The 115,343-nt window shown below is 61.5% G+C and carries 105 protein-coding genes, 3 tRNA genes and 1 pseudogene (1 of these 109 running past the window's edge); 53 read left to right on the top strand and 56 right to left on the bottom strand.

Annotated features, from left to right (window positions below):
• On the top strand, nucleotides 1-386 hold the 3' portion of the coding sequence (locus V2B23_RS07805) for a DNA alkylation repair protein (protein WP_430950206.1). It extends 259 nt beyond the left edge of the window; 386 of the gene's 645 nt are visible here — the last part of the coding sequence; its start codon lies beyond the left edge, outside the window; it ends in the stop codon at nucleotides 384-386.
• A gap of 66 nt (nucleotides 387-452) precedes the next feature.
• Here V2B23_RS07805 and V2B23_RS07800 read toward each other — a convergent pair.
• Nucleotides 453-538, bottom strand: a tRNA-Leu gene (locus tag V2B23_RS07800).
• Between the two features lie 254 nt (nucleotides 539-792).
• Between V2B23_RS07800 and V2B23_RS07795 the strand changes: the two genes are divergently transcribed.
• From V2B23_RS07795 to pknB, 7 genes are all read left to right on the top strand, one after another.
• Nucleotides 793-2,199: an FhaA domain-containing protein gene (locus tag V2B23_RS07795; RefSeq protein ID WP_430949829.1), complete on the top strand. Its 1,407-nt coding sequence runs from the start codon at nucleotides 793-795 to the stop codon at nucleotides 2,197-2,199.
• Nucleotides 2,200-2,387: 188 nt separating this feature from the next.
• On the top strand, nucleotides 2,388-2,852 hold the full coding sequence (locus V2B23_RS07790; RefSeq protein WP_430949828.1) for an FHA domain-containing protein FhaB/FipA: 465 nt from the start codon (nucleotides 2,388-2,390) through the stop codon (nucleotides 2,850-2,852).
• Nucleotides 2,849-4,288 carry a PP2C family protein-serine/threonine phosphatase gene (locus tag V2B23_RS07785; protein ID WP_430949827.1) on the top strand — a complete coding sequence of 480 codons (1,440 nt, stop codon included), beginning with the start codon at nucleotides 2,849-2,851 and terminating at the stop codon, nucleotides 4,286-4,288. The genes V2B23_RS07790 and V2B23_RS07785 overlap by 4 nt, the downstream gene beginning before the upstream one ends.
• Nucleotides 4,288-5,739: an FtsW/RodA/SpoVE family cell cycle protein gene (locus V2B23_RS07780; protein ID WP_033235334.1), complete on the top strand. Its 1,452-nt coding sequence runs from the start codon at nucleotides 4,288-4,290 to the stop codon at nucleotides 5,737-5,739. The genes V2B23_RS07785 and V2B23_RS07780 overlap by 1 nt, the downstream gene beginning before the upstream one ends.
• Nucleotides 5,736-7,202: a peptidoglycan D,D-transpeptidase FtsI family protein gene (locus V2B23_RS07775; RefSeq protein WP_430949826.1), complete on the top strand. Its 1,467-nt coding sequence runs from the start codon at nucleotides 5,736-5,738 to the stop codon at nucleotides 7,200-7,202. The genes V2B23_RS07780 and V2B23_RS07775 overlap by 4 nt, the downstream gene beginning before the upstream one ends.
• Nucleotides 7,203-7,205: 3 nt before the next feature.
• Nucleotides 7,206-8,555: a protein kinase domain-containing protein gene (locus tag V2B23_RS07770; protein ID WP_430949825.1), complete on the top strand. Its 1,350-nt coding sequence runs from the start codon at nucleotides 7,206-7,208 to the stop codon at nucleotides 8,553-8,555.
• On the top strand, nucleotides 8,552-10,483 hold the full coding sequence (pknB, locus tag V2B23_RS07765) for a Stk1 family PASTA domain-containing Ser/Thr kinase (protein WP_430949824.1): 1,932 nt from the start codon (nucleotides 8,552-8,554) through the stop codon (nucleotides 10,481-10,483). Before V2B23_RS07770 ends, pknB begins: the two co-directional genes overlap by 4 nt.
• Nucleotides 10,484-10,498: 15 nt before the next feature.
• On the opposite strand, the gene V2B23_RS07760 is transcribed toward pknB, so the two are convergent.
• Together V2B23_RS07760 and V2B23_RS07755 are read right to left on the bottom strand one after the other, a co-directional pair.
• Complete coding sequence (locus V2B23_RS07760) at nucleotides 10,499-11,170, bottom strand: aminodeoxychorismate/anthranilate synthase component II (RefSeq protein ID WP_172937736.1); 672 nt, start codon at nucleotides 11,168-11,170, stop codon at nucleotides 10,499-10,501.
• Between the two features lie 22 nt (nucleotides 11,171-11,192).
• Nucleotides 11,193-11,834: a DUF881 domain-containing protein gene (locus tag V2B23_RS07755; RefSeq protein ID WP_430950205.1), complete on the bottom strand. Its 642-nt coding sequence runs from the start codon at nucleotides 11,832-11,834 to the stop codon at nucleotides 11,193-11,195.
• A gap of 208 nt (nucleotides 11,835-12,042) precedes the next feature.
• On the opposite strand from V2B23_RS07755, the gene crgA reads away from it, so the two are divergent.
• The 3 genes from crgA (at nucleotide 12,043) to V2B23_RS07740 (ending at nucleotide 13,514) form a co-directional block, all read left to right on the top strand.
• Nucleotides 12,043-12,306, top strand: coding sequence for a cell division protein CrgA (gene crgA / locus V2B23_RS07750; protein WP_033235329.1), 264 nt, complete (start codon nucleotides 12,043-12,045; stop codon nucleotides 12,304-12,306).
• 107 nt (nucleotides 12,307-12,413) lie between these two features.
• Nucleotides 12,414-12,905, top strand: a complete 492-nt coding sequence (locus tag V2B23_RS07745; RefSeq protein WP_430949823.1) for a PH domain-containing protein — start codon at nucleotides 12,414-12,416, stop codon at nucleotides 12,903-12,905.
• Between the two features lie 9 nt (nucleotides 12,906-12,914).
• Nucleotides 12,915-13,514, top strand: coding sequence for a TetR/AcrR family transcriptional regulator (locus tag V2B23_RS07740; protein ID WP_430949822.1), 600 nt, complete (start codon nucleotides 12,915-12,917; stop codon nucleotides 13,512-13,514).
• Here the strand turns inward: V2B23_RS07740 and V2B23_RS07735 are convergent.
• The 7 genes from V2B23_RS07735 to V2B23_RS07705 all read right to left on the bottom strand — a co-directional run bounded on the left by V2B23_RS07735 (nucleotide 13,507) and on the right by V2B23_RS07705 (nucleotide 20,233).
• Nucleotides 13,507-14,355 (bottom strand): TauD/TfdA family dioxygenase, encoded by an 849-nt coding sequence (locus V2B23_RS07735; RefSeq protein WP_430949821.1) that lies wholly within the window; start codon nucleotides 14,353-14,355, stop codon nucleotides 13,507-13,509. The genes V2B23_RS07740 and V2B23_RS07735 overlap by 8 nt on opposite strands.
• Nucleotides 14,356-14,464: 109 nt before the next feature.
• Complete coding sequence (locus V2B23_RS07730) at nucleotides 14,465-15,418, bottom strand: rhomboid family intramembrane serine protease (protein WP_430949820.1); 954 nt, start codon at nucleotides 15,416-15,418, stop codon at nucleotides 14,465-14,467.
• Between the two features lie 17 nt (nucleotides 15,419-15,435).
• On the bottom strand, nucleotides 15,436-15,963 hold the full coding sequence (locus tag V2B23_RS07725) for a peptidylprolyl isomerase (protein WP_033235424.1): 528 nt from the start codon (nucleotides 15,961-15,963) through the stop codon (nucleotides 15,436-15,438).
• Between the two features lie 324 nt (nucleotides 15,964-16,287).
• Entirely contained in the window at nucleotides 16,288-17,685 is a 1,398-nt protein-coding gene (gene hydA / locus V2B23_RS07720; protein ID WP_430949819.1) for a dihydropyrimidinase, read from the bottom strand.
• On the bottom strand, nucleotides 17,682-18,068 hold the full coding sequence (locus tag V2B23_RS07715) for an allophanate hydrolase-related protein (RefSeq protein ID WP_138871205.1): 387 nt from the start codon (nucleotides 18,066-18,068) through the stop codon (nucleotides 17,682-17,684). The genes hydA and V2B23_RS07715 overlap by 4 nt, the downstream gene beginning before the upstream one ends.
• A 31-nt stretch (nucleotides 18,069-18,099) precedes the next feature.
• Nucleotides 18,100-19,275 carry an NAD(P)/FAD-dependent oxidoreductase gene (locus V2B23_RS07710; protein ID WP_430949818.1) on the bottom strand — a complete coding sequence of 392 codons (1,176 nt, stop codon included), beginning with the start codon at nucleotides 19,273-19,275 and terminating at the stop codon, nucleotides 18,100-18,102.
• The gene (locus V2B23_RS07705; RefSeq protein WP_430949817.1) at nucleotides 19,265-20,233 is read right to left on the bottom strand and encodes a dihydrodipicolinate synthase family protein; all 969 of its coding nucleotides are present in this window, start codon (nucleotides 20,231-20,233) and stop codon (nucleotides 19,265-19,267) included. The genes V2B23_RS07710 and V2B23_RS07705 overlap by 11 nt, the downstream gene beginning before the upstream one ends.
• 159 nt (nucleotides 20,234-20,392) lie before the next feature.
• Between V2B23_RS07705 and V2B23_RS07700 the strand changes: the two genes are divergently transcribed.
• From V2B23_RS07700 to V2B23_RS07680, 5 genes are all read left to right on the top strand, one after another.
• The gene (locus V2B23_RS07700) at nucleotides 20,393-21,415 is read left to right on the top strand and encodes a LacI family DNA-binding transcriptional regulator (protein WP_430949816.1); all 1,023 of its coding nucleotides are present in this window, start codon (nucleotides 20,393-20,395) and stop codon (nucleotides 21,413-21,415) included.
• 218 nt (nucleotides 21,416-21,633) lie between these two features.
• Complete coding sequence (locus tag V2B23_RS07695) at nucleotides 21,634-22,494, top strand: ABC transporter substrate-binding protein (protein ID WP_033235319.1); 861 nt, start codon at nucleotides 21,634-21,636, stop codon at nucleotides 22,492-22,494.
• Nucleotides 22,495-22,600: 106 nt separating this feature from the next.
• Nucleotides 22,601-23,311, top strand: coding sequence for an amino acid ABC transporter permease (locus V2B23_RS07690; RefSeq protein WP_430949815.1), 711 nt, complete (start codon nucleotides 22,601-22,603; stop codon nucleotides 23,309-23,311).
• Nucleotides 23,308-24,093 carry an amino acid ABC transporter ATP-binding protein gene (locus V2B23_RS07685; RefSeq protein WP_045066079.1) on the top strand — a complete coding sequence of 262 codons (786 nt, stop codon included), beginning with the start codon at nucleotides 23,308-23,310 and terminating at the stop codon, nucleotides 24,091-24,093. The genes V2B23_RS07690 and V2B23_RS07685 overlap by 4 nt, the downstream gene beginning before the upstream one ends.
• A gap of 12 nt (nucleotides 24,094-24,105) precedes the next feature.
• On the top strand, nucleotides 24,106-24,534 hold the full coding sequence (locus V2B23_RS07680) for a hypothetical protein (RefSeq protein ID WP_430949814.1): 429 nt from the start codon (nucleotides 24,106-24,108) through the stop codon (nucleotides 24,532-24,534).
• A 64-nt stretch (nucleotides 24,535-24,598) separates the two neighbouring features.
• On the opposite strand, the gene V2B23_RS07675 is transcribed toward V2B23_RS07680, so the two are convergent.
• The 14 genes from V2B23_RS07675 to dnaA all read right to left on the bottom strand — a co-directional run bounded on the left by V2B23_RS07675 (nucleotide 24,599) and on the right by dnaA (nucleotide 42,484).
• On the bottom strand, nucleotides 24,599-25,864 hold the full coding sequence (locus V2B23_RS07675) for a lipase family protein (protein WP_430950204.1): 1,266 nt from the start codon (nucleotides 25,862-25,864) through the stop codon (nucleotides 24,599-24,601).
• Between the two features lie 140 nt (nucleotides 25,865-26,004).
• Nucleotides 26,005-27,672 (bottom strand): alpha/beta hydrolase, encoded by a 1,668-nt coding sequence (locus V2B23_RS07670; RefSeq protein WP_430949813.1) that lies wholly within the window; start codon nucleotides 27,670-27,672, stop codon nucleotides 26,005-26,007.
• A 130-nt stretch (nucleotides 27,673-27,802) separates the two neighbouring features.
• Nucleotides 27,803-27,875, bottom strand: a tRNA-Ala gene (locus tag V2B23_RS07665).
• A 175-nt stretch (nucleotides 27,876-28,050) separates the two neighbouring features.
• A tRNA-Ile gene (locus V2B23_RS07660) sits at nucleotides 28,051-28,124 on the bottom strand.
• A 75-nt stretch (nucleotides 28,125-28,199) separates the two neighbouring features.
• Entirely contained in the window at nucleotides 28,200-29,465 is a 1,266-nt protein-coding gene (locus V2B23_RS07655) for a DUF3566 domain-containing protein (protein ID WP_430949812.1), read from the bottom strand.
• Nucleotides 29,465-31,996, bottom strand: a complete 2,532-nt coding sequence (gyrA, locus tag V2B23_RS07650; protein WP_430949811.1) for a DNA gyrase subunit A — start codon at nucleotides 31,994-31,996, stop codon at nucleotides 29,465-29,467. The genes V2B23_RS07655 and gyrA overlap by 1 nt, the downstream gene beginning before the upstream one ends.
• Nucleotides 31,997-32,088: 92 nt before the next feature.
• A complete protein-coding gene (gyrB, locus tag V2B23_RS07645; RefSeq protein ID WP_430949810.1) occupies nucleotides 32,089-34,125 on the bottom strand; it encodes a DNA topoisomerase (ATP-hydrolyzing) subunit B in 2,037 nt (678 codons plus the stop codon).
• A gap of 197 nt (nucleotides 34,126-34,322) precedes the next feature.
• Nucleotides 34,323-35,246 carry an alpha/beta fold hydrolase gene (locus V2B23_RS07640; protein WP_430949809.1) on the bottom strand — a complete coding sequence of 308 codons (924 nt, stop codon included), beginning with the start codon at nucleotides 35,244-35,246 and terminating at the stop codon, nucleotides 34,323-34,325.
• 27 nt (nucleotides 35,247-35,273) lie between these two features.
• Nucleotides 35,274-36,293 (bottom strand): PDR/VanB family oxidoreductase, encoded by a 1,020-nt coding sequence (locus V2B23_RS07635; RefSeq protein WP_430950203.1) that lies wholly within the window; start codon nucleotides 36,291-36,293, stop codon nucleotides 35,274-35,276.
• A gap of 104 nt (nucleotides 36,294-36,397) precedes the next feature.
• The gene (locus tag V2B23_RS07630; protein ID WP_430949807.1) at nucleotides 36,398-37,291 is read right to left on the bottom strand and encodes a metal-dependent hydrolase; all 894 of its coding nucleotides are present in this window, start codon (nucleotides 37,289-37,291) and stop codon (nucleotides 36,398-36,400) included.
• Between the two features lie 87 nt (nucleotides 37,292-37,378).
• The gene (locus V2B23_RS07625) at nucleotides 37,379-37,912 is read right to left on the bottom strand and encodes a DUF721 family protein (protein ID WP_033235309.1); all 534 of its coding nucleotides are present in this window, start codon (nucleotides 37,910-37,912) and stop codon (nucleotides 37,379-37,381) included.
• Nucleotides 37,905-39,143: a DNA replication/repair protein RecF gene (gene recF / locus V2B23_RS07620; RefSeq protein WP_430949806.1), complete on the bottom strand. Its 1,239-nt coding sequence runs from the start codon at nucleotides 39,141-39,143 to the stop codon at nucleotides 37,905-37,907. The genes V2B23_RS07625 and recF overlap by 8 nt, the downstream gene beginning before the upstream one ends.
• A 22-nt stretch (nucleotides 39,144-39,165) precedes the next feature.
• Nucleotides 39,166-40,350: a DNA polymerase III subunit beta gene (gene dnaN / locus V2B23_RS07615; RefSeq protein WP_430949805.1), complete on the bottom strand. Its 1,185-nt coding sequence runs from the start codon at nucleotides 40,348-40,350 to the stop codon at nucleotides 39,166-39,168.
• Nucleotides 40,351-40,930: 580 nt separating this feature from the next.
• Nucleotides 40,931-42,484, bottom strand: a complete 1,554-nt coding sequence (dnaA, locus tag V2B23_RS07610) for a chromosomal replication initiator protein DnaA (protein WP_033235306.1) — start codon at nucleotides 42,482-42,484, stop codon at nucleotides 40,931-40,933.
• A gap of 816 nt (nucleotides 42,485-43,300) precedes the next feature.
• On the opposite strand from dnaA, the gene rpmH reads away from it, so the two are divergent.
• The 9 genes from rpmH to V2B23_RS07565 all read left to right on the top strand — a co-directional run bounded on the left by rpmH (nucleotide 43,301) and on the right by V2B23_RS07565 (nucleotide 51,217).
• A complete protein-coding gene (gene rpmH / locus V2B23_RS07605) occupies nucleotides 43,301-43,444 on the top strand; it encodes a 50S ribosomal protein L34 (RefSeq protein ID WP_003942540.1) in 144 nt (47 codons plus the stop codon).
• Between the two features lie 26 nt (nucleotides 43,445-43,470).
• The gene (rnpA, locus tag V2B23_RS07600; RefSeq protein WP_045066064.1) at nucleotides 43,471-43,851 is read left to right on the top strand and encodes a ribonuclease P protein component; all 381 of its coding nucleotides are present in this window, start codon (nucleotides 43,471-43,473) and stop codon (nucleotides 43,849-43,851) included.
• Nucleotides 43,848-44,201: a membrane protein insertion efficiency factor YidD gene (gene yidD, locus V2B23_RS07595; protein WP_430949804.1), complete on the top strand. Its 354-nt coding sequence runs from the start codon at nucleotides 43,848-43,850 to the stop codon at nucleotides 44,199-44,201. The genes rnpA and yidD overlap by 4 nt, the downstream gene beginning before the upstream one ends.
• A 4-nt stretch (nucleotides 44,202-44,205) precedes the next feature.
• Complete coding sequence (gene yidC / locus V2B23_RS07590; protein ID WP_430949803.1) at nucleotides 44,206-45,321, top strand: membrane protein insertase YidC; 1,116 nt, start codon at nucleotides 44,206-44,208, stop codon at nucleotides 45,319-45,321.
• A 20-nt stretch (nucleotides 45,322-45,341) separates the two neighbouring features.
• Nucleotides 45,342-45,914, top strand: coding sequence for a protein jag (locus tag V2B23_RS07585; RefSeq protein ID WP_430949802.1), 573 nt, complete (start codon nucleotides 45,342-45,344; stop codon nucleotides 45,912-45,914).
• A gap of 1,461 nt (nucleotides 45,915-47,375) precedes the next feature.
• Nucleotides 47,376-48,056, top strand: a complete 681-nt coding sequence (rsmG, locus tag V2B23_RS07580; RefSeq protein WP_033235301.1) for a 16S rRNA (guanine(527)-N(7))-methyltransferase RsmG — start codon at nucleotides 47,376-47,378, stop codon at nucleotides 48,054-48,056.
• A 60-nt stretch (nucleotides 48,057-48,116) separates the two neighbouring features.
• Nucleotides 48,117-49,172 (top strand): ParA family protein, encoded by a 1,056-nt coding sequence (locus V2B23_RS07575; RefSeq protein WP_430949801.1) that lies wholly within the window; start codon nucleotides 48,117-48,119, stop codon nucleotides 49,170-49,172.
• 1 nt (nucleotide 49,173) lies between these two features.
• The gene (locus tag V2B23_RS07570; RefSeq protein ID WP_430949800.1) at nucleotides 49,174-50,277 is read left to right on the top strand and encodes a ParB/RepB/Spo0J family partition protein; all 1,104 of its coding nucleotides are present in this window, start codon (nucleotides 49,174-49,176) and stop codon (nucleotides 50,275-50,277) included.
• A gap of 256 nt (nucleotides 50,278-50,533) precedes the next feature.
• Nucleotides 50,534-51,217 carry a GNAT family N-acetyltransferase gene (locus V2B23_RS07565; protein WP_430949799.1) on the top strand — a complete coding sequence of 228 codons (684 nt, stop codon included), beginning with the start codon at nucleotides 50,534-50,536 and terminating at the stop codon, nucleotides 51,215-51,217.
• 12 nt (nucleotides 51,218-51,229) lie between these two features.
• Here the strand turns inward: V2B23_RS07565 and V2B23_RS07560 are convergent, their stop codons facing one another.
• From V2B23_RS07560 to nox, 5 genes are all read right to left on the bottom strand, one after another.
• On the bottom strand, nucleotides 51,230-52,417 hold the full coding sequence (locus V2B23_RS07560; RefSeq protein WP_033235298.1) for an N-acetylmuramoyl-L-alanine amidase: 1,188 nt from the start codon (nucleotides 52,415-52,417) through the stop codon (nucleotides 51,230-51,232).
• A gap of 128 nt (nucleotides 52,418-52,545) precedes the next feature.
• Nucleotides 52,546-52,869 carry a thioredoxin gene (trxA, locus tag V2B23_RS07555; protein WP_033235297.1) on the bottom strand — a complete coding sequence of 108 codons (324 nt, stop codon included), beginning with the start codon at nucleotides 52,867-52,869 and terminating at the stop codon, nucleotides 52,546-52,548.
• Between the two features lie 34 nt (nucleotides 52,870-52,903).
• The gene (trxB, locus tag V2B23_RS07550) at nucleotides 52,904-53,911 is read right to left on the bottom strand and encodes a thioredoxin-disulfide reductase (protein WP_430949798.1); all 1,008 of its coding nucleotides are present in this window, start codon (nucleotides 53,909-53,911) and stop codon (nucleotides 52,904-52,906) included.
• Nucleotides 53,912-54,019: 108 nt separating this feature from the next.
• The gene (locus V2B23_RS07545) at nucleotides 54,020-54,601 is read right to left on the bottom strand and encodes a TetR/AcrR family transcriptional regulator (RefSeq protein ID WP_430949797.1); all 582 of its coding nucleotides are present in this window, start codon (nucleotides 54,599-54,601) and stop codon (nucleotides 54,020-54,022) included.
• Nucleotides 54,602-54,657: 56 nt separating this feature from the next.
• Nucleotides 54,658-55,842 (bottom strand): 4,4'-dithiodibutanoate disulfide reductase, encoded by a 1,185-nt coding sequence (gene nox / locus V2B23_RS07540; protein WP_430949796.1) that lies wholly within the window; start codon nucleotides 55,840-55,842, stop codon nucleotides 54,658-54,660.
• Nucleotides 55,843-55,940: 98 nt separating this feature from the next.
• Here nox and V2B23_RS07535 point away from each other — a divergent pair, with 98 nt between their 5' ends.
• Nucleotides 55,941-56,504 (top strand): helix-turn-helix domain-containing protein, encoded by a 564-nt coding sequence (locus V2B23_RS07535; protein WP_045066051.1) that lies wholly within the window; start codon nucleotides 55,941-55,943, stop codon nucleotides 56,502-56,504.
• Between the two features lies 1 nt (nucleotide 56,505).
• On the opposite strand, the gene V2B23_RS07530 is transcribed toward V2B23_RS07535, so the two are convergent.
• From V2B23_RS07530 to V2B23_RS07505, 6 genes are all read right to left on the bottom strand, one after another.
• On the bottom strand, nucleotides 56,506-57,246 hold the full coding sequence (locus tag V2B23_RS07530) for a hypothetical protein (RefSeq protein ID WP_430949795.1): 741 nt from the start codon (nucleotides 57,244-57,246) through the stop codon (nucleotides 56,506-56,508).
• Nucleotides 57,247-57,637: 391 nt separating this feature from the next.
• Nucleotides 57,638-58,147 (bottom strand): hypothetical protein, encoded by a 510-nt coding sequence (locus V2B23_RS07525; protein WP_430949794.1) that lies wholly within the window; start codon nucleotides 58,145-58,147, stop codon nucleotides 57,638-57,640.
• Nucleotides 58,148-58,186: 39 nt separating this feature from the next.
• Nucleotides 58,187-58,768, bottom strand: a complete 582-nt coding sequence (sigM, locus tag V2B23_RS07520; RefSeq protein WP_430949793.1) for an RNA polymerase sigma factor SigM — start codon at nucleotides 58,766-58,768, stop codon at nucleotides 58,187-58,189.
• Between the two features lie 49 nt (nucleotides 58,769-58,817).
• Nucleotides 58,818-62,693 carry a lipid II flippase MurJ gene (locus tag V2B23_RS07515; RefSeq protein ID WP_430949792.1) on the bottom strand — a complete coding sequence of 1,292 codons (3,876 nt, stop codon included), beginning with the start codon at nucleotides 62,691-62,693 and terminating at the stop codon, nucleotides 58,818-58,820.
• Complete coding sequence (locus V2B23_RS07510) at nucleotides 62,690-65,029, bottom strand: DUF6049 family protein (protein ID WP_430950202.1); 2,340 nt, start codon at nucleotides 65,027-65,029, stop codon at nucleotides 62,690-62,692. The genes V2B23_RS07515 and V2B23_RS07510 overlap by 4 nt, the downstream gene beginning before the upstream one ends.
• Nucleotides 65,030-65,031: 2 nt before the next feature.
• Nucleotides 65,032-65,511, bottom strand: coding sequence for an NUDIX hydrolase (locus V2B23_RS07505; RefSeq protein WP_430949791.1), 480 nt, complete (start codon nucleotides 65,509-65,511; stop codon nucleotides 65,032-65,034).
• A gap of 192 nt (nucleotides 65,512-65,703) precedes the next feature.
• On the opposite strand from V2B23_RS07505, the gene V2B23_RS07500 reads away from it, so the two are divergent.
• Complete coding sequence (locus V2B23_RS07500) at nucleotides 65,704-67,155, top strand: CCA tRNA nucleotidyltransferase (RefSeq protein ID WP_430949790.1); 1,452 nt, start codon at nucleotides 65,704-65,706, stop codon at nucleotides 67,153-67,155.
• On the opposite strand, the gene V2B23_RS07495 is transcribed toward V2B23_RS07500, so the two are convergent.
• The 3 genes from V2B23_RS07495 to V2B23_RS07485 all read right to left on the bottom strand — a co-directional run bounded on the left by V2B23_RS07495 (nucleotide 67,152) and on the right by V2B23_RS07485 (nucleotide 69,950).
• A complete protein-coding gene (locus V2B23_RS07495) occupies nucleotides 67,152-68,447 on the bottom strand; it encodes an MFS transporter (RefSeq protein WP_430949789.1) in 1,296 nt (431 codons plus the stop codon). The two genes, V2B23_RS07500 and V2B23_RS07495, sit on opposite strands and share 4 nt — an antisense overlap.
• A 26-nt stretch (nucleotides 68,448-68,473) precedes the next feature.
• Nucleotides 68,474-68,908 (bottom strand): SRPBCC family protein, encoded by a 435-nt coding sequence (locus V2B23_RS07490; RefSeq protein WP_430949788.1) that lies wholly within the window; start codon nucleotides 68,906-68,908, stop codon nucleotides 68,474-68,476.
• A gap of 100 nt (nucleotides 68,909-69,008) precedes the next feature.
• Complete coding sequence (locus tag V2B23_RS07485; RefSeq protein ID WP_430949787.1) at nucleotides 69,009-69,950, bottom strand: NAD-dependent epimerase/dehydratase family protein; 942 nt, start codon at nucleotides 69,948-69,950, stop codon at nucleotides 69,009-69,011.
• A gap of 152 nt (nucleotides 69,951-70,102) precedes the next feature.
• Here V2B23_RS07485 and V2B23_RS07480 point away from each other — a divergent pair, with 152 nt between their 5' ends.
• Nucleotides 70,103-70,798 carry a TetR/AcrR family transcriptional regulator gene (locus V2B23_RS07480; protein ID WP_430949786.1) on the top strand — a complete coding sequence of 232 codons (696 nt, stop codon included), beginning with the start codon at nucleotides 70,103-70,105 and terminating at the stop codon, nucleotides 70,796-70,798.
• Between the two features lie 12 nt (nucleotides 70,799-70,810).
• A complete protein-coding gene (locus V2B23_RS07475) occupies nucleotides 70,811-71,416 on the top strand; it encodes a YqgE/AlgH family protein (protein WP_033235282.1) in 606 nt (201 codons plus the stop codon).
• A gap of 1 nt (nucleotide 71,417) precedes the next feature.
• On the opposite strand, the gene V2B23_RS07470 is transcribed toward V2B23_RS07475, so the two are convergent.
• Together V2B23_RS07470 and V2B23_RS07465 are read right to left on the bottom strand one after the other, a co-directional pair.
• Nucleotides 71,418-72,398 (bottom strand): bile acid:sodium symporter family protein, encoded by a 981-nt coding sequence (locus tag V2B23_RS07470; protein WP_430949785.1) that lies wholly within the window; start codon nucleotides 72,396-72,398, stop codon nucleotides 71,418-71,420.
• A 4-nt stretch (nucleotides 72,399-72,402) separates the two neighbouring features.
• Nucleotides 72,403-73,656 (bottom strand): MFS transporter, encoded by a 1,254-nt coding sequence (locus tag V2B23_RS07465; RefSeq protein ID WP_430950201.1) that lies wholly within the window; start codon nucleotides 73,654-73,656, stop codon nucleotides 72,403-72,405.
• 55 nt (nucleotides 73,657-73,711) lie between these two features.
• On the opposite strand from V2B23_RS07465, the gene V2B23_RS07460 reads away from it, so the two are divergent.
• On the top strand, nucleotides 73,712-74,380 hold the full coding sequence (locus V2B23_RS07460) for a FadR/GntR family transcriptional regulator (protein ID WP_430949784.1): 669 nt from the start codon (nucleotides 73,712-73,714) through the stop codon (nucleotides 74,378-74,380).
• Here the strand turns inward: V2B23_RS07460 and V2B23_RS07455 are convergent.
• Together V2B23_RS07455 and V2B23_RS07450 are read right to left on the bottom strand one after the other, a co-directional pair.
• Entirely contained in the window at nucleotides 74,377-75,333 is a 957-nt protein-coding gene (locus V2B23_RS07455; RefSeq protein WP_430949783.1) for a DUF1648 domain-containing protein, read from the bottom strand. The two genes, V2B23_RS07460 and V2B23_RS07455, sit on opposite strands and share 4 nt — an antisense overlap.
• Nucleotides 75,334-75,338: 5 nt before the next feature.
• Nucleotides 75,339-75,818: an SdpI family protein gene (locus V2B23_RS07450; RefSeq protein WP_430949782.1), complete on the bottom strand. Its 480-nt coding sequence runs from the start codon at nucleotides 75,816-75,818 to the stop codon at nucleotides 75,339-75,341.
• A 102-nt stretch (nucleotides 75,819-75,920) separates the two neighbouring features.
• Here V2B23_RS07450 and leuS point away from each other — a divergent pair, with 102 nt between their 5' ends.
• The 7 genes from leuS (at nucleotide 75,921) to V2B23_RS07415 (ending at nucleotide 85,088) form a co-directional block, all read left to right on the top strand.
• Nucleotides 75,921-78,767, top strand: a complete 2,847-nt coding sequence (gene leuS / locus V2B23_RS07445; RefSeq protein WP_430949781.1) for a leucine--tRNA ligase — start codon at nucleotides 75,921-75,923, stop codon at nucleotides 78,765-78,767.
• Nucleotides 78,768-79,206: 439 nt separating this feature from the next.
• On the top strand, nucleotides 79,207-80,712 hold the full coding sequence (locus V2B23_RS07440) for an MFS transporter (protein WP_430949780.1): 1,506 nt from the start codon (nucleotides 79,207-79,209) through the stop codon (nucleotides 80,710-80,712).
• Nucleotides 80,713-80,824: 112 nt separating this feature from the next.
• On the top strand, nucleotides 80,825-81,199 hold the full coding sequence (locus V2B23_RS07435; RefSeq protein ID WP_430949779.1) for a nuclear transport factor 2 family protein: 375 nt from the start codon (nucleotides 80,825-80,827) through the stop codon (nucleotides 81,197-81,199).
• A 1-nt stretch (nucleotide 81,200) separates the two neighbouring features.
• Nucleotides 81,201-82,175: an alpha/beta fold hydrolase gene (locus V2B23_RS07430; protein ID WP_430949778.1), complete on the top strand. Its 975-nt coding sequence runs from the start codon at nucleotides 81,201-81,203 to the stop codon at nucleotides 82,173-82,175.
• A 33-nt stretch (nucleotides 82,176-82,208) separates the two neighbouring features.
• Nucleotides 82,209-83,165, top strand: a complete 957-nt coding sequence (locus V2B23_RS07425) for an SMP-30/gluconolactonase/LRE family protein (RefSeq protein ID WP_430949777.1) — start codon at nucleotides 82,209-82,211, stop codon at nucleotides 83,163-83,165.
• A 64-nt stretch (nucleotides 83,166-83,229) separates the two neighbouring features.
• Nucleotides 83,230-84,297 (top strand): Dyp-type peroxidase, encoded by a 1,068-nt coding sequence (locus tag V2B23_RS07420; RefSeq protein ID WP_430949776.1) that lies wholly within the window; start codon nucleotides 83,230-83,232, stop codon nucleotides 84,295-84,297.
• The gene (locus V2B23_RS07415; protein ID WP_033235271.1) at nucleotides 84,294-85,088 is read left to right on the top strand and encodes a family 1 encapsulin nanocompartment shell protein; all 795 of its coding nucleotides are present in this window, start codon (nucleotides 84,294-84,296) and stop codon (nucleotides 85,086-85,088) included. Before V2B23_RS07420 ends, V2B23_RS07415 begins: the two co-directional genes overlap by 4 nt.
• Here the strand turns inward: V2B23_RS07415 and V2B23_RS07410 are convergent.
• The 6 genes from V2B23_RS07410 to V2B23_RS07385 all read right to left on the bottom strand — a co-directional run bounded on the left by V2B23_RS07410 (nucleotide 85,077) and on the right by V2B23_RS07385 (nucleotide 88,923).
• Nucleotides 85,077-85,394: a hypothetical protein gene (locus tag V2B23_RS07410; protein ID WP_430949775.1), complete on the bottom strand. Its 318-nt coding sequence runs from the start codon at nucleotides 85,392-85,394 to the stop codon at nucleotides 85,077-85,079. The two genes, V2B23_RS07415 and V2B23_RS07410, sit on opposite strands and share 12 nt — an antisense overlap.
• Nucleotides 85,391-86,215, bottom strand: coding sequence for a DUF692 domain-containing protein (locus V2B23_RS07405; protein ID WP_430949774.1), 825 nt, complete (start codon nucleotides 86,213-86,215; stop codon nucleotides 85,391-85,393). The genes V2B23_RS07410 and V2B23_RS07405 overlap by 4 nt, the downstream gene beginning before the upstream one ends.
• On the bottom strand, nucleotides 86,212-87,090 hold the full coding sequence (locus V2B23_RS07400) for a TIGR04222 domain-containing membrane protein (RefSeq protein WP_430949773.1): 879 nt from the start codon (nucleotides 87,088-87,090) through the stop codon (nucleotides 86,212-86,214). Before V2B23_RS07400 ends, V2B23_RS07405 begins: the two co-directional genes overlap by 4 nt.
• On the bottom strand, nucleotides 87,087-87,986 hold the full coding sequence (locus V2B23_RS07395) for a TIGR04222 domain-containing membrane protein (RefSeq protein ID WP_430949772.1): 900 nt from the start codon (nucleotides 87,984-87,986) through the stop codon (nucleotides 87,087-87,089). Before V2B23_RS07395 ends, V2B23_RS07400 begins: the two co-directional genes overlap by 4 nt.
• On the bottom strand, nucleotides 87,983-88,132 hold the full coding sequence (locus tag V2B23_RS07390) for a hypothetical protein (RefSeq protein ID WP_430949771.1): 150 nt from the start codon (nucleotides 88,130-88,132) through the stop codon (nucleotides 87,983-87,985). Before V2B23_RS07390 ends, V2B23_RS07395 begins: the two co-directional genes overlap by 4 nt.
• A gap of 116 nt (nucleotides 88,133-88,248) precedes the next feature.
• A complete protein-coding gene (locus V2B23_RS07385) occupies nucleotides 88,249-88,923 on the bottom strand; it encodes an SDR family oxidoreductase (protein ID WP_430949770.1) in 675 nt (224 codons plus the stop codon).
• A 77-nt stretch (nucleotides 88,924-89,000) separates the two neighbouring features.
• Between V2B23_RS07385 and V2B23_RS07380 the strand changes: the two genes are divergently transcribed.
• The 3 genes from V2B23_RS07380 to V2B23_RS07370 are packed head-to-tail and all read left to right on the top strand — an operon-like array spanning nucleotide 89,001 to nucleotide 91,588.
• Nucleotides 89,001-89,924, top strand: a complete 924-nt coding sequence (locus V2B23_RS07380; protein WP_430949769.1) for a metal ABC transporter substrate-binding protein — start codon at nucleotides 89,001-89,003, stop codon at nucleotides 89,922-89,924.
• Nucleotides 89,921-90,652: a metal ABC transporter ATP-binding protein gene (locus tag V2B23_RS07375; protein ID WP_430949768.1), complete on the top strand. Its 732-nt coding sequence runs from the start codon at nucleotides 89,921-89,923 to the stop codon at nucleotides 90,650-90,652. The genes V2B23_RS07380 and V2B23_RS07375 overlap by 4 nt, the downstream gene beginning before the upstream one ends.
• A gap of 3 nt (nucleotides 90,653-90,655) precedes the next feature.
• Nucleotides 90,656-91,588, top strand: coding sequence for a metal ABC transporter permease (locus V2B23_RS07370; protein WP_430949767.1), 933 nt, complete (start codon nucleotides 90,656-90,658; stop codon nucleotides 91,586-91,588).
• On the opposite strand, the gene V2B23_RS07365 is transcribed toward V2B23_RS07370, so the two are convergent.
• The 4 genes and pseudogenes from V2B23_RS07365 to V2B23_RS07350 form a co-directional block, all read right to left on the bottom strand.
• Complete coding sequence (locus V2B23_RS07365) at nucleotides 91,512-92,195, bottom strand: ABC transporter ATP-binding protein (protein ID WP_430949766.1); 684 nt, start codon at nucleotides 92,193-92,195, stop codon at nucleotides 91,512-91,514. The genes V2B23_RS07370 and V2B23_RS07365 overlap by 77 nt on opposite strands.
• Complete coding sequence (locus V2B23_RS07360) at nucleotides 92,192-93,322, bottom strand: ABC transporter permease (RefSeq protein WP_430950200.1); 1,131 nt, start codon at nucleotides 93,320-93,322, stop codon at nucleotides 92,192-92,194. The genes V2B23_RS07365 and V2B23_RS07360 overlap by 4 nt, the downstream gene beginning before the upstream one ends.
• Before the next feature lie 150 nt (nucleotides 93,323-93,472).
• Entirely contained in the window at nucleotides 93,473-94,204 is a 732-nt protein-coding gene (locus V2B23_RS07355; RefSeq protein WP_430950199.1) for a cyclase family protein, read from the bottom strand.
• A pseudogene (locus V2B23_RS07350) lies at nucleotides 94,205-94,606 on the bottom strand (TIGR03668 family PPOX class F420-dependent oxidoreductase); the annotation flags it as partial.
• A 60-nt stretch (nucleotides 94,607-94,666) separates the two neighbouring features.
• Between V2B23_RS07350 and V2B23_RS07345 the strand changes: the two are divergent.
• The gene (locus tag V2B23_RS07345) at nucleotides 94,667-95,668 is read left to right on the top strand and encodes a PHP domain-containing protein (protein WP_430949765.1); all 1,002 of its coding nucleotides are present in this window, start codon (nucleotides 94,667-94,669) and stop codon (nucleotides 95,666-95,668) included.
• Nucleotides 95,669-95,756: 88 nt separating this feature from the next.
• Here V2B23_RS07345 and V2B23_RS07340 read toward each other — a convergent pair whose 3' ends face one another.
• On the bottom strand, nucleotides 95,757-96,470 hold the full coding sequence (locus V2B23_RS07340) for a YoaK family protein (RefSeq protein ID WP_430949764.1): 714 nt from the start codon (nucleotides 96,468-96,470) through the stop codon (nucleotides 95,757-95,759).
• Between the two features lie 62 nt (nucleotides 96,471-96,532).
• A complete protein-coding gene (locus V2B23_RS07335; protein WP_430949763.1) occupies nucleotides 96,533-98,128 on the bottom strand; it encodes a hypothetical protein in 1,596 nt (531 codons plus the stop codon).
• A 290-nt stretch (nucleotides 98,129-98,418) separates the two neighbouring features.
• Here V2B23_RS07335 and V2B23_RS07330 point away from each other — a divergent pair, with 290 nt between their 5' ends.
• On the top strand, nucleotides 98,419-99,798 hold the full coding sequence (locus tag V2B23_RS07330; protein ID WP_080711781.1) for an MFS transporter: 1,380 nt from the start codon (nucleotides 98,419-98,421) through the stop codon (nucleotides 99,796-99,798).
• 2 nt (nucleotides 99,799-99,800) lie between these two features.
• Here the strand turns inward: V2B23_RS07330 and V2B23_RS07325 are convergent, their stop codons facing one another.
• The gene (locus V2B23_RS07325; protein WP_430949762.1) at nucleotides 99,801-101,498 is read right to left on the bottom strand and encodes a PucR family transcriptional regulator; all 1,698 of its coding nucleotides are present in this window, start codon (nucleotides 101,496-101,498) and stop codon (nucleotides 99,801-99,803) included.
• Between the two features lie 173 nt (nucleotides 101,499-101,671).
• Here V2B23_RS07325 and V2B23_RS07320 point away from each other — a divergent pair, with 173 nt between their 5' ends.
• The 8 genes from V2B23_RS07320 to V2B23_RS07285 all read left to right on the top strand — a co-directional run bounded on the left by V2B23_RS07320 (nucleotide 101,672) and on the right by V2B23_RS07285 (nucleotide 108,545).
• Nucleotides 101,672-102,118: a GlcG/HbpS family heme-binding protein gene (locus V2B23_RS07320; protein ID WP_033235260.1), complete on the top strand. Its 447-nt coding sequence runs from the start codon at nucleotides 101,672-101,674 to the stop codon at nucleotides 102,116-102,118.
• Nucleotides 102,119-102,254: 136 nt separating this feature from the next.
• Nucleotides 102,255-102,974 carry a TenA family transcriptional regulator gene (locus V2B23_RS07315; protein WP_045066006.1) on the top strand — a complete coding sequence of 240 codons (720 nt, stop codon included), beginning with the start codon at nucleotides 102,255-102,257 and terminating at the stop codon, nucleotides 102,972-102,974.
• 87 nt (nucleotides 102,975-103,061) lie between these two features.
• Entirely contained in the window at nucleotides 103,062-103,412 is a 351-nt protein-coding gene (locus V2B23_RS07310; RefSeq protein WP_033235258.1) for a Rieske (2Fe-2S) protein, read from the top strand.
• Complete coding sequence (locus V2B23_RS07305; protein WP_430949761.1) at nucleotides 103,409-104,650, top strand: NAD(P)/FAD-dependent oxidoreductase; 1,242 nt, start codon at nucleotides 103,409-103,411, stop codon at nucleotides 104,648-104,650. Before V2B23_RS07310 ends, V2B23_RS07305 begins: the two co-directional genes overlap by 4 nt.
• A complete protein-coding gene (locus V2B23_RS07300; RefSeq protein WP_430949760.1) occupies nucleotides 104,650-106,089 on the top strand; it encodes an aldehyde dehydrogenase family protein in 1,440 nt (479 codons plus the stop codon). Before V2B23_RS07305 ends, V2B23_RS07300 begins: the two co-directional genes overlap by 1 nt.
• Before the next feature lie 38 nt (nucleotides 106,090-106,127).
• Complete coding sequence (locus tag V2B23_RS07295) at nucleotides 106,128-106,517, top strand: Rieske (2Fe-2S) protein (RefSeq protein WP_430949759.1); 390 nt, start codon at nucleotides 106,128-106,130, stop codon at nucleotides 106,515-106,517.
• Nucleotides 106,514-108,103: a gamma-glutamyltransferase family protein gene (locus V2B23_RS07290; RefSeq protein WP_430949758.1), complete on the top strand. Its 1,590-nt coding sequence runs from the start codon at nucleotides 106,514-106,516 to the stop codon at nucleotides 108,101-108,103. The genes V2B23_RS07295 and V2B23_RS07290 overlap by 4 nt, the downstream gene beginning before the upstream one ends.
• The gene (locus V2B23_RS07285) at nucleotides 108,096-108,545 is read left to right on the top strand and encodes a RidA family protein (RefSeq protein WP_430949757.1); all 450 of its coding nucleotides are present in this window, start codon (nucleotides 108,096-108,098) and stop codon (nucleotides 108,543-108,545) included. Before V2B23_RS07290 ends, V2B23_RS07285 begins: the two co-directional genes overlap by 8 nt.
• 46 nt (nucleotides 108,546-108,591) lie before the next feature.
• Here the strand turns inward: V2B23_RS07285 and V2B23_RS07280 are convergent, their stop codons facing one another.
• Nucleotides 108,592-109,503, bottom strand: a complete 912-nt coding sequence (locus tag V2B23_RS07280) for a cation transporter (protein WP_430949756.1) — start codon at nucleotides 109,501-109,503, stop codon at nucleotides 108,592-108,594.
• 127 nt (nucleotides 109,504-109,630) lie between these two features.
• Between V2B23_RS07280 and ggh the strand changes: the two genes are divergently transcribed.
• The 3 genes from ggh to V2B23_RS07265 all read left to right on the top strand — a co-directional run.
• Nucleotides 109,631-110,968: a glucosylglycerate hydrolase gene (gene ggh, locus V2B23_RS07275; protein WP_430949755.1), complete on the top strand. Its 1,338-nt coding sequence runs from the start codon at nucleotides 109,631-109,633 to the stop codon at nucleotides 110,966-110,968.
• A 62-nt stretch (nucleotides 110,969-111,030) separates the two neighbouring features.
• Nucleotides 111,031-111,777, top strand: coding sequence for a glycoside hydrolase family 25 protein (locus tag V2B23_RS07270; RefSeq protein WP_430949754.1), 747 nt, complete (start codon nucleotides 111,031-111,033; stop codon nucleotides 111,775-111,777).
• A 963-nt stretch (nucleotides 111,778-112,740) separates the two neighbouring features.
• The coding region (locus tag V2B23_RS07265; RefSeq protein ID WP_430949753.1) for an isopeptide-forming domain-containing fimbrial protein at nucleotides 112,741-115,343 on the top strand (2,603 nt) is incomplete at its 3' end.

Below are 115,343 nucleotides of genomic sequence, written 5' to 3'. Positions count from 1 at the left end.
ACTGGCTCGTGAACTATGTAGTGAAGAAGAACCCGCACTCCGAGGAATTGCGTCTGGCTTGGTCAGGCGATCCGGATCCAGTAGTCGCGAGTGCCGGCTGGGCACTGACCACCGAACGCGTGGCAAAGAAACCCGAGGGCCTCGACCTAGCGCGTCTGCTCGACGTCATCGAGGCAGAGATGAAGGACGCCCCCGATCGCTTGCAGTGGGCAATGAACCACACCCTGGCGCAGATCGGCATCGAGCACGCCGAATACCGCGCCCGGGCAATCGACATCGGTGAGAGGTTGCGGGTACTCGAGGATTACCCGACTCCCCCGAACTGCACGTCTCCGTTTGCGCCCATCTGGATCAACGAGATGGTGCGTCGCCAAGACGCTCGGTAACCCGAAGACCGTCCCAGACGCCAAAAAACGAGGCCACAAACTCGAAAGAGTTTGTGACCTCGTCTGTGGTGGGCGAAGGGGGACTTGAACCCCCACGTCCCGAAGGACACTGGCACCTGAAGCCAGCGCGTCTGCCATTCCGCCACTCGCCCGAGCAACGTCGAAACATTATCACGACAACATTTGAAACTTCTATTCGTCCTGGTCAAGGCATGAAATGAAGAACACAGGGTACTTCAGTGGGAGGAACCGATATCATGCAGGAACCAGAGCCAGGTACTGCCGAACAGCCGTTTGACAGTACCGTGGAACCTGACAGTAGTTCGAACGACACGCGAGTGGGCGATGCCGGCGCTAGTTGCCGACCATTTTTCCATTGGTAAATGCGAAGCGAGAGGAGACCCCGATGGGCATCGTTCAGCGTTTTGAGCGAAAGCTTCAAGGAGCTGTCGGCGACGCATTCGCACGTGTCTTCGGCGGCGGCGTCGTACCGCAAGAAGTAGAGGCGGCGCTCCAACAGGAAGCGCGCGACCGCGTCGAGCATCTCGGCGGCGGAATTCTCCTTGCCCCCAACCACTATGTGATCACGATCAACAATTCGGATCACGAGGAGTTGGCGGCCGACCGCGACCTCACTATCAAGGCTTTCAGCCGGCATCTGCAGGATTTCATCCGAGATCAGGGCTGGCAGACGTATGGCGATATTTCGGTGACTTTCGAGCCCTCGCCTACATTGCATACCGGTCAGTTCCGCACCCGCGGCACTGTCGACCCGGACGACGATGCCGATCAGGCACCGCCCCGGTCCAATGTTCCGCAGGTATCGTCTCGACCGCCACAATCACCTGCACCTATTGTTCCCCCTGTTTCGAATCCAGTCCCGTCACAACCAGGAGCCGGCACCATGACGCAGAACTCAGGCTACGAATCCAGCCGCGAACCGGCTGGTCGCCAGCCCGATCAGCAGCCGGCACGCAACGGATACTCACACGACGACAGCAACTACCCCGCGCCGCGGGGCCAGGAAGCGCCGCCGCAGAACGGGTACGACCGCGGTGACGGTTACCGCACCGGTGACGATCAGCCGCAGCAGGCGCCCTACGACCAGGGCGGCTACAACCAGCAGGGTTACCAGCAGCAGCCGAACAACAACCAGCAGGCGTACCAGGGTGGTTACGACCAGCAGGGTTACCAGCAGCAGCCGTACAACGATCAGCAGGGCGGCTACCAGCAACCCGCCTACGATCAGCAGTCCTACGACCAGGGCGGTTACAACCAGCAGGCATACCAGGGTGGTTACGACCAGCAGGGTTACCAGCAGCAGCCGTACGACGCTCAGTCCTACGATCAGGGCAGCTACGACCAGCAGGCGTACGCCCAGCAGCCCTACGAGGGTCAGTCCTACGACCAGGGCAGCTACGACCAGCAGGCATACAACAATCAGGGCGGCAACTACGACCAGACACAGTCGTACGCCCAGCAGGGCTACAACCAGGGTGGTTACGCGCCGGCAGCCCCGCAGGTTGCTGTGACAGCAACGCTCCAGCTCGAGGACGGCAGTGGACGCCACTTCCAGCTCCGTGACGGCAGCAACATCATCGGCCGCGGCCAGGAAGCACAGTTCCGTCTCCCCGACACCGGTGTTTCACGTCGCCATATCGACATCCGCTGGGACGGCCGGACGGCAATGCTGTCCGATCTCGGTTCGACGAACGGCACCACCGTTAACGGCGCACCGGTTCAGGACTGGCAACTCGCTGACGGCGACATCATTCGCGCTGGTCACTCCGAGATCTTGGTCCGTATCCTCTGAGTGTGACAAAGGTTGCTGGCGAATATTCCGATAACAATCGAACATAGGGCGGTCCGTCGGCGCGCCTCCGGCACTCCATGTCAGTATCGTGATCTTTCGGGGCCCCGTGCCCCATATGATGCTGCCAGTCGACAACGCTCGAACCCTTGCTGCGGCGGGGATCGAGCCATAGAAGGAGGTGGACAGCCGTGCAGGGCCTGATTCTGCAACTCACACGGGCAGGCTTCCTGCTCCTCTTGTGGCTGTTCGTCTGGGCAGTCCTGCGCACGCTGCGGTCGGATATCTACGCCGGATCCGGAGTGCGTCTTCCCCAGCGGTACACCCGCTCCGGAAAAGTCCTCCCCTCCCTCGGCAAAACGAAGGTGCCTCGCTATCTGGTCGTCACACAAGGCGCTCTCGCCGGCACTCGCATCACGTTGGGTTCGCAACCCGTCATGATCGGTCGCGCCGACGATTCCACGCTGGTCCTGACAGACGACTACGCGTCGACGCGCCACGCACGGCTCTCCCAACGTGGGGCCGACTGGTACGTCGAAGATCTTGGTTCCACAAACGGCACGTACCTGGACCGCGCCAAGGTCACCACGGCTGTTCGGGTCCCGCTTGGTACCCCGGTTCGTGTCGGCAAGACGGTAATCGAGTTGCGCCCGTGACCCTTGTTCTCCGCTACGCGGCGCGCAGCGACCGTGGTCTGGTGCGCTCCAACAACGAAGATTCCGTGTACGCAGGCGCTCGCCTCCTGGCTCTGGCCGACGGTATGGGCGGCCACGCGGCCGGTGAAGTCGCGTCGCAGTTGATGATTGCGGCACTTGCCCATCTCGACGACGACGAGCCCGGCGAGGATCTGCTCGGCAAGCTCGAGGTGGCAACGCGTGAGGGCAACGACTCCATTGCCGATCATGTCGAGGAAGAACCTGAACTCGACGGCATGGGGACGACGCTCACCGCGATCCTCTTCTCGGGCAGCAAGCTCGGCCTGGTGCATATCGGTGACTCGCGCGCGTATCTGCTGCGCGACAACCATCTGACGCAGATCACCCGCGACGACACTTTTGTTCAGTCCTTGGTCGACGAGGGCCGGATCACGGCGGAACAGGCACACACTCATCCGCAGCGGTCGCTGATCATGCGCGCGCTGACGGGCAACGAGATCGAGCCGACGCTCACCATGCGCGAAGCCCGCGCCGGCGACCGCTATCTCCTGTGCTCCGACGGTTTGTCCGACGTGGTCAGCGACGAAACCATCGAGAACACGATGCGCGAGGGCTCGCAGGAAGAGTGCGCGGACCGACTCATCGAGTTGGCCCTGCGCAGCGGCGGTCCGGACAACGTCACCGTGGTGGTGGCCGACGTCATCGACCTCGATTACGGGCAGTCGCGTCCCATCGTCGCGGGCGCCGCGTCCACCGAGGAAGAAGAGTTCACTCCTCCTCCCAATACCGCTGCCGGACGCGCTGCCGCGATGCGTCCACCGCGCGCAACACCCAAACGTGTTGTTTCCCAACCTGAGCCCGAGCCGAAGAAGAAGCGGAACCGGTTGTGGTGGGTGGTTATCGCCGTTGTGCTGCTCGCGGTCATCGGAGTGGGTGCCGTCATCGGGCGCACCGTCATCCGCAACAACTATTACGTCGGAGCCGACGAGGGCCGCGTCACGGTGCTGCGCGGAATCCCCGGTTCCGTCCTCGGTTATTCGCTGCAGGAAGCTGACTTGATCGGATGCGTCGGCAACGACGACGTCCTGACGCTGGTCTCCCCGAACGAGATTCCGAGCGATTGCAACGTCCTCGAGGTCACCGATCTGCAGCCGTCGGCGCAGGAACAGGTCCGGGCCGGGCTGCCGTCGGGCAATCGTACGGACGCGCAGAGCCAGATGATCCGACTCATCGGCGGCGACCTTCTGCCTCGTTGTGAATCGATTCCGTCCACCACGACTTCGGCGACTCCCACGCCGCCGGTCGGAACAGCGGTGGTTCCGACTACCGAAGCGCCGCCGCCGCCGGTTGAGCCTGTGCCTCCCGTGGCAACAACCACCACTCCGACACCGACACCGACCGGAATTCCCGGTCAGACTTGCAGGACGGTCAACTGATGTCGTCCAACGCCACTGCTGGGACGGCTTTTCCGAGCCCGCCCGGAGGATTTGCTCCGGCGCCGGTCCAGTCGACTCGGCGCAACATGGAACTGATGCTGCTCGGGTTTGCCGTCATCATCACCACGGTGTCACTGCTGCTGGTTGAGGCAAGCCAGGAGCAGAAGATCACTCTGGATCTTGCGAAGTACGCGCTCGCGTACACGGGTCTGTTCCTGATCGCGCACTTGGCGATCAGGCGATATGCGCCGTACGCGGATCCGTTGTTGCTGCCGATCGTGGCGTTGCTCAACGGCCTCGGCCTGGTCCTGATTCACCGTCTGGACCTGGCCGACCAACAGACTGCGCTGTACAACGGCGTCGAAGCACCATCGCCGGACGCTAACCAGCAGGTCATGTGGACGGCCTTGGCGATTGCGGGTTTTGTTCTGCTGCTGGTGTTCTTGAGGGACTACCGGCTGATGGCCCGGTTCAGCTACACGCTGGGTCTTGCCGGACTGGTGTTTTTGGCGATCCCGGCAATTCTGCCGGCGAAGTTCTCGAGTGTGAACGGCGCGAAGATCTGGATTCGCCTACCCGGATTCAGTATTCAGCCTGGTGAGTTCGCCAAGATCCTGCTGATCATCTTCTTTGCGTCGGTCCTGGTTGCCAAGCGCGATCTGTTCACCACGGCCGGCAAGCACTTCCTCGGCATGGACTTTCCGCGTGCCCGCGATCTCGGTCCGATCCTGCTCGCCTGGATCGTGTCCGTCGGGGTCCTCGTGTTCGAGACCGACCTCGGTACGTCGTTGCTGCTGTTCAGCACGGTGCTGGTGATGCTGTACATCGCCACCGAGCGCGTGGGGTGGCTCGTGATCGGTGGCGGACTGCTCGCCATCGGATTCTTCTTCGCCTACAAGATGTTCGGTCACGTCCGCGTGCGCGTCGACACCTGGCTTGACCCGCTCGGCGACTACGCCAACACCGGTTATCAGATTTCGCAGTCGCTGTTCGGCCTGGCCACGGGCGGTATCGCCGGTACAGGCTTGGGCAGTGGCCGGCCCAATCAGGTGCCGTTCGCCAAGACCGACTTCATCATCGCGACCATCGGCGAAGAGTTGGGGCTCATCGGCCTGGCTGCTGTCCTGATGTTGTTCCTGATCCTGATCGTTCGTGGCCTGCGCACCGCGTTGGCTGTGCGTGACAGCTTCGGCAAACTGCTTGCCGCCGGATTGTCTTTCACGATCGCGATCCAGATCTTTGTCGTCGTCGGCGGTGTCACCAAGCTGATTCCGCTCACAGGTTTGACGACGCCATTCATGTCGTACGGCGGTTCGTCGCTCCTCGCGAACTACCTCCTGATGGCCATCCTCATCCGAATCTCCGACGCGGCCCGCGCGCCGGTAGTTGCCAAGAAGAAGGGTCCGCCCCCTATCGCCGACGCCAATACCGAGATGATGCCGCGCGTATGAACACTCCCCTACGCCGCGTCGCGATGGCCGTCATGTTGATGGTTGTCGCACTCCTCGCCAACGCGACTTACGTTCAGGTCATCAAAGCCGATGACCTGCGGGCCGACCCTCGTAACTCTCGGGTGCTGCTCGACGAGTACTCACGCCAACGTGGTCAGATCTCGGCTGCCGGTCAGGTACTCGCCTCGTCCAGCATCACCGAGGATCGGTACAAGTACCTGCGTGAATACCCGAATCCGTACCCGTACGCACCGGTGACCGGCTTCTACTCGATGCAGTACGGCAGCACCGGCCTCGAGCGCACCGAAGATCCGATCCTCAACGGTTCGGACAACCGGTTGTTCAGCCAGCGATTCTTCGACCTGGTGTCCGGACGCGATCCGCGCGGCGGAAACGTCGTGACCACTCTCAATCCGGCAATGCAGCAGGTTGCCTACGACCAGTTGACCAGCAAGGGCTACACCGGTTCCGTCGTTGCGATCGAGCCCAGCACCGGCCGCATCCTGAGCATGGTGAGCACACCGAGCTACGACCCGAACCTGCTTGCGGGCCACGACGGCGCCGAGACCACGAAGGCGTGGGACGAACTGAACGCGGACCCAGCCGATCCGTTGGTAAACCGGGCTATTTCCCAGACCTACCCGCCCGGTTCGACGTTCAAGGTGATCACCACTTCGGCCGCGCTCACGAACGGTGCCACCCCGGACGATCAGCTGACCGCGGCGCCGCAGATCACGCTGCCCGGAACCAGTACCACGCTCGAGAACTACAACGGAAGCACCTGCGGATCCAATCCGACGGCGTCGCTGCGTGACGCGTTTGCGCGTTCCTGCAACACCGCATTCGTCGAGCTGGGCATCAAGGACGGCGCCGACGCAATCAAGGACGAGGCCAAGGCGTTCGGCATCGGCCCCAACACTCCCGCCATCCCGTTGTCGGTCGCCGACAGCACCGTCGGCGACATCCCCGACGACGCGGCACTCGGACAGACCAGTATCGGTCAACGCGATGTCGCTGTGACGCCGCTCGAGAATGCCGTGATCGCCGCTACCGTCGCCAACGGCGGTGTGCGGATGGCTCCCAATCTGATTTCCCAACTGCAGGCTCCGGACCTGACCGAACTCAGTGCACCTGCCCCGGTATCGATGGGTCAGGCGATTTCACCGACGGTGGCGGCAACTCTGACCGATCTGATGATCGGTTCGGAGAACTTCACCGGCGGCGAGGGCAAGATCCCCGGCGTCCAGATCGCATCCAAGACAGGCACCGCCGAGCATGGCGTGAATCCGCGCGAAACACCGCCGCATGCCTGGTACATCGCGTTTGCACCGGCTCAGAATCCGACGGTTGCAGTCGCCGTCATCGTCGAGAATGGTGGCGACCGCGGACTTGCCGCTACCGGTGGCTCGGTGGCTGCACCGATCGGTCGAGCAGTTATCGCAGCCGGAATACAAGGGGGCTGAACCATGGCGTTGAACAATGGCGCTTTGATCGCCGATCGTTACCGACTGAACCGTCTCATCGCTACCGGCGGTATGGGCCAGGTCTGGGAAGCCACGGATTCCCGGCTCAATCGACGCGTTGCCGTCAAGGTACTCAAGTCCGAGTTCTCGTCCGATCCGGAGTTCTTGGAACGTTTCCGGTTCGAGGCGCGCACCACAGCGCAGCTGAATCATCCCGGCATTGCCGGTATTTACGATTACGGCGAGACTCGGGACAGCTCAGGCGATTCCACTGCCTACCTGGTGATGGAACTGGTCAACGGCGAACCACTCAATGCCGTGTTGGCGCGCGTCGGACGTCTTGCGGTTCCGCATGCGCTGGACATGCTCGAGCAGACCGGTCGGGCGCTGCAGGTTGCGCACGATGCAGGTGTGGTTCACCGGGACGTCAAGCCGGGCAACATCCTCATCACACCCGCGGGCCAGGTCAAGATCACCGATTTCGGTATCGCGAAGGCCGTCGAGAGCGCGCCTGTCACGCGCACCGGAATGGTGATGGGCACCGCCCAGTACATCGCTCCCGAGCAGGCCCTCGGCCAGGACGCCACATCGGCCAGTGACGTGTATTCGCTGGGAATCGTTGGTTACGAAGCACTTTCGGGCCGACGACCGTTCACCGGCGACGGTGCGCTGACCGTCGCGATGAAGCATGTCCAGGAGATTCCGGCTCCGATGCCGGCCGACCTGGCACCCAACATCCGCGAACTCATCGACATCACGTTGACCAAGGACCCGGCCGGTCGTTATACCAACGGCGGCGAATTCGCCGACGCCGTCGCCGCCGTCCGCGCTGGAAGGCGTCCGCCGCCACCAGGATTGGGCCAGGGCGGCACGCTGCCGCCGACGGGCGCCACTCAGATAATGCCCCCGACCGCCGGATACGCGGGTCCGGCCGCGATGGCCGCGGACGATGCGGCCGCAGCAGGTGGACTGACCAGTGGACAGAAGGCGATGGCGTGGGCCGGCGGTGGATTGATCGCTCTGGCGTTGATCATCGGCGGCGTGTGGATCGCGACGGACGGACCTGACAATTCCTCGCCTGCCGTCGTGACGTCGTCGACGACCACGCGGCCCACCACGACGACAACGCGGCCGACAACAACAACGACGCGACCCACCACCACAACCGTCGAGCCGACCACGACAACAACCCGGCCGACGACAACAACGACCGAGCCGACCACCACGACAACAACGGTGCCGACTACGACGACCACCACCGAGCCGACCACCACAACGACCACAACCACCACCACGACAACTACAACCACCACGACAAACGCTGCAGAAGAACCGCTAGGACAAGACGAATGACGACACCTCGTAATCTCTCCTCCCGATACGAGCTGGGTGAGATTCTCGGCTTCGGTGGAATGTCCGAGGTTCATCTGGCACGCGACCTCCGCCTCAGCCGAGATGTAGCCATCAAGGTCCTGCGGGCCGACCTCGCGCGCGACCCTACGTTCTACCTGCGGTTCCGTCGTGAAGCACACAATGCTGCCGCGCTGAATCACCCGGCGATCGTGGCTGTCTACGACACCGGTGAGGCCGAGACCGACGCGGGACCGCTGCCGTACATCGTGATGGAGTACGTCGACGGCGACACCTTGCGTGACATCGTGCGCAGCAACGGCCCGATGGCACCGCGTCATGCGATGGAAGTGATTGCCGACGTCTGCGCCGCACTCGACTTCAGTCACCGCAACGGCATCGTCCACCGTGACGTCAAGCCGGCCAACATCATGATCAACCGCGCCGGCGCCGTGAAGGTGATGGACTTCGGTATCGCCCGAGCGATCTCCGACGCGTCCAGTCCGATGACGCAGACGGCTGCCGTGATCGGCACGGCCCAGTACCTCTCACCCGAGCAGGCTCGCGGCGAACAGGTCGACGCACGTTCGGACGTCTACTCACTCGGCTGTGTGCTGTACGAGGTCCTGACCGGTCAGCCGCCGTTCTCCGGCGACTCTCCCGTTGCCGTGGCGTACCAGCATGTCCGTGAGGATCCGCCGACGCCGTCGGAGATCAACCCCGACATTCCGCGCGAGCTGGACTCGATCATCCTCAAGGCGATGAGCAAGAACCCCGCCAACCGTTACCAGAGCGCGGGCGACATGCGCAGTGATCTGGTTCGGGTGCTGGGCGGTCAGCGTCCGAGCGCACCGATGGTGATGAACGACGAGGATCGCACCACGATCCTCGGGGCCGTGGGCAGCGAGACCGGAAATCTCCGCACCGCAGCCGATCCCGTTGCTCCCGTCACCGCCGCCGCCGCGAGTAGGCGGGCACCGGAACCGCCGGCCAAGAAGAAGGGTCTGCGCTACGCGTTGATGGGCTTCGCGGCCGTCATCGTCATCGCGTTGATCGGCGCCTTCCTGTGGCAGGTGAACTCGCCGAAGACGGAAACCGTCGCCGTGCCGACGGGGCTGACCAATCAGCCTGCCGATTCCGCGGAGGCGACGCTCCGCAACGCCGGCTTCAACGTCGAGCGGCAGAACAAAACCGACAAGGTTGTTGCGCCGGGCAATGTGATCACCACCCGCCCGGTCGGCGGAGTCAACCTCGAAAAGGGCAGCACCGTCACGCTCGACGTCTCCACCGGACCGGAACAGGTCGCCATCCCGCGCTTGACCGGATTGAGCCAGGACGACGCCGAACGCAAACTCAGCGCGATCGGCCTGCGACTCGATCCCACGATCGGTCAGGCCGCGTCGACGATCGCCGAGGTCGACAAGGTTGTCAGTCAGGATCCGGCGGTCGGTGTTTCGGTCGTTCTCGATTCGGCTGTCTCGATCACCATCGGCTCCGGTCCCGAACAGGTCCGCGTTCCCGACGTCACGGGCCAGCGTGAAGAGGTGGCGCGACCCAACATCGAAGGTGCCGGATTTGTCGTTCAGATAACCGAGATCGACTCAGGGTTGCCTGCAGGCCAGGTCGTCTCCACTGATCCCGTCGGTGGAACCTCTGCCACCAAGGGTTCGACGGTGACGCTCCGGGTGTCCAACGGCAACAAGATCGCGATGCCCGATCTGACCAACAAGACTGTCTCCGAGGCGTTGACGACCCTGCGTGCAGCCGGCTGGGCCGGAACGGGAGGCCAGTTGGTGCAGACGCAGACCACCACATTGATACCGGAAATGGTCGGCAAGATTCTCTCGCAGACTCAGCCGGCCGGGTCCGAGATCTCCAAGGACGCGGTGATCACGGTCAGTGTGGGAGCGTTGGGGATTCCCAACCGATAGGTCAGAGTCGGTAAATCAGAGTATTGCCGGCAGGGCTCCACCGAGCGCCGACGCGACCTCAGCTTCGAGGGCAGCGACAAGCGCTTCCGGTGGAGCCTCGCCGCATACCGTCAACCAGTTGGCCAGCATCCGATGCCCACCCTGCGTGAGGACGGATTCGGGATGGAACTGCACGCAGTGAATGGGAAGTTCGCGGTGGCGCATCGCCATCACGACGCCACTCTCGGTGTGCGCGGTGATTTCCAGTTCGTCGGGAATGGTGTCCTCGAGAACCGTCAGCGAGTGGTAGCGCGTCGCAGTGAACGGATTGGGCAGTCCGGCTAGAACACCGACGTTCGTGTGAAGAACCTTGCTCGTTTTTCCGTGCAACAACTCCGGTGCACGGTCCACGGTGGCTCCGAAAGCGGCGCCGATCGCCTGATGGCCGAGGCAGACCCCGAGTACCGGCGTCTTGGTATCGGCACATACCTTCACCAGGTCCATGGTCACTCCCGCACGTTGCGGAGTGCCGGGGCCGGGGCTCAGGAGAATGCCGTCGAACTGCTCTGCAGCTGCGTGCAGCCCGCCCGGTGCGGTCAGTCGCGGATCGTCGTTGCGCCACACCACGGCTTCGGTTCCGAGCTGACCCAGGTACTGAACCAGGTTGAACACAAAGCTGTCGTAGTTGTCGACGACGAGAATCCTCATAGGAGCAGGGTAAACGCCCGAGCTAACCGCCGGTGTACGCGGGCACTGTGATCTCGCCCGAACTCGCCTGCGTGTAGCCGAGGCCGAACCTGGTGGCGTACTGCTTGAACACCCGAATTCCCGGTTCGCCGGCCAACGCCGCCTCGAGCCGTTCGGTGTCACCGATCGCCCGCATCACGTACGGCGGGCTGTACGTCCGGCCATGCAGGAGCAGCGTGTTGCCGATACACCGCGGCGCCGACGTGTTCACGATCCGCTGATCCTGCATCCCGACCGCTTCGGCTCCACCCGCCCACAGTGCGTTCAGGACACTCTGGACGTCCTGCTGGTGCACCACCAGGTCGTCCGGGGTGGCGTCGACGGGATACTTGCCATCCGCGTTACGCGGAGCGTCGGTCATGGTGACGACTACACCGGGACCGGTCATGGCCGTCAGACCCGCGTCGACGGACATCGCGTCGAGTTGGGCAAGTGCTTCGGCAACACCGTCGTCGGACCGCGCGGCCTCCACTTGAAGTGCGTTCAGCTGTGTCGAGAGTTCGTCGCGGGTCATGGAAATGCCGTCGGCGTTTTCCTGCGCGCTGCGCACAAGATCGGAGAGCCGGGTGCTGTCGGTGACCTGAAGCTGATTTTCTTCGGCCGAACGCGAAGCGGTGGCGACCATCAGTCCAGCCACGAGGCAGACAACAAGGACACCGATGCGCCAGAAGGTGCGTGACCCGGTGGACCTGACGGTTTGTCCCACGTCACTCTCCTAGTTCCTGTCCCTGGTTCTTCCACAGTCATGCCCAGTCGGCCCGTGACCGGCCGGACCCAGCTACGTTAGCGTGTAGGTACACATATGCAGGTCACACCGTAAGAGCGAGGACGTTATGCCCAAGTCGAAGGTACGCAAGAAGAACGACTACACGATCAACCCGGCGAACCGCACTCCGGTCAAGGTGAAGATGGGTCCGTCGAGCACGTTGTACGTGTCGGTGATGCTCGGTTTCATGCTCGTCGGATTGGCATGGTTGATTGTGTATTACTTGGCAGCAGATTCCATCACATGGATGAACGACTTGGGAGCGTACAACTTCCTGATCGGCTTCGGATTCATGGTTGTCGGGCTCATCATGACCATGAAATGGCGTTGACCTGCGCGTTCCCGATTTCGACCTGATCGTGACCGGCTTTCAATTACATGGGTGTCATTCATCCCCAGTGTGGATAACTCCTGTGGACAACCTAGGAAGTTATCCACATGCTCGAGGATGAATTTCATCCACAGCCTCGTGACAACGGCTCGGACGTGGTCTCGTGGGCCACTCCGATGGGTGCTGTCTACGCGATGTTCGCCGGTGGAATCGCGCTTGCGATCGCCGCGATCGTGGTGCCGACTGAGACCGCAGGACGGTTCCTTCTCGCACTCGCCGTGATCGGATTGTTCGTGATGGCCGGGCTCGCTCTGAAGCAGCGGCCACGACTCGCCGTGATCGACGACAACGGCGCCCCAGCTATCGCCGTGCAGCGGCTACTCGCGCGCCACGTGTTTCCCCGGCCGCAGATCGACCGGGTGCGCCTGGTGCGCTACCCGCGTCTGGGTCGACGCGTCCCCATGCTCGAGATCGACATCGTGGACCGTGCGACCGACACGGAGAAACTGTTGATCTTCGGACGCTGGGATCTGGGTACCAACCCCGAGGATGTCCTCGAGGTACTCACAGTCCACGGCTTGGTGCCGCCCGAGAAGTAGAGTCGAGCGGTGAGTAGTCCAGAGAGCGCGGAGCGCGACCGCCTTCTCGACCTCGCGGCCGACTACGTGCTCGAGTTCGGCGTCTCCTCTGCAACACTCCGCGGGTTGAGTCGCGCCCTCGGCTCCAACAATCGCATGCTCCTGTACTACTTCGGAAGCAAGGCCGGTTTGCTCCTCGAGGCGCTACGCCGCGCCGGGCTTCGTTTTCCCGGAATAGCTCACCTCCTCGATCTGATCCGCGATTCCGAGATCCCTGTCGCGGACCGTCTCCACGGCGCGTGGGACATCCTCGCCGACCCCGAACTTGTTGCGTACCATCGGCTCTTCTTCGAACTCTTCGGGGTGGCCGCATTCGACTCGGAGCAGTACCGACCCCTCCTCGAGGGCGTCGCCAACGAATGGGCCGACGAAACTGCCCGTGCCATAGCCGAAACCGGCGTCGACGCCGAACTTGCCGAAACTCTGGGACACGAAATCGTGGCCGCGTGGCGAGGCTTCCAGATGACGCTGATCGGCGCGGGAGACAGAACAATGGTCGATCGCGCCGCCCGGCATCTGACGGAGTCGATTGTTGCCACCATTCACTCTGCTGCGACGCCGATTACATAGCCAGCGCCGCAAGGTCCGGTTGCACGATGTCGAGGGCTTGCTGTGGAACCGCGACTGCCTCGGTCGACCATCCCCAGATCGAGTACAACTCACGGTTCGGATCGGTGTATCCGTCACGGCCGTGCAGCACGCGGTAGTTGTCGATGCAGATCATCTCGCCGGCCTCGGCGCGGAACATCGGTCCGCTGTCACGCACGTGAGTCACCGACTCGCTCCATTTGCGGACCATCGGCCACTGCGTGTCTTCGGATTCACCCTCGATCGGTGCGAGGAAGGGGTGGTATCGCGCCTGCTCACGACCACTGGCAACCGTCCGCGCGATAGGCGAGAACGTGGACTGCTGAAAGTTCGGTTCGGAATGGTCGATGTCCACGCTCCAGCAGAAGTCCGCGAGCTCGGCCGTCGACGGATCCAATGCCAGCAGCCTGGTGAGCTTGACCGCATCGATCAGGAACGAATCTCCACCGCTGGGAAGCGCCGGCTGCTTGCACCACAGGAACAGATAATCGGGAGCGTAGTCACCAAAGGCAAAGCCGTCGTTGTGCGCCGTCATTCGGTCCGGCGACATGTCTAAATACCGCTTGCGGCCACGCTGGTCCACCGGCTGCTCGTCCACAACCGCAGCTTCCGCGTCCTGGCTGCGGGCTGTTGCCTCGAACTGGCGTCCGACGCGGATGTACTTGTCACCGAGGAGCTTCGACGCAAACGCGATAGCGTCGGCCTCCGTATGCAGTCCACCGAAGACCGCGGCGCCGTCAAGAGCGATAGCTGCCCGAACAGCTGCCACGGTGTCCACGCGCCGGGGAACGACACTGGCCGTTGTCAGTTGAGAAGAGAACATTCGTGACTCCCTACGTCGAGTTGAACCAAGTGGTTCAACTTCAGATTAGGGAGGTGGGATTTCGCCGATGTAACTCCGGAAACCGATTCGGTTACGGGCGGCGGGCTATCTAGCTGCTGGTAAGGAACAGACCCTGCTCGCGCAGTTGCACGACGCGCATCACGATGATTCCGATCGTGACCACGGTGACGGCGCCAAAAGCGATCCAGCCGATCCGGACTGCTTTCAGCCGATCTTGACCCGCACCCAACCACTGCGGCACGTACAGGAAAGCAGCAGCGGCCGCAGCGCCTGCCACCAGACCACCCGCGTGTCCCCAGAACGAGATACCCGGCAGTGAAATGCTGATGATCACGTTGATCGCGATCACCGAGATGATCGGGACCGGGCTACGACGCAGACGCAGCAGCAGAACCGCCTGCGCGCCCATGATGCCGAAAATCGCACCCGACGCACCCGCGGTCCACGACAGAGACGTCACCGACGCAAAGACCGGTTGAAACGCCATCACCGACGCGCTGCCGCCGACCAACGACACAAGATAGATGCTGATGTACCGGGAGCGGCCCATCACGATCTCCGTGTCGCGGCCCAGGATGTAGAGCGCATACATGTTGACGGCCAGATGCAGGATTCCGAAATGCAGGAACCCCGATCCGATCAAACGGAACCACTCGCCGCCCGCAACCAGTGCGGGATTGAGGGCCCAGTTCGCGAAGATCGACGAATCGACCTGATTGTTCATGATGCTGCGCGACTGCACGAGCGTCGCCAGGAACGCCAGGACGTTGAGGCCCATGAGCGTGTACGTCACGACCGGTACCGGCCGCGCCTGCGTCACGGTATTACCCGCGACGCCACGCACCGGGCGAATATCGCGTTGACCGGCAGCTACACAGTCAACACATTGGTAGCCCACCGCAGCCTCACGGAGACAATCGGGGCACGCTGGGCGGCCGCAACGATTGCAGGCGAGAGCGGTGGGTCGATCTGGATGGCGGACGCACCGCGGTTGGGGCGGGAGGCCCTCACTCGCACCGCCGCCCCAACCGCGGTTAGTCATCTTCGTTGTTTACCTGTTCAGGAGATGGTGATGCTGTTGATGACGACCGGCTCGACCGGGCGATCGGAGCGATCGACCGCGGTGGAGGAGATAGCGTCGACAACCTTGCGGGACTCGTCGTCGAGAACCTCACCGAAGATGGTGTGGCGACGGTTCAGGTGCGGAGTCGGGCCGGTGGTGATGAAGAACTGCGATCCGTTGGTGCCCGGGCCGGCGTTAGCCATGGCGAGCAGGTAGGAGCGGTCGAACTGCAGTTCCGGGTGGAACTCGTCGCCGAACTGGTAGCCCGGGCCGCCACGGCCGGTTCCGGTGGGGTCGCCACCCTGGATCATGAAACCGTCGATGACGCGGTGGAAGACTGCGCCGTCGTAGAACGGTCCGGTCTTGGCGCCGGATGCGTTCTCGGTGGAGTATTCCTTCGAGCCGTCGGCCAGGCCGACGAAGTTCTCGACGGTCTTCGGCGCGTGGTTGCCGAACAGAGCGATCTTGATGTCGCCGCGGTTCGTGTGCAGCGTTGCGGTTGCGGTCTGATGAGTTGAAGTCACCACCCCATCGTGCCATTGTCTGGCTTCCGATGGATGTGAGGCTGCCAAACCGGGGCAAAAGCCAGCGTTCAAGCTTTCCCAGGCGATCGCCAGTTTCGCGGAACCTCGCTACCAGGGAGCGCTGGAATCATTCGAGATGCGCACACCATGGACCTGAGCTACCTGACTAATCTTTTCGGCGCCTTCACCGACCTCTTCAGCGCCCTCGATTTCTTCAGCGGATCGCTCGGCTGACACCACACCTGCACTGACCACGCACTGTTGAGCTGTGGGGCTGCGCTCCCGCCCGACTGTGGCCCCACAGCTCAACTACCGCAACAAGATCTAACACATGGACGTGAAATCCATTGGTGCGGATGGTAAATGGCGTCCCCTCGGAGTGTCGTCCACCAGAATCCCGTCATCGACGACGACGTGACCACCGACAACAACGGTCATCGGCTTTCCGCGCAGCCGCCGACCTTCGTAGGGCGTGTAATCGGTAGCCATGTGCAGGTCCGCGTCCGACACGGTCCATTCCAGATCGGGGTCCCAGATGGCTACATCGGCATCGGAACCCGGCATGATCGAACCCTTGCGCGGATAGAGCCCATTGGTGCGAGCCGGATTGGCAGCAGTCAACTGCACAAAACGGCTGGGCGACAGACCCTTGTCCGCAACAAACTTCGAGAATACGACGGGCAGGCGAGTCTCGACGCCCGGCAAGCCGTTCGGCATATGACGAACATCGTGGCGGTGTTGACGCTTCTGCGCGGTGTCGTAGCAGCAGTGATCGGAACCGATGGTCGTGATGTGACCGGTGAAGAGGTGCTTACCCAATCCGTCGACGGTATCCGGTGAACGCAGCGGCGGACAGCACACAAATCGTTCCGGTTCTGAGCCTTGGTACACCGAATCATCCAGTGTCAGATGATGTGCCACAGCCTCGGTGAAGGCTACCAACCCACGCTTTCGAGCATCGGCAACCAGTTCGACAGCCGCCGTCGACGATTGATGCACAAAGTACACCGGCGCCTGCTGCGATTCCGCAATAGCCAATATTGCTGCTACCGAGGCTGTTTCAGCCAATTCCGGACGCGTGGTCGCCATACCGGCCGCATCGATCTGCCCACAACTGGCGGCGGCATTCTGCGCGTCACCGACAATGGCGTCCGATTCGCAGTGAATGATCACCATGCCACCAAGATCACGCGTGGTTTGCATGGTGCGCAGGATGGTGTGCTCGTCGGCCATCGACTCGCCGGCATAGGTCGTGAACATCTTGACCGTGCGGATTCCGTCGGCAGCCATCGTTGCCAGTTGACCGGCCGTCGTATCGTCCCACTCGACGACACATCCATGCAAAGCCGAATCACACAGACCCTCGGCGGCTTTGGTTCGTAGCTTGTCCGCCGCATCCAACGGATCCTGACCCGGCCGGGGAATCGCAAAATCGATGATGGTGGTGGTGCCGCCGAAAACAGCGGCGGTAGTGCACTCGGCGCACGAATCGAGCGACGTGAACTCGCCCGACGTGAATCCGACGTGACAGTGCGGATCCACGCCACCCGGCATAACCAGCTTCCCCGTAGCGTCGAGCACCGTCGCACCGTCCGGAATCGGCCCGCCCGGCTCGGCTATTGCGATGACCTTGCCGTCGCGCATCACCAGATCGGCGAGCCCGCTCCACGACGACTCCACCACCGTTCCGCCCCGCACCACAGTAAGTGGAGAGGTGGTCACGACTTACTCGCAAGGTACGCACGCCAGCCGCCGCGGTCGCTGATGTCCACCACTTCGGGACGATCCAGCCACTCGGCCCGCATGCGCATGGACAACGACCCTCGTCCGTCGGCAAGAAGAATCACTCCAAGTTCCAACTCCTCCGGCTCACGGGGCAGCAGTTCGAGCCGCAGGAGGTCGTAGTCGACCTCGTACAGCTCACCGGGAACGGTGAATCCACCTTCGGCCACTGGGTGTAACCCGGGGAATTCGTCTCGCACGGAGAAGAACTGGTAGTTCGGCGCGGTATCGACCGCACCCAGGAACGTTGCCCCTGCCAGCGCGTCGTTCAGTGTTCCGCCGGACAGTGCTTGCCCGTTGACGAACATCGTCACGGTTGCCATCTTGTCTCCTCTAGTTCGAACAACGTTGGTATCAGTGCGAGGCGGTCAGTCGCGCCGGCGCGAAGGAACTGACATCGACAGCCGGTTCCTTGCCCTCGACCAGAGCCGTGAGGACGTCGGCCCACAGCGACGCAAAGGTGAACGAGTAGGTTCCACCGGCAACAAAAACGCCTGGTGCACTCTCGAGTTCACCGATGATCGGCAGTTCGTCGGGTGTGGTCACAACCGGGCCGGTCCAGACGTCGGACAGCTCGATCTCACCGAGGCCCGGCAACAACCGCCCGGTCTGGGCGAGATTGCCCGCGATGCTCTCCTCACGGATCGGTGCCGCACCTTCCGGCCGGAACTGTCCTGCGGGCCAACCGCCGCCGAGAACTATGCGATTGCGCCTGTCCTGCTTGATCGAAATACCCTCACCGACGTGCTGTACCAACACATTCAAGGTTTCAGGCGGGGCGGCAAGGGTGTGCATTTGCAGCGACAGAGCCCGTAGGTCCAGTCGCACGTCGACCATCGCGGCGACCTCTGCCATCCACGGGCCCGCAGCATTGATCACGCGGGGTGCCTGCCACGTCCCCTTCGCGGTACTGACGTTCCAGGATTCACCGATCCGCTCCATTGCCGTGACCTTGGTATCGGTAGCCAGCTGCGCACCACGAGCAACCGCTTCCGCCAGGAGAGCCGGGCCCGCGATATCGGGTTCCGCGTAGCCGTCCAAACCACACCAGCTGGCACCGGCAATGGTCGATCCGAGCAACGGAAGCTCTTGGCGTGCTTCGTCACCGGTGAGCAGACGGGTTGGAATTCCAACTTCCCGTTCCCATTCGTGCTTCTGTGCCAGAGTGGCACACTGCTCCTCGGTCTCAGCCACCATGTAACCGCCGCACCGGACCAGTCCGACACCGCCGGGAACGTCGTGCTCGAGCTGATCCCACAACTGACTCGCCGCCAGCTGCAGTGGCAGCAGACGACGCACATCCAGTGCCACACCCTGACCTGGTCGACGTGTGTGAATCGTCTGAATGTGCAAATTACCGGCCGTCGTTCCCGATCCGGCGCAATTGGGTACCGATCGATCCAGCACCACGACACGGAAGCCTGCATCGGTCAGTCGAAATGCCGCTGCAGCTCCCACAATTCCGGCACCGATGATGACAACATCGACCTCGCTGGTCATGAGCCCGGTTGTCATGAACTCAGTGGACATGTGTGAACTCCTTCGACGTGTGTTCTGTGGCTTCAGCTATGCCGGATCGATCGATGATCGCCTGCAGAGCTTCGATGATGTTCGGGTCGGTGACCGGCAGCAGCGGTTCCCGCACCTGACCGCCTGGCTGCCCCAGCAGGTTCATGACCGCTTTGAGCTGGGGAATCGGTGACGCGTGAATGCCGCTGTAGTCACCGTTGATCAGCGCACCGGACAATGCACGGTAACGGTCGGCCCATTCCTGCGCTGCGGCCGCATCTTTGGCTGCAACAGCGCGATAGAAGGGGACCCCGAAGGGAGCGCCGACGCCGCCGCCGTCGATATTGCCGTCACCACCGAGTTCGAGAAGCGCGGCCAGTCCGCGGCGATGCAGGAAACTACCGAAAACCCGTACCTGCGAAGAGAACTGCTCGACGGTGTCGAGCATGTTCAGCCAATCGCCGGTGCTGTCCTTGATCGCCACCACATTCTCGAGATCCGCGATCCGGGCGAATAATCCGGGAATCTTGCCCATGTCCACCGAGACCCCGCGTGGCCAGTTGTACGCCATGAACGGTAGATCTGTTGCTGTGGAAACACTTTCGTAGTACGCAACCGTCTCGTCAGCCGACGTGTGAACGTACGGCGGCGGGGTCGCAAGAATTCCGTCCGCGCCGGTGCTCGCCGCGTGCTTCGCGAGTCGCCGTGATTCGTCAGCCGTGTACGCGCTCACTCCGATCAGGACGGGGAAGCGACCACTCACGGCGCTCACTGCTACCTCGGCGACGAGTTTGCGCTCGGCATGGGTCTGAGAAAACCACTCACCGGTGCTGCCGTTGATCAGAACTCCGTCGACGCCCATACGTGCGTAGAGCTCCATGAGCTCGGCAAGTGCATCGACATCCACCGCTCCAGCAGCGTCGAACGGGGTGGGAGACGCGGGCCAATAGCCCGACCAAGCGACATCGTCGCGATTCATAGAAGTAGACCTCTCGATGGAGATGCACAGACTGTGTGCGATGGGATCGATTCCATACATTGCTCCGAAGCGGTAAAATCGTCAAGCCAGGAAACAGACTCGTAACACGGGCATAGTCGAATTAAGCAACCACGCAGTCAATGAAGCCAAGAGGACACGATGACAGTCACCCTGATCGATGTCGCAAACGCCGCCGGTGTTTCGCGAAGCACTGCATCACGCGCATTGAGTGGATCGACGTTGATCTCTCCGCAGACCAGGGCAGCCGTGCAGGAAGCCGCGCGCAAGCTGCAGTACCGCCCCAATCGCGCCGCGAGCGCGCTGCGGTCCCGGCGGTCACACCTCATCGGTCTCGTGATGAACAACCTGCTCAACGCGTCGTTCCACACGGTCGCCGAAGTAGTGCAGAAAAGAGCGTCGGACAAGGGTTTTCAAGTCATCCTCTGCATCACAGACGCTGATGTGTCGCGTGAACGTGACGTGCTCGAGATGCTGGCCGAGCACGGCGTGGACGGGACGATCGTGATCGGTAGCGGCCGTAACGCCACCGCGACCAACGACCTGCTCTCGGGAAGCGCCGTCGTCAACCTCATTCGGACTGTGGAAGGCAGCAAAGCACCCAACGTTCTTGCCGATGACATCGACGGTGCCATGTTCGCTACCCGTCATCTACTCGCACTCGGCCACCGCAACATCGGCTATATCGGCGGCACCGACGACGCGACGTCCGGCCGTGAACGGTTCGAGGGATACCGCCGCGCGCTGGCAGAGTACGGCGTCGAGGTGGATGAATCACTGGTCAGAAAAGGTTCTTTCACAACGTATTTCGGAGCCGAGGCAATTGGTTCCCTGCTCGATCACGCGCCGAAGATGACTGCGTTGTACGCCGCCAACCACGAAGCGGTTTTCGGCATTCTTCCCACCCTCGTCGGCCGTGGCGTGAGCATTCCGAACGAGTTGTCCCTGGTGTGCCACGAGGACATGCCGTGGCTAGAGATGTGGCAACCCGCGATCACCACGATCGACAACGGTGCAGTACAACTGGCCAATGTCGCAATGGATCTTCTTTTCCAGCAAATAGATTCGGGGAAACTCGGCAAAGAAGACCAGGGCCGTACCTACCGGATCGGCTCGACGCTGATCGAGCGAAATTCCTGCGCGCCACATGACGGAGGTCACTGAAAACAGCAACGATCGTGGCGCACGACACGCTGTTTCGTTAACAGTTCGTTTCGTCGGTATCTCTCGCGTTAACGGCGTTGACCCTTCATCAATCGCGTGCCAAGCTCAGTGCAATCGATCCCATGAAACTGATTCGGACGATTCAGAGCCTCCCGAAAATGTGCTTTGGAGCCCGAAAAAATGTAGGCGGAAGCCACTCCCGAAAGGCAACTCGAAAAATGCGCAGAATCCTCGCAGTCGCAGCCGCCACCGCTTTGGCAGCCACCCTCACAGCCTGTGGATCGGGAAGCGACGACACTGCCGCTCCCACCGACTGCACCCCCACACTGGGATCATCGGACCTCGCAGAAGAAGGCACCCTCACCATCGCCACCAACGCCACGCTCCCACCGATGCAGTACGTGGACGAGTCGGGCAAGGTCGTCGGAATGCGCGTTGACCTGGGCAAGGAGATCGCAAACCGCCTGTGCCTGCGCGCCGACTTCGTCAACATTGAGTTCGACGCCCAGATCCCCGGCGTGCAGAGCGGCCGTTGGGACATGATCGACACCGGGATGTTCTACACACCCGCTCGCGCCGAGACCATCTCGCTCGTTCCCTACGAGGTACAGGCGGTATCCGTCTCGGTGCCGGCAGGAAACCCCGAGTCCATCTCGTCCGTCGACGATCTGGCCGGTAAGACCATCGCCGTCGAGGCACCGGGATACGAGTTCGACACGCTCAACGCATTGAACGAGACATTCAGCGCCGCCGGCAAGCCGACCATGAACGTGCAAACATTCAAGACGAATGCTGATGCTTACCAAGCACTTTCGGCAGGACAAGCGGACGGGGCGGCGATCGTGAGCTCGGTAACCTCCTTCTATCAGAAGGACGGCCGCTTCGAGACGGGCGTCGACGGTATCAACAACTCACCCTTGGCCCTCGGATTCTCCCAAGGCAGCAAAACTGCCGTCGAGGTGGCGCGCGTCCTCACCGACATGCGTGCCGACGGCTACCTCCCCGCTCTGTTCGAGGAATACGGCGTCGACGGTTACGACGGCGATATCTCCGTCAGTACCGGCCCGCTGCAGCCCTGAGCTCCGCTCATCGTCAGCCCTGAGCTCCGCTCATCTTCAATGCTGAGCTCCGCTCATCTAGCCGAAAGGTAACCCCATGTGGTCCTGGGATGCATTCTTCTCGATCTTGACCAGTAAGCAGCTGCTCGAGGGCGCATGGGTCACCATCTGGCTCACTGTCGTCAGCATGGTTCTCGGCCTGATGCTGGCCGTCGTCGTTGCTGCGGCACGCTCCTCCCGCTGGTGGATTCTGCGGGCAATCGTCGGCTTCTACGTGTGGTTGATGCGCGGCACTCCCCTACTGGTGCAATTGGTCATCATCTATACCGGCTTGCCTCAGGTGGGAATCAAGCTCGGAGTCATCGAGTCCGCCCTCCTCGGGCTTGTTCTCAACGAAGCCGCCTACCTGTCCGAGATCGTCCGGTCCGGACTGATGTCGGTGCCGGCCGGTCAGACCGAGGCGGCCCGGGCGCTGGGCATGTCGCCGTTCAAGGTATTCCGAGTTGTAGTGCTACCCCAGGCATTTCGCGTCATGATCCCTCCGCTGGGCAACAGCTTCAACGGATTACTCAAGACCACAACCTTGGTATCGGTCATCTCGGTCCAAGAGTTGTTGCGGCGCACACAGTTTCTGGTACAGGTCAACTTCCGAGTACTCGAAGGCCTGTGCGCGGCGGCCCTGTACTTCCTCGTCCTGACCACTGCCTGGGGAATGATTCAGCGTGTCCTCGAATCCCGCGCCGGCCGGGGATACGACCGTAACTACAAGCGCAAGAACACTTCCGGCGATGCAAATGTCGCCGAGTCGGCTCAGCTAGCGGAAGCAGTGAACAGATGACCACCACCGACATTGCCGCCGCCACAACGGTTGTTCGCGTCGAGAACATGATCAAGTCCTTCAACGACGTCCGGGTACTCGACGGCATCGATTTCAGCGTCGCCGAGGGCGAAGTTGTACTGCTGCTCGGACCGTCCGGTAGCGGCAAGAGCACCCTCCTGCGCACCCTCAACTGCCTCGAGATCATCGACTCGGGGATCGTCGAAGTATGTGGCGAATCGATGGGCTACGTCGACAGCAACGGCAAACGGCGCTTGCGCAGCGAAGCACAGATCGCGAAACAACGGCAGGGCACCGGGATGGTGTTCCAGAATTTCAACCTCTTCCCGATGATGACCGCCGTGGAGAACGTCGCAGCCGGCCCACGTCACGTACAGGGAGTACCCAAGGACAAAGCCCAGGCGCAGGCGCGCGAACTCCTCGCCCTGGTCGGGTTGTCCGACAAAGCCGAGAACTACCCCTCCCAGCTCTCCGGCGGACAACAACAACGCGTGGCCATCGCCCGAGCACTGGCCATGAAGCCGAGCGTCATGCTTTTCGACGAGCCGACCTCGGCGCTCGACCCGGAAATGGTCAAGGAGGTGCTGGACGTGATGGTCAGGCTTCGCGACGAGGGTATGACCATGGTGGTCGTGACTCATGAAATGGCATTTGCCCGCGCTGCCGCGGATCGCATCGTTTTCATGAGTGACGGCAAGATCGTCGAAGACGCGGCTCCGGATCAATTCTTCGACAACCCTCGGAATCCTCGTACCCGGGCGTTCCTGGGACAGATCCTGTGACAAAGTGGAGTCATGACACGAGTGACCGAGTCCCTCAGCAGCCAGCTTCCCGACACGTTCGACCAGGCCTTCGCCCGCGTCGAAGACTCTTTCGAGGAAACGGCAACCCGCATCAAAGAATCCGACGCAGCCGATAACGCCCGTCGCATCGCCGCTGTGGTCGCCACGGCAACTGCCCGTGGCGCCGGACAGATCGGCCTGTTCCTGGGCCGTCAGAGCGCTGTTCTCGCCAAGAAGGGCGTGGAGTGTGCAAAGGCCCTCCCCGCCAAGTCAGCGGCGCGCGCAGAGCGTGAACCGAAGCCTCGCGGACGCAAGCGCATCGGCCTGTTCGTCATTGCCGGTGTGGCAGTGATCGGCGGAGCGGTCTTCTATAAGAGCCGCCACCGCGAGCACCCGCCGGTGGCGTCGGCTCCGCCGCGAGTTGACGAGCAAACCGCGTAAATTTTGAAGCAAAGAGGCCCGGAACACAGTGTGTTCCGGGCCTCTCTTCGTCTGTGTGCGGCCGTCAGCAGTTCGACGGCGCCGGAACGTTGTTGAATCGATCGATCATGTAGCCGACGGATTCCGGTGTTCCCGTGATGTACGGGGCTAGATGGCCCAGAGCCACACCCGGAGCTACGGAGGGCAGCTCGTTGACGGAGAACTGCACGCTCGCGCCCTTGCTGCACCACTCCCGCGCAAGTTCCTGTCCCTGGCCGAACGGCACGATGTCGTCAGCTCGCCCGTGCTGGATCAGAACCGGCGACGTCGGCGTCAGGTTGCCGATCTTCTGTTCTGCCAGGATCCCCTGTGCAACGGGCAATCGATCGAGCACAACCGACAATGATTCGCCCGATTTCGTGAACTCCGACGTCTTCTGGAAGGCAAATTGCAGGCCCGTCTCGCCGACGCACTGATTTTTGGTCGCCGCGAGCATCGCGCGTCCACGATCGTTGATTTCAGCGTCGAGTAGCGGCTCCACGTCGGGGTACTGAGCCACGATTCCGTTGAGCGCGTATCCGATCAGGCCGGTGAGAAAAGTACCGTCGATCTGCTCGAGGGTGGCTTCCAGATCAGCCGGAGGAGCACCCGCGTACGTGCCCTTCAGATCGAGCTCCGGGGCGTACGACGGCTTCAGCTCCGTTGCCGCAGCGGCAGCGCCGCCACCTTGCGAGTAGCCCCACAGGCCGACGGGCCCGTTGTCGGGAATGCTGGTGTTCGGCAGTTGCTGCGCAGCCCGCACCGAATCGAGGACGGCGTGCGCTTCGGCGGCGCGGTTCACGTACGTGTGGTCGCCCGGCGTTCCCAGCCCGTCGTAATCGGTGACGACAACGGCAATGCCGTTGAGCAACAACATATTCACCCAGATGGACTCGTAGCCGACCATTATGTCGGTCGGGAATCTGTATTCCAGTCCGGTGTTGAACAGCTTGGACGGGGCACACTGATCACCTTGTCCGTGAGTACCTACTGCGCTGGCAACCAGTGGACGCGCCCCCTGCCCGGTCCACGGGTTTGTCGGCTCGAGGTACGTGCCGGTGACCGCAACGGGAGCACCTGTGGCGTCCTCGCTGCGGTACATGATCTTGGTGGCGGTAGCCGGCCACGGACCATTCGATCCCGGCACGCTGAGAAGCAAGGGCGTCGGCTCACTGCGAATGAGGTCGCCGTTGTCCCCAGCAGGCAGTTCCGCCGGCGGAGTGTAGAAATCCGCCGGTTCAGCCGCTGCGAACGGCGCCGTTGCAGCACTGACCACCAGTGCTGCAACGGACAGGCCTGCTGCCCACCACATTCGGTTCTTCACGTTCACGTTCTCCCCACGTCGTTTGCACTGTGCTCTGACACACAGTGAACGCAGGGTAACATATACCGCAAAACAAACTTACCGGTAAGGAAAGAACCTTAGAGTGCTTGTCGTACAGCCACTTTCACCTATTTTGTCGGCTCCACATTGTTTGTCAGGAGCGCGCGCAACTGCTCGGTGTTCTCCGGCGTCCATGTCGTCGGATGCAAGATGTTGGCCCACATATCCGCGGCATCTTCGCCGTAGTTGTGCCCATGACCCGACGGAACATCCGCCGAGAACACCATGTCGAGCGTGACCTGCCAGAACGTCACGAGAGGAATCCACGTCATCCCCGGATCCACGTCGCGGCCCTCCGGCTTTTCGCTCAACCAGTCCGGCTTGTTGAGCAAGAGATCGAACGACCACCACGTGATGGGGTCACTGGCGTGCTGCCAGTAGACGATTCGATCGTCAGCCCAGTCGGCCTCGAGTTCCAAGTCGATCGGATCCGCGGCAAAACGGATCGACTCGCCGCCGTCGATCACGGGAAGAATCTCGCGCGAACCGGAGTCACGATTGTTCGTGATCTCCTGCCACTGCTCCGTGAAATTGGGCGTGCCCACCCACAACGCTCCGTCGACGCGCGTCATCATGTCCTGGTCCCCGGCAAACGCAGCCTGACCGCCGTACGAACCGAGGCTCTCACCGAACACGACCAACTCGGGACGCGTCTGCACGGGCAGGTTGATCCACTCCGCAAAAACAGCGTTGAAGAGTGCCCGGCCGGCGACCATCGGCGTTTCACGGTCCGCGATGAAGGCCAACGGACTCGGCAGGAACGAATACTGCATCGACGCGATGGCGGTGTCACCGTCTTCGACATATTCAAACGCCGACGCCACATCCTCGTTGACCCAACCACGACCCGTCGTTGTCACGACGGCCAGCGTTCCACGGTCGAACCCGCCGGTGCGCTTGAGTTCGTCCACAACCCGGTTTGCCACGCCGCGAATCGAATCCGAGGACTCACGCCCGGCATACACGCGGATCGGCTGCTTCGCCTCACGCCCCGTCAGCGCCGTGATCTCCGCCGCGGTGGGGCCACTACCCATGAAGGTGCGCCCTTCCTGCCCCAGCGTGTCCCAGGCTTCCGCAGACATCGGTGAACCACTGCGTTCGGCAATGAGCGGCTGTTCGATACCGTCCGGAGTTTCGGTATCCGCGCCAGAGAAGCTCCAGTTCGCGAACGCGATCAACCCGTTGTACAGCGCACCGTTCACGACAAAGACAGCCAGAGCGAGAACCACAACAAGGCTGGCGACCTTCGCTGCTTCCTTCGGGACGAACCGCAATGCGAACTGCGACAGACGGTTCGTGGAATGGCGAATGCCCCGCGACGCCTCGAGCAGGATGAACCAGATGAACAGCGAAATAAGCGCAACCAGAAGGTAGTTTGCCGCACTGTCACGCGGCATACCGACAAGTTCACGGACGATCCGCTGCCACCGCGCTCCCAGAATCAAGAAGAGGGGAACCACGATTACGGCCACCACCGCCATCGTCCGCCACGCGATCTTCTTCGTACGCTCCGACCACTGCGGTTCGACGCCACACTTGCGAACCGTCCACGCGACCAGAGTTCCGATCGCATAACCCATTGCCAGCGAAATGCCCGTCGCAACGCCCTGCAAGTACCACACTCGGGGCAGCAGCGACGGGGTCATCGACCAGGTGAAAAACACCAGCGCAAAGGCCAGGCCGACAGGATGAAGCGTCCCGCAATAGCGGCGTAGGCGGTCCCACACAGATCTCATGCGGGAATCGTAAGCGCAGAGCGTCCGATTTCAGGCACCGTACCGCCCAGTCGGCATGCTAATTCTCACGATCTGGGTGCGCACATACAAAAACACCCTCCCAGTTTCCCGGGAGGGTGTTTTCTTACTGTGGAGCCTAGGAGATTCGAACTCCTGACATCTGCCTTGCAAAGGCAGCGCTCTACCAACTGAGCTAAGGCCCCGTTCGGTTTTCCGACCGGAGTCAGAGTACCTATGTTCTAGCTTGTTTCCAAATCGTGCCAAACCTTGTCTCCGCGCTGACTTTTGATCAACTTGGTGACTACGAGAGACACCAGAATGCTAGCCCCGACAAGCAGGAAAACCTTCATTCCAGCAACCCTTCTTCGGCACAAGGAGTGGGCCTAGGAGGACTTGAACCTCCGACCTCTTCATTATCAGTAAAGCGCTCTAACCACCTGAGCTATAGGCCCCTGAACCGGTTTCAAAGATTACCCCACCGGCCCGCTAACACCAAAACGGGTCCGGCGGGGCACTGTTTCCGCAGGTCAGTCGCGATCTGCGAGAGTTACCTCGACGCCGCCAACCAAGTCACTGCAGAGGTTGTAGATGAACGATCCGATGGTGACGAGCGCGGTGAACAACACCATGTTCGCCAAACCGATCACTGCGGAATAGCCGAAGACTTGCCCAGCTGTCACCAGTCCGTCGGATCCGCCATCGGACACGATGTCCGTAAAAGCGTTGTTCAGACGGTCCCAGACGCCCATACCGTCCAAAACGACGTACAGAAGACCGACAGCCACCATCCACACGAAGAAAAGTGAAACCGAGATCACAGAAGTGATCTTGAGCGTGGACCACGGATCGATACGACGGATCTGCACCGTCGCCCGTAAAGGCCCCCCGCTGGACGCAGCCGCAACGGCAGCGACGTGATTTTTGTCACCAACGGCCGCCTGCGGTAGGGGATGCTTCGCCTCGGAGAGGTCCGGCATGTCCTTCGGCAGATCCTTACGGCTGATATGCCGAGTCGGACCGTCGATCGCCGCAGCTTTGGCCCTGGGACCGGCCGGAGCATTTCCGGCCGGTGCGTTGGGCCCGCTCGGCGGCGCCACCGTCTTATTCGCCACCGTCTTGTCGGCGACGGTCTTGTTCGCGACGGTCTTGTTGTCGACCGCGTTGCTCATGGCCGCGCTGTTCATGACCTTCGGGGCAGCCGTTCCCGTGACCACCGGCCGAGCCGGTGGCTGCGACGGGGATCCAGGACCTGTTGGTCGCTGATTCGGCGGACCGACCGGCGGTTTCCCGGCAGCAGGTGCGGGCCCCTTGCGAACATCAGGTCGCGGCGCAGCCGGACGGGTGATGTTGGTCTGGGGTTCGCGCTGCTGCGCCCCAGGCTGCTGAGAAACAGACTGCTGCGCCCCGGCCTGCGGTGAAACAGGCTGTTGCGGACCTGACTGCTGCTGACCACGCTGCCACGGCGGCGCCTGGTTGCCGCGTGCCTGATTAGCCGGTGCCTGATTAGCCGGTGCCGGTGAACCAGAGGCCGTCGGTGCGGCGGGTGCCTTCGGGGCAGCGGGAGCAGCCGGTGAACTCTTCCCAACCGCAGGCTGTGCCGACTTGTCGGCCACAGCCTTGGAATCGGCGGCAGAGCTGCTTGGCTTACCAGCGGCCGGAGGTTTCGAAGCCTCAACGGGAGACTGCGAGCCCCCTGCACCCGCCGGAGCAGCTGGCTGCTCCGGCTTTGGGGGCGTCGAACCGGAAGTGCTCGTGCTCTTCTGGTCACTGCCCGGCTGGTTGGGAGTGCTCACTAGGACTCCTTAGCTCCATCGGCATTGTCTGCGCTGTCGGTGTTGGCGGCAGCGATCTCTTCGGGTTCGTCGGCGTTGCGCGCAATTGCGAGCAAGGTGTCGCCTTCGCCGAGGTTCATCAGACGCACGCCCTTGGTCTGGCGTCCGGCCTTACGAACCTGCTTGGCAGCTGTCCTGATGACGCCGCCGCCCGAGGTGATCGCGTACAGCTCGTCGTCGTCGTCGACGATGAGCGCTCCGACCAGAGTGCCACGTTTCTTGTCGTACTGAATGGTGAGCACGCCCTTGCCGCCGCGGCCCTGGACCGGGTAGTCCTCCATGCCGGTTCGCTTGGAGTAACCACCGGAAGTGGCGACCAGCAAGAACTTGCCTTCACGGACGACGTTGAGCGAGAGCAGCTCGTCCTCGCCGTTGAAGCGCATGCCCTGGACACCGGACGTAGCGCGGCCCATGGGCCGTAGTGCTTCGTCGGTGGCCGAGAAACGGATCGACTGGCCCTGCGCCGAGACGAGAAGCAGATCGTCATCGGCGGAGCACAGAACAGCTCCGACCAATTCGTCGTCGCCGCGCAGGTTGATGGCAACGATGCCGCCGCTGCGGTTGGAGTCGAAGTCCGTGAGCTTGGACTTCTTGACCAGACCGTTGCGGGTGGCAAGTACCAGGTAAGGCGCGTCGTCGTACGTCTTGATCTGGATGACGGACTGGATGCGCTCGTCCGGCTGGAAGGCCAGCAGGTTGGCGACGTGCTGACCTCGAGCGGTGCGGCTGGCCTCGGGCAGTTCGTATGCCTTGGCGCGGTAGACGCGGCCCTTCGTGGTGAAGAACAGCAGCCAGTCGTGCGTCGAGCTGACGAAGAAGTGCGAGACGATGTCGTCCTGCTTGAGGCCGGCACCCTGAACACCCTTGCCGCCGCGCTTCTGCGAGCGGTACAGGTCGGTCTTGGTGCGCTTGGCGTAGCCGGTCTCGGTGATCGTGACGACAACGTCCTCACGGGCGATGAGGTCTTCGTCGTTGACGTCGCCGTCGGCGGCGATGATGCGAGTACGACGGTCGTCGCCGTACTTGTCGACAATTTCCTTGAGCTCGTCACGAACGATTGCGCGCTGACGCTCCGGCTTGGCCAGAATGTCCTTGTAATCGGCGATCTCGATCTCGATCTCGGCCAATTCGTCGACGATCTTCTGACGCTCGAGAGCAGCCAGACGACGCAACTGCATCGCGAGAATCGCGTCGGCCTGAATCTCGTCGACGTCGAGGAGGTTCATCAATCCGGCACGGGCGACGTCGACGGTCTGCGACGCACGGATCAAGGCGATGACCTCGTCCAAGGCGTCGAGAGCCTTGACCAGACCACGCAAGATGTGAGCGCGCTCTTCGGCCTTACGGAGCAGGTACTGGGTGCGACGGACGATGACCTCGAGCTGATGCGTCGTGTACAGACGGATCATCTGGTCGAGGCGCAGAGTGCGCGGCACACCGTCGACGATGGAGAGCATGTTGCAGCCGAAGCTGGTCTGCAGCTGCGTGTGCTTGTACAGGTTGTTCAGCACAACCTTGGCAACAGCGTCACGCTTGACGGTAACGACGATGCGCATGCCGACGCGGTCGGAAGACTCGTCGTGAATGTCGGAGATGCCGGCGATCTTGGCGTCACGAACCTGATCCGCGATGGAGGTGATCAGGTTGTCCGGGTTGACCTGGTAGGGCAGCTCGGTGATGACAATTGTGGTGCGGCCCTTGGCATCTTCTTCGACCTCGACCACACCGCGCATACGAACGGAGCCGCGGCCGGTGGTGTAGGCGTCCTGAATTCCTTGGCCACCCACGATGAGGCCGTGCGTCGGGAAGTCCGGTCCCTTGACCCGCTCCATGACGGCAGCGAGAGTGGATTCCTCGTCGGCTTCGTAGTTGTCGAGTGCCCAGTAGATGGCTTCGGCAACTTCGCGCAAGTTGTGCGGCGGAATGTTGGTGGCCATACCGACGGCAATACCGTTGGAGCCGTTGATCAGCAGGTTCGGAACACGGCTGGGGAGAACCGTCGGTTCCTGCGTCTTACCGTCGTAGTTCGGTGTGAAATCGACTGTGTCGTGGTCGATTTCACGCAGCATCTCCATGGCGAGAGGCGTGAGGCGGCACTCCGTGTAACGCATGGCGGCAGCGCCGTCGTTGCCGCGGGAACCGAAGTTACCCTGGCCGTCGACGAGGGGGTACCGCAGCGACCACGGCTGGGCCATACGGACCAGGGTGTCGTAGATCGAGGAGTCGCCGTGGGGGTGGTAGTTACCCATGGTCTCTGCGACCGGACGGGCAGACTTCACATATCCGCGATCGGGGCGATTGCCGGTGTCGTACATCGCGTACAGCACGCGGCGGTGCACGGGCTTGAGGCCGTCGCGCACATCCGGCAGAGCACGACCGACGATGACGCTCATGGCGTAGTCGATGTAGCTGCTCTGCATTTCCTGCTGGATGTCGACCGGTTCGATGCGGTCGTGCTGCGGTCCGTCCGGTGGCAACGTGGTGTCGGTCATGAGTTCACTTTCTTAAGAAGAAGATGGGGGCGAGCCCTTGTGCGCCTTTGTGGTTGTCGGAACTACCGGAAAGGCGCACAGGGCTGCAGGCCCTACACGTCGAGGAAACGGACATCCCTGGCATTGCGGATGATGAAGCTGCGCCGGGCCTCGACGTCCTCACCCATCAACACGCTGAACAGTTCGTCGGCGGCAGCGGCGTCGTCCAACGTCACCAGACGCAGAACGCGCACCGACGGGTCCATCGTGGTTTCCCACAGTTCCTTGGCGTTCATCTCGCCAAGGCCTTTGTAGCGCTGGATGCCGTCGTCCTTGTTGATCTTCTTGCCGGATTCGAGACCAGCCTTGACCAGGACGTCGCGCTCACGATCGGAGTACGCGAATTCCGGCTCGCTGCGCTGCCACTTCAGCTTGTACAGCGGCGGCTGGGCCAGGTAGACGTGACCGTGCTCGACCAGCGGGCGCATGAAGCGGAACAGCAGCGTGAGCAGCAGCGTCGCGATGTGCTGACCGTCGACGTCGGCGTCGGCCATGAGCACGATCTTGTGATAGCGCAGCTTCGCGATATCGAACTCGTCGTGGATGCCGGTGCCGAAGGCGGTGATCATCGACTGGATTTCGGTGTTCTTCAACGCGCGGTCCAGACGGGCCTTCTCGACGTTGAGGATCTTGCCGCGCAGCGGCAGAATCGCCTGGTACATCGAGTCGCGGCCGGACTTGGCCGAGCCACCTGCGGAGTCGCCCTCCACGATGTAGATCTCGGACTTCTCCGGATCGTTGGAGCGGCAGTCGGCAAGCTTGCCCGGCAGGCCGCCGAGATCGGTAGCGCTCTTACGGCGAACCAATTCGCGGGCCTTACGAGCAGCGATACGGGCCTGCGCCGACGAGACCGCTTTGTTCACGATGGTCTTGGCGTCGGCGGGGTTGGCCTCGAGCCAGTGCTGAAGATGCTCGTTGCATGCCTTCTGCACAAAGGACTTGACCTCGGTGTTGCCGAGCTTGGTCTTGGTCTGGCCCTCGAACTGCGGCTCACCGACCTTGACGGACACGATCGCTGCGAGACCCTCACGGATGTCGTCACCGTTGAGGTTCTGCTCTTTTTCCTTGAGCAGCTTCTTGTCGCGGGCGTACTTGTTGACGACCGTGGTGAGCGCCGCGCGGAAGCCCTCTTCGTGCGTTCCACCCTCGTGCGTGTTGATGGTGTTGGCGAAGGTGTGGACGGACTCCGAGTAACCGGAGTTCCACTGCATTGCTACCTCGAGCTCGTGGCCCGTGCCCTTGGCCGTGAATCCGACCACCGAGTTGTGGATGGGGCTCTTGGATTTGTTGATGTGACGGACGTAGTCCTCGAGTCCACCCGGGTAGTGGTAGACGCGGGTCTTGGCCTTGCGCGGAGCTGCAGCAGCCGCTTCCTGCGTCTCGGCTGCCGACTTGGGCGCCTCTGCGACGTCGATCGATTCCTCGTCGACGTCGATGACCTCGGCGCGCTCGTCGGTGAGCGTGATCGTCAGACCCTTGTTGAGGAAAGCCATTTCCTGCAGGCGACGCGCAACGGTCTCGAAGTTGTAGCGCGTGGTCTCGAAGATCTCGGGATCCGCCCAGAAGCTGACCGTGGTTCCGGTCTCCTTGGTGGCGGGACCTTGAATCAGCTCGCCGGGCTTGGAGTCCGTGTACGTCTGATGCCACTCGTAGCCGTCGACCTTGATGTCGACGTCGAGCCTGGTGGAGAGCGCGTTGACCACCGAGATGCCCACACCGTGCAGACCACCGGAGACGGCATAGGAATCGGAGTCGAACTTGCCACCGGCGTGCAGCTGAGTCAGCACGACCTCGACGGTGGGAACCCCGGAGGCGTGCATTCCGACTGGAATGCCGCGGCCGTCGTCGACGACGCGAATGCCGCCGTCTTCGAGGAGGGTGACCTCGACCTTGGTGGCGTGTCCGGCCATCGCCTCGTCGACAGAGTTGTCGACGACCTCCCAAATCAGGTGGTGCAGACCGCGTTCACCGGTGGAACCGATGTACATGCCTGGGCGCTTGCGTACCGCTTCCAGTCCTTCGAGGACTGTGATGGACGAGGCGTTGTAATCCTTGCTGGAAGTGCTTGTATCTGACTTCTGGGCAGCCACGGGTTGGTAGCTCTCCTTCTCCGTCAATACTCGAGCGCAGCCGCCAGCAAGCCCTTGCGGGTGTCGTCGGAGCGGGTTCGAGAATGTTGCCGCTAGTTACCGGAGACCATCTTACTGGTAAGCACCGACAGGAACCGCCCAATGACACCCCTGGCTGCGCCACAGGCGAATTATTTTGGTCCTGGGAGGGTGAATCGCTAGGAAGTTTGCTTCTCCCGGCGACGCTCTCTCAGGCTCGCGATAAACGCCCGCGCATGTTCGGCAACCTCGTCGGCGTGTGAAATCGGCGACCAGTGACCGGCTGAAATTTCGGTTCGCCGCAGGTCGGAGACCCATTTCTCCGTGTCCTCGAAGCCCACCGGCCGAACTGCCTTGTCGTACTTGTTCAGGATCAACTGAACGGGAACGTCCGTGTACCGTTCACGCGGTTTGCCCAGAGCAGGCCGAATATTTGCCCGGTACAACTTGAGACCGTTAACCATGTCGTCGGCAATTGTCGGCGCGGTCACCACCGATTTCGGGTCCAGACCGTCGAAAAATCCCAGAAACGCCGGCCAGTGCCTGGAAAACCACAGCCGCAACGGCACCGTGCACAGACCCGGAATCTGGAACAGCACCGTGTACGCCGACGCCACAGCTTGCGCGGCCGGCCCACCGAAACGCCGCTTGGACGCACTGGAACGGATCCATTTACCGAGGTGGTCGAGATTCGGTCCTGAAATGGAACTGAAGGATGCGATCTTTTCCTCGGCGCCCGGCTCGCAGACGGCTTCCCAGGTTTCGACAGACCCCCAGTCATGAGCAACGACGTGAACCGGCTCGTTCGGACTGACGGCGTCGATCACGGCAAACAGATCACCGGCCATCGCACTGAGTTGGTAGTCCTGCACTCGCGACGGGATCGTGCTCTCGCCGGCGCCACGGCTGTCGTAGGCGACAACGCGGAAATTGTCGGCCAGCAGCGCCGCGACACGATTCCACAGTTCGTGAGTGTCCGGCCACCCGTGAACGAGGACAACCGTCTCACCGTCCGCCGGGCCCTGCTCGAATACGGCAAGGCTGACGGCACCGTTGGTGACGCTGCGTGCAGTTACGGCGTGGAGAGGCGCGTGCTTGGTCATCTGCAGACCCTTCGTAGGTGAGTAGAACTAGAGATCGAGAATCAGTCGTCCGCCGTTGGAACGCGACACACAAATCAGCATCTCGTTTTCCCGTTCGGCATCGGTCAGTCGGTTTTCGCGGTGATCCGGAGTGCCGGCGAGGACCTTCACCCGGCAGGTCCCGCAGAACCCTTGCTGGCACGAGTAGCCGACACCGGGCAGGGTTTTCCGGACAACGTCGAGTGCCGACTGGTCGGCATTCACGGCCAATACTTCACCGGAGCTGACCAGTTGCACTTCGAACGGAACCCCGCCAAGTACCGGCGGTGCTCCAAATCTTTCGAAATGCAAAGCCGTGGAAGAGGTTTCACGAAAACCTGTGCGCACTGCGTCGAGCATGGGCGTCGGGCCACAGCAATACACGGCTCCACCTTCCGGAGCCTTCTCCAGAAGATCTGTGGCAGTGGGTAATCCGAATTCATCGTCAGGCCGCACGAATACTCGTTCCGGTTCCCAGGTTGCGATCTCCTCGAGGAACGGCATGGACTCGCGGGAGCGGCCCGAGTACACGAAGTGCCAGTCCATGCCCAATTCCCTTGCAGCCCGGACCATTGCGATGATCGGAGTAATTCCGATACCGCCGGCAATGAAGAGTGCACCACCCTCACCGACAAAGGGAAACCCGTTCCGTGGCCCACGAACTGTCACATGCTCGCCCGGCTGTAGCGCATGCATTTCGACGGAACCACCACCGCCATCAGGAATTCGGCGCACAGCGACGGTATATCCCCAGCGATCAGCGGGGTCCCCACAGAGCGAATATTGTCGACGCAAACCCGAAGGCAGATGAAAATCCAGATGAGAGCCGGGCTGCCACGGCGGAAGCGGTGAGCCGTCTACAGACTCGAAGCGCAGGCGAACAACATTCTCGTCGGTTGCCACCACCTCACGCGTACTGACCACCATGTTCAGCGCGGTATCGGGGTTGTGACCGGCGATCTTCGGGTTGTAGTCGTAGGCCGTCAAAACGCGAAGGTACTTGTCCGCCAACAACTCCGTGATACGCATGGCCCGATCGGCGCGCGCGCGACCCGCGAGATCCGGCGGCGCCGGGTGCCGCGGAAGGCCGTCGTGCCCGATCAGGACGTCCTTGATCCTGGCAATCGACGGAATCACCGTGCCGCCGCCTGCGCAGCCGGCGAGGACGCCAGGTACTTCACTGCCTGAGCCGTCGAACCTTCTTTGCCGGGGTGATACGACTTGGAGAAGTACGTCGACATTCGCTTGACCAGCTCGAAGGCGGTGGGGACCGTGCCGCGCTTGCCCGCTGCCACAAAATCCGACAAGTGCGGGCGACGCCGACCCGGCGCCTGGTTGGCAAGTTCGGGATCGTTGCGCATGAGGAATCGGGTGCCTCGGATCCAGAGCCATATGATGACGGGCGTGACCAGGAGCTGAGTGCGGATACGGCGGGTTTCACGCTTGTCGAAGTAGCGCATCACGTCGTACGCAACGGATCGGTGTTCGACTTCCTCGGCTCCGTGCCAACGAAGCAGGTCGAGCATCGTCGGGTGCATTCCGGCCCGGTCCAGACCGTCGGCGTTGAGAGCCCAGTCACCGAGAAATGCGGTGATATGTTCGATGGCCGCGATGATCGCCAGACGCTCGACCAGGTGATTCTCCGCTCGCAAGCCAGTCAGGGGACGCGGTCCGAGCAATTTCGAGAAGGCCCATTCCATCTGCTGCGTGTACGGCGTCGGATCGAGCCCGTTTTCTTTCAGATGGACCAGTACACCGGTGTGAGCGCCGGCGTGCATGGCTTCCTGGCCGATGAAGCCGACAACGTCGTCACGAAGTTTCTCGTCCTCGATGAGAGGGAGCGCTTCCTTGAACGTTGCGACGAACCACTCTTCACCGGCCGGGAGCAGCAGGTGCAGCACGTTGAGTACGTGAGTACTGAACGGGTCACCCGGAATCCAGTGCATAGGCAGGTCGGACCAGTCGAATTCGACATTGCGTGCCTGCAACAAGATGTGATCAGGCTCAGCATGTACCTTGCTCGGCATCTGACTACCCCTTCATGCTCTGTGACACAGTTCACCCAGTAACGAGGGTAACTGTAACATGAAGTAATAGGTACAACCAGGCCCTACTCAGCCGTATGTATCGCGAGGTCCGCGGCCTTTGACGTGCCTTTCGCCTTTACGCCAACTGGGTGCGCTCGGTCCTGTAATTCGTAGTGTCTTCACGACGCCGTCACCCACCGCGACTGCGATTTTCGCAAGAATCTGAGACTGCATCATCCGCAACTGCGTCGCCCAGGCCGTCGACTCCGCCGAGATGCTCAGAACCCCTTCACGAAGGGAAATGGGTTCGGCGTGCGCAGAAATGTCTTCACCGACAACCTGCGGCCAACGGCCGAGCACTGTCCCTTCCGATACTCTCGGCGACCAGCCGCGCGATTTGGATACCGCGCTGGTCAGCGCACCGAATGGTTGGGGATCGCGGGCATCGGGGCCGGGACCGGACCACCCTCCGCGTCGACGCGGCCGACCGCTACCGAACTTGGGCGACGACCGGCCCTGGCCGACAGCTTTGCCGTTGGCTTTAGCGGCAGCGCGGGCCTCCTCGAGGGCTCGGCGCGCCAAATCGATACCTCGAAGTTCGGGCTCTTTTTCGTCAGTCACGATTCTCGACCCCCTCGGACAAGTCCGTCGTTGCAGACCAGTCTTTCGAGACTATCCGTGAAATACGACCTTCGGGTGTTTCCGATGCTTCGACGCCGAACTTGGCTGCCTCGAGCTCGTCCGGAACGTCCTCCGGAACTGCGGCAGTGACAATGACCTGCTCAGCGGTGGCAGCGACCGCCGCCAGCGCACGACGACGGCGCCGATCCAACTCCGCGAATACATCGTCGAGCAGTAGTACCGGGTCACTGCCTTCTGTTCGCAGCAATGCAAACCCCGCGAGCCGCAGCGACAACGCGAACGACCACGATTCCCCGTGACTGGCAAAGCCCTTTGCCGGGCTGTCCCCGAGAATCAACTCGAGGTCGTCACGATGCGGACCGACCAGACACACACCCCGATCGATTTCCTTGGTCCGCATCACCGACAGTTCGTGATGGAAACGCTCCTCGAGGTACGCGACGTCGTCGATACCGGGAATCCTTGTGGGATCGGTAAATTCAGGATCCAACGACGTTCCGAGGCTGCTGCGGTATCGCATCGAAGCCGGCCTCGATTCCGGTGCTATCGAGCGATACGACTCGGCAAGGTGCGGAGCGAGATCGTGAACCAGCTCGAGGCGCCCGGCCAACAATTGTGCGCCGTGCGCAGCTAAATGCCCGTCCCACACCTCGAGGGTGGAGAGAACATTCTCGCCACTACCGGAACCGCGTCGAAGTGCCCCGCCCGCAGTTTTCAGTAGAGCTGAGCGTTGACGCAACACTTTGTCGTAATCCGCACGCACAGCGGCCATTCGAGGGATGCGGAACGTCAGCAGTTCGTCGAGATACCGCCGGCGGTCACCAGGATCACCGCGTACCAACGACAGATCCTCAGGCGCAAACATCACGGACTGCAGGATGCCGAGAACTTCCCGGGGACGCCGCGCCGGCGACTGATTTATCCTGGCTCGGTTGGACTTTCCCTCGATCAATTCGACGTCGATCGTGAGTTCACGACCGGAGTTGACCACCCTCGCACCCGCAAAAGCGCTAGCCGAACCGTTGCGAATCATCGGGGCATCAGAAGAAACCCGATGAGACGACAGCGTCGACAAGTAACCGAGCGACTCGAGGATGTTGGTTTTACCGTGCCCGTTGGAACCGAGGAACACAGTGGTTCCCGGTACCAGATCGAGTGTCAGGGAATCCCACGAACGGAAGTCCCGCAACGAGAATCTACGAACGAACACTCATGCCGCCCAACAGCAATTATCAGCCTGGAAGTCGAACCGGCATCAGCAGGTAGGTGTATTCGCTCGAGGGCGCAGCGAAGTTACCCGACTCGTCCGGCGTCGGATCTTCGTCGGTAGCCGGACGCAGAACAGCGGGACGGCTGGGCGTCGTGAAGCCGAACAGGACGTTCTCGCTGTGCAGCGAGTTGAGTCCATCGGTGAGGTATCCGGGGTTGAACGCAATGGTCAACGGCTCACCCTGGAACGTCGCGTTGAGAGTTTCCTCGGCGCGGCCGGCGTCGTCGCCGCCAGCGGAGAGCAGCAGACCCTCGGAAGTGAACTGCAAACGCACCTGAGCGCCACGCTCTGCCACGAGAGCCACACGCTTGATGGCTTCGATCAGCGGAACAACCTCGACGGTTGCCATGGCTGTGTGCTGCGCCGGCAGAAGCTGACGGAACTTCGGGAACTCTGCATCGAGGAGACGAGTCGTCGTGCGACGGCCGTCGTTGACGATGCCGAGGAGGCCGTCGTTTCCGATGCTCGAGCCGGAACCGAGAGCCAGCTCGACCGGCGAACTTGCGTTTCCGGCAAGCGTTTTCGCGGACTCGGACAGTGTCTTTGCCGGGATGAGAACAGCAGCTTCGACATCGGGGTTTGCCGGCATCCACTCGAGCTCACGGACAGCCAGACGGAAACGGTCGGTCGCAGCCAGAACAATGGAATTCTGGGCGATCTCGACGCGAATACCGGTCAACATCGGCAGCGTGTCGTCTTTACCAGCAGCGATGGCAACCTGACTGATCGCTTCGGAGAAAAGATCTACCGGGATGGAACCTGACTGCTGCGGAAGCGTCGGAAGCTGTGGGTAGTCCTCGACCGGCATCGTCGGCAGGGAAAACTTTGCGCTTCCGCACGAGATCAGAACGCGAGTGCCCTCGAGGGTGACATCGACAGGCTTGTTGGGCAAGGACTTGGTGATGTCGGCAAGGAGTCGACCGGAAACCAGGACCTGACCGACAGTGGTGACATCTGCGGAAACGCGAACCTGAGCGGATACCTCGTAGTCGAAACCGGAGACCGTGAGTCCTTGTTCGGTTGCATCGAGAAGAACGCCACCGAGAACGGGAACCGGCGGCCTCGAGGGGAGGCTACGGGCAACCCATGCAACTGAATCTGCGAACTCTTCCCGGGATACGCGAAACTTCAGGCTTCCAAGCTCCATCGCCGGGTAATTCCTCTCGGTAGGCATGTTCTGGTGACAGCAAGTCTGGCACAGACGTCAGATGACAAGTTTGGCACAACGGGGTGCGACGCCAACCGTATGCCCTCGAGGGGCGATCAGGAAAGCCGAGACGGGGACGAGCGAGGCCCGCTCCGAGGTTCCTCACAGGAGTTGTCCACAAATCTACTTTTAAAGAGCTTTTCCTAGAAATTTCTCAGTAGTAGTAATAAGTCCTGTGCAATCTGTGGAGCAACGGTTGTCGATGCAGGTCTGCCCCCTCGAGGGCCTGTGGACTTCTCGAGGACAGACTCGAGGAGCGATCAGGCCCCTCTGTGCACAGACAAGAAGTTTTCGGATTACTCCTCGAGATCTCCACAGACTTTCGAAGTTATCCACACAGTTATCCCCAGATGTGAATACTTTCCAGAAGAAACGAAAGGTTTAACTAAATCGGCGTGTCGAACCCCGGCGTGTCGTGGGTCTGGAGGATTACCACGCCCTCGAGGGAGGCAGTCGACACAGCGATGCCCCTCGAGGGCAGGACTCTCCCCCCTCGAGGGGCATCGGCAAAAAATGCAGGTCAGCGCTTGGAACGCTGCTTGATCCGAGCCGTCAGCTCTTGTACCTGGTCGTACACCTTGCGACGTTCGGTCATTTCCTTACGGATCTTCTTGTCCGCGTACATGACGGTGGTGTGGTCACGCCCGAACGTCTGACCGATCTTCGGCAATGACAAATCCGTCAGTTCACGGCACAAATACATGGAGATCTGACGTGCCTGAGCGAGCGGACGAGCCTTACCCGGCCCACAGAGGTCGTCGATCGACATATTGAAGTATTCGGCCGTCACGGCCATGATCGTCGCCGCATTGATCTCGAGGCTCGACGAATCAGGCATCAGGTCCCGAAGGACAACTTCCGCCAGCGTGAGATCCAACGGCTGCCGGTTGAGCGAGGCAAACGCGGTGACACGAATCAACGCGCCCTCGAGCTCGCGGATGTTGCGCTCGATCCGGCTGGCGATCAGCTCGAGGACGTCGTGCGGCACCTCGAGGCGATCCATCCGCGCCTTCTTGCTCAAGATCGCGATACGCGTCTCGAGTTCCGGCGGCTGAACGTCGGTGATCAGGCCCCATTCGAATCGCGTTCGCAGACGCTCCTCGAGGGTTGCCAACTGCTTGGGTGGCCGGTCCGAGGAGACGACGATCTGTTTGTTCGCGTTGTGCAAGGTGTTGAAGGTGTGGAAGAACTCTTCCTGGATACCTTCCTTGCCTTCGATGAACTGGATGTCGTCGACGAGGAGGACGTCCGTCTCGCGGTAGCGACGCTTGAATGCCACCTTGCGGTCGTCACGAAGACTGTTGATGAAGTCGTTCGTGAATTCTTCCGTGGAGACGTACTTCACGCGCATACCGGGAAAGAGCCGCTGCGCGTAGTGGCCGGCGGCGTGCAGAAGGTGCGTCTTGCCGAGCCCGGACGCGCCCCAGATGAAGAGAGGGTTGTAAGCCCGGGCGGGCGCCTCCGCGATCGCGACCGCGGCAGCGTGAGCAAATCGGTTGGACGAACCGATGACAAACGTGTCGAACGTGTATTTCGCGTTGAGGCTGTTTGCACCGGAGTTCGACGAGGACGGCGTCGACGGCGGTTTGGTGAAGTACGACGGCCACGATTCGTGAACGCTCGCCAATGCTTCCCGGTCGTCGTCGACCTCTTCGCTCTCGGCGGTTTCGGAGTCGGACGGTTCCCCGTCGCCTTCGGTGAATCGGCGTCGACGGTAGGCGCCGGAACTGCTGACCGATTCGAACTGCCGGCTACCTGTGCGCTCTTCCGGTTCTGCCGAATCTTCGTCGGGAGGAGCGATACGGACGCCGAGGCCCTCGACCTGTCCACCGAGATGTCGTCCGAGTGCTTGCAGAATCGGTTCACGCAGATCGCGTTCGATGGTCTCCTGAGCGAAGGACGACGGAACCGAGAGGAGTGCAAATCCTTGCGCGAGTGTGAGTGGTCTCACCAGGCGGACGAATGCCTTCTGCTTACTACTCAGTATCGGAAGATCGTTTCCGGGGTCATCACTCGTGAGTTCTGCAACCACGTCGACCCAGGCACGTTCGAGCGCGTTGGGATCGTCGTTCACGTGGTTCCTTCCGTGTTTCACCGACAGCGAGTGCGCTGGCGCTACCGAGCACGTTGCTGCGGCTTGGATGTTCGGTGGTGGGGATGTGCGCTGGTGTGACACTTTTGTTGTGTCTGTTGGTGTGTCTGCCACCTGAGGCGAGAAACCTCGTAACAGCCTACGAATATGCCACCTGAACTGTGTTTCCACACAATTATCCACAGATGTGGACAAACGTGCACCGAGTCGGTTTATTTGTGGGATTTTTCTTGCGAATCCAAGCCGAAGTCGATCTACCTGGTCTTTTGTGGTAACTCGAGGCGTTGGACACTCGGCGGTAGCGGTGCGTTGATACTCACAGCCCTGTGGATGAATGTGAAAACTCGGGTTTCCGCGTCGCAACCCGAACCCCGGACCGAACGTGCAGATGAGGCCTTGTCGAGTGGTTCTCTGCCGGAATTGCGTACGGCGGGTTTCGTATGCTCTGAGCACCGTTGCGAAACTGTTGCCAAGGTCACACTCAGTGCCTCGCTCGAGGTCAACGACCTATGCACATCCGGGTTCGAAAATCGGGGATTTGGGGACTTCCGGCGTGTCGCTTCTGCTTCGGAAGAGTGTCCGCCGAATGCGCTGGTTTGACCTTGGCAACGGTGGTAAGTAACCTCGAACAGTCACCCGCTGGTGGTGATCGTTTCGTGCTGACTACATATGTCGGGTCGGAAGGATTATCCAAGCCGCTAACCGGGTGGAGAAGACCGTTAGATCCAAGGCGCTCAGGTGGCGCCGATCAATTAGAAGGCGCCGGGAGGCGCCAATGAACTTCGAGGAGTGTTGACCGTGGCCAAGGGCAAGCGGACGTTCCAGCCGAATAATCGCCGCCGCGCGCGTGTTCACGGCTTCCGTCTTCGTATGCGTACCCGTGCGGGTCGTGCAATCGTTTCGGCGCGTCGCCGTAAGGGCCGCGATTCCCTGACAGCCTGATCTGATTCTGAGATCAGGAGCTCGGGGTGTTGCCTGAGCCGTACCGGTTGCGCCGCCACTCGGATTTTTCCGTGGCGGTGCGACGTGGTCGTCGTATGGGAAGACGCGACCTTGTCGTGCACGCGTTTGATCGCGAGCAGGTAGAGGCGTTGGTAGTAACAAATCACGGTCCCCGATTCGGGCTGATCGTGAGCAAGGCTGTCGGGCCGGCGGTGATTCGACATCGAGTCGCGCGCCGGCTTCGTCATATATGTGCAGACCTCGCGCAGCAGGTTTCACCGGAAACAGATGTGGTTATTCGTGCACTTCCGGGTAGTGCGAGCGCCAGTTCCGATGAGTTGGCCAAGCAGTTGCGCGCAGGTCTGGGCAAAATGAATCTATTGGTGTCGGTAAGTGAAGAGCCATGAGTACTCCGCTCGATGAGCAGATTGAAACTCCCCCAGCCTCCCGTTTTCTGACGGTTTTGAAGGCTGTGCGTCGCGCTCCCGCCACTGTTCTTATCTTCGGTATCGAGTTGTACCGGACGTATGTGTCGCCCCTGAGGATGCCGACCTGCCGGTTCACTCCCACCTGTAGCGAGTATGCGGTGGATGCCCTCCGTACGCACGGGGCGATCAAAGGCCTTTTCTTGACTGTGGTGCGGTTGGCGAAGTGTGCCCCCTGGCATTCTGGAGGGTGGGACCCCGTTCCGCCCCGTCGTGGCCGTGATGCGGGTTGCCGCCACCGCGGTCCTATGGACGAACAGAGGAGTACTTAGAGCCGTGCTCAATTTCATTTACTATCCGGTATCCGCGATTCTGTGGGTCTGGCACAAGGTATTCGGGTTCATTCTCGGCCCGGACAACGGAATCGCCTGGGCGCTCTCCGTGGTGTTCCTGGTGTTCACCTTGCGTGCGGTTCTGTACAAGCCGTTCGTGAAGCAGGTCCGCACGACCAGGCAGATGCAGGAACTGCAGCCGCAGATCAAGGCGCTGCAGAAGAAGTACTCGGGTGATCGTCAGCGTCAAGCTGTCGAGATGCAGAAGCTCCAGAAGGAGCACGGATTCAACCCGATCATGGGTTGCCTCCCCGTCTTGGCTCAGGCGCCCGTCTTCATCGGTCTGTTCCACGTTCTGCGGTCGTTCAACCGAACTGGAACCGGTATGGGTCAGCTGGGTATGACCCCTGAGGAAAACCTCAGCACCCCGAACTACGTCTTCTCGGCGACTGACGTCCAGTCGTTCCTGGATGCTCGTCTGTTCGGCGCGCCCATCTCGGCGGCAATCACAACCCCGGTTGCGCAGCTTCAGGCTTATGTCACCGAGAACGTTCCCGAGCTTCCGTCACGACTGAACATCATCCTGGTTGCAGCTCCGCTGATGATCATCGCCAGCATTGCGACGCACTTCAACTCCCGCGCATCGGTCGCTCGCCAGTCCGAAGCTGCCGCAGCGAACCCGCAGTCCGCGATCATGAACAAGCTCGCGCTCTACGTTTTCCCGCTCGGTGTTCTGGTCGGTGGACCGTTCCTGCCTATCGCAATTCTTCTGTACTGGGTGGCCAACAACATCTGGACCTACGGTCAGCAGCATCTTGTCTTCCGCAAGATCGACGCCGAAGAAGAAGAGAAGAAGCAGGAAGCGATCTCGCGTCGAAACGACAATGCCCCCAAGCCTGGCGCTCGCCCGAATCCCGCCAAGAAAAAGGGAACTCCGGCGGCGCTGAGTGCGACGGAATCATCAGACGAATCCGAGTTGCCCGGGGTATCCCTCAACAAGGCCGACAAGCCAGCGACCAAGCCCACCGGTTCCGGGGGTGGCGGCGCTTCGTCGAAACCGAAACAGAACCGGCCACAGAGCAATCGCGGTAACTCCCCCAAGCGCAATAAGCGGCGCTGATCGAGGAAAGAGAACGACCAATGTCCAGTGAAGCTGACACCGCTTTGGATGGAGAAAACGCAGACGTGACCACTGAAATCGCTGCGCCCGTTACCGACGCCGACGTCGAAGATTCAGACCTCGACGACTCTGACGACGACCTGATCGAAGAAGGCGAAATCGCCGGCGATTACCTCGAGCAGCTGCTCGATGTGCTCGACTTCGACGGTGATATCGACCTGGACGTGGAGGGCGATCGTGCGATCGTCAGCATCGACGGCGGGGACGATCTGACCAAGCTGGTTGGCCGTAAGGGCGAGGTTCTGGATGCTCTCCAGGAATTGACCCGTCTTGCCGTCCAGCAGTCCACCGGCGAACGTAGCCGCTTGATGCTCGATATCGCCGGGTGGCGTGCCGGCCGTCGCGAAGCACTCAGTGCCCTCGGTGCCGAGGCTGCTGCACGTGTTCTCGAAACCGGTGAGCGTGAAGAACTGGCGCCGATGACGCCGTTCGAACGCAAGATCGTGCACGACGCCGTCGCCAAGGTGAAGGGCGTATCGAGCGAAAGTGAGGGCGCTGAGCCGTCACGTCGAGTGGTTGTCCTGAAGGACTGACACTCCCCAGCAGTACAAGAATGCGAGCCTCGGATCTAATCCGGGGCTCGCATTCTTTTGTATTCTTCGGTAGTCGGTTTCACGTGAAACGGTCGCCCAAACGCCGCGTTGACGGGGCACTTGACGGAATGTCGCTTCGCAACCGTTGACAGTCGCTCCCGGATGCAATGACGGGGCCGTGTCGATGACTGTTCGCCTGACGGCGTCGAGATCGATCAGGTCGTCTTCGGGACCGATCTGGAGAATCGCCAGGCCCCCCGTCCGCGATTGCACGCGAGATCACCCGTAACGGCGGGCGCGAGGAGTACCGGGCGATGGACGCCGATACTGCGGCCGATTCTGCGGGAAACCATTGCGGCCAAACTCCATCAATAGTGGTCTCCACAACAGATATCGGTCTGGCTCCGGCGAGAGTACCCCGACAACCCGTTGATGTGGATCTCACATGAGACGATATGCCGTTGCTTATACATACCGTCGCGAAAAGTGTTCGACAGTACTACATTTCACGAACTGCGTACCGATCGGCCGAGGATGCGCTGATCGCCTACCCGACACTGTTACCCGGTGCTCTGCTGCGCCAATTACTGCAAATCGTAAACTGGGGGTTGCAGACCGAATCAGAGCTTGTTGTCGTTGCTGCCCGCCCAAATCGGACTATCGGCTACCTTCCGAAACCTGGGCGATCCGCCGATGGAAGAAATTTTGAGCATCAACCAATTCCAAATTCTCACAGCGACCTCCATCTAGTGTTTCACCGTCAACACTAACCGACCGTAAGGACTCTTCCGGGTACCGTCATACGTATCGTTGGTGATGCGTTGCCCCGTTGAGGCCAAGCTCGTCAAGGAGAACAGACTTCGAATCACACTCGACTCCGGCTGAGGTACCCGCGGAGGGCTGTCGCTGTAGTCGACCTCCCAGCCGAAGTCACGAACACAACCTTGTTGCTAACCCCTGCGAGTGCCGACGTACAAAGGTCGCCGGAACCGTTCTTCGCGGACGGTAGACAAGTATCGAGGAACAAGGGGGCGACTGCCCCGGCCGGATGCTGGCGATTAAGTCCCCTCCCCCAGTCAACTGTTCCTGACCGTCGTGAAGTGAGTTCGGCTTCTCCCCGGTCCGCGAGACATGCGTCGCTAGCTGTCATCGGCGGAATGTATCCGGCAGGATTTAGGTGTCGGATGGTTTCACGTGAAACCTCCGGCGTGAAATCAAAAGAATTGGATCAATTTCGCGGTGAAATCGCCCTATGTAGGAACACTACCTAGTTTCGTCACTGTGATGATTCTTCGGCAGATGTTCGTTGTTTTAATGAGTATGTTTCACGTGAAACCTGGCGCGACTGCGAATGAGTTGGCAGACTCACAGCGAGTCGACGCGTAGAAGTGAACACTTGTCGGCGATAAGACGGATAATAACTTTGGTCTTGATTGTTGATTTCGCGGTATACGCGGGAGGATGTTTCACGTGGAACAAAATGGTGCGGCGTCGGTTGACTGGGATGAACAAGCGACTGCGCGCGCTGTGTTCGGCGATCGATACGACATTGCAGAACGCTACTACCAATCTCTGGCGACGGACGGTGTTGAGCGCGGCCTCATCGGACCTCGCGAGGTGCCGCGACTCTGGGAACGTCACTTGCTCAACTGCGCTGTCATTGGCGAGTTGATCGCCGAAGGTGAGTCAGTTGTCGATGTGGGAAGTGGAGCCGGGCTGCCGGGAATCCCCCTCGCAATCGCGCGACCGGACCTCAAAGTGACTCTGGTTGAACCGCTTCTGCGACGGTCCGTGTACCTCGCCGAGTTCATAGAATCCAACGGATTGGATGTTCTAGTTGTTCGTGGCCGCGCCGAAGAATCTGGCGTTGTGAAGGAAGCGGGCGGCGCCGATGTCGTGACGTCGCGTGCTGTTGCGCCGTTGGAAAAGCTGGCCCGTTGGTCACTCCCCCTCATCCACGAGCACGGTCGGATGCTTGCGCTGAAGGGTTCGAGCGCTGCAGAAGAGATCGAGCGAGACCGCACCGCGTTGACCAAACTCGGAGCGGGCAAGTTCGAAATACTCGAGTGTGGATCCAAATTTCTCCGGACGCCCACCGTCGTGGTCAAGGCCGAGCGTCTCCCCAAACGGCGTCAGCGATGACCAAGGAAGTACACATGATGAGAGCACGTAGTGGTCGATTCGCAATCGAAGGAGCAGTCAATGTCGGGTCGATCTGAAGCCGTGGCTACACCGGAAATCATTACTACGTCCGAAGCCGGTCCGTCGCCGGAGACCTCTGTTTCACGTGAAACAGCGACATCGCAGCCAAGCGTGAATGCGGATCCGGTGATCAATGACGACGAGAATTTCACGGCTCCCTATTCCGAGATCTCCTCGGAAGAGACTCCGATCGGCGCTGCCGCTCATCGAGCAAGCCAGGTGTTGCACCCGCACTCGGTGACACTGCCCAAGCCGGCTTTCCGTCGAGTCATCACGATTGCCAACCAGAAGGGTGGCGTCGGCAAGACAACAACAACCGTCAACCTCGCTTCTGCGCTCGCCCTCCAAGGGCTTACCGTCCTCGTGGTCGATTTGGACCCTCAGGGCAACGCCAGCACCGCTCTGGGCGTCGTTCACACCTCGGGTACCCCTTCTAGCTATGAACTCCTCATCGGCGAAGTGAAGGCCGTTGACGCGGTTCAGACAAGCCCGCACAGTGAACGGCTTCTCTGCATCCCCGCGACTATCGACTTGGCCGGCGCCGAGATCGAACTCGTGTCGATGGTGGCTCGCGAGAATCGACTCAAGGGCGCGCTCAACGAGAAGGTGCTCGCGGAGCTGGATGTGGACTTCGTGCTCATCGACTGCCCGCCGTCACTCGGCCTTCTGACCGTCAACGCGATGGTCGCGGCCAAGGAAGTTCTGATCCCGATTCAGTGCGAGTACTACGCGCTCGAAGGTGTTGGCCAGTTGCTGCGAAACATCGAATTGGTGCAGGCACATCTGAACCCCGATCTGCATGTCTCGACCGTTCTGCTGACGATGTACGACGGCCGCACCAAGCTCGCCGACCAGGTGGCCGAAGAGGTGCGTAAGCACTTCGGCGACACCGTTCTCCGGGCTGTGATTCCCCGAAGCGTCAAGGTTTCCGAAGCTCCGGGCTACGGCATGACCGTTCTCGATTACGACCCGGGTTCACGCGGGGCTATGAGTTACCTCGATGCCGGCCGTGAATTGGCCGGACGCTCTGTCACCACTACGACGCAGGAGCAGTGAGATGAGCCAGGCACGTAAAGGCGGATTGGGCCGCGGCCTTGCCGCACTGATTCCTACCGGTCCGGCCACTGCTCCAGGGTTGGGTGCGGCAGCAGCGGACCTCATCATCGGCGGTGAAGTGGGAAGCGGTGACATTGGAAGCCGTGAAACCGGAAGCCGTGAAAACGGCGGCGAGAAGGCCAACCCCTCCCCTCCCCCACCGAAGACGGCGGCCCCGAAAACAGCAAAATCCAAAGCTGCCGCCGCCAAGACTGCAACGCCGACCGCGGCTGAACTCGAATCTGAACTGACATCCGCCGGCGCTGTCTACCTCGAGATCGAACCGAGTCTGATCGAGACCAACCCGAAGCAACCGCGTCATGTTTTCGACGAGGAAGCACTTGCGGAGTTGGTGCATTCCATCCGTGAGTTCGGTTTGATGCAGCCGATCGTGGTTCGCCGCAACGGTGACAAATACCAACTTGTCATGGGTGAGCGCCGCTGGCGGGCGAGTCAGGAAGCTGGCCTCGAGAAGATTCCGGCGATCATTCGTGAGACCGATGACAACTCGATGTTGCGTGATGCGCTCCTCGAGAACATTCATCGAGTTCAGTTGAATCCCCTCGAGGAGGCTGCCGCGTATCAGCAGTTGCTCGAAGAATTCGAAGTGACGCACGAGGAATTGGCGAACCGTATCGGTCGCTCGCGCCCCGTCGTGACCAACATGATCCGTCTGCTGAAGCTGCCGGTGGCTGTCCAACGACGCGTCGCTGCGGGCGTCCTGTCGGCCGGGCATGCTCGTGCATTGCTCTCTCTCGAGGCGGGTGCCGATGCTCAGGAAGTGATGGCGGCGCGCATCGTCGCGGAAGGAATGTCGGTCCGAGCGACAGAAGAAGCTGTCACTTTGGCCAACCGCGCGGACAGTGAGATCGCTCCCCCACAGAAGCGGAGACCCATCGTGATGCCGGGTCTGCAGGATGTGGCAGAGCGGTTGTCCGACTCGTTCGACACCCGCGTGACGGTCAGTTTGGGTAAGCGGAAGGGCAAAATTGTGGTCGAGTTCGGCTCGGTGGATGACCTTCAGCGCATCGTGGGCATGATGGAAGCGCAGAAATCGAACAAGTGACGAAACGTCGACATCCAGCCACACCACCTAGTTTCGTCACTGTGACAAAATGTTGATGCTGGACGGTTCATGAAAGTGAAATACATTGAACCGCAACAGTTTTGATTTGGCGGGTGCAGCGGAAGCGCAGACGGAGTTGTGGTGGCTTATTCTGGAGAAGGAAAACGCGTCGGGTGGGGCAAAAATGTGCGGCGAAGACCTAAATGTTCGACAGATACCAAAATTGAGATCGCGACCTACGGAAGTGAGTTAGCCAGTGTCGACTCACGCCATCACATCGCTGCGGCTTGACGGTCTCGATCAACTCTCGGCACACGCTCGCCGTTGCGTGTTCTGGGAGATGGATCCGGCGGCCCTTCACGATGCGCGAGGATTCTGCGATCAGGAATTCGAAAAGGAAGCGTGGCTGTCGATGGTCATGCTCGAGTGGGGATCTTGCGGCCAGGTCGCGGTCAAGGACGGCAAACCGCTCGGCAGCGCTCTCTACGCCCCTCCCCGTACCATTCCGCGCTCGCAGATGTTTCCCACCAGTCCCGTCAGCTCCGACGCGGTTCTGCTGACCAGTCTTCGGTTGGAGCCGTCGGGCGTCGAGGAAAGCCTCGGGCCGGCCCTCATTTCCGCTGTGGTGACCGATCTCGTGCGACGCGGTGTTCGTGCCCTCGAAGCTTTTGGTATCCGCGCACATGAGCAGGAGTCGGCGTCGGATATCGCGTCGGCAACTGCAGCATTGGAATGTTCACCGGAGGAATGCATGATCAGCGCAGATTTCCTCGAGGATTACGGCTTCGAGGTTGTTGCGCCCCATCATCGGTACCCACGCTTGCGGCTCGAACTCAATCGGGACCACGAGTGGAAGGTCGACGTCGAGGAAGCCCTCGATCGACTCCTACAGGCAGCAGCGCTCGAGATGATTCAGGTCGGTGAACTGACACGCGTGTGAGAAACGCGCGTGTCAGTTGCGGTCGGATACCGAAAGTTCTTCTGCAAGAAGTTCGGCAAACGTGAACGTGCCGGTGGGCTGATCGTCCTGCCCCAGCAGGTACAGGCGTTTGACCGAAATCAGGATGGCCTCGGCGATGGTGTCACGCATGCGCGGATTGGTAAGCACCGCAGCATCATTCGCGTTGGAGAGGTACCCGAGGTCGATCTGCACCGTCGGCATATTGGTCAGTCGCAGCAATTCCCACGTTCGGCCATGAGTCCTGTTGTCCTGCAACGGAGTTCGGGCAACGATCTCGCGCTGGACGAACCCGGTGAGAATCTGTCCGATCTTCGAGACCGAACCGTGTGAATTTCCGAAATGGAAACTCGCCACACCGTTTGCGGACGGGCTGGGATTGCTGTCGCACCGCAGCGAGATCATCAGGTCTGCGTCGAACGCGTTGGACGTTGATGCGCGATCGGCCTCGGACGGATCGACATTGTGCGGGCGCGAGAGGAATGTCTCCATTCCGGTTGCAGCCATACGCCCCTCGAGGCGCATCGCAAGATCCCACAGGACATCGGACTCGGAGATACCGTTCACGATCGCGCCGGTGGACGGCCCGCCCAGACCGGGATCGATGACGATCCGCTTGCCGCCCAGCTGGGGGCCCTTACGGCGCACCAGTTCTTCCTCGCTGATCGCGTGGGGTGAACCGCCAGTGACACGAGTTCCGAGAAGGTCGAGCGAGCGCAGAGTCTGGGGTCCGCAGATGCCGTCGGCGGCGATGCCGATCTCACGCTGGAAGGACGACAACGACTCGTGCGTCATCGGCCCGAAGAAGCCGTCGACGCGCCCCGAGTAGAAGCCGAGATCCTGGAGTTTGGTCTGCAGCGCTGCCACGTCGTCGCCGTACAGCGGAGCGGACAGCTGGTAGATCAGAGTGCGGGCGCCTAGGCGGTACGACGCCTCGCGAATGGACCGATACGTTGCCGGGCCCACGATGCCGTCGACAAGTAGCCCACGTTGCTGCTGGAAGGCACGAACGGCGCTGTCGAGGTGATGATCGAAGATGACGTCCGGGGCAACCCAATGGGCACCGTCGCCGCTTTCACGTCGAATGCTGGACGGGATGTGGTGCAGATATCCCAGCTTCGTCAATGTGCCCCGAATCTCGGCGACGGCCGGGCCGTGATCACCGTGTCGGAGTCGATGCATGCGTGAAAACCTCTCGGATCGGCAAAAGAATTCGATCGATGTGCCTGGAAGTGGATCTGATCAGGCACATCGATCGATTATCTCAGAAAACCTGGGGATTGCGAGAATCCCCTACGTTCACAGGGTACTCAGAGTACGTCCGAGAGTTCCTTGAGCAGCGCTGCCTTGCCCTTTGCACCGACGATGGTCTTGATGGGCTGTCCGTCCTTGAACAGGATCAGCGTCGGGATCGACATGACCTGGAAGTCGCGGGCTGCGGCCGGGTTGGCGTCGATGTCGAGCTTGGCGATGGTCAGCTTGTCGCTGTTCTCACCGGCAATTTCCTCGAGAACCGGGGCGACCATCTTGCACGGGCCGCACCAGGTTGCCCAGAAGTCGACGAGAACGGGCTTGTCGCTGCCCAGGACGTCCTGCTTGAAGGAATCGTCGGTGATGGTGACGGTATTCGACACGGGTTACTCCTCGAGGGTTGTGAACGAGCTGGGATCAGGGGGCGCCGACGACGTCGACGGTATGACCGGCGGCATCGAGGGTGTTTGCGGTGATGTCGCCGCGGTCGGCGAGCCAGCGTTCGGCGTCGATTGCAGCGGAGCATCCGGTGCCGGCAGCGGTGATGGCCTGACGGTACGTGTGATCGACGAGGTCGCCGGCCGCGAACACGCCGTCGACGGACGTTGCGGTGGATCCGGGGGCAACGCGGACGTAGCCGGCGTCGTCGAGTTCTACCTGGCCCTTGACGAGTTCACTGCGCGGATCGTGGCCGATGGCAACGAACATGCCGGTGATCTCGAGGGTGGACGTTTCGCCGGTCACAGTGTCGCGGACCACGAGGCCCGTGACACTGTTCTCGCCCAGAACCTCGATGGGTTCGGCGTTGGTGAGGAAGCGGATCTTCTCGTTGGCCTTGGCGCGCTCGAGCATGATGCGTGAGGCGCGGAACTCCTCGCGGCGGTGCACGAGGGTGACCGAGCGGGCGAAGCGGGTGAGGAAGGTAGCTTCTTCCATCGCGGAGTCGCCGCCGCCGACCACGACGATGTCCTGGTCGCGGAAGAAGAAGCCGTCGCAGGTGGCGCAGGCGCTGACGCCGCGGCCGAGGAGACGTTCTTCACCGGGAATCCCCAGGTAACGCGCTGCGGCGCCCATCGCGAGGATGATTGCGTGCGCGGCGTAGGTTTCGCCGTTCGCGACGACCGTCTTGATCGGGCCGCTCAGGTCGATCTCGTCTACGTCCTCGGTGCGGATGTCGGTGTCGAAGCGCAGGGCCTGCTCACGCATCTGTTCCATCAGGTCCGGTCCCATGATTCCTTCGCGGAATCCGGGGAAGTTCTCGACCTCGGTGGTGGTCATGAGGGCGCCACCGAACTGCGTTCCCTCGAACAGCAGGGGCTGGAGCTCAGCACGCGCGGTGTAGACACCAGCGGTGTAACCGGCGGGGCCGGAACCGACAATGATGACGTCATGGACCGTGGGCTTGTTATCCAGCGGGGTGGTCATGCGAGCCTTCCAGTAGTAGTGCAGGCTCGTCGATTCTCGAGAGCCGTACCGATCAACACCAGGATAAGGGGTGTTGTTCCCGGGCCCGATGCAAAAGTGGTCAGGCGCTCAGCTGGGGTTGTGTGCATACGGTGCGACCAGGGCTGCAGCACTGCGGCGCACCTGATCCGGATCGGTGCCGCGTTCGATCTGGCGGACACCGGTGTGAACTATCGCGTTGATCAGTTCGGCCATGACGGCGGGGTCGCTCGTGCCGAGTTCTTGCAGCGTGTGTAGCAGCGGAGTGACAAGATCGCCGTGCAGCGCCCGGCTCTTCTCATCGAACTTCGGGCCGGGTGCGATCTGGCTCAGCGACGCCGCGATCGCGTGCTCACCGTCTGCGGCCAGGGTCAGATTGGCGTCGACGTACGCGAGGATGCGACCGGCGGGGCCGTCGGCCTCTGCCATGGCCGCAGTCAACTTCTGCGACCACCGCGGGAATGAATCCTCGACCAGTGCGTCGAGTAGGTCCTGCCGGGAGTTGAAGTACTGATAGACGCTCGATCGGGCCAGTCCGGCGCGTGCGGCTATCTCACCGAACGACGGAATGTCCGCGGTTCCCTCGGCAAGCACCTCGCGGGCAGCGTTCAGGAGTGCACGACGCTGCGCTGCGCGATGCTCGCCGACGGTAGGGGCGTTGATGCGTGGCACGTGAACTCCTTTCGTACGCTGCTCGGTTGTCGAACAGCCTAGTGGGGAGTTAGCGTCTACGTGGTCGCCGGGCGCAGAGCCTCTCGGACGACGCAGCGCGTGCCGGTGTAGATGGTGGGCATGCACTTGTTGCAGTGGACACACAGCCCTTCGGAAACCGATTCGGACTGAAACTTGTTGACCAGCTGCGGATCTCGAAGTAGTGCGCGAGCCATGGCTACAAACTCGAAGCCTTCACCGAGTGCGCCCTCGATGGTGTCGACGCGATTGATGCCGCCGAGCAGGATCAGCGGCATACTCAGCGCCTCACGGAATTGTCGGGCGAAGGGAAGGAAGAACCCTTCCTCGAAGGGATACTTCGGAAAGAGTATCGGGCCGTACAACCGGAGACCGTAACCCACGAGTTTGGGCTGGGACGCAACAAATTCCGCCATCGGAACGTCGCCGCGGAAGAAGTACATTCCGTTGAGAAGTGAACTGCCGCCGGTCAATTGCATGGCATCGAGATGGCCGTCGGCCTCGAGGATCTTGGCAATGGGCAGACTCTGATCGAGCCACAGACCCTTGGGAACCCCGTCGGACATGTTGAACTTCGCCGTGACGGCAACCGACGGTCCGGCTGCCCGGCGGACCGCTTCGATCACCCGACGCGGATATTCGGCACGCCTGGCGACGGTTCCGCCGTATCGATCGTGGCGTTTGTTCAGATTGGGGCTCATGAACGAACTGAGCAGATAGTTATGGCCGAGATGCACCTCGATGGCGTCGAAACCGGCGTCGACGGCAATGCGCGCGGTGCGCTCGTAGTCGGCGACAACGCCGTCGAGTTCTGCGAGTGTCGCTCCCTTGACGAGACCCATCGCGGGCGGACTCAGGCGCGTCGACGGGGCCAGGGTTTTTGTTTTGTTGGAGAGAGTGTTGGCGACCAGTCCGGCGTGGCCGATCTGTGCGGCGGCGAGTGCTCCTTCGGCGTGGACAGTATCGGTCAGACGGCGCAGACCGGGCAGTGACTGTTCGTTCATGACGAGGGTGTCGCGGTGGACGCGGCCACCGGGTGAGACGGCGCAGTAGGCGACGGTGGTCATGGCAGCACCCCCGCGAGCGATCTCGGCGTGGAAGTTGATCAGGTCGTCGGAGATTGCTCCCCGCGGCATCACGCCTTCGAAGGTGGCAGCTTTGATGATGCGGTTCTTCAAGGTCAGCGGCCCGAGACGGGCCGGTTCGAAGATCGTGGGAGTCATGTTCTTCTTCCTGCTTCGGCGGATCCATTACGATGCCAGTGGTCTCGTATATACGACGATATAGCGCCGACGCCAAATCTGTTCGACAATTCGAGACGATGAACACCACAGGATCTGGTCGCCCCCGAGACCCACGCATCGACGACGCAGTCCTCGAAGTCACTCGCACCATGCTGCTCGAGGTCGGCTGGGAGCAATTGAGCGTGCGCGCCATTGCCGCCCGAGCCGGAGTCAGCAGGGCGTCGATGTCGCGTCGATGGTCGTCCAAAGCGCACTTGGTTCTCGGATCGATTCTCGGCGCCACCCCGGACTTGACGCCCTTCGAGGGAACGGACCGCGACGGGTGGATTCGCTGGGTGGTGGCCGGTAGCGCGCAGTTGTTCGCCCGCCCCGAGGTTCGTGCCGCGGCGCCCGGACTGTTGGCGGCGCTGCGCGATCACGACGATCTGCGCAATGAACTGTGGCGTGGTTTCAGTGGGCCGAGTACTCAGTTGTTTCTGGAAGATTCGGAAGACCGCGATGCCGCACTGTTGGACGCCAAAGCTGTGCTGGTGATGGCGGCTGGAGCTGCGATGTTCTCGAGTCTCATTGCGGTGGAAGATGATACGGAGGAACTCCGCGAGCGCATCCTGGCATTGCTGTTGCCGGTCGCCGAAAAGTGAACTAGCCGATAGTGTTGACGGACAACATGTTCGGGTTGTCAGCGTCGCACTGCGGGCCGACGGCAAGGATGGTGATCTGACGTGGCTGGGTGCCGCGCAGTAAGAGCACCACGGCTGCGTTGCCGTCGACGGTGACCTCGCCCGATCCGAGAAGCGGCTCGTCTTGCGAGAACCCGTTTGCCTGCAGGCAACCTGCCAGTTTGAGTGGATCCTCCAATGGGCCAAGATCTTTGGACCCGATCAGGGTGAGGAATCTCTCGGGAGTCGGGTTCTCGACCGTGGTGTTTTCGCTGACTGTGTTCTCGCTGACGGTGGGAGTAGGTTGCGCGGTGATGACGGAGTTCGATTCGGTGGGGCGTACCGCAATCAACACAGCGACAACCGCTACGGCTGCCGCAGCAGCGGCACCACTCATCAGTAGCCGGCGCCGCGAGCGATGGATGGGGATTACATTCGAATCGGAATGATGTTGCGTCTGTTGCTGTTTCCACTCGTCGTCCAAGGCGCTGTGGATGCGCGCTGCCAATTCGGGCGGCATGGGCTCGTGCGGGGCGACGCGCTCGTCCCACGTGCGCAGTGAATGACTGACGTTGTCGAGTTTGCTGATGAACGCCAGTGCATCCGGATCGTCCTCGACAAGAGGCCACAAGGCGGCACTGGTTTCCGGGTCGAGAACACCACCGTGAAGATCGGCAAGCAGATCTTCGGAGAAAGGTGGGGTAGGAACGTACGAGTTGTTCACGATCCTCCCCTTTCTGCGCGCGGCTACCTGTTCTGGTGGTCACAAAGATTAGACGCGCCTACATCACGATCGGTTCCCGCTGTCGCCGAAATCGCAGCGGTTTGCACCGAACAGCCCGTGTGGTTGGAGAAGTTGCCTGGAACCGAGAACTGCCGGACCGCGTTACTGTGCGGAAACCGCGCGCGATGGCTCAGTCTGCGGAGATTCGAATGACAAACGCTCCAGCGCCATTCTCTGCAGCTTCACCGAAGGACGGATACCCTTCCGCGCGCGCATTTTGACAAGCCCGCGAGCGGCGATAATTCGCTCGTCGCGGGTCCGTTCCCTCATTTCGTGGGCTGCACTCACGTTTCACCGTCCCTCAGGTTGCCGTCCAAGTCTGACATAGAAATCAGTGGTCCGTGTTGTCATCGAGAACAGGCGTCGACCCAGGGACGGGAGGAAACTCGAACTCGAACTCGGCACCTTCTTCTACGATCAGTTCGTAAGCGAGTTCTACGAACTCGCGGTCTTCGTCATCCAACTCGGACTTGGACGACAGTGCGTTGAGCATCTGGATTGCAAGCACCCTCGTTGTTGCGTTCGAAGAGTTGCTCGCTGTGAGTGCCCACTGCACCCGCTCCCACCATGCCGCTGAAAGGATTTCCCGCTGATGCTCAGTCCGCTCGTTCTCTGCGTGTAGATCCCGCTGGCGTCGGTCCTCGTTGCCGTTATACCAAGCAAACGCCGCTGCACCGAGAGCTGCGAGTCCGGCAAAACCTGGGGTCTTGACAAAGCTTGGAATCCAAACGACGAAGAAAGCGTCGAGCCAGCCCAACCCGACCGCACGGCCCAAGTAGAACCCAAATAGTGCAAGCCCAACCCAGGTGACGACGTACGAACAGCGCTGTCTAACAGTCACTGCGGTGGCCTTTGCGCCAAGGGTCGAGATGTGTCGACATCACGATCGGTTCCCCCGGCCGCCCAACTCGGCCAATTCGGCCGCAAGACGCTTGCGGGCGCGAGCGCAGCGGCTTTTCACCGTTCCCACAGGGATGCCCAACCGAATTGCGGCCTCGGCTACGGGATAACCCTCCATGTCGACCGCAACGACGGCAGCGCGCTGCTCAGGCGGCAGAAGGGCCAAGGCTTGATCGACGGTCATCTTCAAGTCCACGGCTTCGACATGATCGTGAGAATCGCGAGGTTCCTCCACATTGTCGGCCGAGAGCGAAAAGGCTTGGCGTGACTTGTTTCGCCGAATTCGATCCAGGCACGCGTTGACAACTATCGCGTGGAGCCAACTTCGCACAGCGGCATCGCGGCGGAACTTGGACGCGTTGCGGTGCGCGGACAGCAAGCCTTCCTGCAAGGCGTCACTGGCGTCCTCGTCCGAATAGCTGGTACGCCGGGCGACGTGCCATAGATGATCCTGATGCCGGGTCAGCAGTTCACGGAAAGCATGTGGATCGCCCGCCACATGTGCTGTCAGTAATTCGACATCCGTTGCCTCGCCCCCGGTGCCCCCCCGATAAGTGTGCACGGGCGGATGTTAGCCCAGGAGAGGGGCATCGGGAGGGGTCAGGGAAGGGCTACCGAGCGGCGTTGAACGTTATGTCCGAGATGGATGTTTGGTTTTGTCCGGATTGCGTGCTGAGTTCGGTAATCCAGATGAGAACGTACTGACTCGGGCTGTCGGTGGTGACCGGAATATCCGTGACACCGTTCTTCAATGTCCCTGTCCCGATTTGCTTCGTTTGATCGAGAGTTGTTCCGGCAGAAGGGGCAGAACGGATTTCCACGACGCTACCCGGCGAATCGGACGTGATGGCAACGTTTTTCAGAGTCGCGGCGTCGTCCAGCGTGACCATCAGGCCGACGCCGTTCTTCAGCGCCGGGAAGGGCTGGAAGTACGAGTCCGTAGACCACTCCGTAGCGGGGTTCCCGTCGATGGCGTTCTTGGCCGTAGCCGGCTGATCCGGGGTGCCCTGCGGCGAGAACACCGCGACAGCCGACGCGCCGACAGGGGCCGTGGCAACCTGCGGGGCGGCGGGCGCCGAAGTTTCCTCGGGCGCAGCAGCTTCCGAGGTCAAGCCGAAGCTCTGTTCACTCAAGGGAGTGTTGGAACTGCTGCCGGAGAGGAAGCTGGCAACCCACACGCCGAGCAGGATCAGAACGATGACCGTGAAGACGCCCAGTGCAGTCAACGCGGCAAGCATGCGCGTCGACTTCTTCTTCTCGGCTTCGATGGCCTCGGGATCTGTCAGAGCATGTCCGGAGTTGCCGGGGTCCCGATGTCCGAGGCGCAGGGCGGGAATCAGTTCCGTCTTGTCGTTGACGACGGACGCCTGATCGAGAATGTGTTGCACCGTTGCGGCAGTGCGGATTCCGCTCTCTGCTTGCAGTGCGCGCGTGGCAACGGCCGAGATGTCGAACGGCACCTCGGGACGGATTCCTCGCACCTCGACGGGATTTCCGGAAGCGTCGCGGCCGGCCGGGAGCAACCCGCCGACGGGTCCGGCTGACGGCTTTGCCAGCGGCCACCGAGCCGTGATGAGGGCGTAGAGCATGGCGCCGAGACCACGAACGTCGCTGGTGGAATCGGCGTCGGCGAGCGTTGCGGGGAACGCGAGTACGGCGTCGCCGTTGATGCTGATGCGCACCCGATCCGGGTGATCGATGGACAGCGCGCCACCCGAGCGGTGGGCTGCCTCGGCAGCGGCCGCGAGACTGCGGATCGCGCGTGCGGCGCCGATGGGCGACGGCGTCGTCTCGGCCATCTCACGCAGTGATCGGCCAGGCGTCCACTCTGCGACGACGATGCCGCCCGAGCTGCCGCGGACGACGTCGAGGACCCGGGCGAGGCCCGGCGAGTTGATTCGACCGAGGCGCAAGGTGCGGGAGAGCACGGCTTGCGGACCGGACTGGGCGTTGTCGTCGCCGCGCTGTTCCGCGTCGACAAACGTCAGGGCTACTTCGCGATCGAGTTTGACGTCGAGTGCTTCCCAGAACTGCAGTCCACGAGTTCCACCGTGCGGGGCAAGCAGACGGTAGCGACCCCCGGCGACGGAGGCGCCCGGAATGAGCTTCGGTCCGCGGGGGGCTTGCCGGGGAGTGGAGGTGGGTCCAGCGGGCGGCGTCTTGGCAGAGCCGGCGGCGGGCACAGGGTTGGGAGGTACGGCCTTGTTCGGCGCAGCCTTGTTCGGAACCACCTTGGGCGGCTCGGACTTGATCGCCTGTGTCTGCGGCGCCTGCTGTGATGTTTGCTTCCGGGGAGCCTCTGCTCGCGGCGCACCCGTAGGCGCTGCCCCAGCCGACGCGGACTCTTTCACGGCAGAAGTTCCGGCATTTTTGTCGTCGGAGACCTTGTCGTCGCTCACCCTCGCTCCTTCACTTTCGGTTGCCCATCCCCGTGTCTGTGCGGGTTGCGACCTTGTGGTTCCAGGACCAGGGTACGGCAGCGCACCTGGTCGTTCGTGCTGGTTCGGTTCCGCTCGCACGGCGGGGATCAGCTCGGTTACAGCATCGTCGTCGCGCTGTGCCGAATCGCCGGTGGCCGACTTCGAGGCCGGTTCGGGGCGACCCAACACAGAACGAATCTTGCGGGAGACCGCAACCGTTACCGAGCGCACTTCGGGGATCCTCTTGAAGTACAGGATCGTGAAGGTGATGGCGAGCATGAGAATGCCGCCGACAGCTACGCGAATGAAGGATCCGGGACCGCCCAGGTTCTCGGTGAGTTTGTGGAATCCGAGCACCCGGTCGACGGCAATCATTGTCAGTGAACCGGCCAGGGAGGCCACTAGGACGGACCATACGGTCTTGCCGACGTTGGCCATCTGAAGGTTTCCGAGGCTGCGGTGCAGGAGGTACCCGCCGATAATCGCGCCGGTGATGTAGCCGAGTCCGTTGGCCGCACCGAGCAGGATCACGACCTGATCGGTATCGGATGCAACCAGTGGAACCAGAGCAGAGAACGCGATCTTCACGGCGGTGATTCCGAGAACGATCCACGTCGGTGTCCACGCTTGTTCGCGGGCGTAGAAGACGCGGAGTTGGATCAGCACCAAGGCGTACGGGATGAGAGTGAAGGCCGACCAGCTGACAGCCGTACCGAGGCGCTCGGCCTGTTCGGGGCCGAAGCGGCCGTAACCGTAGAGCGCTTCACCGACCTGGGGACCCATGAACGTCAGGAACATGATGATCGGGACGAGCGTGATCATGGTCAGACGCGTCGCGACGGACAGATCGTCGACGACGGCCGGGGTGTCGTCGGCTGCGGCATTGCGGCTCAGGCGCGGCATGATCGCGGTCAGAACCGTCACACCGAGGACGCCGTACGGCAATTGCAGCAACAGCCAGGCCTGGCTGTAGATCGCGGGGCCGGCTTCGTCGGCGTGTGAGGAGATACGCGTCGCGAAGATCATGCCGATCTGGCTGATCAGGACGTACAACACGATTGCGACGGCCATGCCGCCGAACTGACGCAGGCGGTCGTCGAGGCCCCACAACGGCTTGAGGGAGATGTTCTCGCGTCGTAGCGCGGGAATGAGGCTCGCAGCCTGCACGATGACGCCGACGGTGATGCCGATGCCGAGGGTGAGCAGTTTTGCGTCGCCCATCGAGACCGGATTCAGCGAGATCTCACCCGGAGTCAGGCGATAGATCACGAGCACCACGAGGACGACCATGTTGTTGAGGACCGGCGCCCAGGCTCCGGGTTTGAAGACTTGACGGGTGTTGAGGAACGCCGTGAACAGCGCAGACAGTCCGTAGAACAGGATCGCCGGCAGCAACAGATAGGAGAGGGCTGTCGTCAGGTCGGTGCTGACCTTGCCGTCTTCGGACAGGAAGACGTATTTGGTGAGCACTGGTGCCGCGAGGGTCGCGAGTAGCGCGGCCATGCCGAGAAGGACAAGGGACGCTGTGAAGAGGCGTCGGATGAAGGCTTCGCCCTTGTCCTTGTCTTCGCGTTCTGCGCGGACAAGGACCGGCACGACGATCGCGGTCAGAACTGCGCCGAGAACCAGTTCGGCGATCATGTTCGGGATCTGGCTGGCGACGGTGAACGAACTGGCGATGGCCGGACCGAGGACCATCAGGATCATGAGCTGCTTCGCGAATCCCGTGATGCGGCTCGTGAGCGTCGCGATGGCGATGGAACCCGTAGCAGCGAGAAGGCGGGAGTTGGATTCCTTGCGGTCTCCTGGCAGAACATGCGAGTCGGGGTCGACGTCACCGGACTCGGAGACGGGACGGTTCGCCAACTCCATTTCCGCTTCCCGGTACCGCGGGTAGTCGCGGATGACCGGAATGGTCATGGTGGGTGAATCGTCGAAACGTGCGTCCGGGTTGACCGGCTGGATCGGGTACCCGCGTTCCCACGGTGGCATGCGCGGATGTGACGCGGTTGCGGTGTTCCGGCGCGTGATCGCGGACCGTTTGCCCTCAGGCGGATTCCCGGTCATGAACGTTTGTACCCTTCATCAGCTGGGTCGGGCTGACCCCGATATCGATGCCACAGCCGTCGTCCGGCCAAGAACAACAACAATCCTCCTGCTGTGGCTGTCACAGCGGCCAACGGACGACCGTATGCATTCGACCGTACGGTCACGCTGGTCGGGCTGCCCAATTGGAACCCGTCGGTGGTGGTGAGCGAGAAGCTCACGACCACCTTGCGGGAATCGTTCATTTCCGCTGGCACAGTCAATTGTCGGCTACCGCGCGGCGGTAATTGTTTGGGACCGATGTCACTGATCTTCATCTCCGGCGGAGCGTCCACCCGCAGGTTGACGTTGATGGCGATCGGCAGTTCGTTGCGGGCCACGAGGAGCAGCGGGCTTTGCCCGGACGCCAGTGTGTACACGCCGCCCGGCGATACGACACTGACGGCTTGATAGAGCCCGTTGACGCTGTTGGTCACGTTGCTCGCGCGAATGCTCGCAGCACGTTCGGCGTTCCGGACGGACAAGATATCGGTATCGCGCCGATTGGCCGAGCTCATCGCGCGCAGCAGATCCTCACGCAGCGGGGCGGTGAAGGAGCGCGGAGTGAGCAGAACCTGCGGGTCGTCGACGAGTGAGAGTTCGAGCGCATCGATTCGGGGCAGTTGAGCCTGTGCTGTGTCGATGACCGCTGTTTGCGGACCGTCCTGAGTTGCCCGCTCCGGATATTCGAGAGTTGCCGTGTCCGTGGCGCCGGGCTGTGTCCCGAGCAGCGCGGGAAGGGACTGTGGTGTTGCCAGGCCGGAGCGGATGAGCGTGGCGAGCATCGACAGCATCGCGCCGGCGTCCCCCGCGTCGGCGCTCCACAGCTGCGGCGGCGCCAGAATCTGATTGCGCGGCACGGCGGTGGGAGTCAACGCGGACCACGCCATGGCACCGAGCGCGTCCTGGCGTCGGGCAACCCGCGATTCCGTCTCGAGTTGCGGCGCGGTGTCTTCGTCGATGTACGACGGCGTCGACGGGTTGGATCCGGTCGCGGCAAAAGCTGCGGCTGCCGCCGTGTCGAATGCAAGTGCGTCGACGGTGTCGGTGATGCGGGAGGACAGTTGTGCCTCGCTCGAATCTACGGACGAGGCCGCGACGAGGGTTGTTGTCGGCCTGGTGCTCAGAGTGTCGACGGTGACGGAATCGAGGACTCCGGAATCCGGCCACACGAAATTGCGGAGCGAAGTCACGCCGAGGATGGTGTCGACGATGTCGGCCGGCCGGTCGATGGCCGTCGCCGTCAGTTCGGGATGGGCGACGGTACCGACTGCCGCGAGATCTGCCTGCGCAAACGGAACAGACGTTGTGCACATCGATGCTGCCAACGTCTTGATTCGCGACAACCAATTGGACGCCGCATCCTGTCCGCGACCGTCGTGGGCGGGACCGGTGGGGTCTGCCGCGTTGTCGACGACCAGGTAACCGCGGGTCATGTTGTCGACCGTGATCACGAGGTCGGGGTCGATGGCGAGGCACAGTGAATCCCGCACCTTGTTGTCGGCGTCGCTCTCGGGTTTCGTGGCGTTTTCGACGGCGTCGACAAGCGCGTCGAGGCGTCCACCGTCCGAGAGTTCGGTGGCGAGGTTGTCGTTGATCAGTCGAACGGGGTCGTTGACGGATCCGGGGATTCCGCCAACCAGGCTGGGAGCGGTAGCGAGCGGCCACATCATCGTCACGCCGACGGGATTGGACGTGTCGGGTGCGACGACGGCTGTGGCCGAAGTGCTTGACGTTCTTGCGCTGGTCGCACTGGGAACGCCCAGAACCGGGAGGAGGAAGCGCGCGTCGTCGAGCCGTGCTGCGCCACCGTATTCGGGGGTGCCGTTGACGTTGACAAGCATCGGGTAGACGCCGGGCTCGGAGATCTCGAGTGAGGTTCCGGTAGTGCTGCGCAGTGGCAGCGAGAGGGTGAAAGGTCTGGACTCGCCCCGCTCGAGGCTGGTGGCTACGGTGTCGAACTCGCCGACCGTGTCGAAGATGGCTTGGTCGAATTCGAGGGCATCGCGTACGTCGGCGGCGTTGTCGATGGCCGGCGCTCGTTGCAACCGGACTCCGACGTCTTCGACGGGGCGGTCGCCGACGTTCTTGACCGTGCCCTTCACCACGACGGTGGGAGTGCTGGTTGTCGTGACGGTGGTCGGTGTCGTGGATTCGATGGACAGCTCGAGGAACTTGCCGTCGGTGCTGGTGCGCGGCGCCTGAACGTGTTTGTCGTGCGAGGTGGGGAGGGCGTGTGCCGGGCCGGCCCCGAGCGATCCCGTCACACCGACAGCGGCCATCACCAGAGCGGCGATGCCCGCTCGCCGTAGAGCCATCTTCATCCTGCGTCCGGTTCCTTCGGAAGCAAGGGGGAGTGGGGCATCTCGGCGATCATCTGTGCGGCAAGTTCGGCCAGTTTGCGCTCGTCGGCGTACGCGAGGCGTGAGTGCAGTTCCGCGAGCGGTACCCAGGCCACTTCTGTGACCTCGACGTCTTCGTCGGACAGTTCGCCGCCGAGGAATCTCAGGAGATAGTGGTGCACCGTTTTATGGACGCGTCGGCCCTCGGTGACAAACCAGTAGTCGATGCTGCCGAGTGGCGCGAGGACGGTTCCCTGAATGCCCGTTTCTTCCTCGACCTCACGCATCGCCGTCTGCTCGGCGGTCTCGCCCTGCTCGATGTGTCCCTTGGGCAGTGACCACAACAGACGACCACGGCGGTCGGTTCGTCCGATCAGTGCAGCACACAGGCGTTCCGGCGGGCCGCCCCAGCCGTCGACGACCAATCCGCCTGCTGAAGTTTCGCGGACCGTGCGCATCGGGGATCGTTCAGGATTGCCGACGGCAGGACGACGCCGCGAGTTGCGGCGGCTCCTGTTCGTTCGTTCGGCACCTGACACCCCATCGATACTAGTTGGCATCGCCTGGTTGGCCGGTAACCCGCGCAAACCGGGTGCTCGCGTTGATATGCGCGTTCTGCTATTTGCGCACCTTAAGTAAGCTCAATCGACGTGACTGCCCCTACCTCCGATGCCGATCGCCGTGCACGGCTCCTTGCCGACGCTTCCGACACATTGCGCACGCTCTCCGATGTGTTGACCCCACTGGGTGAGCGCTTCGCAGCGGCCAGCCACGAGCTGTACCTGGTGGGTGGCAGCGTGCGCGACACAATCCTTGGCCGGTTCAGCGGTGATCTCGATTTCACGACGGACGCGCGCCCCGAGAAGGTGCAGGCTCTGCTCAAGGGCTGGGTCGACAAGCAGTGGGATACCGGGATCGACTTCGGCACGATCAGCGCCATCAAGGACGGCCAGGAGATCGAGATCACGACGTTCCGGGCCGATGCCTACGATCGTGTGTCGCGTAATCCGGTAGTCCAGTACGGCGAGAACCTTGCCGACGATCTGGTGCGACGCGATTTCACGGTCAACGCGATGGCCATGGCGATCGGCGCCGACGGTTCGTTCACGTTTGTCGATCCGCTGAACGGCATGGACGCTCTGCTCGCCGGGGAACTCGATACGCCGTCGGCTCCCGAGAACTCGTTCAACGACGATCCGCTGCGGATGCTGCGCGCCGCGCGGTTCGTATCGCAGCTTGGTTTCACGTTGAACAATCGCGTTTTCGACGCCATCAAGGACATGGCTTCGCAGATCGAGCGGATCACGGCCGAACGCGTGCAGACCGAGCTCAACAAGCTGATGCTCGGCATGTACCCGTTGGACGGCATCAACGTCATGGTCGATTCCGGTTTGGCGGATTACGTGCTGCCCGAGATTCCGCAGATGAAGCTCGAGATCGACGAACATCACCAGCACAAGGACGTCTACCAGCACTCGCTGACGGTGCTGCAGCAGGCCATCGACCTCGAAGATGGTGACCCCGACCTCGTATTACGTTGGGCTGCACTGCTTCACGACATCGGCAAGCCGGACACCAAGCGTAACGAGCCCGGCGGCGGCGTCAGTTTCCATCACCATGAGGTTGTCGGTGCCAAGCTGGTGCGCAAGCGTTTGCGTGCGCTCAAGTTCTCCAAGCAGATGGTGGACGACATCTCGCAGCTCGTGTTCCTGCACTTGCGTTTTCACGGTTACGGCAAGGGACAGTGGACGGACTCTGCCGTGCGGCGGTACGTCACCGATGCCGGTGAACTACTCCCCCGGTTGCACAAGTTGGTGCGCGCCGACTGCACCACCCGCAACAAGCGTCGGGCCGCGCAGTTGCAGGCCACCTACGACGACATCGAAGAGCGGATCGCCCGCATCGCCGAGCAGGAAGACCTCGCACGGGTACGACCGGACCTCGACGGCAACGCCATCATGGAACTGTTGAACATTCCCGCCGGTCCACAGGTGGGCAAGGCGTGGTCCTTCCTCAAGGAGTTGCGTCTCGATCGTGGTCCCCTCGACCGGGACGAGGCCGAGGCTGAGCTGTTGAAGTGGTGGGCTGCTCAGCAGTCCTAGCCTTCTCGCTTTGTGCGGTTGACCAACACCGCGGACAATCCGGCGGCGTAGACGCCCGCACCGGCAAGGGCCAAGCCGACGCTCTTTCCGTCGGGTGCGATCACTGTCGACGCGGCGGCGATCGCACCGATGAACGCGACGTTGAACACGGTGTCCTGCAAGGAGAAAACCTGGCCACGCCGGTTGTCGTCGATGTCGATCTGCATCGCGGCGTCGCCGGCCAGTTTCACGGTCTGACCGGCAATACCGAGTAGGAATGCGGCGATCAGGAGTGATCCTTGCGTCAGTGTGGTGACAAAAACGAGTTGGATGATCACCGCGGCCGTCAGTGCGTAGGTGACGGTTCGCGGGCGACCGAGCCGCGGGATTACGAACGGTGTGATCAGTGCGGCGATCAGCATGCCGATGGCCGTAGCGCCCACGGCAACACCGAATCCCGCCATTCCGCCAGGGAGCGCTGAGCCGTTCGTCGTGTCCCGAAGCACCAACACCATGATCAGAGTGTTGATGCCGAAACAGATTCTGTGCGCGCCGATTCCGATCATCGTGGTGGTGACGCCGGGAGCCTGCCAGACGGCGGTGGCTCCGGTTTTCAGACCAGTCAGAACGGAATGCAGAGCACCCGTGTCGACTCTTTCGGAGGTGGTGGGGCCAAGGGACCTGGCGGTGAACCGTGCTGCCGCCACAGCTGCGACGGCCGATCCGACAGCAGCGCACGCAACGGCGATTGCGGACGCCCGATCACCGGCACCCACAATCCCGATAATGCTCACCGCCGCGGTTGCGCCCAGAGCCGACACCACCGAACCTGCGGTTGTGAGAACGGAATTGGTAGCCACCAACCAGGATTGCCGTACCACTTTCGGTAGTGCAGCAGAGACACCGGCGCCAACAAATCGGCTGACCCCGATCGCCGCCAACGCGCACAACAGCAGCGGCGTGTCCCCTCCCCCGGTGGCGAGCAGAACAGCGGTCGTCAGGATCAACAGCCCACGCAGAACACTTGCCCACAGCAGGACGAGGCGCCGGTCGAGGCGATCGAGTAGCGCACCCGCGAACGGACCGATAATCGAATAGGGCAGTAGCAGTACGGCAAACCCCGCCGCAATCGCCACCGGATCCGTCTCGCGTTCCGGGTTGAACAGGATTGCGCCGCCCAGCGCGGCTTGGAACAGCCCGTCGCCGAACTGGCTCGAGAAGCGGACGAGGGCCAACCGTCCGAGGCCCGGGGACTCGCGCACGGTGTGGAGCGTCCGGGACCAAGCCTCGCGGCGGTTCGAGGCTGGGGTCATGTAGTGAAACTCTAGCGGGAATCGGACTATCGGTCGGCGAACCGCTCCCGCAGCGCATCGAGGCCAACCAGGTACACATTGTCGCCGAAGGCGTTCTCCACGACGGGGATGATCTCGTCGCCGCCGTCGTAGGTGGCGGTCCATCGAACTTCACACCCGTCAGGCGTGGGCACTACTTCGATGCGGGCAATGTAATTCTTGACCGGAAGTGGTTGGTCGAGTAACTCGTAGCTGTAGGTTCGGCCGCTGTTGTCATGCTCGATCAACTTTTCACGTGCCACGACGTTGCCGTCGACCATGAATCGGCGTACGGCACCTGGCGTGGTCGGGTCTGCGTTTTCTTCCATTTCGGAGGGTGGAACACGCGGGTGCCAGGATGCGAGTTCGTCGAATCCTTTGATCACAGACCAGATCTGGTCCGGTTCGATGGGCAGAGTGGTTGTTCGTAGAAGCGTGGGCATAAGTACCTCTCTAGTGCTTCGCTCGGTGTGACGTGGACACTAGGGAGCTCGTGCAGCGTGTGGGAACGCAAATCCCATTCATCGGAAAGGTGCGTGCTCGTCAGGCTGCAGCGACGCCGGCCTGTTCTGCTCGCCACCAGCCGACGGTTTCGCGTGCGGCCTGATCGAGCGGGGTCGGCGCGAGTCCGAGGAGGGTCTCGCTGGCAGTCGAATCCATCACGAAAGGCTTGGTGAACTGGTAGTTCATTTCTGCCAGTTCGCGGGTATCGGTGTGCACCTTGCCGAGGGTGTCGAGAACCCAGGCCGGGAGTACGCCCACCTTGGCGGCTGGGGCTCCTGCGGCGTCGGCAAACGCCTCGGCAATGGTGCGTTGGGTGAGCGCGGGTGCGGTGGGCGCGTGCAGGACGGAGTTCCACAGCTGCGGGTTGTGTGCCGCGGCGATCATGGCTGCCGCGAGATCGGGAACGTAGGTGAAGGAGTGCGGCTGATCTGCCGATCCGATTACCCGAATCTTCTTTCCTGCCATCACTTTCGGAACCATGCGTTCGCCGGCGTGAGCGGTGCGCACGTACGGGCCGAAGAAGTCCGACGCCACCACGCTGACGGTGGGTGTGGCAGAGGCTTCGCGGGCACGCAGTAGCGCCGCGCGCACTCCGCGCTTACCGCCGCTGACGTTGCGGGGGTCGGATTCCGTCATCACGGTGTCGGAGTTGTAGGCGTAGAGGCTTTCGGGGAACACCACAACGGCATTCAGCGAGGCCGCGACGTCGAGGACGACTTTTTCTGCTGCGGGGAGTTCACGTTCCCAGTCCGCGGCGTTGTAGGCGGCATGAATGCAGTGGTAGATCGCGGTGGCGCCCTCGGCGGCAGTACGCAGTGCGTCTCGATCCGACACATCGACGCGCCGACGCTCGATCCGTGGGTGCTGCGGTCCGCTTCCGGATCTGGTCAGGAGGCGGACGTTGATCCCCTGCTCGGCGAGTTGAAGCGCCACGGTGGATCCGACAGGTCCTGCGCCGGTGACGATTTCGAGGTTCGACATGATGACTCCTACCTAGATTCATGGGTGCGAGAGCACTGCTCTCGATTTCTAGGATGCGCTTCGATGATTGCAATGTCAAGAGCACTGCTCTCTTTTATTGACACTGCTCTCGTTTGTTGGCTCTGCTCTCGGAATTGAGGCAAGCTGTTCCCATGGCCGGTACCCCCCGCGAACGCGCGCGTGAACAGACCTTGCAGGACATCACCCGGATCGGCCGCGAACATCTGGCGGCGGTCGGGGCTGCGGCTCTGTCGCTACGCGCGGTGGCGCGAGATCTGGGCGTCGTATCCTCGGCGGTCTACCGGTATGTGGCAAGCCGCGACGAACTGCTCACCCTTCTTGTCGTGGATGCTTACACGGAGCTGGGCGCCGAAGTGGATGCTGCGATGAATGCTGTTGCGGCAGATGACTATCGGGAGCAGTTTCTGGCGTTGGGCCGTGCGGTGCGGGTTTGGGCGATACGCGAACCCGCCAGGTACGGATTACTGTTCGGCAGTCCGGTGCCCGGCTACCGCGCCCCCGGCGAGCAAACCACTGGGCCGGGCACGCGGGTGGTCACCAGGTTGATCGCGATAGTCGACAGCGCGTATCGGGCGGGTGCTCTCACGTCGTTCCCCGACGCAGCAGTCGGTGAACCTTTGAGGTCGGATCTCGAACGTGTGCGTGCGGAGATGGGCGTCGAATTGCTGCCCGCCGCAATCACCCGCGGAACCTTGGTGTGGGTGTCGCTGTTCGGTTCTGTGAACTTCGAGGTGTTCGGGCAGTATGGATCGGACACCTTCACCGAACCGGCCGAGCTTTTCGAGCGGCACCTCGCCTTGCTCGCGGGAATGGCGGGCTTGGAGTGAGATGATGTAGGTGTGTCGCACGCAGAAGAACCCGAAGACCGTATGGCCTGGATCGAACCCGAGGTTGGGCCAGGCAGCTTGTTGGTGTCGTCTACCGACCTCGTTGAACCTGCGTTCCGCCGCACCGTCATCTACATGATCGAACACAACGACGCGGGAAGTCTTGGCGTCGTGATCAATCGGCCGAGTGAGACTACCGTGCAGAACGTCCTTCCGCAGTGGGCGCCGCTGGCCGCCAATCCGTCTGCCCTGTACGTCGGCGGGCCGGTGAAACGCGATTCCGCGCTGTGTCTCGGCACTGCGCGCAACGGGGCAATCATCGACGGTGTCGCCGGTTTGCGGCGCGTCGACGGCAAGGTCGTGATGGTGGATCTGGATTCCGATCCCAACGTGATTGCTCCGCTGGTCGAGGGAATTCGTATCTTTGCCGGGTATTCGGGTTGGACTGTGGGTCAGCTTGATTCGGAACTCGAGCGCGACGACTGGATGGTGACTGCCTCCCTGCCGTCGGATGTTGTGACACCGTCGCGGATCGATGTATGGGCGCGGGTGCTACGACGCCAACCCTTGCCGCTGGCCATGCTGGCTACGCATCCCATCGAGGTCGAGCGGAACTGATCTAGCCAACTCTGATCGGATCCCGGTTCGCGAAGCGTTGCGCCAGCGCGGCACACACGATCAGCTGGATTTGATGGAAGATCATCAGCGGCAACACGATCAGGCCGACGGGTTGACCCGCGAACAGGACAGCCGCCATCGGTAGACCCGTCGCCAAGGATTTCTTCGATCCGCAGAAGATGATGACGATCTGATCGGGTAGATCGAACCCAAGCCTGCGCCCCGCGAAGGTTGTCACAGCAAGCACTACCGCGAGGATCACGCAGCAGACCACCGTCAGGATCAGGATCTGCCAGATCGTGATAGTGCTCCAGATGCCTTCCTTCATGCTCTCACTGAACGCCGCAAAGACAACAAGAAGTATGGATCCGCGGTCGACGTACTTTGTTGGCTCTGCGTACTTTTGAAGCCAGCCGATCACCAGTGGCCGGATCAGCTGGCCGATGATGAACGGGATCAGCAACTGCACGACGATGTCGAGGATCGACGAGAAATCGACGGTTGCCTCGCCGGTGGTGTTCATCAGCAGCACCACCAGGAGCGGTGTGATGAAGACGCCGATCAGGTTGGAGAACGACGCACTGACTATCGCGCCAGCAACGTTTCCCTTGGCAATTGACGTGAAGGCGATCGACGACTGAACCGTCGACGGAACCAGGCACATGTACAGGATGCCGGTGTACAGCTCGTCGCTGATCAGCGTCGGCGACAGGAATCGCAATGCCAGGCCGATCAGCGGGAACAGGATAAACGTCGACGCCAAGACGACGCTGTGCAGCCGCCAGTGTTTGACGCCCTTCCAGGCTTCCTGCGGCGAGAGGCGGGCGCCGTAGAGCAGGAACAGGAAGCCGATGGCGATCTTGGTGGCCCAGTCGAGCACTGTCTCAGCGGTGCCCGATACCGGGAACACACTTCCGAGCACGGCGGCGATGATGATGCCGAGGATGAACCCGTCGATGTAGAACCTGCTGAGAAACTTCACCTGGCTAAGGATAACGACGTGCGGCGCGGGCGTTGAAGGTCATCACGACCAGGCACAAGAGTGATCCGATGATCGAGAGTTCGATGATCGCGGTCTGCATCCCTTGGACGGTGATGGCGATGCCCGCGAGAATGGACGGTATCGCCAAACCTGCATAACTGACCGTGAAGAACGCAGCGAGGATGGCGCCGTGGCTTTCGCGGGCGTGTGCTCGCGCCGCGGCGTTGACTCGTTTCATGCCGCCGGCAAAAACCAATCCGTGCCCGGCGCCGACCACAATGGTGACAACACTCAGCAGTGCGAGGCTCGGAACGATGTCGACGACAAGTAGTCCGATCATCCCGAGCGCCAGAATTCCGAGGCCGACGATCGTGGACGCACGAGGGTCCATCCGGCTGCCGCCGAGTTGAGCGATCACGGAGCAGATCATCACCAGTGCGGCAGCGCCGCCGGCAAGCAGAAGATTGTTGATCCCGAGCAAGCTGGTCATCCAGGACGGGACGACGGATTGGAAAAGACCAACGGCTCCCCAGGAGAGCGCGACCGCCAGTGAACTGAGCCAGAACGTCCGCTGGATTACCGTGGGAACGCGGGGAATCTGGAACAGGCTCTTCGGGCGAGCGGTTCTTGTGCCGCGCGGCAGCAGCAACAGAACGATCAGGGCGGGAACAAACGCGACAAGGAAAATCAGGTACGGCAGGCGCAGTGGTTGGGGCAGGTACTGCGCGATTGCGCCGGAGACGAGTGGCCCCAGTGCGCCGCCGAGTGCGCCCGTCACGGTGGAGACGAGGGCTGCACGACGGTGATCGAACGTCGGTTCCTGTTCCACGAGCGCCGCACTGCCGGCCGCGCTGACCGCGCCCACCGCAATTCCTTGTGCGATCCGACCGAGAAACAGCCAGACGGTGGCGTCGGCAAAAGCGAGGACAAGCGTTCCGACGACGCTCAGAGCCAGCGACATCAGGAGCACGGCGCGTCGGCCGAGGAAGTCGGAGAGTGGGCCGAAGAACAGCAGGGCCGGCACCAACCCGGCGACGTAGACGCCGTAGATGAGCGTTTGGATCGTGGGCGTGAATCCGAACTCGCTGCGGTAGAGCCCGTAGACGGAGGTGGGCATGTTCGCGCCGAGCAGGATCACGGTGAGGACGTAGCCGACACCGTAGAAGTGTCGATTGGTCCGGCGGGCGGCGCTTTGCGCGGTGAGTGCTGTCGTGGACGTGGGAAGCCCCTCCTCAAATACATGGGTCGTCCTACGTATCGTAAGGGAGCGGAACGAATGGCGCGAATGGCGCAAATGCTGTGAGGATGGGCAGATGACTGTGGTTCGCAAGGAATCGGCGTACGAACAATCCCTCGAGTGGATGCGTGCGCAGATCGCGGATGGTTCGTGGACCGTTGGCAATCGCATCCCGACGGAGCCGGAGCTGATGAGCGTCCTGGGCGTCGGGCGGAACACTGTCCGTGAGGCAATCAAGACCCTGACATCTACGGGTGTGCTCGAGATCAGGCGGGGATCGGGCACTTTTGTCCGGGCGCGGACGGATATCGGCGGTCTGCTGGGCCGGCACGCCGGCGTCGAGGAGATGACGTACGTCTTCGAGGTGCGTCGGGCGCTCGAAGTCGAGGCGGTTCGATTGGCGTGCGAGCGGCGCACGGACGAGGACGTCCGGATCCTGCGTGAGCTGGCGGAGAAACGAGATCACGCCGGGGCCGATTTTGTCGAGGTCGATCTCGGCTTCCACATCGCGGTAGTGGAGGCCGCACACAATCCTGTTCTGAAGGACCTGTTTGCCGGCATCCTCGAAACGGTCCGCGCTACCTACGACGTGACGGAAGGTGTGCACCCGCCGTCACTGACGTCGCTGCATCACCGCGGTGTCGCGGCAGCCATCGAGGATCGAGACGTCAACCGAGCCCGCAGTGCCGCGTGTGGCTATCTCGAGAAGACGAAGGAAGCGATCGGGTCGAGCGCGATCGATTAACCGATCCGGGCGTCGGCGAGGCTGTTCAATGCGCCGGCGATGTCGTCGGCTTTCGGGGTGGTGATGGTGAGCTTGTCGCCGCCCGCAAAAGTGATGACGACTGCGGGGCCGGTGCGTGTGACGATGCCGTAGTTGCGACGCCCTTTGCTCTTGAGTCCCCAGCCGCCGAAATCCGCAAATGGCTTGATCTCCGCGACCTTGGCACCGACAACCTCGTCGACGCCGTAGGTCATGGCAGGCATGCCCATGTTGAACACCTTGATCTCGGTGGCGTCGACAACAACGCGGAAGCGAACGAGGGTCACGCAGAACACTGCAAGCACGAGGAACAGCGCCAAGAACCAGGTGGAGCTGATCAGGCCGAGGATGATTCCGGGCGTCGCCATGATCAGTCCGAAGATCACGGAACCCTGGGTGGAGAACCCGACGTCGTCGGTGATGGGTAGTGAGGCGTCGCTTCGGGGCAGAGCGCGGTTAGGAGCTTCGGTCGCCGCAGTGCGTGGGCGATAGTCGCGTAGCAACGACGCTCCGAGCAGGCCGACGACGCATCCTCCGAGCGCTCCGGCCGCGAGGGCTCCGATGGGTGCGGGAACGGACGACGGGTCGGCCACATCGAGTTGAGCGTGCAGCGATGCGAACTGACCACCGGTGATGAGCCCCACCACGATCAGGCCGACCACGATCATGAATCGACGCATCATGAGCATCGCGGGTGCGAGAGCTGCGATTGCCGAGAGTCCGCCGCCGAACAGAATGGTCAGCAGAGCAAACGTCCACGCACTGGTGATGGGTGCCGCAAAGCCGTCGGCCGACGTCATGGACCAGTGCGTAGCGATTTTCTCGGGGAGGCGGGGTTCCCATATTTTTGTCAGTGCAACGCCGCCGAGCGCGCACAACACGGGAATCACGAGACCGAAGAATGCTCCGGCGGGATCAATTACACGATGTTTCACGTGAATCAATGAGTCGGCTGGCAAGCATCCTTGAGCGAGCAGGCACCGCAGGAACCGGTGCCGCAGTCGGCGGCATTTGCCTTGGCTTCGGGGGTTTCCGCTGCGGGTTCTTCGGTGTGTCCGCAGTTGCAGTCGTTACCGCAACCGCTCTGCTCGGGCAGGGCTGCGGCCGCGCGGGCACCGATGCTGCCGCCGAAACCAGCGGTGAACACTGCGCCCACCACGGCGACGAGGGCGATGCCGAGACCCATGGCGGTGCTCATCGTCAGTGCGGCGATGCCGCCGAGAACGAGGAGGCCTGCCGCAGCGGCCATCGTCGGGCCGGCCACCTTGTTGGCGAGCGCAAACGATTCTTCGCTTCGCAACGTATCCGGGGTACGGATACCCGCCCAGCGGTTACGCGGAAGCTTGCCGATCAGTCCGGCAACAGCGACTCCACCAACGGCAAGAGCGAGCACGAACAGCACTACAGCAACAACGATCACCCATACAGGATAGGCGCGAGTGGAGTTGATGGTATGCCCGGGTGGCGCAGGCTCTACCCTGGTTAACGGTATTCAACGGCAGCCAAGTAGATAGCGACCACAGTGACCGAGTCTCCGCAGTCCCCCGATTCACCAGTCGACGCCACCCCGCAGCACCGCTACACCGCGGAGCTTGCCGGCCAGATCGAGCAGCGCTGGCAGGACCGCTGGAGCGAGGAGGGCACGTTCAACGCGCCCAATCCGGTCGGTCCGCTGTCCTCCCCCGACGGCGTGCCCGCCGACAAGCTGTTCGTTCAGGACATGTTCCCGTACCCCTCGGGTTCGGGTCTGCACGTCGGCCACCCGCTCGGCTACATCGCCACCGACGTCTTTGCGCGCTTCCATCGCATGCACGGCCGCAACGTCCTGCACACCCTCGGCTACGACGCCTTCGGTCTGCCGGCCGAGCAGTACGCCGTGCAGACGGGCACTCACCCGCGCACGACCACCGAGGCGAACATCGCCAACATGAAGCGCCAGCTCCGACGCCTGGGCCTGGGCCACGACGAGCGTCGTAGCCTCGCGACGACGGACGTCGACTTCTACCACTGGACGCAGTGGATCTTCCTGCAGATCCACGGCGCGTGGTACGACAAGGCGGCCGGCAAGGCGCGTCGTATTTCCGAGCTGGAAGCCGAGTTCGATTCCGGTGAGCGCACTGTCGAAGACGGCCGCGACTGGGCTTCGCTGACGGTGGCCGAGAAGGCCAAGGTTGTGGACTCGTACCGCCTTGTCTACCAGTCCGATTCGATGGTGAACTGGTGCCCCGGTCTGGGTACCGTGCTGGCCAACGAAGAGGTCACGGCCGACGGTCGTAGCGATCGTGGCAACTTCCCCGTCTTCCGCAAGCACCTCCAGCAGTGGATGATGCGCATTACCGCGTACTCCGACCGCCTGGTCGACGATCTCGAGTACCTGGATTGGCCCGACAAGGTCAAGGCCATGCAGCGCAACTGGATCGGCCGCTCCTATGGTGCCGAAGTTACCTTCGCGGCAGGCGAATACGGCGTTGATGTGTTCACGACGCGTCCTGACACGCTGTTCGGTGCCACCTACGTGACGCTGGCTCCCGAGCACGATCTGGTCGACAAGCTTGTTGCCGACGAATGGCCCGAAGGCGTCGACGCACGCTGGACCGGTGGCGCGACTACTCCCGCGGAAGCTGTTGCGGCCTACCGTAAGTCGATCGCCGCGAAGACGGATCTCGAGCGTCAGGAAAACAAGGAGAAGACCGGCGTCTTCCTCGGTTCCTACGCGATCAACCCCGTCAACGGCCACAAGGTTCCGGTCTTCATCGCCGACTACGTGCTGACCGGATACGGTACCGGCGCGATCATGGCTGTTCCGGGACACGATCACCGCGACTGGGAGTTCGCCAACGCTTTCGGTCTCGATATTGTCGAAGTTATTGCCGGCGGCGATGTTTCGGAGGCCGCCTACTCCGGTGACGGCGCTCTGGTGAACTCCGACTACCTCGACGGCCTGGATGTGGCGGAGGCCAAGGCCACCGTCATCAGCAAGCTCGAGGAATCCGGCCACGGCAAGGGCACCATCCAGTACAAGCTGCGCGACTGGCTCTTCGCGCGTCAGCGTTACTGGGGCGAGCCTTTCCCGATCGTGTACGACGCTGCCGGAAACGCGCACGCTCTGCCGGATTCGGCTCTGCCCGTGGTTCTTCCGGAGGTCGAGGACTACGCACCCGTGTCCTTCGATCCGGACGACGCCAACTCCGAGCCCTCTCCCCCGCTGAACAAGGCAACCGACTGGGTCAACGTCGAACTCGACCTCGGTGACGGCCTGCAGACCTACCACCGCGACACCAACGTCATGCCGCAGTGGGCCGGTAGCTCGTGGTACCAGCTGCGCTACATCGACCCCACCAACCAGGACACGTTCTGCGATCCGCAGAACGAGGCCTACTGGACGGGTCCGCGTCCGGAACTGCACGGCCCCAACGATCCCGGTGGAGTCGACCTGTACGTCGGTGGCGTCGAGCACGCAGTGCTGCACCTGCTGTACTCGCGGTTCTGGCACAAGGTGCTCTTCGACCTGGGCTATGTGTCCTCGAGCGAGCCGTACCGTCGCCTCTACAACCAGGGATACATCCAGGCCTTTGCGTACACGGATGCCCGCGGCGTCTACGTGCCCGCCGAAGAGGTCGTCGAGCGTGACGGCAAGTACTTCTACGACGGCGCCGAGGTCAACCGTGAATACGGCAAGATGGGCAAGAGCCTGAAGAATGCCGTTGCACCGGACGAGATTTGCGCAGAATTCGGTGCAGACACTCTCCGTGTCTACGAGATGTCGATGGGTCCGCTGGACACCTCGCGTCCCTGGGCGACCAAGGACGTCGTCGGTGCTTCGCGCTTCCTGCAGCGCGTGTGGCGTGTTGTCATCGACGAAGAGTCCGGCAAGCCCCGCGTCACCGACGAGGCCCCGGGTGAAGAGACGTTGCGTGCCCTCAACAAGGCGATCGCCGGTGTCAGCGAGGATTACACCGCGCTGCGCGACAACACGGCGGCCGCAAAGCTGATCGAGTACAACAACCACCTCACCAAGGCCTTCCCCGGGGGCGCTCCGCGCTCCGCCGTCGAACCGCTGGTGCTGATGCTCGCTCCGCTGGCCCCGCACCTCGCAGAAGAGCTGTGGTCACGCCTGGGTCACACGGAATCCCTTGCGCACGGCCCCTTCCCGGCCGTCGAGGAGAAGTGGCTCGTCGAGGACACCGTCGAGTACCCGATCCAGGTCAACGGCAAGGTGCGTAGCCGCATCAGCGTCCCGGCCGACGCCGATCGCAAGGCCGTCGAGGAGATCGCGCTGGCCGACGAGAAGATCGTTGCCCTGCTCGAGGGCAATGCACCCCGCAAGGTGATCGTCGTGCCCGGCAAGATGGTGAACATCGTTCTGTAGGGCCTTCGGCCCCGTGCGCCCTTTTGGTAGTTCCCACTACCAGAAGGGCGCACTTTTTTGTCTCGCGGCTCTGCAAGTACTGGTTGGTCGGTATTCAGCCGTCGGCGGCGACCCCTTCCCTCTCGACATCGCCAACCCGAACCGGTGAATGGTAGGAACCCGACCGTGCGTTTTAGTTTGAGCTGAAAATCGTTGCCTTGGCTCACAATCCGGCCTCTGCTCGGCTCGCGGGTGAAGCTGCTTGTCAGTCATTGTCCCGATTGTCCCGCTCCGCGGAACATGCCATAGCGCGCGTTCGACTCGAGGACTGTGATGCACATAACACGTTGCCGAGATCGGTAGCTGTCGTTCCACTGCACTTCCCAGCAAGGCCCCGGTCGTCGGTATTCGTCAGGGGGTCAATCGAATTCGCAGGTGTCCTCGAAAGGAATCTCCAGCCATGGCGTCTGAAGTCCACAGGTCCGGTTCGTCTCCCGGTGTGCCCGAACCGACATCGATACCGGAGCGGTGGACTCCGCGACTGGTGTTCTCGCTGGCGTCGATAGTTCTGCTTCTCGAAATGCTCGCGGTGAGCTACATGATGATTTCCACTGCGCTGCCTGCAATCTCGGTGCACTATCAAACGACGCAGGGAGCCTGGCTGCTCACGTCGTTCCTGCTTCTGGGTGCGGTCGCGTCCCCACTTCTCGGCAAGCTTGCAGACATGTACGGCAAGCGAAAGATCCTGCTCCTGGCGGTTGCAGGTGCGGCCGTCGGATCCTTCATCTCGGCGATAGCGCCGAGCTACGCCGTCCTGATTCTGGGCCGGTCACTGACAGGTCTGCTCGTTCCCTGCCTCTTCCTGAGCTACTCCCTCATCCGAGATGTGTTTCCGCCGAAAACCGTTGCGCTGGCTGTCAGTATCGCAACGTCCGGTATGGGTCTCATCGCTATTCCCGCGCCGTTCCTCACGGGTTGGTTGATCGACAACCACGGTTTCCGGAGCATCTTCTGGTTCTTTTTCATCGGTTTGATAATTCTTGGCGGCATGATCTTCGCTTCGACGGCGGAATCTGCTGTGCGACTACGCTCGTCGGTCGATCTGATCGGCGCGGCGCTCCTCGGATCGGGTATTGCAGGAATTCTGGTCGGCGTCAGCTTCGGTCCGACCTGGGGCTGGAAGAGTGGTTCGACTCTGGCCTATCTGATCGGCGGCGTCGCGCTACTGATCGCGTGGGTTGCCTCTGCCCGCGCCATCCGTGAGCCGCTGATCGACCTGCGCTACTTCGGAAAGCGTTCGGTGATGCTGACCGCCGTCGGCGCAGGGTTCTGCTACGGCGCTTCGGGCGTATTCACGATTCTGCTACCGATGATGGTGATGACCCCGGCAGTTCTCGGGTTGGGATACGGATTCGGTGTCACGGCAGAAGGATTCGCGATCTTCCAGGCACCGCTGGGCGGCATGGTGGTGGTCGGTGGCTTGATCGTCGGCTTCCTCGTGGGCCGTAACATCCGACCTCGTCTGCTGATGATCATCGGCATGACCCTCATGGCGGTCGGATTCACCTTGACAGCGACCATCCACGACAACAAGCCGCTGCTCATCATCTTTGCCGGAATCTTCGGCGTCGGTATGGGTATGGGCTACGCCTCCATCCCGAACCTGCTCATCGAAGCGGTACCGCCGCAGTTGCAGGCCTCCACGGCAAGCATGGTCGCGGTCTTCCAAAGCATCTTCCCCGCGGTGCTTCCCGTCATCGCCTTCACGGTTTTGAACTCGCATATCGCGATGGCCATGGAAGGTGCGGTGTTCTACACCGACGAGGGAATGCGAATCGCGTTCCTGATCGGTGCTGTCGCTGCCGCTCTCGGTGCGATCGCAGCTGTGTTCCTTCCGAAGCGGATCGTTCAGCTCGGCGCGGAGGACGGAGTGCCGCAGGAAACTTCCCTCCTGCCTGCTCACTAGACCTTCGGCCCCGTGCGCCGTTCTGGTAGTTCCCGCTACCAAAACGGCGCACAGGGCAGAGCCCTGGGTTATCCTCGCGAATAGAACCTGTTCTAACTACGAGGGGTAGACCATGGCACCGTCCGCAGAGGTAATCCGCAAGACCGTCGACGCCTACATCGAGACAGTTGCCACGGGCACTGCCGCCCAGGTTGTCGCCCTGTATGCCGAGGGTGCAACCGTCGAAGACCCGGTAGGCACCGACGTGCGCACCACCCGCGAGTCCATTCTCGAGTTCTACTCCGTGATCGAGAACTTCGACCAGGAAGCTCACCTGCACACCCTCCGCATTGCCGGAAACGAAGCAGCATTCCACTTCTCGCTGATCACCAAGCTCGGCGAGCAGACGCTGACCATCGCACCCATCGACGTCATGACCTTCGACGACGACGGCAAGATCCTGTCGATGCGCGCGTTCTGGAACCAGGAAGACATGATCACCAGCTGACATGACAGTACAAACGATCGACGTCGACGGATTTCGTTGGCAATTCGATGATTCGGGATCGGGAACAGCTGTAGCTTCCGCAGCAACGGTGGTGATGTGTCACGGCTTTCCCGGCCTCGGGTACAGCTATCGGCATCAGTCGACGGCCCTGGCAGACGCGGGTTTTCGGGCGATTGCGCTCGACATGCCGGGTTACGGCGGTACTACACGCCCCGATGCGATCGACGAATACACCAACGACGCGGTTGCAGCCCGGCTGATCGCGTTTCTCGACGCTCTCGGAATCGACAAAGCCGTGTTTGTCGGTCACGATTTTGGCGCGCCGGCCGCGTGGACGACCGCTCTGCGCTACCCGGATCGTGTTGCAGGGCTGGTCTCCTTGGCAGTTCCCTATGCGCCGGACCGGTTTCCGGCCAAGCCGTCGACAATCTACGCCGCCATGGCACGCAAGCACTTTCTGCACATCCACTATTTCCAGGAACCCGGTGTGGCGGAGCGGGAACTCGACGCCCAGCCGCGTGAATTCCTGCAGCGACTCTTCCACGCCTTGTCCGGTGCCTACCGATACCTCGATGTCTGGGATCACCCGGCCGAGGGAAACGGTTACCTGGACGTACTTCCCGAGGCGCCCGCGTTGCCGTGGTCGTGGCTCACGGAAGAGGACTTCGATGTCTACGTAAAGACCTTTACTGCAACAGGATTCACCGGTGGGTTGAACTGGTACCGAGCGTACGACGCCAATTGGGAACGCAATGAGGATCTCGACGGCGCCCACATCGGTGTTCCGATGCTGTTCATCGCCGGCGCCGAAGATCCGGTCATCACGATGAGTGGACCCCAGGCGCTTGACCGGATGAAGGACACCGTGCCTGACCTGCGGGGCGTGCATCTTCTGGGCGGTGCCGGGCACTTCGTGCAACAAGAGCGCGCGGATGAAGTCAATGAACTTTTGATCTCGTTTCTTCGGGGTCTCTAGGCGTAATCCGGCAGAAGGTCTAGCGTTGCGCAGATGCGGACCAGGATCTTCGATCACGGTATTCGGATAGGTATCACCGGCGCTCTGGTTGCCGGTTCGCTTCTGGCGCTGGGGGTGTCCGGCGCCGAGGCTGCTCCCCTCTGTCCGGGATCGTCGCCTGCGGTCCTGCGTGCGCAAATTCCGGGCGCCGCCCTCGAGGGCGTCACCGTGGACGGGCAGGGCCGCCTGTACACAACAGACTTGGTGAGCGGGCGCATCTTTCGCGTCGATGCGCCGGGTGCGGCGGCAGTCCCGATTGCGACGGTTCCGGGTGGCGCGGGTGGGTTGGCCTGGGATACGGACGGTTCGCTGCTGGTGGGCACGGGAGCAAACGCGAGCGTGTTGATCGGTGATCTGACGCGGGGCGCTTCGGTTGCGCGTGTCGATGTGAATTCGGGTGCCGTGACGCCCATTGCCGACGGTCTGAGCGCTGCAAACGGTCTTGCCGTGGCACTTGACGGAACGATCTATGCCACCAATGATTTCGGCTCTTTGATCGGAAAGGTCAGCCCCGACGGAGCCGTCGACCCGGCGTGGGCGAGCCTCCCGAGTGCTAACGGTGCCGCGCTGAGTTCCGACAATCGCTGGCTCTACGTGTCGCGCACGTTTGCCAATCCGGGGGTCAGCCGCATCTCCGTCGACAATCCAGCATATTCGGAATCGTTGGTCGATCTCGGTGGGCTCGAAACCTTCTCTGCACCAGACGGTTTGACCTTGGATTCGTATGACCGGGCGATCGTCCCCACGGACATCAGTGGCGAGGTATGGCGTGTCGACGGCCCCGGTCAGTACTGCGCACTCACCCGCGGACTGCAGGCGTCGAGTGTGTTGACCTACGGACGCGGCAATTCCGGATTTGCGGCCGGACATCTCTACCGGGCCGGGTTCGACGGCCGGATCTTCGAGATTCCGGCCGGTTTCGACGCGGGTGCGGAGGCCGCGACACCGTAAACCGCGTTCACCTACTTCTCGACTACTGCTGCCGGGAGTGCCCAAATCGGCCATACTGGTCTGCATGGTGGAAACGAGTGCGATCGACGAGGCCGAGAGAGCGGGGACAACCCTGCCTGCGGTTCCCCAACCACTGCTGACACCGCTCACGGAAGCTGCGATCTTCCTGGTTTTCACCATCGACGAGGGGGGTGAGCAGGCAGTTCACGACGTTTTGGCGGATATCTCGGGCCTGCAGCGCTCCATCGGATTTCGGGTTCCCGCCGGTGGCTTGGCCACCGTGGTCGGGATCGGTTCGGATGCGTGGGACCGGCTGTTCGAGGGCCCGCGACCGGCGGAATTGCATCCGTTTGTCGAGCTGGCCGGTGACAAACACCACGCTCCACGCACACCAGGCGACTTGCTGTTCCACATCCGCGCCCGTCAGATGGATCTGTGTTTCGAGTTCGCTTCGGTTGTGACGACGCGGTTGGCCGGGGCGGCTTCCGTGGTCGACGAGGTGCACGGATTCAAGTATTTCGAGCAGCGTGATCTGATGGGATTCGTGGACGGCACCGAGAACCCGTCCGGGCAAGCGGCATACGTCGCGGTCACTGTCGGAGACGAGGATCCGGAGTTCGCGGGCAGCAGCTACGTCATCGTCCAGAAGTACCTTCACGACATGTCGGAGTGGAACGCCCTGCCCGTCGAGGAGCAGGAAAACGTCATCGGACGCTCCAAGCTCGAAGACCTCGAGATGGACGACGACACCAAGCCTGCCAACGCTCACACCGCACTCACCGTCATCGAGGACGAATCCGGCGAACAGATCCAGATTCTGCGCGACAACATGCCGTTCGGCCATGTCGGCTCGGCGGAGATGGGCACGTACTTCATCGGCTACTCGGCATCGCCGACGGTGACCGAGCAGATGCTCCGCAACATGTTCATCGGGAATCCGGTCGGCAACTACGACCGCATTCTCGATTTCTCGACTGCCGTCACCGGAATCAATTTCTTCGTTCCGACGGCGGATTTTCTCGACGATCCCCCGGACGTGCCGTCCAGGCTCGTGCCTGAAGCGACGTTCACAAAGCCCATCTCTGACGGTTCTCTCGGAATCGGAAGTCTCAAAAGGAGTGCCCAGCAATGACAAACCTGCACCGCGACCTAGCACCCATTTCGGCAGCAGCCTGGGCCGAGATCGAAGAAGAGGCCAGCCGCACCTTCAAGCGTCACGTTGCCGGCCGTCGGGTCGTCGACGTCGAGGGTCCGTCGGGTGACGATCTTGCCTGTGTTGCGTTGGGGCATCAGGTTCCGATCAGTTCACTCGCGGACGGTGTGATTGCGCACGCTCGTCAGTCGCAACCGATCATCGAACTGCGGGTGCCGTTCACCGTCAGCCGCCAGGCGATCGACGACGTCGAGCGTGGCGCAAAGGATTCCGATTGGCAGCCGGTGAAGGACGCGGCGCAGAAGATCGCGTTTGCCGAGGATCGTGCTGTCTTCGAGGGATACCCGGCGGCAAATATCACGGGTGTGCGCGCGAGTGGTTCCAACCCTGAACTGAAGCTGCCTGCCGACGCCAAGGATTACCCCGAGGCCATCAGCCAGGCCCTCACAGCGTTGCGTCTGGCCGGTGTCAACGGCCCGTATTCGTTGCTGCTCAACGCAGATGCGTTCACGCAGATCAACGAAACCTCCGACCACGGCTACCCGATTCGCGAGCACATCAGGCGGGTGCTCGACGGCGACATCATCTGGGCCCCGGCTATCGACGGTGCGTTCCTGATGTCCACGCGCGGTGGCGATTACGAGTTGCACATCGGCCAGGATCTGTCGATCGGCTATCTGTCACACGACGCCGAGTCGGTGGAACTGTACTTCCAGGAGTCGATGACATTCCTCATGTACACCAGTGAAGCTGTTGTCTCACTGACGTAGCAGCCGTCGATACCAGGGCCGGCGAGGCAGTTCATGGATGTCCTGCAGGTGCGCGACAAACGCTTGGGCGTCGGCATGTGACGACGTCTTCGGTCGCCCGACTGCCCAGGCCGTGAACAACTCGAGATAACGATCGCCGAGAGTGTGGCGCACCATCGGAAGGTGGTGCGCCACTTCGCTGCCGCGCTTGCGGATCAGGGCCGCCGACGCCACTGCAGTGTCCTCTGTGTCGAATCCCGGCGGCAGTTCGCCGCCTGCCACCAGCGCCCGCACCAGCGCTTCCTGACGCGCTCCGAGGCTGCTCATGCGCGTGTCCACTGGGTGTCCGCGGTGATGCGTCGCAGTCCCGCAGCGTCGGCTACGGCGTCGAGTTCGCCCAGAAGTTCGTGCGCCGGTGGGTAGTTGCCGTCTCGCTCGAGCATGATCGCGGGATGGTGCCCCGCTGCGGTGAATTGCTCGAGTAGTTCCACCACCTGCCGGGGAACGGGATCGGTGTGGGTGTCGTGGTACTTACCGTCGTGCACGCTGCCGCCAGCGATATGGCAATACGCTATGTGCTCGAGGGGTAGTCGGCACAATTCCGTCCACGGATCGCGGTGCCGGTTGAGCGCATTTGCGTACACATTCGCGATATCGAGTACCAACCGAATCCCGGTGCGTTCGATCAGTTCCGAGAGAAACTCGCCCTCGGTGAGTTCGTCGTCCGGCCAGTCGAAGAGTGCCGCGATGTTCTCCACCGCGAGTGGTACGGGAATACTGCCCTGGACTTGGGTGATGTTGCGCGCCAGGACGTCCAGGGCCTCGTAACTCCGGGGAACCGGCAACAGGTGCCCCGCTTCGATGCCGCCGGCGCGGACAAACGCGATGTGTTCACTGACCATCGGCACGCCGCTGAGCCCGCCTAGCTGGGCCAGGTGCTCGACGCGCCGACGATCGAGTGGGTCCGCGCCGCCAAGCGACAGGGAAATGCCGTGTGGGATAACCGGAACGGCTAGCCGTTCCAGTTCGGGCGGTAGTGAACTGTCGAGGGATTCCGCAATGACCTCACAGAACGCAAGGCCGTCCAGCGCAGCGATGATCCCCGAGATCTCGGGGCGCCAGCCGATTCCCAGGCCGTTGAGAGTCATCCGCCGCACCCTCCGCCGCCACCACCACATCCGCCACCGCCACCGCCGCAACTACTTCCGCTACCGTCGCCACCTCCACTGCTTCCTCCGTCGGCGCCGATTCCCGCTGCGGACGCCAGCGCCGGATTGATCATCAGAAAGGCTGATCCGGCGAAGAGAGCCGCGGACATGCCGGCCAATCGTGGTCCGTAGGCGGAGAATGCGGGGTTGTTGCGAGGTGCGAGGTAGTCGTGAGACTTCGTCAACGCAGATCGTGTCGCATTGCCTGACGCGGTGCGATCAAACGTCAACCCGAGGAGGGGGATCGTGAAGCCGGTGGCTATTACTGCGAGAATCAAGAACTCGAAAGGTTTGTCGCCCAGTACCCCGAACACGATTCTCACAATTCCGACTGCCATCAGAATCTTCAGTGGCAGAGTGGCGAGCCAGATCGACCGCCGAGTAGTGGGCGGCGTCAGGTATCCCTTGTCCATCAGTGAGTTCCGCAGCTGCGCCGATTCCACGGTCATTCTCTCGGCGAGTTGGCGTCGACGGTGGGGTGAGGCTTGCTCAGCCAGTTTGTAGTAGACCGTGCGGGTGTACCAATCGAGTGTCGCGTCACCTGGTCCCAGCGGCCGGAGTACCGCGCCGTCGATCGTGATGAGATCGGCGCTGCGCAGGATCGCCAACGATGCTGCGATAGCGCGGGCCTCACTGGTGAGCATTCCGACTTCGGGTGGGGTGAGCTGATCGATGAACTCGACAGCGACCTGGCGGGCTCGAAGCGTCAGGCGCCACAAGAAGGTCAGAATTGCCAGCGTGATCGCGACGATGATGTAGCCGTACAGGAATTCTCGGCTGGGGATTCCCCACGTATCGGCGGCGTAGGCGTTCATCCTCCGCACCCCCCGCCTCCACAACTGCTGCCGCTACCGCCGCCATCCGAGCCGGATGAGGAGCCGCAACTGTAGTAGCTCGAACCGCCGCCGCCGGGGCTGTACGCCGCGCCGGCAGCCACCGCCCCGGCCAGTGCCGGATCAACCAGAACCAGTGCGCCGGAACCGAACAGCGCTGCCGACAACCCGGCGAGAGAAGGCCCGTAGCTGGTGAACGAGGGTCGCAGTTTCGGTGAGAGATACGAGTTCTCGTGCTTGAGTCGGCGCAGTTCGCTTTCGCCTAACGCAGTGCGTCGACGATTGATACGTAACAACGGAATCAACGATGCCAACACGATGATCGTCAGGAGCAGAAATCCGACGGGCTTGCCGCCGGCCACGCCGAAGATCAACCGGACGACACCGAGGCCGATGACCGCGACCAGAGGGGTGGTACGCAGTAGTGCGTCGACACCACGCTGCGGGCGCTGCAGGTAGCCGGCATCGATCAACCCTGTACGGAGTTGCGCGAGCGCGACATTCATCCGCCCGAGCAGGCGCACCTGACGCAGCGGTACCGTGCCACTGCCGAGTCGCTTGTGGAGAGTGCGGGTGAACCAGTCCAGGCGACCCTTGTCCTCCTTGGTCAGGACGCGTGCGGCTTTCCCGGCGGTGGTGATGAGTTCGGCGCTGCGCAGCATTGCCATCGATGCGAGGATTGCCTGGTAGTCGCTCGTCAGGGCCCCGACTTCGGGGGGCGTCAGTGGCGCGCGGACGGCGTCGACAACTGTTGGTGATCGCCGGGCCGCCATTCGGCTGTAGAGAGACAGGCCAACTGCGACTGCGGCGGCTAGGAGGTACCACTGCAGAAAGGTCTGGCTGGGGATTCCCCAGGTGTCGGCTGCGTAGGTGCTCATCCTCCCCACCCCCCGCTGTCGGTCAGGATGCCCATTTCTGCCGGCGTCAGGGGGCGGGCGATCGCCAAAGCGCCGTGAGTTGCGGCGACGTATCGCGCGCGGGCGGGCTCAGTGGAAAATCCCCACTTGTCCGTATGATTATTCATTGCGCTCCACCTTTCAACGTCCTTGTCCGACAACTGATGTCAGTATCGGGGCACGTTGCGAGAAAGCGATATCCGGGATTCGATCGTCACCATTCTGTTACCGTCGAACAGGAGCTTTACCGGCCGGTAGGTCGGAGAACTACCTCCGTCGGATGTGCGTCGGCAGGAGTTTCGACGGCAGTGCGTACCGCGCGTGCCACGGTGGAAGCCTTCAGGAAGCTGCTCGGGTCGTAGTTTCCGCCCTCCCCGGCAACAATCTCGCGCTGCATGTCGGTGTCGATTCTGCCCGGGTGGATGGACGTCACACGTAACGACGGTTCTTCGAGTCGCAATGCGTCGCCGAACGCTCGGAGTGCAAACTTGCTGGCTGCGTACGATCCCCAGCCGGCATTGGCGCGCAGTCCCGCGCCGGAGTTGATCAGCACGACGTGACCGCCGCCGGCGCGCAGAGCGGGAAGGAGAACGCGAGTCAGTTCGGCTACGGCGATGACATTGGCCTCGAACGTGCGCCGCCACTGATCGGCCGAGGATTCCTCAATGGTCCCGAGATCCGCGATACCGGCATTGTGGACCAGGACATTCAGATTGTTGACGGGAATGGATGCGGCGACGGCGTCGTAATCGGTGATATCGACGGGCCACGGCGTGGAGCCGGGCAGTTCGGCGGTGATCGCCTCGAGGGAAGCCGCAGAACGGGCGCCGAGCACCAGGTTGTGTGTCGGTGCGAGTTCGCGCGCTATCGCAGCTCCGAGGCCGCGGCTGGAACCGGTGATCAAGGCAGTAGGACGCATGGGCTGAGCTTAACGACCCATGATTGTTCGGGTACCCAAACTTGTCTATTTGATAGCCCTGATATTAGAGTTTTACCATGACGACTCGCGACGCGAAAAACTACCGCCGCCTGGGGATTGTTGCTCTCGCGGCAGTGTTCCTCGCTGGATGCTCTGCGGTGAACTCCGCCGACGATGACCGCCCGGTAGTACTGACGACGTTCACCGTCCTCTCGGACATCGCGCAGAACGTCGCCGGCGACAATCTTCGCGTCGAGTCGATCACCAAGGCCGGAGCCGAGATCCACGGATACGAACCGACTCCCGGCGACATTCGTCGTGCCAACGAGGCCGATTTGATCCTCGACAACGGGATGAACCTCGAAGCCTGGTTCGCCAAGTTCGTCGACGGCCTGGACGTGCCGCACGTCGTGGTGAGTGAGGGCGTCGAGGGGATTCCCATCGCTGGTGACGCCTATGCGGGCAAGCCCAATCCGCATGCGTGGATGTCGCCGTTGAACACACAGATCTACGTCGACAACATGGTGGCCGCGTTCAGCGATCTCGATCCGGACAATGCCGCGGCGTTTGCCGAGAACGGGGCGAAGTACAAGGCGGAACTCCAATCCGTGCAGGATCGACTGGTCAGTGGCCTGGCAACGCTGCCCGCCGGTCAACGCGCGCTGGTGAGCTGTGAGGGCGCGTTCTCCTACCTCACCCGCGACGCCGGGCTCAGCGAGGCGTACATCTGGCCCGTCAACGCCGAGCAGCAAGCCACTCCGCAACAGATCATTGCGGCTATCGACTTCGTCCGGGCCAACGCCGTTCCCGCGGTGTTCTGCGAGTCGACGGTCTCGGACGCCCCGATGCAGCAGGTTGTCGGCGCAACGGGAGCAAAATTCGGCGGCACTCTGTACGTCGACTCGTTGTCCGAAGCAGACGGCCCCGTGCCCACGTACCTGGACATGATTCGTCACGACACCGACGTCATCCTCGGCGGACTCACCGGAGGCGCATCATGAGCGAAGCGATCCGCGTCGAGAACGTCAGCGTCCACTACGGAGACGTGCATGCGCTCGAGCATGTCGACCTGACGCTGAACTCGGGCAGCGTGTGCGGTCTGATCGGGATGAACGGCTCGGGAAAGTCGACGCTGTTCAAGGTGATCATGGGAATGATCAAGCCGGACAACGGGTCTGTGCGTATCGCCGGCATCGAGGCGTTGGTGGCCCGCAAGAAGGGGTACGTCGGATACGTTCCGCAGAGTGAGGACGTCGACTGGAGTTTTCCGATCAGTGTTCGCGACGTCGTGATGATGGGCCGGTACGGGCACATGGGGTTCACCCGGCGTCCGCGACGCGCTGATCGAGATGCTGTTGCCCACGCTCTGGAGCGAGTGCAACTGACAGAATTCGCGGACCGCCAGATCGGGCAGTTGTCCGGTGGTCAGAAGAAGCGCGCGTTTGTTGCGCGCGGCATTGCGCAGGACGCGTCGATCCTGTTGCTCGATGAGCCTTTTGCCGGCGTCGACAAGCGTTCCGAGGCAACTATTTCCACACTTCTTCGGGAATTGGCGGCCGACGGACGGTCGATTCTGGTCTCGACGCACGACCTCCACGCGGTTCCGAAACTGTGTGACGAAGCGGTACTTCTCATGCGGAAAGTACTCGTCCATTCCGACCCGGATACCGTGCTTCGGCCGGAGAACCTTGCCCTCGCCTTCGGCCTCGACGTGATGGACAGGACCTGATCGATGAACATCGTGGAACTACTTCTCGATCCGCTCGAATACGGATTCATGGTGCGCGCCTTGGCTGTTGCCGTGGTGGCCGCAGTGGTCTGCGGCGTACTCAGCTGCTGGTTGGTGCTCATCGGCTGGTCGCTCATGGGCGATGCCGTATCGCACGCCGTTCTGCCGGGAGTGGTGCTGGCTTACGTCGTCGGAGCACCGTTTGCTATCGGCGCCCTGATCTTCGGGTTGATCGCCGTTGCGTTGATCGGGTTGATACGCAACACGAGTCGAGTAAAGGAAGACGCCGCGATCGGGATCGTCTTCACCACACTCTTTGCCTTCGGGTTGGTGTTGATCTCGGTCACGCCGAGCCAGACCGATCTCAACCACATCATCTTCGGCAACCTGCTCGGAGTCAGTTCGTCGGATCTTCTGCAGGTGGCCGTGCTCGGTGCGTTGGCCCTTGGTGTTCTACTGGTCAAGCGCCGCGATCTTACGCTGTTTGCCTTCGATCCCGTCCACGCCAACGCAATCGGGCTCTCGCCCAAGCGGCTCAGTGCGTTGCTGTTGGGAGTTCTCGCGCTCACCGCCGTGGTCGCGCTGCAAGCCGTCGGCGTCGTGCTGGTGGTTGCGATGCTGATCATCCCCGGTGCAACGGCTTATCTTCTGACCGACAGGTTTTCGCGGATGCTGGTGATCGCGCCCGCCATATCGGCGGTATGCGCGATCACCGGCATCTACATCAGCTACTACCTCGATACCGCATCCGGCGGCATGGTGGTGATGACGCAAGGGATCGTCTTCACGCTGGTCTATCTGTTCAGCCCCAGCCACGGCGTATTGGCCAAGTGGATTGTGCAGCGGCGCAGGCGGTCGCTCAGTGCGCCTGCAGGCGCCCGTCAATCATCTCCAGAACACGATCGCAGTGACGAAGCACTTCATGATCGTGGGTGACCATCACAGTGGCGACACCGCTCGAGTGAGTTTCCCGGGCCAATAATTCGACGATGTCGTGGCTGCGTTGGCGGTCGAGCGCTGCGGTGGGTTCATCCACCAGCAGTACGGAAGGATCGCTGATCAGGGCGCGCGCAATCCCCACTCGCTGACGCTCACCACCGGACAGTTGACCCGGTCGTCTGTTCGCGCGGTGGGTCATCCCGACGGCCTCGAGCAATTCTGCCGGCGTCTTCGATCCCTTTCGGCCGGTGATCTTCTCGACCAGACGCAACTGATCGGTCGCGGTCAACGCCGGAATGAGGTTGCCGGATTGGAACACGAATCCGATGTTGTCGCGGCGAAACTCGGCCAGTTTCTTCTTGGACAGGCCGGTAATGGTGGTGCCGTTCACGGTCGCGGTGCCGCCTGTCGGGGTTGTCAGTCCACCGGCAACGGCAAGCAGACTGGATTTTCCGGCCCCGGACGGACCGACGACGGCAACGATCTCGCCGGGCAACACGCTCAGGTCGACGTTGTCGAGTGCGGTGACATTGTTGTCGCCGTCGCCGAAACAGAGCTGCGCCGCAGCAAGATTCAATCCGAGCGTGGTAGTTGTGACGGTCATCGGTTTTCTCCTAGCGCGGCAAGGGGGTCCACAGACGAGATGCGGGCGATCGCAACGACGGCACCGACCAGACCGAGGACGATGAGTAGTGCTGCGCCGCTGAAGACAGGGCCGGCCTCGAGGGCAAACGGCATTCCGGATCCGGTGAGCAGGCTACCGAGACCTAAACCTATGAGCACACCGGCCAATGCGGATGCAACGAGGACGATCACAGCCTGCATCAGGCCGTCTCGCAGCAGAAATCCGGTGGACGCTCCCATGGCGCGCATGACCGCGATTTCACGGCTGCGTTGCACCGTCCAGATGGTGAAGAACGCACCGACCACCAAGGCTGATATTGCGTACAGGAAGGCCTTGATCATCGTCATGGTCATCATCTCGGCGCTGTAACCCGGTGAGGATTCGAAAGATTCGGTCAACGTCTTCGCTGCGGTTCCCGCAGCCGCGTCGCCAGCACTCAGATCGGGCAGTGCACCGTCGATGCCTTGGATGGCAATAACGCTGCCCTCGTTGTAGGCGTCGGCGCGCGGCGCCTCACCGGCCTTGGTGCCGGCATGGATCTGTTGCCATGTGCTCAGCGGAACATACGCGACGTCGACGTGACCGAAAGTTCTTTGGTCGCTGGTGAAACCGACAACTCTCAGATCGGTGCCGAGGCGGTCGACGGTGACAGTATCGCCGAGTTTCACACCCTCGTCGCGGGCGCTGTTGCTGACGATGACGGTGTTCTCGCCGCTCAGCGCGGTACCTTCTGCGGCCGCCGGTTCGAGGAACGACCCTGGCTCGATCCCGAAAAGTGTGAGATCGACGGGAGTGCCGTTCTGGGTTTTTACATTCACGATCATGTTTCCGAACAGTGCTGCATTGGCTACGTCGGGACGCTCACGCCAGGCTTGGGCCTGCTCTTCGGTGACCACCGAACGGCTGAATGCGGAATCGGATTTGGTGCCTTCGGCAAAAGCAAAGGCTTGTGCCGGTGTGCGTTGCAGGCCCGATACGCCGTCGTTGACGAGGCCGGAAGACAGTCCGGCCATGATTACCATCAGGATCGAGATGAGGGCGATCACGGCGCCCATCAGCAAAAATCGAGTTCGCGCGAACACGAGTTCGCGCACGGCCAGAAACATGATGCCTCCGAAGTGTGTCGGCGGCATGGCCGACGGTTATTACGACGCTTGGGTATTACGACGCTTGGGTATTACGACACTGTGTCGTAATCATATCGACACCCTGTCGGGAACATATCGACGGGGTGTCGGTAAGTGCCGGAATAGACGTCAGATCAGCGCATATACCGTCGCCGGTGACCCCGAACCACCTCGATTGACGGTGCCTCCCACAAGCACGTACGCACCCGTGGTGGGGAGCGCGCTCAGGTTGGCGAGATTCTCCAAACTGATCCGATGGGCGCCGTACAGCAGGGTGGAGACGGCGTAGTTGTCGTCCATCCCGGCGTCGGGTCCGAAGGTGTCGGTACCCAGGGCGCCTTGTCGGCCCAACCGTCCGGAATCGAGGAGCCACCGAACGGTGTCGACGCCGAAGCCCGGTTGATGAGTACCGGAGTCGTCGATATTCGCGTACAGATCTGTGCCCCAACGGGATTCCCAGCCGGTCCACAAGATCACCGCCGCGCCGTCCGGTATCCGACCGTGCCTCGATTCCCATTCGGCTACATCGTCGACCGTGAGAATGTAGTCGGAATTCCGGGCAGATTTCTCCCGGATGTCGATCTTCACTGCGGGCAGATACAGGTCGGCTGGATCCAATTGATCCGCGGTGAGTCCGCCGAGTTCAAAATGTGCCGGTGCGCCCCAATGTGTTCCGGTGTGTTCACCCTGCTTGACGTACTGCAGGTAATAACCGTCAGATTCGACGGTGGTGGCCGTCTCGAGTGTGAACTCCGGATCGCCGGGAAATATCGGCGTGGATGCGGGGTCGTTGACATGTGAGAGGGAGACGATGCGATGTGGTGCATCTCGATGTGGTGTGCCAAAGCTGTTGCTTTGCAGCGATTCCCACGACGACCACCGTACGTTGCGTACCGCGATCACCTGCCCGTTCGGGCGGGAGTCGACATATTGAGAGTACTTCGAAGCCAGAGCGTCGATCGCCCTCTCCGCCTCGTCGGTTCCCGGCTCCAGAATTTCGGCATCGCCGTCCGCCCGTACCCACCACAGCTGAGACCAGTCGTCGTCGTAGCGATCGACCAGCAGGCTGACGTGGCCCGTCGCAGCTATGTTCTTCAGCCGCCGAAGTGCGGTTGTGGTTTTCGGTTTGTGGTCGACACACGAGTAGACGGTGCCGCCGACAACAACAAACACGAGCGGCACGATGTGGGGAACGCCGTTGGTATCGGCGGTCGCCAGTCGTGCCACTCGTGCTGTGGAAAATCGTGCTCTCGGATCGTCCATAACCACAGCGTAAGTGGATCAGGGGTTGCCGCGAGCCGCTGCTGACGGAACAGTGGACCCATGGAACCGGATGAAGCGCTTCGGGAGATCGCCTACTGGCTCGAACGATCGCGGGCAGAGACGCACCGGGTGAAGGCCTACCGTCGCGCTGCTGAGGTCTTCACCGGGCTGTCGGACGACGAGAAGGAGTCGCGTCGCAAGGCCGACAGTTGGAAAGCCCTCACCGGAATCGGACCCAAAACAGCGACGATCATTGCGCAGTCGTACGACGGCGTTCCCGAGTATCTCGCCGAGTTGCGGGGACAGGCGCAACCTATCGGCGACGGTCCGCTGCGGCAGGCTTTGCGCGGCGATCTGCACACGCACTCCGATTGGTCGGACGGCGGCAGCCCCATCGAGGAAATGATGCGACGGGCTGCCGCGTTGGGCCATGACTACTGCGCGCTCACCGACCACTCACCGCGTCTGACCGTCGCCAACGGGCTGTCCGCGGATCGCCTGCGAGCTCAACTCGACGTCATTGCCGCATTGAATGCGGAACTGGCTCCGTTCCGAATCCTTACGGGTATCGAGGTCGACATCCTCGAAGACGGTTCCCTCGATCAGGACCCGGATCTGCTCGACGAACTCGATATCGTGGTGGCGAGTGTGCATTCCAAACTGCGATCCGAACGCGAGGCAATGACTCGCAGAATGCTTGCCGCGGTGCGTAATCCGCGGGTAGACATTCTCGGCCACTGCACCGGCCGGCTTGTCGAGGGTGGTCGCGGTACTCGTCCCGAATCGCAGTTCGATGCCGAGAGAGTATTCGAAGCCTGCCGCGAATCCGGTACTGCTGTGGAGATCAATTCCCGGCCCGAACGTCGTGATCCACCGTCGCGGTTGATCGAGTTGGCCCTCGATCTCGACTGCATGTTCTCCATCGACACCGACGCCCATGCTCCCGGTCAATTGGCATGGCAGGGCTACGGGTGCGAGCGCGCCGAAAAGTGCGGCGTCGACGCCGATCGGGTGATCAACACGTGGACGGCGGACGCGCTCCTCGAATGGGCTGGCAACTGAGAGGGCTGGAACGCAGCGGTGGTCCGCTGCGACCGCGCCGAAGACCGAGGGCTCCTACTGCTTTCCATGTTGATTACGACGGCTGATCTCAATCAACTCGGGTCAGGTAGCGGTGGCCGATCAATGAAACGGCGATAGTGATGCACGCACCGATCAACAACGCGAGCGCGACGTGCAGCAACAGAAGTAGTGCTCCGACAATTGCGCCGACGAAAATGGTGACGATCGCGCCGACGCGCCGATTCCACAACGCGGATCCCGTTCCGAAGAACGTCTCACTTGCAAGCGAGGTCAGGGTCGAAGTGACCACGACCGTGGTCATATCCTTGACCGCGAGAGCCCTTGCTACCGCTGCCTGCTCGCCCATGACCAGTGCAATAACCGCTGCGAAGACGATCTGTTGGACTGCCGACATGGTGTCGCCGACCACGAACATCGATACGGCTAAGCCGAGGAGAACTATTCCACCTGTCGCGAATAGTGCTGTGGTCCGTGTGTGCCATCCTGCAGGCGACCCGCGAAGCAGCAGCCCGCACGTACACGCCCCAAAGGTAAAGGCAATCAGTGCGATTGCTGGCCCCAGTACGGGAAGCTCGTCGGCGCCGGCAACGGCCATACCCAGTATGACGATGTTGCCGGTCATGTTGCCGGTGAACACCCGGTCGAGGCCGAGGTATCCGACCGCGTCGACTAGTCCGGTCACGAAGGTCAGGGCCATCATCGTTGCAACGCCGATGCTTTCGTGGTTGAAACTTGCGCTTGCGGTGGTGCCATCGGTGTTTTGCTTGTACGAGATTGTCATGAAGTTCCTGAGAATACAGCTGAGACCGGGGAGTGTTGTCTCCCCGGCAACAGGAGACGGGTTCAGAATATGAGAACCGAAACAATGGTCATCAGCACGAGTCCTGAACAGACGGGGATGAAGCATTTACGGGCGAGATCGAGGACTGACACTCTGGCGAAACCTGCAACCGCGATAAGTGATGACCAGGCAACGAGAGTTCCCCCGCCAGACCAGATATTGCCCATCTGGCCAATTGCTGCGAGGGTTGCCGGATCCATTCCTACTGCCGGGCCGAGGGCTCCGGCCAATGACCCGGTAAGTGGCAGGCCGCTGAAGCCTGAGCCTTCGAGTCCCGCGATCATTCCGATGATCAGGATCGCGAACGATGTGACAAACGGATTCTGCGGTAGATGGGACTGGCCTGCATTCACGAGATCGAAGAGTAGCGTCGGGCCTGCTGTATCGGCTGGTAGAGCAAGTATCTGGGCAGAGAAGTCGCCGTTCCCGATGAAAAAGAATCCTGCGATGGGAAGCACTATCCCCATCGCCTTGAAGGCGAAAACGAGACCGTCGATCAGATGCTCGGAGGTCGTCTCGAAGAATCCTTGCTTGTCATTAGTGGCCGCGGCCGCGAACAGAATGAGCGCGGCGATACCACCGACCATGGCCGCGGCGTCGCCACCCTTGAGGTCCGGGACGATGTCAGTGAATTTGCCGATGAGTAGGTACACAATGAATGCAAGGTAGGCGAGCGGCACCAGAACTGCGAATGTACGTGCGGCCCTGATGCTTTTGAATACGTGGTCGACGGTTGCCTTCATCGACGAGTCATCGGTGTCGACGCGTTCGGCCACCGACACACCGACATTCGCTCCGGCCGTCACCAGAACTTTCGACCCGCCCGCCGCTCCGGTACCAGGCAGGGTTCCGCTCGGTACCGGAGTGCTGCCGGCGGAGTCGCCGTCAGCCTGGGTCGAGCGGCCGTTCTCGTGCTCGGCTCGCGATTCCCATTCCGTGAGAAGTTCGGGCGATGGTGCTCGCATATTGCGGCGCTGCGTCAGCCACGTGATGATCAATGCGGTGAGTCCCACGATCAGTGACATGACAAGAGCGCGGTCGGCAACTACATCTGGATCGACACCGGCGGCAGTTGCGGACAGGCCAGGCGCAACCTTGATGATGTAATCGGCCGAGAGCGCCATTCCCTGCCCACAGATGGCGATCGACATACCGACTGCCATAGGCGAGAGACCCGCGCGGATCGCGACCGGAATCAAGACCGCCCCAATGAGCGGAACCGCCGGTGTGGGCCAGAAGAACAGCGAGATCATGTACGTCACGGCGGCAAGAACGAGAAAACTACTTGTGCCACCGCGCATAACTTTCCGGAACGGCGCAACCATGAGTCGATCGGCGCCCATCTGACGCAACGCTCCGAGCATCGCAGTTACCAGAGCGATGATCAGGAAGATGTTGAACAGTTCTTTGGCGGCGACGAGACTTGCGTTGAAGATTGATGCGAGTCCAGTGACAAGGCTGTCGGAAAAGACGAATGCAGTCAGAAATGTACCCAGTACCGCCGGCACGACTATGTTCTTTCTGAGCATCATTGTGGCCAGGATGACGAGTATGCCCGCGAGGTACACCCAGTGTGCGGCAGTTAGATTTACTTCCACGTTGCGCCCCTTATGAGTTCGTGCCAAAGTCGCGATAACTGATTGAGTGATAGTGCGCGGGGCGGTTTCCAGGGTCAACGGCTAGTCTGCACACTCGAGTCCGATCCTAGATGTGCAGGATGTCCCATATTGCGCAAAACTGCGCGGCGATATGACCGTTGAGTTAAGAATTGTTGCGCGACTGCGCTTTTCGATGACATTCTGGCCATAAAATGTGGGTACCCTAACCTTAGCTGGGCACGTGGTTCCTCTGTGCCTTGCCTTCAAACCGCAATGGAACGGATAGCATGATGAGTGCAACTACGGGCGTGACCGCATCGAGGATGAATGCGGGAGTTGACGGGGGCACATCACCCGCACTTGCCGCACTGCTGGTGGGAACTTTCGTCGGGACGGTCAGCAACAACATCGTCAACGTCCCACTCACGGCCATACTCGACGATTTCGAAGCTCCATTGAGTAGTGGAATTTTTGTTGTCGTCGCATTCTTGTTGACCTTCGCAGCGGCGATGCCCCTGGCAGGCTGGATTGGTGATCGGTTCGGGCGCAGGCGGGTTTACTGCGCAGCGTTGATCGGCACTGCGATTTGCTCGCTGGGCGCGGCATTGGCACCGTCACTCCCGGTGCTGGTGATGTGGCGCTCGTTCGGAGGTGTTGCGGCGGCCGCGTTCGCGCCCGCCGTCATGGGTCTCATTGCCTGGCTGTTCGGCCCGGCGCGGCGGGCCAGAGCAGTCGGGGCTTGGGCTGCAGTCAACGGAATCGGGCAGGCCATGGGACCTTCACTGGGCGGTGTGGTGAGCGACTTGATGGGCTGGCGATGGGTATTCGTTCCACTCATCCCAGCGGCGCTCATCGGCTACTTCGCCACCATGAAGTTCATTCCGCGTTACCCCGCGAAGAAGATGCAGCTGGACTGGGTGGGTGCGATCACGCTGACCAGTGGCGCCGGTTCCATCGTCCTCGGGATCAGTCTCGCTTCGCAAGGGAGCCGAAGTGCTTGGCTGAGTGGAATTCTCGTTGTTGCCGGAATCGCGCTGGTTTCTGTGTTCGTTGCCTGGTGCCTACGGGCGAAGGACCCGTTCGTTCCGATAGATCTGGTCCTCGAATCACGTTTCCTGCGAAGCGCACTCGCGGCTTTTGCTCAGATGTTCGCGCTGGGAGCCACGTTGCTTGCGTTACCGCTCTACCTGACTTCAGGCGGCAGCTCCACGACCTCGGCTGGACTTGTTCTCTTTGTACTGCCGCTATCGATGACCGTTTCAGCGCCGGTAGTCGGACGCTACGTGGACAGGCTCGGCGGCCGAATGACGATGCGCTGCGGTTTGTCGATCTTGATCGTCGGATTATGCGTTCTTGCAACGATTCTTCAGCTCGACGTCCGGAACATGTGGTCCTTGAGCGCGGTGCTGATTGTTGTCGGAGTCGGAGTCGCGATGGTGCAAACGCCTGCTGCAGCAGGCTCGACCCGTTCACCTGCCGGCGCAGTAGGTACGGGGCTCGGTCTGTTCAATCTGATCCGTTTCGGCGGGTCTGCAGTGGGCGCCGCGTGGGTCGGAATCGCCGTTAACGTGGCAGACAGTCCGTTTGCCCTCCTATTCGGGATCACCTCGGCTGTTGTTGCCGTCGGGTTCGCGGCAACCTTTGTCGGCGAGGATCCAATCGCGGCGTGATTTCAGGTGTTCCGCGTCTCTCGGTCAACCCCCGCCCGCACCGTGGCCAAAAGATCCAACCTCAATGCCAACCAGATCGTGAATTGATTTTCGGCTTGCTTGATATCGAGACCCATCGACCGAGAGATCCGATCAAGCTTGGAGATCATCGTATTTCGATGCAAGCCAAGTTTGCGGGCCGCAGCATTGATGTTTCCGGCTTCGGCGAGATAAGCAAACAGGATTTTCTCGAAGTCCGGTGGTCCGCCGAGGCCTCGTAGTGGCCCAAGTATGTCGTCGATCAACCGACGGCTTTCGTCTGACTCGGCCGCAACCGCAAGCACCCCGAATCCGCGGAGATCTCGGTACGAGACCGAACCCGACAGTTCGAGTCGTGCTGCGATACCGAGTGCAATTCGAGCGTCACGGTAGCTTGCGGCGATATTCTTCGCTCCGTGCGATCGTCGGCCATGAGTCACCGGAATGCGCTGTCCCAAACGCTTTTCCAGATCAAAGGACATGGCATTGGCATAGTCGTCGATCTCGTCCTGACTCTCGCTTCGCAGTGACCTGACGACAATAAGAAAATCGCCGATCACGGTTACGTGGGAGGCGACATCCACCTGGGGCAGTACGCCTGCCGCGTACCGGGCGAGACGCACCATACTTGCACCCGGATGCGGGCCCGTCCGGTCGACCAATCCAGGTGCGACGAAGACGATGTAGTCGAGGTCGAGATCAATTTCGTGGAGTTCGGCGCGAGTTTTGAGGTCGAGGTCACTGGCGAAGTTTCCGTGGACAAGGGCTTGAACGAAGTCGCCCTTGGCGCGCTCTTCAGCTTCGTCGACGCTTCGCTGCCGTAGCATCTCGGCACCGATAATCGAGCCGGCTTGCTCCACGACTACCTTGTACTGAGCGATGTCGTGCCGCCGTGGTTTGCCGGCGAGCGTAAGGACGACAACCCATCCCTCATGCCGACCGGCGAGATGCATGGCAGAGGCAACTGCTGTCACGGAAACTGAATTCGAATGCGCCGGAGGAAGCTCGAGAACATGCACTTCATGTGCGTGGAGAACTTCTTCTTCCGTCCTGCTCGGAAGGGCTGCCGTCAGGGACTGCACCAGCGCCGCAGTCGCTTCGCTGTCTTCGGCGGGTAGTCCGGACTGGACGATCAACCTTCCCCGGACGTCGAGGGCGAGGGCGGGGCGAGAGGTGAGAGAGCTTACTTCGCGAACGAGCATCGGTACGCCGGCGCCACGGTGAAGTAAGGCAGCAAGAGACTGATGAACCATCACCCCGTACCGCATCACATGAGCTTCCTGAGTGAGTGCGCGCTCGGCGAGGAGCTTGTTCAGCACGGTAAATCCAACGGGGAAAGCCAATTCCACCGCCGGTAGTGCCTTCGGCCAGACTGTGCTGGAAGGAGCCGTCCCGTCGACGATCACAGCACTGGCACCACGCGCGAGTAGCGATTTCAATGCCAGGGCGGCGCCCGAAAGAGCATCCGGACGGGTGTAGACAACGACGCCTACCAGCGAATCCGGCCTGCTCAACACCTCGTCCCACGGTAGGCACCACGTAACCTGGGAGTCCATCTGGTCGTAACCTGACAGCACGTGCGCCTTGTCGAAGATCGGTTCCTCGAGGAGACCCCGTAGCGATAATCGTTCGGCTTCGAATTGCTCCGAGTCCGTCATGTTCTCGGTCTGTCGATGGTTCATGACTGCGCTCCTCGCGGTGGATCAAGTGTGCAGTATGACCTACGGAACCAGCCCATGTCATGTGCAGTATGACTATCACAGTGCTGCTCGTCCGGGTTCTTTTGACCATCGTGCGGAGGGATCAGGGCTGGTAGAAATCCATCTATCAGCCCAACCAACACGACGGAGACGATATGCACCAAGTTCACCGGATCACACTCGACGATGCTTTACCGCTGCTTGCCGCCGGACGTGCGAAGGCAGAAGAGATCGGCGTCAAGCAGACACTGTGTGTTGTCGACGACGGGGGCAATGTGCTTGCACTGCACAGGTTGCCAGGTGCACGTTTGACCGGAGTCGACATCTCGATCGCCAAAGCCTTCACCGCCGCAGGACATGAGCGCGCGACGCACTTGTTCAACGAGGCCCCGGATGGTCCAGCCCTTCCCGGCAACGAAGCATTCGGCATCAGCCACATGCTCCCCGGTAAGTTCGCCGTATTCGTCGGCGGATTCCCCTTGCTGTACAACGGTCAGATTGTCGGGGGAGTGGGTATCAGCGGCGGAAATGGCAAGCAGGACAAAGCAGTAGGTGCCGCCATGCTTGCGGAGTTCGAGGCGCTCACGTCTGCCAACGTCTGACAAACTCGTTCGAAAAGTGCACAGTGCACTCGAAAGACGTTGATATTCGGATCTTTTGACCATAGTGAACCGCCGCAACGCCTATTACCGTCGGCAACGAATCATCTTCTAACATCAAGAAAGAACGAGGCAGATCATGACCGAACTCTTGAACCGCGAAGATTTCCGCGCAGCTCTCGAAGGAGCGCTGGTTGGCCGCGAGGCCGCAAACGCTTCCTTCAGCAAGGCATGGGCAGATGGAAAGCTCGAGAAGCGCCACTTCGCGCGCTGGGCCGAAAACCACTACCACTACGTCGGACCGTTCGCCGACTACCTCGCGAACATCTACTCGAATACTCCCGACACGTTCACCAATGCCAAGGACTTCACTCTCCAGAACATGTACGAGGAGGAACTGGCAGATATTCGCCATACCGATCTGTTGATCAAGTTCGGTGAGGCATGCGGCACCACTCGTGAGCAGATCGAGAATCCGTCCAATATGAGTGCCATAACTCGCGGACTACAGTCCTGGTGCTACGCCGTTTCCCAGCGTGAACACTTTGTTGTCGCGACGGCAGCGCTGGTTGTCGGGCTGGAATCACAGGTCCCGAGTATCTACAAGAAGCAGATAATTCCGCTTCGAGAAGTATACGGATTCACCGAGGACGAGATCGAATTCTTCGAACTGCACATCACATCCGATGTCGTGCACGGTGAGCGCGGCTACCAGATCGTGCTCGACCACGCAGACACCCCGGAGTTGCAGGCCCGCTGCTTGCAGCTGGTCAAGTGGGGTGCGGAAATGCGATTCAGCTACACCAAGGGACTCTACGACACCTATGTGGCGTCTGACCTCGAACTCATCACTGCCTGAAGCTGATTGATTGTCCCGGCGGGTGGCGGAACGGTGACTCCGCCATCTGCCGAGTCGATCGAATTCTCGAGTTGTCGAAGGGAAGACATGGATACGAACTGGACCGCCGTCGCGGCCCTGCGCGACCTCGGAAGGCGCACCAAGTTGCGCGTCGAGGTGGGCGCGACCGCGATCGCACTCTTTCAAGCCAACGGGCGTATCTATGCGTTCCGTGACCTGTGCATACACGCCGATCGCTCCCTCACAAAGGGCACGATTCTGCATGGGCGGGTGATCTGCCCAGGACACCAATGGGCTTTCGACCTCGAGTCCGGCTACGAAGAAGACCAAGACCTCTGCCAACCGACCTATCCCGTAACCGTCGCAGACGACGTCATCTACGTGGATTTGACACCGCGCACCGTTGTGGCGTCCGAACGAGAACAGGCCTTGTCATGACCGCAACCCTCGACACCATCGTCTCCATCGGTGCGGGACAGACTGCCGCAGTTGCAGCACGTACGCTGCGCCGCAGGGGATTTGACGGCCGTATCGTGTTGATCGGCGACGAGAACCATGCGCCGTATCAACGGCCACCTCTGTCAAAGGAATTTCTTGCCGGTACGGAGTCGCTCGACTCCCTCATGCTGCTGCCGCCGTCCTGGCGTGAAAAGAACCACGTGGAATTGTTGACCGGCACTGCGGCGAGTCGCATCGACACAGGCGCGGGCGTCGTCGAGTTGGCTGACGGCCGTACGATCGCGGCGGACGCGGTGCTCATCGCAACCGGTGGTCGGCCACGTACGATGGCCGTCACCGGACCTGCCCCGGAACGCACGCACTATCTCCGCACTATCGACGATGCACAGCGCTTGTCGACCCACCTTCGTCCGGGAACGCACGTAGCGCTCATCGGCGGCGGATTCGTGGGTCTCGAAATTGCCTCGACAGCACGAAGTCTGGGTTGCGAGGTTACGGTCATCGAACGAGCGCCGATCCCGCTCGCTCATATCGTCGGCGCAGAAATGGGCGCCGTCTGCACCCGATTGCAGCGCGACAATGGAGTGCACGTCGTTACCGGCGTCGACGTCACGGCGGTCCACACCGAACAGTCGGAGGTTCGCATTTCGCTGAGTTCGGGTGAGATCGTGAGCGCCGATGTTGTTGTCATCGGAATCGGAATCGAACCGAATGTAGAGATCGCACATGCATCGGGACTGGCCGTCGACAATGGAATAGTTGTTGACGTGCAAGGACGTACAGCAACGCCTAACGTTTTCGCAGCCGGGGATGTCGCTTCACGCTATTCCGACAGGGCGGGACGCCATATGCGGGTCGAGCACTTCGACAACGCCAGCAGGCAGGGCGCAGCGACGGCAAACCTGATGCTGGGTCGCGAAGGTGTCAACGATGCACCGCACTGGTTCTGGTCCGACCAGTTCGGCGTCAATCTTCAATTCACCGGCCGTGCCCAACATACCGAGATCGTCACGAGAGGCAACGTGCACGACGGAGGGTTCACAGCATTCTATCTCGATGACGGAATTGTGCGTGGGGCATTCGCGCTCGACCGCGGCGACGACATCGGGGCAGCGCGTGAGCTGATCGGCAAACAGTGCAGCGCAGACCGGTTGCGAGACATCGACATTGACCTTTTTGATCTGCTGGATGACGAAGAATTGGCGGCGAGCAACTGATGGGCCTGAACTATATCGACGGTAGATGGGTCGCTGCACAATCCGGCGCGACGTTCGAGCGTCGTAATCCGGCTGATCGATCCGATGTAATTGGCACATTCCCGGACTCCGGACACGATGACGTCGAAATTGCCGTCTCCGCATTGATCAAAGCAGCCCCGGCGTGGGCTGCGACCGCACCCGAACGTCGTGCAGAAATTCTGGAAGCTGCTGCGGCGAACCTTGAATCGAATGCGGCGGCTCTCGTCGATGAACTCGTTCGAGAAGAAGGCAAGACTCGCGCAGAAGCGACCATGGAAGTCGGGCGTACCCCGATGAACTTGCGCTTCTATGCGGCCGAGGCTGTTCGCACTACCGGAACCACATACCCGTCGCCGGGGGAAGGTCTGGTGTTCACCGTCCGTGAACCGGTCGGCGTTGTTGGGGCGATCACGCCGTGGAACTTCCCGCTGAACATACCGTCACGAAAGATCGGACCGGCACTTGCCGCCGGAAACGTGCTGCTACTCAAGCCATCCGAGTTGACTCCCTTGATGGGGCAGCGTCTTGTCGAGGCACTACTTGCCGGTGGGTTGCCTCCCGGGGTTATCGCGTTGGTACAAGGATCAGGAAAGGCAGGTGCCGCCGTGGTTGCAGACAGCCGCGTCGATGCCATCACTTTCACGGGGTCCACCCAGACCGGACGGGCGATCCACGCCGCTGTCGGCCCGGAACGGCGCAGTCAGCTCGAGATGGGCGGCAAGAATCCGGTTGTAGTGCTGGAGGGTGCCGATCTCGACAAGGCAGCCTCATTGATTGTGAAGGGCGCCTTCGGGTTATCTGGCCAAGCCTGCACCGGAACAAGCCGCGTTGTTGCGGTTGAGGCCATCCATGATGACCTACTCAGCAGAGTTGTTGTACTGGCACAGAAGTTGGTCGTCGGGGCCGGTGGCGACGAGGGCGTCACGATGGGTGCGTTGGCAAGCGCAGGACAATACCGAAAGTTCTTGGACTATGTTCAGGTAGCTCTGGACGATGGAGCTGAATTGATCTGCGGTGGAGGACCGCACGATGACGATGCTGATGGTTTCTTTGTTACCCCAACGGTTTTTTCAGGCGGAACACCCGAAATGCGCATCGTAACCGAAGAAGTATTCGGTCCACTATTGGTCTTCTTGCGCACCGAAAACTTCGACAGTGCAGTCGACCTCGCAAACAATAGCGAATACGGATTGAGCTCTTCGGTCGTAACCAACGACATTGCAACAGCGTTGGCTTTTGCCGCTCGGACGAAGACGGGACTGGTGAAGATCAATCAACCCACGACAGGCATGAGTATGAACGCGCCGTTCGGTGGATTCAAGGCGTCGAGCACGCAGACCAACAAAGAGCAGGCCGGCGAATCGATGATGGGTTTCTACCAGCGCGAGAAGACGATTTACCTGAGCGGGCTCGCATGAGCGCCGCCGACCACAGCACAATCGTAGAGGGGACCGTCATGGAACCAGAGAAGACCGCAGCAGATAATGTCGAGTTCGTCCGCGTAGCTCGGTCGGGTCAGGTGACGGAAGGACTTGTCCGTCGATTCTTTTCGGGCGAGCACGAATTCGCCGTCGCCCGACTGGACGGTAAGGCGTACGCGACGTCCAACTACTGCACACACCTTGACTGTCTCCTGTCTTCCGGCAAACTCGTAGAGGACGGCATAGGTTGTTCATGTCACGGCAGTGTCTTCGATCTGGAGACGGGTGAGCCGGTGTATCCGCCGGCCACGGTGGCTATCAAGACATACGCCGTCGAAGAACGAGAGGGAGACATTTTCGTCGGGTTCGACCCATCGGACACGACATCAGCGCCCCGCCGACGTGCAACCCGCGGCCTGACATGACCACAAGGCCACCAACCCTCTCGACAAGGGGCATGGTCTCTTCCAGTCATCCGGCAGCCAGCACGATCGGTGTGCAGGTTCTCGCCGACGGCGGCAATGCGATCGACGCGACACTCGCCATGGCGGCAATGACATGGTTGGCGCTGCCAGGACAATGCGGAATCGGTGGAGACGCCTTCGCGGTAGTGCGTGAGCCCGACGGACGAGTCTGGACGGTCGGAGGAAGTGGATTCGGGCCAGACGGTGGAGAGACGGATTTCTACACAGATCAAGGTTTGACCTCGATTCCCTTGGACGGACCCCTCGGCGTTGCCGTACCAGGCGCCCCTGCGGCCCTGGCAGCACTTCATGCCAATGGGGCGACACGTTCTCTGTCTGACTTGTGGGAACCGGCGGCAGGTAGCGCCGAACGAGGATTACCGTGTTCAGCCAAGACCCTCCTAGATATCCGGGAAGCCCATCTGGCGATTGCGCTGGATCCCGGCCTCGCCGCTGTCTATCTTCCCGGCGGCGGGTTACCTCATGTGGGACAACAACTCCCCCAAATTGATCTAGCTCGAACGATTCGCTCACTGGCGTCCGATCCTGCGGACTTCTATCTCGGATCCTTCGCTCAGAAAGCTGTGTCGACACTGCGTGAACGTGGGGCGCCTTTCAGCGGTAACGAGTGGGCGGATGGATTCAAGGTCGACCCGGAACCCGCCATAGCCGGTACTTACGCGGGTGCGGTGGTATATCAGACGGCGATGCCGACGCCAGGCTGGATGGTTCTTCAGCAAGCCGCTCTGTGCGACCGTGTAGTCGGGTACTCGCCATGGATGGCGGCACCCGCGATCGACAGATTGGTATCGGCGGCCCGCCTCGCCTTCGAGGATCGCTTTGCACTGTGCGGTAGTGACAATGACGAATGGAGAACACTGCTGCTACCCGACACCGTGGCCCGATCGAGAGCATCATTGGATGCGAAGTCGAGGCGACGGGAGTTCAGTGTGGCCGGCGGGGACACCACGTCGATTGTCGCCGTCGACTCAGACGGACGAGCGGTCAGCTTCATTCATTCCCTTGCCTTCACGTTCGGTTCCAAGATCACGGTCCCGGGTACGGGGGTAGTACTGAACAACAGATTCGGTCGTGGTGCGTATCTGATTCCAGGGCATCCAAATTCGGCTTCGCCGCGACGTAAACCGATGCATACTCTCAATGCTTGGATAGCAGCAGACACCGCGGGGGCACTGCTCCACGTGGGTAACACCCCGGGTGGAGACGGGCAGGTCCAGTGGAACATGCAACTGCTGTCCCATTTGCTCGACCACGGACTCGACCCGGCAGAGGCTGTGGCGGCACCGCGATTCACGGTTTACCCGGGCAGTGATTCAGACGTGATCGGTCGGGCCGCTGAGCTTCGGTGCGAATCAAGGATAGGAGAGTCCACGTTGTCCGAATTACGTAGTCGAGGACACGATGTGACGCTCCAGGGAGCGTGGGATGGTGGTGGCAGCGCTCAGGTGATTTCACTCGATCGTGAGCGGGGGCTACTCAGCGGCGCAGCCGATCCTCGACAGGAAGGGATAGCTCTAGGTGTCTGACATTTCGTTAGTGCGAGGGCCCGTGCCGCAGGGACAGTACGTGGCGGCAACAGTTCACGACTCGACGGCTTACAGCGCGGGGATGACACCGCGCATCGACGGAGTCCTCCAAGTGTCCGGAGTTGTCGGCGATTCGGTAGACATTGCGGATGCGGCTACCGCTGCGGGGATGTGCGCTCGGAATGCGCTCACCGCAATTGCTTCGGTCGCAGGAGGGATGGATCGAGTCGAGCGCTGTCTACGCATGACGGTGTATGTGGCTTGCGCGGACAACTTCTTCGATCTGTCGGCAGTAGCCGACGGTGCGTCGGCGGTGATCGCTGAAATACTCGGTGGGGAAGCACTTCCCGTCCGTGCCGCAATTGGCGTCAAGAACCTTCCGTCAGGCGCTCCTGTGGAAGTCGACATCACGGCCGTGGTCGATATGAAGCCTCACGCATAGTCGGTTTGGCTCCGTGAGACCTCGCATCGAGCGAAATATGATGGGTCTACAGCATCAAGGCAGGGTCTGTGGTCAGTTCGATGTTGAGCCACGGTTCGTACGGCAGATCAGCGAGGTGTTTGGCGAACGTGCGTCGTACCGCGTCTTCGTCGTCGATTTCCCATGTATGGGGAGGGACCATGAACATGGCTTCGATGTACAGCTTGCGGCCGACCTTGCTCATCGTCAGGGCTGGTTCATCCAAATCGAATTCATCGCGAACAGCTGCGATCGCGTCGTGGACATGCGCCTGAACCTGTTGGCTGGGAGCACCTTCGAGCAGCTCTACCAGTGCAGTTCGCAACAGGGCCAAGGGTTGTGGGACCAGCATCGCACAGCCGATCAGGACGAGCACCGAGTCGACATATCGATCGGCGTCGGAGAAATCGGTGCGTCCCAGGATCATTGCGACAACAGCGCCTACGGCAACGAGAGCACTGAAGGCGGCCGACGCTCCCCACTGTCTCGCCTCGGCAACCAGGAGATCGGATGTGCGGTCGGCCTTTCCGACGTAGCGCCAGATCAGTACGGACACAGCTGCACTGATCGCGCCGTAAGCTGCGAGCGATCCGGCGGTCACATCGGCTCCGCCGGCCAGGATGACCCGCACGGCCTCCACGGCGGCGTACGCCAGCGTCGCCAGCAATGCCATACCCTGAATTGCGATCACCACCGGAATCAGGGCTTCCTTGCCGAACGGGAAACGCGCCGTCGGGCCTGAATCTGCGATCCGGGAGACGCGCAGCGACATCCAGGTCAGAACCATGCCGATCAGGGCATACACACCGTCGAGCAGGATTACCTGAGACTGCGACATCCACCCCCACACCGCGGCCAGGACTGCCAAGGCTGTCGCAACCATCAGCGAGTAACGCAGGGTCGTGCGCTCGCGCTCTGCTGACTCTTCCTTGATGCCCATGAACCGCAACCGCCTTGTCAGTTGAGTAACTTCTTCCCGTAGGAATACCAGCAAAGTGGTCCAGAGAAAGACTCACCGCGCCACTCCGATGAGCGCAGAAGCCGTACTCGACGCAAAATAGACTTCTATGGCCGACCGTGGATTCACCCCGACACAGCTCGCTGCCCGAGCCGCGTATCTGCTGCGCGGTAATGATCTGGGCACGATGACTAGCGCTGCTCCCAAGCTTTATCCACATATGTGGAGTTGGGATGCGGCGTTTGTTGCCGTCGGATTGGCTCCGTTGAGTGTTGAGAGAGCCGTCGTCGAACTCGATACCTTGCTTTCCGCGCAGTGGAAGAACGGAATGATTCCGCACATCGTTTTTGCAAACGGCGTCGACGGCTATTTCCCCGGCCCGACGCGTTGGGACGTCAACGCGTTGGCTGCACATGCGCCGATCGGCACGGCGACATCCGGGATTACCCAGCCGCCAGTACATGCGATTGCCGTGCAACGAATCCTCGACCATTCGCGCCGTCACGGCCGCACGACGCGAGCGATTGCCGAGGAGTTCTTGGATCGGCGGTGGAATGATCTGGTTCGGTGGCATCGCTGGCTTGCCGAGGCACGAGATCTCGACGGTAATGGCCGGATAGCGCTCTATCACGGCTGGGAATCGGGGATGGACAACTCTCCACGGTGGGACACGGCGTACGGGAATGTTGTTGCGGGACAAGTTCCTGCGTACCAGCGAGCTGACCTTGCTGTTGTAACGGACCTGACGCAACGTCCCAAGGATCACGAATACGATCGCTATCTGTGGCTGCTCGAAGAAATGAAATCGGTGCGCTACGACGACCAACAGCTTTCTACCGCAATGAGTTTTGCGGTCGAGGACGTATTTGTCTCAGCTGTCTTCTCTATGGCCTGCGATGTCCTGGCGACTATCGGCGAGGAACATTCGCGGCCGAACTCCGATGTGCGAGATCTGCGTGGTTGGGCAGACCGGTTCCGTCGAGGTGTCATCGCTACCACGGACGAAAGAAGTGGCGCTGCAAAGGATTTTGATCTTCGGACCGGGCGCTGGGTGAATACCGAGACCATCGCGATGTTTGCGCCGTTGCTGTGTGGTGGGCTTGGTCGCGATGCCGAACGTGCGCTGTTGCGAACATTCGAGGGTCCCAAGTTCTGTGGGCATCCGGACATGAGATTTGCCGTGCCGCCGTCCACTTCCCCGGTGTCCGGTGATTTCCGTCCGCGTGAGTATTGGCGTGGGCCCGTCTGGCCGGTGATCACATGGCTCTTCTCGTGGGCATTTGCGCGGCGTGGATGGGCTGAACGGTCGTATGTTCTCCGGGCCGAGGGCCTCAGGCAGGCCAGTGACGGCAGTTTTGCCGAGTATTACGAACCCTTTACGGGTGAACCGTTGGGCAGCATGCAGCAATCCTGGACGGCGGCAGCGGTTCTCGATTGGTTGGGATGACCAAAGTCTGAACAGTTCGTGAAACAACAGACAAATCAGGCATCAGTCCCTACGCTCGGAGAATGGCCGAGCGACGCTGCGTCAGGACCTTAGGCAAACTAACCCCGATCGTGATGGCTGCTGCCGTTGCGTTGACGGCCCCGGGTCTCGCTGCGGCGGATGCTCCCCGCGGGCCGGACGTTTCGTCTTGGCAGCATGTGGATGGAACTGGAATCGACTGGTTCCAGGTTCGGGCGTCGGGGCACGAGTTCGCGATGGTCAAAGCGACGGAGTCACTGAACTACGTCAATCCGTATTTCGTTCAAGATTGTCTACGCATGCGCGTTGCGGGCGTCGCGCGCGGCGCCTATCACTATGCGGACGTGCGAGCGTCACCGGAAGCGCAGGCTGCGTTCTACGCGGCGATGGTCCTCGGTATCAACGGTCCTGGCGATTTGCCGCCCGTCCTCGATCTCGAAGACGCAAAAGGGTTGCCGGCATCGCAGGTGATCGACTGGACGCACCGGTACCTGAACACGGTCCAGGCGCTGACCGGACGGCAGCCGATTATTTATACGTATCCCAACTTCTGGCGCACGCAGATGGCGAACACCACGGAATTCAACCACTACCCGCTCTGGATAGCCGATTACAACGGTCAGAGCGCTCCGGGGCCCTTGCCTGGTGGGTGGTCGAACTGGACCTTCTGGCAGTACACGAGCACTGGGCGTATCCCGGGGATTGTCGGTAACACCGATATCAATGTCTACAGCGGCGCGCAGGGTGACTTCGGCCGTTACTCCAACAGCGTGGGGCTCGGCAGCAGCTAGACGTATGCGACGGCGCACCCTCGTGTCCTTTTCGGGTCCTCTGACCCTGTTCGGTACCGTGCGCGGCCCCTTTCCGCGCCTGATCACGCGTGGCCGATTGGTCCGTATGTAGCTCATCGGTTACGAGAAATTCAACGGAACGGTAGCCGGAATCGTTGAACACTCTGCTAGCTAGATGGGGTCAAATAGTAGCTAGGGTGCGAAATGAACTGAACTTCCACCTGGAGATATTCACAAAACGGACCTGTAGTTTGGTCTGTCCAGGTGGTTATCTACACATGCGACGGACGTATTGAGCCCTCGCCATCCGTCTATCGGGGCTTCTTCCCACTTCGTTACCCCAAAGCCTTGAATGAGTTGGCCGCGATCGTTCACTTGATTTCGGCGCGTTCGGACGGGCTACGTCACGATGATCGATTGTGTGTGTTCTGGGTCGAACTTCCGTCACTGTGGCCCATTCAACAGGGATTATAGATTTTGGTCATTTGTCTAGGTCTAGCGTGCGTCCGCACATTTCAGCGACCCGGTCTATCCAGCTAAAACGCCGCTTCGAGTCGCGTATGACCTAGTGGCGGCCCAATGTAGTCGGATTGTCCGGTTGACCAAAGGTGTCGAGTGCGCCTTGTCCGATCTACGAAGGAAAACGTCAATCGGTCTGCTTTGTCTGACTTTCAGTGGGCAAGCTCCCGGTTATCTGTTATCTTGATCGAGATAACTGGAAGATTGCTCTCGATTTGCATGGATTTCGAGGGCCAAAGTCCTGCACAGGACGGCTCTTCCAACACGCAGGTGTTACCCGAAGAGGAGCTCGAATGGCAGGACCGGCAACAGCGTCCGGTGCGAGGTCGATCAGTCGAGAAGCGGCACACCGACCCGAACCAACCGATCAAACGGGAGTTCGCGCCATCGCTCTCGCATCTCCGTCCACCGAATATCGATCAGGCACATCCTGGGGAGCTAGAAATGCCTAACGACTTACCGCCGACAAGGTCGGCCATATTCACCGCAGGGCTGCCGCCCTGGGTGCGAGCGTGGACGGTGGTGTGGACCACCATCGCGATGATTCTCGGTATCTCCGGCGCGACGGCAGTAGTTGCGTCAGCGCAACCGGCCGCGACGCTCGGCGGTCCCGTTCAGGCTCAGGCGCCGGCTCGCGCCGCTGTTCTTCCGGACGAACAGCCTGCAAACGGCTGCGCGTTCAGTGCCCCGAACACCGGCCCTTTCTCGCAGAACATCTGCTGGATCGACATGTCGGCGCTCAACGAGGCCACGGCTACTTCCGCAGCCGGGCAGCCGATGGAAATTCAGCTCACCGAGGGCTACAAGATCAAGTTCAACGCCTTCCTCACCGACTCGGTGGCAGGAAAGACGCACCAGGGAATCGTAGCGTCGCCTCTTCCCACCTTGGACTACGCGGCTCTAGGGTCGTCCGCGTACACGGGTGTGCCGAAGACGATCAAGCCTGCGATCTACCAGAAGTCCTCCGTGAATGGACAATCCGGTGGAACGGTGTCGCTGAAGAACATCGTTATGACGGGGCCGAACGGCACGGTCCTCAACTACGGCCTCGTGGCCGCTGACGCCGAGTCGACTGACGCGAACACGTCGACCGATAAGGAGTTCCTGACCTTCAACTCGGACAAGCCTCTTCGTCAGATCGCACGCACCGTCGGTGCGGGTGATCCCGACTACCCCGGAATTCGCGCCTGTGACGGTGGACTGACGGCTATGCCCGCCACCACCGTCCGATGCGATTCTTGGAACCTGGTCAACAACCAGGAGTATTCGCCAGGAACTTTGGTTGTTGCATCGACCGCTCCGACCAACTTCGCAGCAACATTCGGTAATACCGTTCTGGCTACCTCACGTCAGGGTCTGGCGTTCGGTGTCCTGCTGTCGAAGGTCAAGATCGACAAGGAACTCACGCGTGTCACCCCCGGTGACGATTTCACTATCGGCATGAGCACCGGGCACCACGCTAACGCAGGTGCCGCTGCAGCGACCGAGATCAAGAGCACCACTACCGGCGCTACCGATACGACGGCATCGACTGGCTGGCGGACGCTCCTCGCAGATACGACACCTACTCCCGTCACGTTCTGGGAGAAGCCCACTACCTCGGCGACCAAGACCGCGAACTACGCGACCTCATGGGATTGCCAGGTAAACGGTGTGACCCAGACTCTCAAGGTCGGTGACGTTGCGCAGGCAGCACTCACCCCGGGTGACAACGTGTATTGCAAGGTCAAGAACACTCCGGTTCTCGTAAAGAAATCGTCGTCACCACCTACCGGTGAGACGGTCAATATCGGCCAAACAATCACCTACACACTCAATTTCGAGAACCCGGGTACTTCCCCGGCAACGATCGACTACACGGACTACCTTGCCGACGTCATTGATGACGGAACGGTTGCGGTCGGTGCTGCTACAGGCGGACTCACCGCCGCATTGAATGGCGCCGACAAGATCAAAGTCGGCGGCACGTTGCCAGCCGGCGGCAAAGGGACAGTCACATACACCGTCACGGTCAAAGACGGTGGCAACAAAGTCCTGAACAACTACCTCGTCCCGGGGACGACAACTCCCCCGACGACGTGTGATCCTGCAACCAATCTCTGCACGACGCATCCCATGCCTGGTTTCACGTTGACGAAGACTGCCGACCCGGCTTCCGGTTCGACGGTGCAGTCCGGCGACACAATTACGTATACGGTCACCGGTGCAAACACCGGTAAGACGGCCCTCGCGCCCACCACGATCACTGACGATCTGGGCGCGGTTCTCAATAACGCCACTGTTGTTCCCGGTTCGCTGAAGGCGACCGTCGACGGTGCTCCTGCCGCTGCTCCGACTTTGTCGGGCAGCACTTTGTCGTGGTCCGGCGATCTCCAGGCCGGTAAGTCGGTTGTCCTGACCTACCAGGTGAAGGTCAACGACGGTGTTGCTGCGGGCACGGTCTTGAACAACAAGGTCACGGGTACTGCAAAGCCGCCGACCGTTCCGGCGATCGCTCCTCCTCCAGTGGAGACCAATCACTCCGTTCCCGGTTTCACATTGGTGAAGACTGCTGATCCGATTTCCGGTTCGACGGTTCAGGCCGGCGAGTCGATCAAGTACACCGTCACCGGCACCAACACCGGTAAGACGAAGCTCGATCCGGTAAAGATCGACGATGATCTGAGTGCGGTTCTCAATAACGCCGCTGTCGTTCCCGGTTCGCTGAAGGCGACCATCGACGGTGCTCCTGCCGCTGCTCCGACTCTGTCGGGCACCACCCTTTCGTGGACTGGTTTTCTCGAAGCGGGTAAGTCCGTCGTTCTCACCTATGAGGTGAAGGTCAACGACGGTGTTGCTGCGGGCACGGTCCTGAACAACAAGGTCTCCGGCACCGCGCAGCCGCCGACCGGTCCGCCGATCGCTCCTCCCCCAGTGGAGACCAATCACTCCGTTCCCGGCTTTACAGTCGCGAAGACTGCGGATCCGGTGTCGGGTACCAATGTTGCTGCTGGTCAGACGATCACGTACTCGGTGACGGGTGCGAATACGGGTAACACGACTCTTGA

It is taken from the genome of Rhodococcus sp. 24CO, from assembly GCF_050586165.1.
GTDB lineage: Bacteria > Actinomycetota > Actinomycetes > Mycobacteriales > Mycobacteriaceae > Rhodococcus_F.
Note: the sequence above shows the minus strand (reverse complement) of the source record. Positions and strands in the feature narration are given on the sequence as shown.

Coding starts and splice junctions, on each gene's coding strand:
- V2B23_RS07795 (WP_430949829.1), top strand. CDS start 793: ATGGGCATCGTTCAGCGTTTTGAGCGAAAGCTTCAAGGAGCTGTCGGC.
- V2B23_RS07780 (WP_033235334.1), top strand. CDS start 4,288: ATGTCGTCCAACGCCACTGCTGGGACGGCTTTTCCGAGCCCGCCCGGA.
- V2B23_RS07775 (WP_430949826.1), top strand. CDS start 5,736: ATGAACACTCCCCTACGCCGCGTCGCGATGGCCGTCATGTTGATGGTT.
- V2B23_RS07770 (WP_430949825.1), top strand. CDS start 7,206: ATGGCGTTGAACAATGGCGCTTTGATCGCCGATCGTTACCGACTGAAC.
- pknB (WP_430949824.1), top strand. CDS start 8,552: ATGACGACACCTCGTAATCTCTCCTCCCGATACGAGCTGGGTGAGATT.
- V2B23_RS07760 (WP_172937736.1), bottom strand. CDS start 11,170: ATGAGGATTCTCGTCGTCGACAACTACGACAGCTTTGTGTTCAACCTG.
- V2B23_RS07755 (WP_430950205.1), bottom strand. CDS start 11,834: ATGGTCGCCACCGCTTCGCGTTCGGCCGAAGAAAATCAGCTTCAGGTC.
- crgA (WP_033235329.1), top strand. CDS start 12,043: ATGCCCAAGTCGAAGGTACGCAAGAAGAACGACTACACGATCAACCCG.
- V2B23_RS07745 (WP_430949823.1), top strand. CDS start 12,414: ATGCTCGAGGATGAATTTCATCCACAGCCTCGTGACAACGGCTCGGAC.
- V2B23_RS07735 (WP_430949821.1), bottom strand. CDS start 14,355: ATGTTCTCTTCTCAACTGACAACGGCCAGTGTCGTTCCCCGGCGCGTG.
- V2B23_RS07730 (WP_430949820.1), bottom strand. CDS start 15,418: ATGACTAACCGCGGTTGGGGCGGCGGTGCGAGTGAGGGCCTCCCGCCC.
- V2B23_RS07715 (WP_138871205.1), bottom strand. CDS start 18,068: ATGGCAACCGTGACGATGTTCGTCAACGGGCAAGCACTGTCCGGCGGA.
- V2B23_RS07710 (WP_430949818.1), bottom strand. CDS start 19,275: ATGTCCACTGAGTTCATGACAACCGGGCTCATGACCAGCGAGGTCGAT.
- V2B23_RS07705 (WP_430949817.1), bottom strand. CDS start 20,233: ATGAATCGCGACGATGTCGCTTGGTCGGGCTATTGGCCCGCGTCTCCC.
- V2B23_RS07700 (WP_430949816.1), top strand. CDS start 20,393: ATGACAGTCACCCTGATCGATGTCGCAAACGCCGCCGGTGTTTCGCGA.
- V2B23_RS07695 (WP_033235319.1), top strand. CDS start 21,634: ATGCGCAGAATCCTCGCAGTCGCAGCCGCCACCGCTTTGGCAGCCACC.
- V2B23_RS07685 (WP_045066079.1), top strand. CDS start 23,308: ATGACCACCACCGACATTGCCGCCGCCACAACGGTTGTTCGCGTCGAG.
- V2B23_RS07680 (WP_430949814.1), top strand. CDS start 24,106: ATGACACGAGTGACCGAGTCCCTCAGCAGCCAGCTTCCCGACACGTTC.
- V2B23_RS07675 (WP_430950204.1), bottom strand. CDS start 25,864: ATGTGGTGGGCAGCAGGCCTGTCCGTTGCAGCACTGGTGGTCAGTGCT.
- V2B23_RS07670 (WP_430949813.1), bottom strand. CDS start 27,672: ATGAGATCTGTGTGGGACCGCCTACGCCGCTATTGCGGGACGCTTCAT.
- gyrA (WP_430949811.1), bottom strand. CDS start 31,996: ATGACCGACACCACGTTGCCACCGGACGGACCGCAGCACGACCGCATC.
- V2B23_RS07640 (WP_430949809.1), bottom strand. CDS start 35,246: ATGACCAAGCACGCGCCTCTCCACGCCGTAACTGCACGCAGCGTCACC.
- V2B23_RS07635 (WP_430950203.1), bottom strand. CDS start 36,293: ATGCGTATCACGGAGTTGTTGGCGGACAAGTACCTTCGCGTTTTGACG.
- V2B23_RS07630 (WP_430949807.1), bottom strand. CDS start 37,291: ATGCCGAGCAAGGTACATGCTGAGCCTGATCACATCTTGTTGCAGGCA.
- dnaN (WP_430949805.1), bottom strand. CDS start 40,350: ATGGAGCTTGGAAGCCTGAAGTTTCGCGTATCCCGGGAAGAGTTCGCA.
- yidD (WP_430949804.1), top strand. CDS start 43,848: ATGAGTACTCCGCTCGATGAGCAGATTGAAACTCCCCCAGCCTCCCGT.
- V2B23_RS07585 (WP_430949802.1), top strand. CDS start 45,342: ATGTCCAGTGAAGCTGACACCGCTTTGGATGGAGAAAACGCAGACGTG.
- rsmG (WP_033235301.1), top strand. CDS start 47,376: ATGTTTCACGTGGAACAAAATGGTGCGGCGTCGGTTGACTGGGATGAA.
- V2B23_RS07575 (WP_430949801.1), top strand. CDS start 48,117: ATGTCGGGTCGATCTGAAGCCGTGGCTACACCGGAAATCATTACTACG.
- V2B23_RS07570 (WP_430949800.1), top strand. CDS start 49,174: ATGAGCCAGGCACGTAAAGGCGGATTGGGCCGCGGCCTTGCCGCACTG.
- V2B23_RS07560 (WP_033235298.1), bottom strand. CDS start 52,417: ATGCATCGACTCCGACACGGTGATCACGGCCCGGCCGTCGCCGAGATT.
- trxB (WP_430949798.1), bottom strand. CDS start 53,911: ATGACCACCCCGCTGGATAACAAGCCCACGGTCCATGACGTCATCATT.
- nox (WP_430949796.1), bottom strand. CDS start 55,842: ATGACTCCCACGATCTTCGAACCGGCCCGTCTCGGGCCGCTGACCTTG.
- V2B23_RS07535 (WP_045066051.1), top strand. CDS start 55,941: ATGAACACCACAGGATCTGGTCGCCCCCGAGACCCACGCATCGACGAC.
- V2B23_RS07515 (WP_430949792.1), bottom strand. CDS start 62,693: ATGACCGGGAATCCGCCTGAGGGCAAACGGTCCGCGATCACGCGCCGG.
- V2B23_RS07510 (WP_430950202.1), bottom strand. CDS start 65,029: ATGGCTCTACGGCGAGCGGGCATCGCCGCTCTGGTGATGGCCGCTGTC.
- V2B23_RS07505 (WP_430949791.1), bottom strand. CDS start 65,511: ATGCGCACGGTCCGCGAAACTTCAGCAGGCGGATTGGTCGTCGACGGC.
- V2B23_RS07495 (WP_430949789.1), bottom strand. CDS start 68,447: ATGACCCCAGCCTCGAACCGCCGCGAGGCTTGGTCCCGGACGCTCCAC.
- V2B23_RS07490 (WP_430949788.1), bottom strand. CDS start 68,908: ATGCCCACGCTTCTACGAACAACCACTCTGCCCATCGAACCGGACCAG.
- V2B23_RS07485 (WP_430949787.1), bottom strand. CDS start 69,950: ATGTCGAACCTCGAAATCGTCACCGGCGCAGGACCTGTCGGATCCACC.
- V2B23_RS07480 (WP_430949786.1), top strand. CDS start 70,103: ATGGCCGGTACCCCCCGCGAACGCGCGCGTGAACAGACCTTGCAGGAC.
- V2B23_RS07460 (WP_430949784.1), top strand. CDS start 73,712: ATGACTGTGGTTCGCAAGGAATCGGCGTACGAACAATCCCTCGAGTGG.
- V2B23_RS07440 (WP_430949780.1), top strand. CDS start 79,207: ATGGCGTCTGAAGTCCACAGGTCCGGTTCGTCTCCCGGTGTGCCCGAA.
- V2B23_RS07435 (WP_430949779.1), top strand. CDS start 80,825: ATGGCACCGTCCGCAGAGGTAATCCGCAAGACCGTCGACGCCTACATC.
- V2B23_RS07430 (WP_430949778.1), top strand. CDS start 81,201: ATGACAGTACAAACGATCGACGTCGACGGATTTCGTTGGCAATTCGAT.
- V2B23_RS07425 (WP_430949777.1), top strand. CDS start 82,209: ATGCGGACCAGGATCTTCGATCACGGTATTCGGATAGGTATCACCGGC.
- V2B23_RS07420 (WP_430949776.1), top strand. CDS start 83,230: ATGGTGGAAACGAGTGCGATCGACGAGGCCGAGAGAGCGGGGACAACC.
- V2B23_RS07415 (WP_033235271.1), top strand. CDS start 84,294: ATGACAAACCTGCACCGCGACCTAGCACCCATTTCGGCAGCAGCCTGG.
- V2B23_RS07410 (WP_430949775.1), bottom strand. CDS start 85,394: ATGAGCAGCCTCGGAGCGCGTCAGGAAGCGCTGGTGCGGGCGCTGGTG.
- V2B23_RS07405 (WP_430949774.1), bottom strand. CDS start 86,215: ATGACTCTCAACGGCCTGGGAATCGGCTGGCGCCCCGAGATCTCGGGG.
- V2B23_RS07400 (WP_430949773.1), bottom strand. CDS start 87,090: ATGAACGCCTACGCCGCCGATACGTGGGGAATCCCCAGCCGAGAATTC.
- V2B23_RS07395 (WP_430949772.1), bottom strand. CDS start 87,986: ATGAGCACCTACGCAGCCGACACCTGGGGAATCCCCAGCCAGACCTTT.
- V2B23_RS07390 (WP_430949771.1), bottom strand. CDS start 88,132: ATGAATAATCATACGGACAAGTGGGGATTTTCCACTGAGCCCGCCCGC.
- V2B23_RS07385 (WP_430949770.1), bottom strand. CDS start 88,923: ATGCGTCCTACTGCCTTGATCACCGGTTCCAGCCGCGGCCTCGGAGCT.
- V2B23_RS07380 (WP_430949769.1), top strand. CDS start 89,001: ATGACGACTCGCGACGCGAAAAACTACCGCCGCCTGGGGATTGTTGCT.
- V2B23_RS07375 (WP_430949768.1), top strand. CDS start 89,921: ATGAGCGAAGCGATCCGCGTCGAGAACGTCAGCGTCCACTACGGAGAC.
- V2B23_RS07370 (WP_430949767.1), top strand. CDS start 90,656: ATGAACATCGTGGAACTACTTCTCGATCCGCTCGAATACGGATTCATG.
- V2B23_RS07365 (WP_430949766.1), bottom strand. CDS start 92,195: ATGACCGTCACAACTACCACGCTCGGATTGAATCTTGCTGCGGCGCAG.
- V2B23_RS07360 (WP_430950200.1), bottom strand. CDS start 93,322: ATGTTTCTGGCCGTGCGCGAACTCGTGTTCGCGCGAACTCGATTTTTG.
- V2B23_RS07345 (WP_430949765.1), top strand. CDS start 94,667: ATGGAACCGGATGAAGCGCTTCGGGAGATCGCCTACTGGCTCGAACGA.
- V2B23_RS07340 (WP_430949764.1), bottom strand. CDS start 96,470: ATGACAATCTCGTACAAGCAAAACACCGATGGCACCACCGCAAGCGCA.
- V2B23_RS07330 (WP_080711781.1), top strand. CDS start 98,419: ATGAGTGCAACTACGGGCGTGACCGCATCGAGGATGAATGCGGGAGTT.
- V2B23_RS07325 (WP_430949762.1), bottom strand. CDS start 101,498: ATGAACCATCGACAGACCGAGAACATGACGGACTCGGAGCAATTCGAA.
- V2B23_RS07320 (WP_033235260.1), top strand. CDS start 101,672: ATGCACCAAGTTCACCGGATCACACTCGACGATGCTTTACCGCTGCTT.
- V2B23_RS07315 (WP_045066006.1), top strand. CDS start 102,255: ATGACCGAACTCTTGAACCGCGAAGATTTCCGCGCAGCTCTCGAAGGA.
- V2B23_RS07310 (WP_033235258.1), top strand. CDS start 103,062: ATGGATACGAACTGGACCGCCGTCGCGGCCCTGCGCGACCTCGGAAGG.
- V2B23_RS07305 (WP_430949761.1), top strand. CDS start 103,409: ATGACCGCAACCCTCGACACCATCGTCTCCATCGGTGCGGGACAGACT.
- V2B23_RS07300 (WP_430949760.1), top strand. CDS start 104,650: ATGGGCCTGAACTATATCGACGGTAGATGGGTCGCTGCACAATCCGGC.
- V2B23_RS07295 (WP_430949759.1), top strand. CDS start 106,128: ATGGAACCAGAGAAGACCGCAGCAGATAATGTCGAGTTCGTCCGCGTA.
- V2B23_RS07290 (WP_430949758.1), top strand. CDS start 106,514: ATGACCACAAGGCCACCAACCCTCTCGACAAGGGGCATGGTCTCTTCC.
- V2B23_RS07280 (WP_430949756.1), bottom strand. CDS start 109,503: ATGGGCATCAAGGAAGAGTCAGCAGAGCGCGAGCGCACGACCCTGCGT.
- ggh (WP_430949755.1), top strand. CDS start 109,631: ATGGCCGACCGTGGATTCACCCCGACACAGCTCGCTGCCCGAGCCGCG.
- V2B23_RS07270 (WP_430949754.1), top strand. CDS start 111,031: ATGGCCGAGCGACGCTGCGTCAGGACCTTAGGCAAACTAACCCCGATC.